111 protein-coding genes, 1 tRNA gene, 1 pseudogene and 1 riboswitch (2 of these 114 cut by a window edge) are annotated in these 111,315 nt (G+C 68.2%); of the genes and pseudogenes, 58 read left to right on the top strand and 55 right to left on the bottom strand.

Going from position 1 to position 111,315, the window contains the following annotated elements; all coding sequences use genetic code 11:
- The 3 genes from allB to BSY19_RS08045 form a co-directional block, all read right to left on the bottom strand.
- Positions 1-374 carry the 5' end (the start) of an allantoinase AllB gene (gene allB, locus BSY19_RS08055; protein WP_069053703.1) on the bottom strand. Its footprint begins 1,081 nt before the window's first position, so the window shows 374 of its 1,455 coding nt (coding positions 1-374); its start codon is at positions 372-374; its stop codon lies beyond the left edge, outside the window.
- 8 nt (positions 375-382) lie between these two features.
- On the bottom strand, positions 383-1,177 hold the full coding sequence (locus tag BSY19_RS08050; protein ID WP_069053702.1) for an SDR family NAD(P)-dependent oxidoreductase: 795 nt from the start codon (positions 1,175-1,177) through the stop codon (positions 383-385).
- Between the two features lie 111 nt (positions 1,178-1,288).
- Complete coding sequence (locus BSY19_RS08045) at positions 1,289-2,341, bottom strand: ABC transporter substrate-binding protein (RefSeq protein ID WP_069053701.1); 1,053 nt, start codon at positions 2,339-2,341, stop codon at positions 1,289-1,291.
- Between the two features lie 127 nt (positions 2,342-2,468).
- Here BSY19_RS08045 and BSY19_RS08040 point away from each other — a divergent pair, with 127 nt between their 5' ends.
- Entirely contained in the window at positions 2,469-3,392 is a 924-nt protein-coding gene (locus BSY19_RS08040; protein ID WP_069053700.1) for a LysR family transcriptional regulator, read from the top strand.
- Here BSY19_RS08040 and BSY19_RS08035 read toward each other — a convergent pair.
- Complete coding sequence (locus BSY19_RS08035; protein ID WP_150129539.1) at positions 3,370-3,948, bottom strand: LOG family protein; 579 nt, start codon at positions 3,946-3,948, stop codon at positions 3,370-3,372. The two genes, BSY19_RS08040 and BSY19_RS08035, sit on opposite strands and share 23 nt — an antisense overlap.
- 152 nt (positions 3,949-4,100) lie before the next feature.
- On the opposite strand from BSY19_RS08035, the gene BSY19_RS08030 reads away from it, so the two are divergent.
- Positions 4,101-5,042 (top strand): acetamidase/formamidase family protein, encoded by a 942-nt coding sequence (locus BSY19_RS08030; RefSeq protein ID WP_069053699.1) that lies wholly within the window; start codon positions 4,101-4,103, stop codon positions 5,040-5,042.
- A 103-nt stretch (positions 5,043-5,145) separates the two neighbouring features.
- Here BSY19_RS08030 and BSY19_RS08025 read toward each other — a convergent pair whose 3' ends face one another.
- The 12 genes from BSY19_RS08025 to BSY19_RS26960 all read right to left on the bottom strand — a co-directional run bounded on the left by BSY19_RS08025 (position 5,146) and on the right by BSY19_RS26960 (position 19,079).
- Positions 5,146-5,595 (bottom strand): Ros/MucR family transcriptional regulator, encoded by a 450-nt coding sequence (locus tag BSY19_RS08025; RefSeq protein ID WP_069053698.1) that lies wholly within the window; start codon positions 5,593-5,595, stop codon positions 5,146-5,148.
- 198 nt (positions 5,596-5,793) lie between these two features.
- Positions 5,794-7,551: a coiled-coil domain-containing protein gene (locus BSY19_RS08020; RefSeq protein WP_069053697.1), complete on the bottom strand. Its 1,758-nt coding sequence runs from the start codon at positions 7,549-7,551 to the stop codon at positions 5,794-5,796.
- A 46-nt stretch (positions 7,552-7,597) separates the two neighbouring features.
- Positions 7,598-8,683 carry a protein-glutamate methylesterase/protein-glutamine glutaminase gene (locus BSY19_RS08015; RefSeq protein ID WP_069053696.1) on the bottom strand — a complete coding sequence of 362 codons (1,086 nt, stop codon included), beginning with the start codon at positions 8,681-8,683 and terminating at the stop codon, positions 7,598-7,600.
- Positions 8,680-9,567 carry a CheR family methyltransferase gene (locus BSY19_RS08010; protein WP_069053695.1) on the bottom strand — a complete coding sequence of 296 codons (888 nt, stop codon included), beginning with the start codon at positions 9,565-9,567 and terminating at the stop codon, positions 8,680-8,682. Before BSY19_RS08010 ends, BSY19_RS08015 begins: the two co-directional genes overlap by 4 nt.
- 1 nt (position 9,568) lies before the next feature.
- Positions 9,569-10,051: a chemotaxis protein CheW gene (locus BSY19_RS08005; protein WP_069053694.1), complete on the bottom strand. Its 483-nt coding sequence runs from the start codon at positions 10,049-10,051 to the stop codon at positions 9,569-9,571.
- Positions 10,052-10,116: 65 nt separating this feature from the next.
- Entirely contained in the window at positions 10,117-12,309 is a 2,193-nt protein-coding gene (locus tag BSY19_RS08000; protein ID WP_069053693.1) for a HAMP domain-containing methyl-accepting chemotaxis protein, read from the bottom strand.
- A 96-nt stretch (positions 12,310-12,405) separates the two neighbouring features.
- On the bottom strand, positions 12,406-14,466 hold the full coding sequence (locus BSY19_RS07995) for a methyl-accepting chemotaxis protein (protein WP_069053692.1): 2,061 nt from the start codon (positions 14,464-14,466) through the stop codon (positions 12,406-12,408).
- Positions 14,467-14,504: 38 nt separating this feature from the next.
- Entirely contained in the window at positions 14,505-14,984 is a 480-nt protein-coding gene (locus tag BSY19_RS07990; RefSeq protein ID WP_069056939.1) for a chemotaxis protein CheW, read from the bottom strand.
- A gap of 14 nt (positions 14,985-14,998) precedes the next feature.
- The gene (locus BSY19_RS07985; protein ID WP_150129538.1) at positions 14,999-17,098 is read right to left on the bottom strand and encodes a chemotaxis protein CheA; all 2,100 of its coding nucleotides are present in this window, start codon (positions 17,096-17,098) and stop codon (positions 14,999-15,001) included.
- The gene (locus BSY19_RS07980) at positions 17,095-17,460 is read right to left on the bottom strand and encodes a response regulator (RefSeq protein WP_067991669.1); all 366 of its coding nucleotides are present in this window, start codon (positions 17,458-17,460) and stop codon (positions 17,095-17,097) included. The genes BSY19_RS07985 and BSY19_RS07980 overlap by 4 nt, the downstream gene beginning before the upstream one ends.
- Before the next feature lie 2 nt (positions 17,461-17,462).
- Positions 17,463-17,774 carry an STAS domain-containing protein gene (locus BSY19_RS07975; protein WP_069053690.1) on the bottom strand — a complete coding sequence of 104 codons (312 nt, stop codon included), beginning with the start codon at positions 17,772-17,774 and terminating at the stop codon, positions 17,463-17,465.
- A gap of 291 nt (positions 17,775-18,065) precedes the next feature.
- Entirely contained in the window at positions 18,066-19,079 is a 1,014-nt protein-coding gene (locus tag BSY19_RS26960; protein ID WP_069053689.1) for a helix-turn-helix transcriptional regulator, read from the bottom strand.
- Positions 19,080-19,196: 117 nt separating this feature from the next.
- Here BSY19_RS26960 and BSY19_RS27470 point away from each other — a divergent pair, with 117 nt between their 5' ends.
- On the top strand, positions 19,197-19,772 hold the full coding sequence (locus BSY19_RS27470) for a DUF924 family protein (protein WP_069053688.1): 576 nt from the start codon (positions 19,197-19,199) through the stop codon (positions 19,770-19,772).
- A 6-nt stretch (positions 19,773-19,778) separates the two neighbouring features.
- Here the strand turns inward: BSY19_RS27470 and eutC are convergent, their stop codons facing one another.
- Positions 19,779-20,573: an ethanolamine ammonia-lyase subunit EutC gene (eutC, locus tag BSY19_RS07960; RefSeq protein WP_069053687.1), complete on the bottom strand. Its 795-nt coding sequence runs from the start codon at positions 20,571-20,573 to the stop codon at positions 19,779-19,781.
- Positions 20,570-21,958 carry an ethanolamine ammonia-lyase subunit EutB gene (locus tag BSY19_RS07955; protein WP_069053686.1) on the bottom strand — a complete coding sequence of 463 codons (1,389 nt, stop codon included), beginning with the start codon at positions 21,956-21,958 and terminating at the stop codon, positions 20,570-20,572. Before BSY19_RS07955 ends, eutC begins: the two co-directional genes overlap by 4 nt.
- A 239-nt stretch (positions 21,959-22,197) precedes the next feature.
- On the opposite strand from BSY19_RS07955, the gene BSY19_RS07950 reads away from it, so the two are divergent.
- Both BSY19_RS07950 and BSY19_RS07945 read left to right on the top strand, forming a co-directional pair.
- Positions 22,198-23,847 (top strand): GMC family oxidoreductase, encoded by a 1,650-nt coding sequence (locus tag BSY19_RS07950; protein ID WP_069053685.1) that lies wholly within the window; start codon positions 22,198-22,200, stop codon positions 23,845-23,847.
- 241 nt (positions 23,848-24,088) lie between these two features.
- A complete protein-coding gene (locus tag BSY19_RS07945) occupies positions 24,089-24,610 on the top strand; it encodes a hypothetical protein (RefSeq protein WP_069053684.1) in 522 nt (173 codons plus the stop codon).
- Between the two features lie 157 nt (positions 24,611-24,767).
- On the opposite strand, the gene BSY19_RS07940 is transcribed toward BSY19_RS07945, so the two are convergent.
- Both BSY19_RS07940 and cobD read right to left on the bottom strand, forming a co-directional pair.
- Positions 24,768-25,739, bottom strand: a complete 972-nt coding sequence (locus BSY19_RS07940) for a D-2-hydroxyacid dehydrogenase (protein WP_069053683.1) — start codon at positions 25,737-25,739, stop codon at positions 24,768-24,770.
- 95 nt (positions 25,740-25,834) lie between these two features.
- Positions 25,835-26,872 (bottom strand): threonine-phosphate decarboxylase CobD, encoded by a 1,038-nt coding sequence (cobD, locus tag BSY19_RS07935; RefSeq protein WP_069053682.1) that lies wholly within the window; start codon positions 26,870-26,872, stop codon positions 25,835-25,837.
- Here cobD and cbiB point away from each other — a divergent pair.
- Positions 26,871-27,860, top strand: a complete 990-nt coding sequence (gene cbiB / locus BSY19_RS07930) for an adenosylcobinamide-phosphate synthase CbiB (RefSeq protein WP_083247480.1) — start codon at positions 26,871-26,873, stop codon at positions 27,858-27,860. The two genes, cobD and cbiB, sit on opposite strands and share 2 nt — an antisense overlap.
- 103 nt (positions 27,861-27,963) lie before the next feature.
- Here the strand turns inward: cbiB and cobO are convergent, their stop codons facing one another.
- Positions 27,964-28,575, bottom strand: a complete 612-nt coding sequence (cobO, locus tag BSY19_RS07925; RefSeq protein ID WP_069053681.1) for a cob(I)yrinic acid a,c-diamide adenosyltransferase — start codon at positions 28,573-28,575, stop codon at positions 27,964-27,966.
- Between the two features lie 25 nt (positions 28,576-28,600).
- Positions 28,601-29,113 (bottom strand): bifunctional adenosylcobinamide kinase/adenosylcobinamide-phosphate guanylyltransferase, encoded by a 513-nt coding sequence (gene cobU, locus BSY19_RS07920; protein WP_069053680.1) that lies wholly within the window; start codon positions 29,111-29,113, stop codon positions 28,601-28,603.
- Between the two features lie 154 nt (positions 29,114-29,267).
- Positions 29,268-29,453, top strand: a riboswitch (cobalamin riboswitch).
- A 121-nt stretch (positions 29,454-29,574) separates the two neighbouring features.
- Here cobU and BSY19_RS07915 point away from each other — a divergent pair.
- Genes BSY19_RS07915 through cobJ form a run of 8 tightly spaced genes read left to right on the top strand, consistent with a single transcriptional unit; the run spans position 29,575 to position 38,664 of the window.
- Entirely contained in the window at positions 29,575-30,192 is a 618-nt protein-coding gene (locus tag BSY19_RS07915; protein WP_069056937.1) for a HupE/UreJ family protein, read from the top strand.
- Positions 30,193-30,205: 13 nt separating this feature from the next.
- Positions 30,206-30,625 carry a DUF1636 family protein gene (locus tag BSY19_RS07910; RefSeq protein ID WP_069053679.1) on the top strand — a complete coding sequence of 140 codons (420 nt, stop codon included), beginning with the start codon at positions 30,206-30,208 and terminating at the stop codon, positions 30,623-30,625.
- Positions 30,622-31,659 carry a cobalamin biosynthesis protein CobW gene (gene cobW, locus BSY19_RS07905; RefSeq protein ID WP_069053678.1) on the top strand — a complete coding sequence of 346 codons (1,038 nt, stop codon included), beginning with the start codon at positions 30,622-30,624 and terminating at the stop codon, positions 31,657-31,659. Before BSY19_RS07910 ends, cobW begins: the two co-directional genes overlap by 4 nt.
- Before the next feature lie 26 nt (positions 31,660-31,685).
- Positions 31,686-35,072, top strand: coding sequence for a cobaltochelatase subunit CobN (cobN, locus tag BSY19_RS07900; RefSeq protein ID WP_069053677.1), 3,387 nt, complete (start codon positions 31,686-31,688; stop codon positions 35,070-35,072).
- Positions 35,069-36,481: a hypothetical protein gene (locus BSY19_RS07895; protein WP_069053676.1), complete on the top strand. Its 1,413-nt coding sequence runs from the start codon at positions 35,069-35,071 to the stop codon at positions 36,479-36,481. The genes cobN and BSY19_RS07895 overlap by 4 nt, the downstream gene beginning before the upstream one ends.
- Positions 36,478-37,110, top strand: coding sequence for a precorrin-8X methylmutase (locus tag BSY19_RS07890; RefSeq protein ID WP_069053675.1), 633 nt, complete (start codon positions 36,478-36,480; stop codon positions 37,108-37,110). The genes BSY19_RS07895 and BSY19_RS07890 overlap by 4 nt, the downstream gene beginning before the upstream one ends.
- 4 nt (positions 37,111-37,114) lie before the next feature.
- A complete protein-coding gene (locus BSY19_RS07885; RefSeq protein WP_069053674.1) occupies positions 37,115-37,873 on the top strand; it encodes a precorrin-2 C(20)-methyltransferase in 759 nt (252 codons plus the stop codon).
- The gene (gene cobJ / locus BSY19_RS07880; protein WP_069053673.1) at positions 37,870-38,664 is read left to right on the top strand and encodes a precorrin-3B C(17)-methyltransferase; all 795 of its coding nucleotides are present in this window, start codon (positions 37,870-37,872) and stop codon (positions 38,662-38,664) included. Before BSY19_RS07885 ends, cobJ begins: the two co-directional genes overlap by 4 nt.
- Here the strand turns inward: cobJ and BSY19_RS07875 are convergent.
- A complete protein-coding gene (locus BSY19_RS07875; RefSeq protein WP_069053672.1) occupies positions 38,607-39,371 on the bottom strand; it encodes a cobalt-precorrin-6A reductase in 765 nt (254 codons plus the stop codon). The genes cobJ and BSY19_RS07875 overlap by 58 nt on opposite strands.
- Here BSY19_RS07875 and BSY19_RS07870 point away from each other — a divergent pair.
- From BSY19_RS07870 to BSY19_RS07840, 7 genes are all read left to right on the top strand, one after another.
- Entirely contained in the window at positions 39,370-40,623 is a 1,254-nt protein-coding gene (locus BSY19_RS07870; RefSeq protein ID WP_069053671.1) for a bifunctional cobalt-precorrin-7 (C(5))-methyltransferase/cobalt-precorrin-6B (C(15))-methyltransferase, read from the top strand. The genes BSY19_RS07875 and BSY19_RS07870 overlap by 2 nt on opposite strands.
- Positions 40,620-41,009: a cobalamin biosynthesis protein gene (locus BSY19_RS07865; protein ID WP_236840490.1), complete on the top strand. Its 390-nt coding sequence runs from the start codon at positions 40,620-40,622 to the stop codon at positions 41,007-41,009. Before BSY19_RS07870 ends, BSY19_RS07865 begins: the two co-directional genes overlap by 4 nt.
- Before the next feature lie 10 nt (positions 41,010-41,019).
- Positions 41,020-41,784, top strand: coding sequence for a precorrin-4 C(11)-methyltransferase (gene cobM / locus BSY19_RS07860; protein WP_069053669.1), 765 nt, complete (start codon positions 41,020-41,022; stop codon positions 41,782-41,784).
- Positions 41,785-41,902: 118 nt separating this feature from the next.
- Positions 41,903-43,222: a cobyrinate a,c-diamide synthase gene (locus tag BSY19_RS07855; RefSeq protein WP_069053668.1), complete on the top strand. Its 1,320-nt coding sequence runs from the start codon at positions 41,903-41,905 to the stop codon at positions 43,220-43,222.
- Positions 43,219-43,872: a 5,6-dimethylbenzimidazole synthase gene (bluB, locus tag BSY19_RS07850; protein WP_069053667.1), complete on the top strand. Its 654-nt coding sequence runs from the start codon at positions 43,219-43,221 to the stop codon at positions 43,870-43,872. The genes BSY19_RS07855 and bluB overlap by 4 nt, the downstream gene beginning before the upstream one ends.
- 2 nt (positions 43,873-43,874) lie before the next feature.
- Positions 43,875-44,624 (top strand): precorrin-6A synthase (deacetylating), encoded by a 750-nt coding sequence (gene cobF, locus BSY19_RS07845; RefSeq protein WP_069056936.1) that lies wholly within the window; start codon positions 43,875-43,877, stop codon positions 44,622-44,624.
- A gap of 76 nt (positions 44,625-44,700) precedes the next feature.
- Entirely contained in the window at positions 44,701-45,216 is a 516-nt protein-coding gene (locus BSY19_RS07840) for a MarR family winged helix-turn-helix transcriptional regulator (protein ID WP_069053666.1), read from the top strand.
- A 1-nt stretch (position 45,217) separates the two neighbouring features.
- On the opposite strand, the gene BSY19_RS07835 is transcribed toward BSY19_RS07840, so the two are convergent.
- The 3 genes from BSY19_RS07835 to BSY19_RS07825 all read right to left on the bottom strand — a co-directional run bounded on the left by BSY19_RS07835 (position 45,218) and on the right by BSY19_RS07825 (position 47,246).
- Positions 45,218-45,469, bottom strand: coding sequence for a hypothetical protein (locus tag BSY19_RS07835; protein WP_069053665.1), 252 nt, complete (start codon positions 45,467-45,469; stop codon positions 45,218-45,220).
- An 85-nt stretch (positions 45,470-45,554) separates the two neighbouring features.
- Entirely contained in the window at positions 45,555-46,889 is a 1,335-nt protein-coding gene (locus BSY19_RS07830) for an 8-oxoguanine deaminase (protein WP_069053664.1), read from the bottom strand.
- A gap of 72 nt (positions 46,890-46,961) precedes the next feature.
- Positions 46,962-47,246, bottom strand: coding sequence for a hypothetical protein (locus tag BSY19_RS07825; protein ID WP_069053663.1), 285 nt, complete (start codon positions 47,244-47,246; stop codon positions 46,962-46,964).
- Between the two features lie 144 nt (positions 47,247-47,390).
- Here BSY19_RS07825 and dapD point away from each other — a divergent pair, with 144 nt between their 5' ends.
- Positions 47,391-48,233 carry a 2,3,4,5-tetrahydropyridine-2,6-dicarboxylate N-succinyltransferase gene (gene dapD, locus BSY19_RS07820; protein ID WP_069053662.1) on the top strand — a complete coding sequence of 281 codons (843 nt, stop codon included), beginning with the start codon at positions 47,391-47,393 and terminating at the stop codon, positions 48,231-48,233.
- Between the two features lie 110 nt (positions 48,234-48,343).
- Here dapD and BSY19_RS07815 read toward each other — a convergent pair whose 3' ends face one another.
- The 3 genes from BSY19_RS07815 to BSY19_RS07805 all read right to left on the bottom strand — a co-directional run bounded on the left by BSY19_RS07815 (position 48,344) and on the right by BSY19_RS07805 (position 51,474).
- Entirely contained in the window at positions 48,344-48,871 is a 528-nt protein-coding gene (locus BSY19_RS07815; RefSeq protein ID WP_069053661.1) for a DUF1269 domain-containing protein, read from the bottom strand.
- A gap of 99 nt (positions 48,872-48,970) precedes the next feature.
- Complete coding sequence (locus BSY19_RS07810; RefSeq protein ID WP_083247476.1) at positions 48,971-50,479, bottom strand: MDR family MFS transporter; 1,509 nt, start codon at positions 50,477-50,479, stop codon at positions 48,971-48,973.
- A gap of 164 nt (positions 50,480-50,643) precedes the next feature.
- Positions 50,644-51,474, bottom strand: coding sequence for an aldo/keto reductase (locus BSY19_RS07805; RefSeq protein WP_069053660.1), 831 nt, complete (start codon positions 51,472-51,474; stop codon positions 50,644-50,646).
- A 336-nt stretch (positions 51,475-51,810) separates the two neighbouring features.
- Here BSY19_RS07805 and BSY19_RS07800 point away from each other — a divergent pair, with 336 nt between their 5' ends.
- The 4 genes from BSY19_RS07800 (at position 51,811) to BSY19_RS07785 (ending at position 54,455) form a co-directional block, all read left to right on the top strand.
- A complete protein-coding gene (locus BSY19_RS07800) occupies positions 51,811-52,731 on the top strand; it encodes a beta-1,6-N-acetylglucosaminyltransferase (protein WP_069053659.1) in 921 nt (306 codons plus the stop codon).
- 27 nt (positions 52,732-52,758) lie between these two features.
- Complete coding sequence (locus BSY19_RS07795) at positions 52,759-53,028, top strand: DUF1488 family protein (protein ID WP_069053658.1); 270 nt, start codon at positions 52,759-52,761, stop codon at positions 53,026-53,028.
- Positions 53,029-53,032: 4 nt separating this feature from the next.
- Entirely contained in the window at positions 53,033-53,251 is a 219-nt protein-coding gene (locus BSY19_RS07790) for a hypothetical protein (protein ID WP_069053657.1), read from the top strand.
- A 673-nt stretch (positions 53,252-53,924) separates the two neighbouring features.
- On the top strand, positions 53,925-54,455 hold the full coding sequence (locus BSY19_RS07785) for a hydrolase (protein ID WP_069053656.1): 531 nt from the start codon (positions 53,925-53,927) through the stop codon (positions 54,453-54,455).
- 157 nt (positions 54,456-54,612) lie between these two features.
- Here BSY19_RS07785 and BSY19_RS07780 read toward each other — a convergent pair whose 3' ends face one another.
- The 5 genes from BSY19_RS07780 to BSY19_RS07760 all read right to left on the bottom strand — a co-directional run bounded on the left by BSY19_RS07780 (position 54,613) and on the right by BSY19_RS07760 (position 59,509).
- Entirely contained in the window at positions 54,613-55,602 is a 990-nt protein-coding gene (locus tag BSY19_RS07780; protein ID WP_069053655.1) for a branched-chain amino acid ABC transporter permease, read from the bottom strand.
- 31 nt (positions 55,603-55,633) lie between these two features.
- The gene (locus BSY19_RS07775; RefSeq protein ID WP_069053654.1) at positions 55,634-56,521 is read right to left on the bottom strand and encodes a branched-chain amino acid ABC transporter permease; all 888 of its coding nucleotides are present in this window, start codon (positions 56,519-56,521) and stop codon (positions 55,634-55,636) included.
- Between the two features lie 197 nt (positions 56,522-56,718).
- Positions 56,719-57,924 carry an ABC transporter substrate-binding protein gene (locus BSY19_RS07770; RefSeq protein ID WP_069053653.1) on the bottom strand — a complete coding sequence of 402 codons (1,206 nt, stop codon included), beginning with the start codon at positions 57,922-57,924 and terminating at the stop codon, positions 56,719-56,721.
- Between the two features lie 90 nt (positions 57,925-58,014).
- A complete protein-coding gene (locus tag BSY19_RS07765; RefSeq protein WP_069053652.1) occupies positions 58,015-58,755 on the bottom strand; it encodes an ABC transporter ATP-binding protein in 741 nt (246 codons plus the stop codon).
- Positions 58,745-59,509, bottom strand: a complete 765-nt coding sequence (locus BSY19_RS07760; RefSeq protein WP_069053651.1) for an ABC transporter ATP-binding protein — start codon at positions 59,507-59,509, stop codon at positions 58,745-58,747. The genes BSY19_RS07765 and BSY19_RS07760 overlap by 11 nt, the downstream gene beginning before the upstream one ends.
- 455 nt (positions 59,510-59,964) lie before the next feature.
- Here BSY19_RS07760 and BSY19_RS07755 point away from each other — a divergent pair, with 455 nt between their 5' ends.
- The 3 genes from BSY19_RS07755 (at position 59,965) to BSY19_RS07745 (ending at position 63,217) form a co-directional block, all read left to right on the top strand.
- Positions 59,965-61,632: a caspase family protein gene (locus tag BSY19_RS07755; protein WP_171905105.1), complete on the top strand. Its 1,668-nt coding sequence runs from the start codon at positions 59,965-59,967 to the stop codon at positions 61,630-61,632.
- Positions 61,633-61,846: 214 nt separating this feature from the next.
- Complete coding sequence (locus tag BSY19_RS07750) at positions 61,847-62,551, top strand: CoA transferase subunit A (RefSeq protein ID WP_069053650.1); 705 nt, start codon at positions 61,847-61,849, stop codon at positions 62,549-62,551.
- Between the two features lie 12 nt (positions 62,552-62,563).
- Positions 62,564-63,217, top strand: a complete 654-nt coding sequence (locus tag BSY19_RS07745) for a 3-oxoacid CoA-transferase subunit B (RefSeq protein WP_069053649.1) — start codon at positions 62,564-62,566, stop codon at positions 63,215-63,217.
- A 39-nt stretch (positions 63,218-63,256) separates the two neighbouring features.
- On the opposite strand, the gene BSY19_RS07740 is transcribed toward BSY19_RS07745, so the two are convergent.
- A complete protein-coding gene (locus BSY19_RS07740) occupies positions 63,257-64,039 on the bottom strand; it encodes a VOC family protein (RefSeq protein ID WP_069053648.1) in 783 nt (260 codons plus the stop codon).
- Positions 64,040-64,322: 283 nt separating this feature from the next.
- Here BSY19_RS07740 and BSY19_RS07735 point away from each other — a divergent pair, with 283 nt between their 5' ends.
- The 3 genes from BSY19_RS07735 (at position 64,323) to BSY19_RS07725 (ending at position 67,393) form a co-directional block, all read left to right on the top strand.
- Positions 64,323-65,585, top strand: coding sequence for a hypothetical protein (locus BSY19_RS07735; protein ID WP_069053647.1), 1,263 nt, complete (start codon positions 64,323-64,325; stop codon positions 65,583-65,585).
- 2 nt (positions 65,586-65,587) lie between these two features.
- Positions 65,588-66,067: a hypothetical protein gene (locus BSY19_RS07730; RefSeq protein ID WP_150129535.1), complete on the top strand. Its 480-nt coding sequence runs from the start codon at positions 65,588-65,590 to the stop codon at positions 66,065-66,067.
- A gap of 207 nt (positions 66,068-66,274) precedes the next feature.
- Positions 66,275-67,393 carry a coiled-coil domain-containing protein gene (locus tag BSY19_RS07725; protein WP_069053645.1) on the top strand — a complete coding sequence of 373 codons (1,119 nt, stop codon included), beginning with the start codon at positions 66,275-66,277 and terminating at the stop codon, positions 67,391-67,393.
- A gap of 27 nt (positions 67,394-67,420) precedes the next feature.
- Here BSY19_RS07725 and pgm read toward each other — a convergent pair whose 3' ends face one another.
- Positions 67,421-69,070 (bottom strand): phosphoglucomutase (alpha-D-glucose-1,6-bisphosphate-dependent), encoded by a 1,650-nt coding sequence (gene pgm, locus BSY19_RS07720; protein ID WP_069053644.1) that lies wholly within the window; start codon positions 69,068-69,070, stop codon positions 67,421-67,423.
- Positions 69,071-69,335: 265 nt separating this feature from the next.
- On the opposite strand from pgm, the gene BSY19_RS07715 reads away from it, so the two are divergent.
- The 3 genes from BSY19_RS07715 to BSY19_RS07705 all read left to right on the top strand — a co-directional run bounded on the left by BSY19_RS07715 (position 69,336) and on the right by BSY19_RS07705 (position 70,665).
- On the top strand, positions 69,336-69,740 hold the full coding sequence (locus BSY19_RS07715; RefSeq protein ID WP_069053643.1) for a baeRF12 domain-containing protein: 405 nt from the start codon (positions 69,336-69,338) through the stop codon (positions 69,738-69,740).
- A gap of 122 nt (positions 69,741-69,862) precedes the next feature.
- On the top strand, positions 69,863-70,261 hold the full coding sequence (locus BSY19_RS07710; protein WP_150129534.1) for a c-type cytochrome: 399 nt from the start codon (positions 69,863-69,865) through the stop codon (positions 70,259-70,261).
- Positions 70,262-70,296: 35 nt separating this feature from the next.
- Positions 70,297-70,665, top strand: coding sequence for a c-type cytochrome (locus BSY19_RS07705; protein WP_083247473.1), 369 nt, complete (start codon positions 70,297-70,299; stop codon positions 70,663-70,665).
- A gap of 17 nt (positions 70,666-70,682) precedes the next feature.
- Here BSY19_RS07705 and BSY19_RS07700 read toward each other — a convergent pair whose 3' ends face one another.
- Together BSY19_RS07700 and BSY19_RS07695 are read right to left on the bottom strand one after the other, a co-directional pair.
- Positions 70,683-71,228 (bottom strand): hypothetical protein, encoded by a 546-nt coding sequence (locus BSY19_RS07700; protein WP_069053641.1) that lies wholly within the window; start codon positions 71,226-71,228, stop codon positions 70,683-70,685.
- A 32-nt stretch (positions 71,229-71,260) separates the two neighbouring features.
- On the bottom strand, positions 71,261-71,494 hold the full coding sequence (locus BSY19_RS07695; protein WP_069053640.1) for a hypothetical protein: 234 nt from the start codon (positions 71,492-71,494) through the stop codon (positions 71,261-71,263).
- Positions 71,495-71,676: 182 nt separating this feature from the next.
- Between BSY19_RS07695 and BSY19_RS07690 the strand changes: the two genes are divergently transcribed.
- Complete coding sequence (locus tag BSY19_RS07690) at positions 71,677-72,291, top strand: SOUL family heme-binding protein (protein ID WP_069053639.1); 615 nt, start codon at positions 71,677-71,679, stop codon at positions 72,289-72,291.
- Positions 72,292-72,447: 156 nt separating this feature from the next.
- On the opposite strand, the gene BSY19_RS07685 is transcribed toward BSY19_RS07690, so the two are convergent.
- Both BSY19_RS07685 and BSY19_RS07680 read right to left on the bottom strand, forming a co-directional pair.
- Positions 72,448-72,843: a hypothetical protein gene (locus BSY19_RS07685; RefSeq protein WP_069053638.1), complete on the bottom strand. Its 396-nt coding sequence runs from the start codon at positions 72,841-72,843 to the stop codon at positions 72,448-72,450.
- Entirely contained in the window at positions 72,836-73,054 is a 219-nt protein-coding gene (locus tag BSY19_RS07680; RefSeq protein ID WP_069053637.1) for a hypothetical protein, read from the bottom strand. The genes BSY19_RS07685 and BSY19_RS07680 overlap by 8 nt, the downstream gene beginning before the upstream one ends.
- Positions 73,055-73,143: 89 nt before the next feature.
- Here BSY19_RS07680 and BSY19_RS27915 point away from each other — a divergent pair, with 89 nt between their 5' ends.
- Positions 73,144-73,281 carry a hypothetical protein gene (locus BSY19_RS27915; RefSeq protein ID WP_171905104.1) on the top strand — a complete coding sequence of 46 codons (138 nt, stop codon included), beginning with the start codon at positions 73,144-73,146 and terminating at the stop codon, positions 73,279-73,281.
- A 306-nt stretch (positions 73,282-73,587) separates the two neighbouring features.
- On the opposite strand, the gene BSY19_RS07675 is transcribed toward BSY19_RS27915, so the two are convergent.
- Positions 73,588-73,986, bottom strand: a complete 399-nt coding sequence (locus tag BSY19_RS07675) for a hypothetical protein (protein WP_069053636.1) — start codon at positions 73,984-73,986, stop codon at positions 73,588-73,590.
- A 322-nt stretch (positions 73,987-74,308) separates the two neighbouring features.
- On the opposite strand from BSY19_RS07675, the gene BSY19_RS28490 reads away from it, so the two are divergent.
- Both BSY19_RS28490 and BSY19_RS28295 read left to right on the top strand, forming a co-directional pair.
- The gene (locus BSY19_RS28490; protein ID WP_257785737.1) at positions 74,309-74,431 is read left to right on the top strand and encodes a hypothetical protein; all 123 of its coding nucleotides are present in this window, start codon (positions 74,309-74,311) and stop codon (positions 74,429-74,431) included.
- A 61-nt stretch (positions 74,432-74,492) separates the two neighbouring features.
- Positions 74,493-74,644: pseudogene (locus BSY19_RS28295) on the top strand (transposase); the annotation flags it as partial.
- A 561-nt stretch (positions 74,645-75,205) separates the two neighbouring features.
- Here BSY19_RS28295 and BSY19_RS07670 read toward each other — a convergent pair.
- Positions 75,206-77,398, bottom strand: a complete 2,193-nt coding sequence (locus BSY19_RS07670; protein WP_150129533.1) for a methyl-accepting chemotaxis protein — start codon at positions 77,396-77,398, stop codon at positions 75,206-75,208.
- 294 nt (positions 77,399-77,692) lie between these two features.
- The gene (locus BSY19_RS07665) at positions 77,693-78,625 is read right to left on the bottom strand and encodes a LysR family transcriptional regulator (RefSeq protein WP_069053634.1); all 933 of its coding nucleotides are present in this window, start codon (positions 78,623-78,625) and stop codon (positions 77,693-77,695) included.
- A gap of 84 nt (positions 78,626-78,709) precedes the next feature.
- Here BSY19_RS07665 and BSY19_RS07660 point away from each other — a divergent pair, with 84 nt between their 5' ends.
- Both BSY19_RS07660 and BSY19_RS07655 read left to right on the top strand, forming a co-directional pair.
- Positions 78,710-79,369, top strand: coding sequence for a class I SAM-dependent methyltransferase (locus BSY19_RS07660; RefSeq protein WP_069053633.1), 660 nt, complete (start codon positions 78,710-78,712; stop codon positions 79,367-79,369).
- Positions 79,370-79,398: 29 nt separating this feature from the next.
- A complete protein-coding gene (locus tag BSY19_RS07655) occupies positions 79,399-79,905 on the top strand; it encodes a hypothetical protein (protein WP_236840488.1) in 507 nt (168 codons plus the stop codon).
- Positions 79,906-80,265: 360 nt separating this feature from the next.
- Here BSY19_RS07655 and BSY19_RS07650 read toward each other — a convergent pair whose 3' ends face one another.
- A complete protein-coding gene (locus BSY19_RS07650; protein WP_171905103.1) occupies positions 80,266-81,678 on the bottom strand; it encodes an RtcB family protein in 1,413 nt (470 codons plus the stop codon).
- Positions 81,679-82,061: 383 nt separating this feature from the next.
- Here BSY19_RS07650 and rtcR point away from each other — a divergent pair, with 383 nt between their 5' ends.
- On the top strand, positions 82,062-83,678 hold the full coding sequence (gene rtcR, locus BSY19_RS07645; RefSeq protein ID WP_069053631.1) for an RNA repair transcriptional activator RtcR: 1,617 nt from the start codon (positions 82,062-82,064) through the stop codon (positions 83,676-83,678).
- A gap of 230 nt (positions 83,679-83,908) precedes the next feature.
- Here the strand turns inward: rtcR and BSY19_RS07640 are convergent, their stop codons facing one another.
- Positions 83,909-84,307, bottom strand: a complete 399-nt coding sequence (locus BSY19_RS07640; RefSeq protein WP_069053630.1) for a hypothetical protein — start codon at positions 84,305-84,307, stop codon at positions 83,909-83,911.
- 367 nt (positions 84,308-84,674) lie between these two features.
- On the opposite strand from BSY19_RS07640, the gene BSY19_RS27465 reads away from it, so the two are divergent.
- The 4 genes from BSY19_RS27465 to BSY19_RS26955 all read left to right on the top strand — a co-directional run bounded on the left by BSY19_RS27465 (position 84,675) and on the right by BSY19_RS26955 (position 88,108).
- Positions 84,675-85,610: a hypothetical protein gene (locus BSY19_RS27465; protein WP_150129532.1), complete on the top strand. Its 936-nt coding sequence runs from the start codon at positions 84,675-84,677 to the stop codon at positions 85,608-85,610.
- Positions 85,611-85,676: 66 nt separating this feature from the next.
- Positions 85,677-86,051, top strand: a complete 375-nt coding sequence (locus tag BSY19_RS07630; protein WP_150129531.1) for a hypothetical protein — start codon at positions 85,677-85,679, stop codon at positions 86,049-86,051.
- 91 nt (positions 86,052-86,142) lie between these two features.
- Positions 86,143-86,871, top strand: a complete 729-nt coding sequence (locus BSY19_RS07625) for a DUF4339 domain-containing protein (RefSeq protein WP_083247472.1) — start codon at positions 86,143-86,145, stop codon at positions 86,869-86,871.
- Positions 86,872-87,451: 580 nt separating this feature from the next.
- On the top strand, positions 87,452-88,108 hold the full coding sequence (locus tag BSY19_RS26955) for a 3'-5' exonuclease (RefSeq protein WP_171905102.1): 657 nt from the start codon (positions 87,452-87,454) through the stop codon (positions 88,106-88,108).
- Positions 88,109-88,442: 334 nt separating this feature from the next.
- Here BSY19_RS26955 and BSY19_RS07620 read toward each other — a convergent pair whose 3' ends face one another.
- The 4 genes from BSY19_RS07620 to BSY19_RS07605 all read right to left on the bottom strand — a co-directional run bounded on the left by BSY19_RS07620 (position 88,443) and on the right by BSY19_RS07605 (position 91,754).
- Positions 88,443-88,913, bottom strand: coding sequence for a BLUF domain-containing protein (locus tag BSY19_RS07620; RefSeq protein ID WP_069053627.1), 471 nt, complete (start codon positions 88,911-88,913; stop codon positions 88,443-88,445).
- Between the two features lie 347 nt (positions 88,914-89,260).
- On the bottom strand, positions 89,261-89,869 hold the full coding sequence (locus BSY19_RS07615) for a hypothetical protein (protein WP_150129530.1): 609 nt from the start codon (positions 89,867-89,869) through the stop codon (positions 89,261-89,263).
- 361 nt (positions 89,870-90,230) lie between these two features.
- Positions 90,231-90,428, bottom strand: coding sequence for a hypothetical protein (locus BSY19_RS07610; protein WP_069053625.1), 198 nt, complete (start codon positions 90,426-90,428; stop codon positions 90,231-90,233).
- Between the two features lie 93 nt (positions 90,429-90,521).
- Complete coding sequence (locus tag BSY19_RS07605) at positions 90,522-91,754, bottom strand: aminotransferase class III-fold pyridoxal phosphate-dependent enzyme (RefSeq protein WP_069053624.1); 1,233 nt, start codon at positions 91,752-91,754, stop codon at positions 90,522-90,524.
- A gap of 306 nt (positions 91,755-92,060) precedes the next feature.
- Between BSY19_RS07605 and BSY19_RS07600 the strand changes: the two genes are divergently transcribed.
- The 7 genes from BSY19_RS07600 to BSY19_RS07570 all read left to right on the top strand — a co-directional run bounded on the left by BSY19_RS07600 (position 92,061) and on the right by BSY19_RS07570 (position 98,632).
- On the top strand, positions 92,061-93,086 hold the full coding sequence (locus tag BSY19_RS07600; protein ID WP_069053623.1) for an extracellular solute-binding protein: 1,026 nt from the start codon (positions 92,061-92,063) through the stop codon (positions 93,084-93,086).
- Positions 93,087-93,119: 33 nt separating this feature from the next.
- Positions 93,120-94,256, top strand: a complete 1,137-nt coding sequence (locus tag BSY19_RS28640) for an ABC transporter ATP-binding protein (protein WP_083247470.1) — start codon at positions 93,120-93,122, stop codon at positions 94,254-94,256.
- 37 nt (positions 94,257-94,293) lie between these two features.
- Positions 94,294-95,946, top strand: a complete 1,653-nt coding sequence (locus tag BSY19_RS07590; RefSeq protein ID WP_171905101.1) for a putative 2-aminoethylphosphonate ABC transporter permease subunit — start codon at positions 94,294-94,296, stop codon at positions 95,944-95,946.
- Positions 95,943-96,737: an inositol monophosphatase family protein gene (locus BSY19_RS07585; RefSeq protein ID WP_069053621.1), complete on the top strand. Its 795-nt coding sequence runs from the start codon at positions 95,943-95,945 to the stop codon at positions 96,735-96,737. The genes BSY19_RS07590 and BSY19_RS07585 overlap by 4 nt, the downstream gene beginning before the upstream one ends.
- A 176-nt stretch (positions 96,738-96,913) precedes the next feature.
- Entirely contained in the window at positions 96,914-97,288 is a 375-nt protein-coding gene (locus tag BSY19_RS28125; protein WP_236840557.1) for a UvrD-helicase domain-containing protein, read from the top strand.
- A complete protein-coding gene (locus tag BSY19_RS07575; RefSeq protein WP_069053619.1) occupies positions 97,285-98,430 on the top strand; it encodes a 3'-5' exonuclease in 1,146 nt (381 codons plus the stop codon). Before BSY19_RS28125 ends, BSY19_RS07575 begins: the two co-directional genes overlap by 4 nt.
- Before the next feature lie 125 nt (positions 98,431-98,555).
- A tRNA-Arg gene (locus BSY19_RS07570) sits at positions 98,556-98,632 on the top strand.
- A gap of 205 nt (positions 98,633-98,837) precedes the next feature.
- Here BSY19_RS07570 and BSY19_RS07565 read toward each other — a convergent pair.
- The 3 genes from BSY19_RS07565 to BSY19_RS07555 form a co-directional block, all read right to left on the bottom strand.
- Positions 98,838-100,658 carry a hydantoinase B/oxoprolinase family protein gene (locus BSY19_RS07565; RefSeq protein ID WP_069053618.1) on the bottom strand — a complete coding sequence of 607 codons (1,821 nt, stop codon included), beginning with the start codon at positions 100,656-100,658 and terminating at the stop codon, positions 98,838-98,840.
- Entirely contained in the window at positions 100,655-102,763 is a 2,109-nt protein-coding gene (locus BSY19_RS07560; RefSeq protein ID WP_069053617.1) for a hydantoinase/oxoprolinase family protein, read from the bottom strand. Before BSY19_RS07560 ends, BSY19_RS07565 begins: the two co-directional genes overlap by 4 nt.
- A gap of 76 nt (positions 102,764-102,839) precedes the next feature.
- The gene (locus BSY19_RS07555) at positions 102,840-103,781 is read right to left on the bottom strand and encodes a LysR family transcriptional regulator (RefSeq protein ID WP_069056929.1); all 942 of its coding nucleotides are present in this window, start codon (positions 103,779-103,781) and stop codon (positions 102,840-102,842) included.
- 262 nt (positions 103,782-104,043) lie between these two features.
- Here BSY19_RS07555 and BSY19_RS07550 point away from each other — a divergent pair, with 262 nt between their 5' ends.
- Genes BSY19_RS07550 through BSY19_RS07530 form a run of 5 tightly spaced genes read left to right on the top strand, consistent with a single transcriptional unit; the run spans position 104,044 to position 108,319 of the window.
- Entirely contained in the window at positions 104,044-104,973 is a 930-nt protein-coding gene (locus tag BSY19_RS07550; RefSeq protein WP_069053616.1) for a transporter substrate-binding domain-containing protein, read from the top strand.
- Between the two features lie 32 nt (positions 104,974-105,005).
- Positions 105,006-106,190: a pyridoxal phosphate-dependent aminotransferase gene (locus BSY19_RS07545; protein WP_171905100.1), complete on the top strand. Its 1,185-nt coding sequence runs from the start codon at positions 105,006-105,008 to the stop codon at positions 106,188-106,190.
- Between the two features lie 19 nt (positions 106,191-106,209).
- Entirely contained in the window at positions 106,210-106,935 is a 726-nt protein-coding gene (locus tag BSY19_RS07540; RefSeq protein ID WP_069053614.1) for an amino acid ABC transporter permease, read from the top strand.
- Entirely contained in the window at positions 106,935-107,579 is a 645-nt protein-coding gene (locus BSY19_RS07535) for an amino acid ABC transporter permease (RefSeq protein WP_069053613.1), read from the top strand. The genes BSY19_RS07540 and BSY19_RS07535 overlap by 1 nt, the downstream gene beginning before the upstream one ends.
- Positions 107,579-108,319, top strand: coding sequence for an amino acid ABC transporter ATP-binding protein (locus BSY19_RS07530; RefSeq protein ID WP_069053612.1), 741 nt, complete (start codon positions 107,579-107,581; stop codon positions 108,317-108,319). Before BSY19_RS07535 ends, BSY19_RS07530 begins: the two co-directional genes overlap by 1 nt.
- A 176-nt stretch (positions 108,320-108,495) precedes the next feature.
- Here the strand turns inward: BSY19_RS07530 and BSY19_RS07525 are convergent, their stop codons facing one another.
- The 3 genes from BSY19_RS07525 to BSY19_RS07515 form a co-directional block, all read right to left on the bottom strand.
- Complete coding sequence (locus tag BSY19_RS07525) at positions 108,496-109,530, bottom strand: tyrosine-type recombinase/integrase (protein WP_150129529.1); 1,035 nt, start codon at positions 109,528-109,530, stop codon at positions 108,496-108,498.
- 65 nt (positions 109,531-109,595) lie between these two features.
- On the bottom strand, positions 109,596-110,015 hold the full coding sequence (locus BSY19_RS07520; protein ID WP_069053611.1) for a hypothetical protein: 420 nt from the start codon (positions 110,013-110,015) through the stop codon (positions 109,596-109,598).
- Positions 110,016-110,381: 366 nt separating this feature from the next.
- A protein-coding gene (locus BSY19_RS07515; RefSeq protein WP_150129528.1) for a hypothetical protein crosses the window boundary here: on the bottom strand, positions 110,382-111,315 show its 3' portion. It continues 413 nt past the right edge of the window; only the last 934 of its 1,347 coding nucleotides appear in the window; its start codon lies off the right edge, out of view — the gene reads right to left on this strand; the stop codon is at positions 110,382-110,384.

The raw sequence follows: 111,315 nt of genomic DNA, 5'->3' as shown, positions 1-111,315 counted from the left end.
TAGTCGACATGGGCCTTGGCGGCGGCCTCCTGCTTCTGGCGCAGCTCCTTGACCGAGCGCGTCGGCGGGTTGGTGTTGGGCATCTCGAAGACGGTGGTGGTGCCGCCCATCGCGGCCGCGGCGCTGCCCGTGCGCCAGTCCTCCTTATGGGTGTAGCCGGGCTCGCGGAAATGGACGTGCACGTCGATGGCGCCGGGCAACAGGAACTGGCCGGAGACGTCGACGGTCTCGCGCGCCGCCGGCATCGCGGCCGGCGCGCCAACCAGCGCGATCAGCCCGTCCTTGATCGCGACGTCGGCGCGGTAACGCGTCTGGCCGGTGACGACGGTGCCGCCCGTGAGGACGAGATCGGCGATGAAGGGCGTGTCCGTCATGGGCGCCCTCACAGCATGGCCCAGCCGCCATCGACCGGCAGGTCGACGCCAGTGATCTGGCGGGAGACGTCGGAGGCGAGGAAGAGGCAGGCATTGGCCACGTCCTCATCGGTGGAGACGCGCTTCAGCGCATAGTCCGCCGCATGCTTCTCGAAAGCAGCTTCCTCCGAGATGCCGAGGCGCTTCGCCATCTCCGGCACGACCTTGCCACGGAAACGCGGCCCGTCGACCATGCCCGGCGCGACGCAGTTGACGTTGATGCCGAAGGGGCCGGCTTCGAGCGCGAAGCTCTTGGTGATGCCGCGCAGGCCCCATTTCGAGGCCGAATAGGCCATGCGCCCGGCGCGACCGCGCATGCCGAAGGTGCCGCCGACATTGACGATCTTGCCGCCCTTCTGCGCGATCATCGCCGGCAGGCAGGCGCGCATGGTGTTGAAGCAGCCGCGCATGTTGAGATCGACGATCTCGTCGAACTCCTCCTCCGTGGTCTCCCAGCCGGTCTTGCCGATCGGCCCCGAGCCGCCGGCGACATTGACGAGGATGTCGATGCGCCCGCCGAAGGCCGACTGCGTCCGGGCGATGGCGGCCTCGCAGTCGCTGCCCTTGGTGATGTCGCAGGCGATGACGATGGCCTGCGCGCCCTTCGCGCGGATCTCCGCCGCGACGGGTTCGATCGCGGCGATGTCGCGGCCGATCAGGGCCAGCTGACAGCCTTCAGCCGCAAAGGCCCGGGTGACGGCGGCGCCCATGCCCTTGGCCGGGCCGGTGATGACCGCGACGCGGCCGGTGAGGTTCAGATCCATCGTCAATCTCTTGTTCTTGTCTTCGCGCAGGCCACCCTGAGCCCTTATCCTTCGAGACGCGGCCTTCGGCCGCTCCTCAGGATGAGGGCTGGAGGGAGAGGAAGAAGGGCTTCACCCCAGCTTGGTGACGCGGTCGGCCAGGGGCGGCAGGAAGGCGCGGCTGAAGACCTCTTCGGGAGCCGGCACGCGCGGCAGGCTGTCGGCCTCGACGACGATCGCGATCGACTTCTTGAAGCGGGCGTCGTCGATATCGCCTATGCCGATCGTGGCGACCTCGGGATGGCTCATTTCCGAGGCGAGGGTGGCGACCAGGCGCTCCTTCTCGACGACCCTGTTGATCAGCGGTTCGCGCTTCGCCACCGCCTCGATCGCGGCGTCGTTGTCCTTCAGCGTGTCCTTCAGGCCGCGGTTGATCGCGCGCAGCAGGCCTTTCAGCGCATTGGGGTTCTCGGTCGCGAGCTTGCGCGAGGCGATCATGGCGTTGGAGTAGAGGTCCATCCCGTAATCGCCGAAATTGATGAAGCGGAAGTCCTTGGTGGGGTCGATGCCGACGAGCTTGGCCGAGAAGGCGATGGTGTTGACGAAGCCGAAGACGCCGTCGACCTGCCCGCGCTGCAGCATCTGCTCGCGCAGATTCGGCTGCATGTTGGTGATGGCGACCTTCGTGGCGTCGATGCCGGCGAGCTTGGCGAAGGCCGGGAAGAGCTTGAGCGCGCCGTCATTGGCCGGGCCGCCGATGGTGCGGCCTTCGAGATCCTTCGGCGTCTTGATCGGCCCGTCGGCCTTCACCGCGATGGTGAAGGGCGGGCGGTTGTAGAGGGCCGAGATCGCCAGCGGCGTGGCGGCGCCCGGCTGGCTGCGCGCGACGAGCTGGATCAGCGCGTTGATATCGCCGAAGCCGATGTCGTAGGAGCCCGAGGCGACCGCCCCGACCGCCGCACCCGAGCCGTTGCCCTGGTCCATGACGATCTCGAGCCCTTCCTCGCGGAAGTAGCCGCGGTCATCGGCCAGAAAGAACCAGCCCTGCGGGCCCTGGTAGCGCCAGTTCAGGATCATTTTCAGGCGGGTGGGGGCCTGCGCCAGTGCCGGCCGCGGCAGGGCGGAGGCCAGTGCGGCGGCACCGGCCGCGAGGGTGAAACGGCGTCGGCTGATCGCGTGCGTCATGCGAACTCTCCCATCGCGGCCTTGTGCCGCTGCCATGGGAGAAGCCTAGGCCGGCTTGACCGATGCCGTCTTGTGCTGACTTCTTGCATGATCTGTTCGTAAAACGCATCGCTCGAGAGGCCATGCCATGAAGCATCTGCGCCTGCTGAACTATATCGACGAGGTCGCGCGCGTGGGCTCGATCCGCAAGGCGGCTGAGCGGCTCAACATCACCGCCTCGGCGCTGAACCGGCGCGTGCAGGACGTCGAGGACGAACTCGGCACCAAGATCTTCGAGCGGCTGCCGCGCGGGGTGCGATTGAATGCAGCCGGCGAGCTGCTGATCCGGCACATCCGCAGCCAGCTCGCCGATATGGGCCGGGTGCGCTCGCAGATCGAGGACCTCTCGGGGTTCCGGCGCGGCACGGTCGCGATCGCCTGCAGCCATGCGCTCGCGCATGATTTCCTGCCGGTCGAGATCGCCGCCTATCGCAGCGCCTTTCCCCTCGTCGAGTTCGACGTGCGCGTCGCCAGCCATGGCGAGGCCCTGCGGGCGCTGGCGGGTTACGAGGTCGATCTCGCCCTGATCTTCCGGCTCGACACCAGCATCGGCTTCCAGATCATCGCGTCCGCCGAGCAGCGCCTCGTCGCCATCATGCGGCAGGACCATCCGCTCGCGAAGGAGGGCAGCATCCGCCTGCGGGAGTGCAGCGGCTTTCCCCTGGCGCTGCCCGACCGCAGCTATGGCGGGCGCCAGCTGCTCGACCAGGCCGTCGCCAGGAGCTCGTTCAAGCTCGTGCCGGTGATCGAATCGAACTCCTTCGAGTTCCTGCGCAACTATGTCCGGCTGGAGGACGCCATCACCTTCCAGATCGAGATCGGTGCGCCCGCCAGCCTGAAGCATCGCGACGGGCTGATCTCGCGCCCGATCGACGAGCGCGACATCCAACCGGCCCGCTTCGCGATGGGCCAGCTCCACGGCCGGCCGCTGCCGGTGGCGGCGGCGAAATTCGCCGAGCAGCTCGCCGCCCGCCTCGAGACCGGCCGGTCTAGAGCCATTTCGGAACGGTGACGCGCTCGAAGGCTACGAGCCCGTCGACCAGGCGGGCCGCATCGGGCTCGACGACAATCCCCTGCCGGTGCGCCGGTGGCAGGAACCCTTGGGCGATCATGTGGTCGATGAAGCCCATGAAGGGCTGGTAGTAACCTTCGATGTCGAACAGCCCGGCCGGCTTGTCGAACTCGCCGAGCTGGTTCAGCGTCCAGGCCTCCATGAACTCCTCGAGCGTGCCGATGCCGCCGGGCATGGCGACGAAGCCATCGGCGAGTTCGGCCATGCGCTCCTTGCGCGCACGCATGCCGTCGACGATCTCGTGCCGGGTCAGCCCCTCGTGGAGATGGCCGAGATCCGCCAGACGCCGGGTGATGACGCCGTGGACGGCCCCGCCCTGCGCCAGCACGGCGTCGGCGACGACGCCCATCAGTCCCTTATGCGTGCCGCCATAGACCAGCGTCAGCCCGCGCCGGCCGATCTCGGCCCCAAGCCGCGCGGCACCCTCGCGATAGGCCTCGCCCCGCCCCGTGTTCGAGCCGCAGAACAGGGCGATGGCTTTCAGGTCTCGCGACATCGGCAGGATCTCCTCGCATCGGGCGGACAGGACTGGCCCATGAAGGCAACCGGGCCAGGAAGGCAAGCGCGCGCAGCCGAGGGGCGCGAAATTTGCACTCGACGTCCCTCCGGCCGCAGACCATCCTGCCGCCACGCCGCGCGGGAGCGATCATGACCCATCATCTCAAGGCTTCGCCCGAGACCTGCCACTGGGGCTATTTCGACGCGCGCGTGCCGCCCGCGCTGACCATCGCCAGCGGCGAGAGCGTCACGATCGAATCCGTCAGCGGCACGGTCGAGACCCTGCCGCCGGCCGGATTCCACGTCCCGCCCGAGCTGCACGCGATCCACGCGGCGCAGAAGGGCCTGCCCTTCGGCCCGCATATCCTGACCGGTGCGGTCGCGGTCGAGGGCGCCTGGCCGGGAGACGTGCTGCAGATCGACATCGAGGCGGTCTCGCTGCGGCAGGACTGGGGCTACAACCTCAACCGGCCGCTCGCCGGCACGCTGCCGGACGACTTCCCGCATTTCCACATGATGAACATCCCGCTCGACAAGACGCGGATGGTCGGCACGCTGCCCTGGGGGCTGGAGCTGCCGTTGTCGCCGTTCTTCGGCGTGATGGGCGTGGCGCCGCCGCTGGAATGGGGGCGCTGCACCTCGATCATCCCGCGCGCCTTCGGCGGCAATCTCGACAACAAGGAGCTGGTCGCCGGCACGACGCTCTATCTGCCGGTCTTCGTGCCCGGCGCGCTGTTCTCGGTGGGCGACGGCCATGGCGTGCAGGGCGACGGCGAGGTCAACGTCACCGCAATCGAGACGGCGCTGTCGGGCACCTTCCGCCTGACGGTCCGCAAGGACCTGACCTTCACCTATCCCCGCGCCGAGACGCCGACCCATGTCATCACCTGCGGCATGGACCCCGACCTCGACCGCTGCGCGGAAAAGGCCCTGCGCGACATGATCGTGCTGATCGTCGAGCGCACGGGCATCACGCGCGAACAGGCCTATGCTCTGTGCTCGATGGCGGCCGATCTGCGGGTCACCCAGACGGTGAACCAGCACAAGGGCGTGCACTGCATGCTCAGGAAGAGCCTGCTCGGGCGGCGCTGACCTCCCAAACGAGAACAGCCCCGCCCAACGGGCGAGGCTGCGAATCAGTATCGTCGGCGCGTTGCGGCGGGCTCGATCGGACTTGCCGACCAGGCCGCGCCGGTCAGGCCTTGGCGCGCGGGCCCCGCTTGGCCTTCGCGGCCGGAGCGGCGGCCGCAGCCTTGCGGCCGAGGCCCATCGACTTGGCGAGCGCCGAGCGCGCCTCGGCATAAGCCGGCGCGACCATCGGGTAATCGGCAGGCAGACCCCACTTCGCGCGATACTGCTCGGGGGTGAGATCGTATTTGCTGCTGAGATGCCGCTTCAAGGATTTGAACGACTTGCCGTCCTCCAGGCAGATGATCGCCTCCGGCGTGACCGATTTGCGGATCGGTACGGCCGGGACGAGCGGCGCGGCCGGCGGGGGCTCCGGCTCACCGCCCAGCTTGGCAAGTGACGCATGGACACTCGCGATGAGATCGGCGAGGTCGCTGCGCGGGACATTATTGCGGGCGACATAGGCCGAGACGATTGATGTCGTCAGATCGAGCAGCTCTTCGTTATTATCTGCCATGGGGCGCTCCGATCGCAGCTAGAGGGTGCAAATGCTGTGATAACAGAATCGGCCATAGGACGAAGACAAGGCGTTGTCTATCCGCGATTGGGCGAATTCTAACGTAAAAGGTTGATGAGGCCCTTCCAAGTCGCGAGAAAGTTGGGGACATGCACGCTGCGCGTGCGGTTTTCTCACCCGGAATAAGCAACCGCGCCCTTAGAACAGGAAGTCGTCGACATCGTCCTGCGCCGGGGCGGCGACGGTCACCGGGGCCGCTACGCCGCCCGCCGCGGGCAGCAGCGAGGCGACGACAGCCTGGTGGATCGTGCGCTCGCCGACCATCGTGTAGTTCGGCCAGACCTGGCCATCGATGAGCTCCCGCACCGCCGCGGCGGCCGCGGGATCGTCCGGCATCGCCTCCGCATCGCAGGAGCGCTCGAGCTCGGCGGCGCCCGAGGCGATCAGGTCGCTCATCGCCCCGGCGTTCGAGAAGGACAGGCGCGCCTGGGCGACGACCGAGGCGAAGCCCCCGCCCTCGCGGGTGAGCTGGTCGAGGGCCGACCCGAGCCGGTCGCCGGCGCCGCGCATGGCCGCGAGCGAGGTTCCCATCGCATCGGTCAGCGCGGCGAAATGGGCCGCGTCGAGCCTTCCGCCCTGCTTCAGCCCGCCCGAGGCCTGCTGCATCTGCGCGAAGGTCGGCGTGAGCTGCGCGGCATCGCCCGCAACATGGTCGGCGGCGACCTTGAGCTCCTGCGCGATGACCACGAGGCTGCGCCCGCCTGGGCCGAGCCGGGCCGCCCGCAGGCCGGCATTCATGCCGATCAGGACGATGCTGGAGACCGTGCCCGCGAGCGCCGCCACGGTCTGCTGGCAGGTTTCCAGAACGGTGGAGAGAGCCGCCGTGACCCGGTCGACGCCGGCGCGCGCGCGATCGCATTTGGCGAGCAGATCGGAGGCCTCGGTCAGATCGGCCTCGAGATCGGCGAGGAACGAGCCGGACTTGGCGCCATCACCCTGATAGAGCGAGCGCACCAGATCGAGCAGGCCGGCGGTGTCGCCGGCCAGCAGGGCGAGCGCCGCCTCGATCGAGTCGGCATCCTGGGCGAGGGTCTGCGCGCTCTCCTGGAGCTGTGCGGCCTCGAGGCGGCGCAGCACGATGTCGGCGCCGCGGCGCGCCGCGTCATCGAGACCCGCGCCGGGCCCGGTGCCGGCCGCGACGGCGGAGAGCAGGCGCAGGGCCTTGATCGCATGCTCAAGCTGCTGGCGGATGCTGTCGCCCGACTGCAGGGCGATGATCGCACCCCCTGCCGCCATGGCGATCTTGCCCGAATGGGTGGCGGCATCGCTGGTCAGCACGACGCCGCGCCGCTGGCGCGCCGCCACCTCGGCCAGGGTCTGCTCCAGCTTGCCGGCGAGGCCGGACAGGGCGAGCCCGTACTGCCCCTCGAACTCACGCTGCGCCTCCAGCGCCGAACCGAGCAGCACGCTGAGATGGTCGTGATCGCGGGCGCAGTTCTGGATGGTGCGCTGGGCCTGCGTCGTCAGCGCCACGATCTCGCTGGTGAAGTCGCCGAAGTCGCGGCCGGCGGCCTGCACCGAGACCGCCTCGATGCGGGCGCTGCGGGCCAGGATCGTGATCAGCCGCATATGCTCGAGCAGGCGCTCCAGGGCCTGGGACGCGTCCTTGCTGTGGAGCGCGAGCTCCTGCAGCACGCCCGTCTCGTGGCGCAGCCCGTCATTGATGGCACGCAATTCGCCGGCGAGGGTGGACAGCGTCGCGCCGGCCTGGGCGATGTCGTCGCCCGCCAGTTCCGCCGACAGCGTCGAAAGGCGTTCCTTCAGCCCCTCGAAGAGGCTCAGGCCCTCCCCGAGCTGGCTGCCCGCCCGGGCAAAGGTGACGTCGATCTCGCGGGCCGTGCCCTCGAGCGCCTGGATGATCCGCGGCAGGGCGGTGTCGTGCGCCGTCATCGTCATGCCCCCGCCACCACTCAACTCCGACGCCACACGCATAACAATTCCCTCAGCCGGGCCCACCCGTGGCCTGAGGCCAGGCCATGATCTCCTGCGGTACACGAGAGAGCTTGACGATCCGTTCCGCCGCCCCGAGGTCGATCGCCTCCTTGGGCATGCCGAAGACGACGCAGCTCTCGGCGTCCTGCGCGAGGGTACGGCAACCGGCCTTGCGCATTTCGAGCAGGCCGCGGGCGCCATCGTCGCCCATGCCGGTCATGATGATGCCGAGCGCATTGGCGCCGGCATATTGCGCGGCCGAGCGGAAAAGCACGTCGACCGAGGGGCGGTGGCGCGAGACATGCGGCCCGTCCTTGATCGCGACGCGGTATTGCTGGCCGACGCGCTGCAGCAGCATGTGGCGGTTGCCCGGCGCGATCAGGACGCGGCCGGTCGAAACCTCGTCGCCATCCTCGGCCTCCTTGATCTCCATCGCGCAGAGGCCGTTCAGCCGGCGCGCGAAGGCGAGCGTGAACTTCTCGGGCATGTGCTGGACGACGGCCATGCCCGGGCAGTTGGCCGGGAGCTGCTCCAGCACCTCGCGCAGCGTCTCGGTGCCGCCGGTGGAGATGCCGATGCAGACGATCTTGTCGGTTGAGTGCCGGACGCGGCCGAGCACCGGCGGCGGCAGGATGGCATCGGCGGTGAGCTTCTTCTCGACCTGCATGCGCGGCTCGCGCGGGCGCAACTTCGCCTGAGCGGCGGCACGCACGGCGTGGCGCAGGCGGTCGGCCGTCTCCATCAGCGCCGCGCGGGTGTCGACCCGCGGCTTCGGCAGCACGTCGACGGCGCCGGCCTCGAGCGCGTCGAAGAGGGCCCGGGAGCCGGCCTCGGTCAGGGTCGAGCAGATGATCACGGGGATCGGCCGCTGCGCCATGATCTTGCGCAGGAAGGTCAGCCCGTCCATTCCCGGCATCTCGATGTCGAGGATCATGACATCGGGCAGTTCGGTCTGCAGACGGCGTGCGGCGGCAAAGGCATCGGCCGCCGTGCCCATGACCTCCATGCCCGGATCCTCGGTGAGGATCGTGCTGAGGACCTGCCGGACCGAGGCGGAATCGTCGACGATGAGGACGCGGATCGGTTTGCGGTTCATGCGGCGGACCTCGTTCCGGCAACCGATGCGGTCTGGTAGATCGTCGGGACGACCTGGCGCAGCGGACCAACCCCGCTGCCGGCCATGGATTCGGAATGGCCCAGCATCAGGTAGCCCCCGGGGCGCAGATGCGAGGCGAGGCGGCTCAGCACCGCCTGCTGCGTCGGCTTGTCGAAATAGATCAGGACGTTGCGGCAGAAGATGACGTCGACGTCGCGGTCGAAGGGATAGGATTCGTCCATCAGGTTGAGGCGCTCGAAATGCACGGTGCGCCGCAGTTCCGGCGTCACGCGCACCACGTCCTCGCGCGGGTCGCGCGAGCGCATCAGGTAGCGCTGCTGCATCGCGGCCGGCACCGGCGCGACGAAGGCCCGCGGATAGATCGCGGTGCGCGCCTCGCGCAGCACTTCGGTCGAGATGTCGGTGCCCAGGATCGAGAAGCGCGCGACCTTCCCGGCGGCGACGAGGTCCTGCAGCACCATCGCCGCCGTATAGGCCTCGGCGCCGGTCGAGGAAGCGGCACTCCAGACCTTGAGCTGCGGCGGCCGGCCACCCTGGCGCTGCGTCAGCTGCGGCACGGCGACCTCGCGCAGGAAGTCGAAATGGCTCGGCTCACGGAAGAAGTCGGTCTTATTGGTGGTGACGCAGTCGATCAGGTGGACCGTCTCGGCCTCGAGCCCGCCCTTGTCGAAGAGATGCGTGCCATAGGCGTTGAGACCGGCCAGTTGCAGCGCGCGCACGCGCTTGCGCAGGCGGCCCTCGACCATGGTGCGCTTGGTCTGGGGCAGCTTGATGCCGACCCGCGATTCGATGAACCTCGCAATCGCGTTGAAGTGCTTGTCGGAGAGGTGATCGTAGGCGTCTGTCGCCTGCTGATGGCTCACGTCACGCGGCCCTTTCCGGTGCCATGGCCGGGAGCTGGGGCAGGTCGTCGGCCTCCATCAGCCGCTCGAGATCGAACACGACGATGAAGGACTCGCCCTTGCGGCCGATGCCGGCGATGTAGTTCGACTGCCAGCGGCCGCCGACATCGGGCGCCGCCTCGGTGTGGTCGTCGTCGAGGCCGGTGACCTCGAAGACGCGGTCGGCGACGAAGCCGACGCCCATGGTGCGGCCCTTGACGGGCACGTCGAGGATGATGATCCGGGTCGCGTCGGTGGGCTCGGCGCGGGGCAGCCCGAGCTTGGTGCGCAGATCGACGATCGGGTAGCCGGCGCCGCGGACGTCGATCATCCCGAGCAGGAAGTTCGGCGCATGCGGCAGCTTCGAGATCGGCCGCATGTCGAGGATCTCCCGGACATTGCGGATGTCGATGCCGAAGAGTTCCTGGTCGATGCCGAGCGTCAGATATTGGGCGGTATCAGCCATGGCGACCTCGCGATGAAAGCTTGAGGTGGCGGCCGGCCCGGAGTGTCCCGGGCCGGTGCGCCGGGTCAGTTGCGGTGGAAGGCAGCGTCGTCCTGGTCCTCGCCGCCGGCGAGGTCGAAGGAGAAGCCGCCATTGGCGACCTTGCGGGCCGGCTTGGCGGCGGGCGCCCGCTTCGGCTGGATCGCGGCGGCCATGGTGGCGGCCTTGCCCCGCAGCTGCTTGACCGCCTTGGCGACGGGCTCGGTGGCCTGGACCGGCGTCGCGCGCTCGTCGAGCCGGAAGAAGGCGATGGTGGCCTGGAGCTGATCGGCCTGGGAGGCGAGCTCCTCGGACGTCGCCGACACCTCTTCGGACGCCGCCGCGTTCTGCTGCGTGACCTTGTCGAGCTGCTGGATCGCCTGGTTGATCTGGCTGGAGCCGACATCCTGCTCGCGGCAGGCGGCGGTGATCTCCTCGACCAGCTCGGCGGTCTTCTTGATGTCGGGCACCAGCTTGGCCAGCATCGAGCCGGCCTCCTGGGCGACCTTGACCGTGTCGACCGAGAGCGTGCCGATCTCGGCAGCCGCCGCCTGGCTGCGCTCGGCGAGCTTGCGCACCTCGGAGGCCACCACCGCGAAGCCCTTGCCGTGTTCGCCGGCACGGGCGGCTTCGACCGCCGCGTTGAGGGCCAGCAGGTCGGTCTGGCGGGCGATCTCCTGCACGATGTTGATCTTCTGGGCGATCGTCTGCATCGCCTCCACCGCCTTGCCGACGGCAACGCCCGAGGCTTCCGCGTCGCGCGAGGACTGGGCCTCCATCTTCTCGGTGGTGGCGGCGTTCTCGGCGTTCTGCTTCACGTTGGCCGCCATCTCCTCCATCGAGGAGGAGGCCTCCTCCGTCGACGAGGCCTGCTCGGTCGAGCCCTGCGAGAGCTGCTCGGCGCTGGCCGAGAGCTCCTGCGAACCGGCCGACATGTTCTCGGCGGCGGCGCTGACCTGAGCCACCACCTCACGCAGCTTGATGACCATGTTCTCGAGCGCGATGCCGAGCGTGTCTTTCTCGGACAGCGGCCTGGCCTCGACCGTGAGATCGCCGGAGGCGATCTGATCCGCCACGGCGGCGGTGGCGTTGAGATTGCCGGTCATGGTGTTGAGCGAGGTCACGAGATCGCCGATCTCGTCATTGCTCTTGACCGCGATGGTCTGGCTGAGATCGCCGATGGCCACCGCATTGGCGAGGCCGACGGCGCTGGCGAGACCGCGGCTGATGCTGAGCGCGATCCAGGTCGCGGCGATGAGGGCGATCAGGAAGGTGCCGATGACGATCGCCAGAAGAAGGTTCTTGAAGAAGGCCGCCTCGTCCTGCGCCGCCTTGCTGATCTCGGCCATCTGGGCGTCGACCATCTTGCTGTAGGCGCTGTAGGCCTCCATGGTCTGCACGGCGGTGGTGCGGACCTCGGTGGTGGAGAGCGTCGTCGCCTTGATCGGGCCGGCCTCGGCGGCGATCTTGGCGACGCGCAGGATCGAATCGATCGCGTTGTCGAAGGCGCCGAGCATCGGCCCGGTCGCGATGCCGAAGTCCTGCATCGGCGCCGCGCCCTTGGCGAGCACCTGCCGGACCACGGCGGCCTGGCTCTCGATCTGCTTGTGGTCGCGCTCGATCTGCTCGACCGTCGTGCCCGAGAGCATGACCGAGACGAGGCGGGAGAGGCGCAGCCATTCGAGGCGGGCGTTGAACAGCCCGATGCCGGCGCGCAGCATCTCGGGCGTAGCCGAAGGGGCGGTGGCGGCGGCGATGACGGGGTTGGTGGCGGCGGTGACGGCCGAGATCAGCGGCTGCGTCTCGCTGTCCCAGAGCGCGGCGGCGCGGCTGGCGGAGTTCAGCTTGGCATAGGCCAGGGTGCGCGACTGCGCCTCGACATAGGCCTTGCGCTTGGCATGGGCCTCTTCGAGCAGCTTGCGGCCGGCCGGGCTGGCGAGGTGATGCAGCTCGCCATGCAGCTTTTCCGACTCGGCGCGCAGCGTCGCGTTCTCGGCGATGAAGCGCTCGACATCCTGGTCGGTCTTCGAGAGCAGCGCATTCTTCTCGGCGCGAATCTCGAGCAGCATGCGGCTGTTGAGTTCGTCGAGCGCCTCGACGCGCTTGGACTGCTGGATGATCTCGTTCTGGGCGTCGGCCAGTGCGCCGAGCTTCCAGTAGGCGAGGCCGCCGGCCGCCGTCGAGAGGGCGATGACGACGCCGAAGGTGGCGGCCAGTTTGGCTTTGATGGTCAGGCGCATGGCGTATAACTCACTAGGTTCTGGGGACTATCCGAAAGGCAGGCCCGGCGTGGTCTGGAGCCCCCGCCGGGGCGGGGCGGAGGCTCCGTGTCTTGGTCAGGAGGCCCGGCTGAACGTGGCGTCGCGCTCGTCGCCGGCATCGTCGAGATCAAAGTCGAAGCCGCCCTTTGAGCCCTTAGTGGAGCGGGCCGGCGCTGCCGCCTTGCGAGGCTGGGCGGCCGCCTTCATCTGCTTCGCCTTGGCCTTGAGCTGGCTGACCGCGCGGTCGGTCGCGGCGCCGCTGTCGTCCGTCTTGAAGAAGGCGATTGTGGCCTGGAGCTGCTCGGCCTGGGAGGCGAGCTCCTCGGACGTCGCCGAGACCTCCTCGGACGCCGCCGCGTTCTGCTGCGTGACCTTGTCGAGCTGCTGGATCGCCTGGTTGATCTGGCTCGAGCCGACATCCTGCTCGCGGCAGGCGGCGGTGATCTCCTCGACCAGCTCGGCGGTCTTCTTGATGTCGGGCACCAGCTTGGCCAGCATCGAGCCGGCTTCCTGGGCGACCTTCACCGTGTCGACCGAGAGCGTGCCGATCTCGGCCGCGGCCGCCTGGCTGCGCTCGGCGAGCTTGCGCACCTCGGAGGCCACCACCGCGAAGCCCTTGCCGTGTTCGCCGGCACGCGCCGCTTCGACCGCCGCGTTCAGCGCCAGCAGATCGGTCTGGCGGGCGATCTCCTGCACGATGTTGATCTTCTGGGCGATGGTCTGCATCGCCTCGACCGCCTTGCCGACGGCAACGCCCGAGGCTTCTGCATCCTGAGCCGACTGAACCGCCATTTTCTCGGTGGTGGCGGCGTTCTCGGCGTTCTGCTTCACGTTGGCCGCCATCTCCTCCATCGAGGAGGAGGCCTCCTCGGTCGACGAGGCCTGCTCGGTCGAGCCCTGCGAGAGCTGCTCGGCGCTGGCAGAGAGTTCCTGCGAGCCGGCCGACATGTTCTCGGCGGCCTTGGTGGCGTCGCCGACGACCTGGCGCAGCTTTTCGACCGTTCCGTTGAGCGCCGTCAGGAGGTCGCCGACCTCGTCATTGGTCTTCGGCTCCACCGTGCGCGTCAGATCACCGGTGGCGACGGCATTCGCCAGGATGACCGCTCCGCCGATGCCGCGGCTGATGCCGATGGCGATCCAGGTCGCCGCCGCGAGGCCGATGAGCGCGGATGCCGCCAGGATCGCGATGAGGAGCATTTCGGCGAAGTGTGCGGCGGCCGTCCCGGCAGCCCCCATTTCGTCCATGCGCTTCTCGACATAGCGCGCATAGGCCTCCACGGCGGCCAGCGACTCGCCGAGCGCCTTGCGGCCTTCGGTGCGGCTCAGTTCGGCCGCGCGGATGACGCCGCCCTCACGGGCGATGTCAACGGCACGGAGCGCGACGGCCTCGACCTGGCCGACCAGGCTCTGCAGCGTCTCGTGGGGGATGCCGACGGCTTTCAGCCGCTCGGCCGCCATGTCGGCCGCGCGCTTCAGCCTTTCCATCTCGGCCAGCGCCGTCCGGCGGCGTTCATCGAGGGCGGTGAGCGACGTCGCGGTAAAGGTTTCGACCAGCGAGCGCAGCATCCGGGCCGTCTGGTAGCGGGCGGCGACGACCTGCCGGGCAGCCTGTTCGTGCTCGACCGAGCCCCGGCTCTTGTCGAGGTCCGCCAGCAGTCTGTCGAAGGCCGCATTCTGTGCGGCGAGCACGGCCTGGCCCTCGGATTGCCACAAGGCATCCGCCCGCGTCGCCGAGTTCAGCTTGGCATTGCGGATGACGGTGTCCTGCACCTCGTTCAGCGCCTTGGCCGTGGCCATGACCTGGTCCATCAACCGCTTGCCCTGTTCGGACGCGGAGGCGTGGATGCTCCCGCTGAGCTGTGTCACCTTCTGGCGCCGTGCGATGAGCTCGGCCGCGGCCGTCTCCAGCTCGGCTTCCGAGGAGGCGATGATGGCGTTCTTCTCGGCCCGAACCTGGCCCTGGAGCTCATTCTGCAACTCGCCGAGCTTGACGACGCGATGGCCCTGGCCAACGATTTCTTGCTGCGAGCGGTCGAGCGCGGCGAGCTGTTGATAGGCCACGCCGCCTGCGACCATCGACAAGCCGATGATCCCACCGAACGTCACGAACAGTTTGGCCTTGATCGAGAAGCGCATCGGAAGCCCCCTTCGCCCCAACAAGTGGGAAATCGTACTCAGCCCAGAATTCGGGACATGTCGGGAACGATGACGAACTCATCGCTCCATTTGGTGATGAATCGGATGAATTCGGGCCGCCAATGGCTGCCCAGGCGCGGCGTCTGCTGCATCTGCCGCGTCGAGATCTCGGTGACTTCGTAGACCTTGTCGGCGAGCAGCCCGAGCGTGACGGGATCGCCGTCGATGTCGACCTCGATCACGACGATGCGGGTGTCGGCGGTCGCTTGCGTCTTCGGCATGCCGAAGCGGATGCGCAGATCCGCCAGCGGAATGACGTTGCCCCGCACATTGACCAGCGCCGGCAGAAAGGCGCGCGCACCGGCGACGCGCGTCACCGGCACGGGGTCGATGATCTCGCGGACCATGTCGGTCTCGATCGCGAAGATCTCGTTGCCCAGCCCGACCATCAGCACCTGCAGACGGGTTTCGGTGGCCGGCGGCAGGCCCGTGGCGCCCGCTTGCGGGCTTGTCTGCATCTGAGCCTGGCTCATCACGCGGCCTCCGGGGTTCTGTCGCTCTCGGCGCGGGACTGGCCGAGCGTGACGAGCTGGGCGACGTCCAGGATCAGCGCCGCCGAGCCATCGCCGAGGATGGTCGCGCCGGAGAACATGGTGACGTCGGAATGCAGCTTCGACAGCGACTTGATCACCGTCTGGTGGCTGCCGATGATCTGGTCGACGACGAGGCCGACGCGGGTGTCGCCGATCGAGGAGACGATGACCTTCTGGTGCGGATCGGGCTGGCCGTCGGCATCGAAGACGTCGCGCAGGCGCAGGAAGGGCACGAGGTCGCCGCGGACATTGAGGAAGCTGCGGCCCTTGGCGCGGGCTTCCGCCTCCGCCGTGAGCTCGATGCACTCCTCCACCGCCGAGAGCGGGATGATGTAGCGGGCCTCGCCGACCCGGATCAGCAGGCCGTCGATGATCGCCAGCGTCAGCGGCAGGCGCAGCGTCACCGAGGAGCCGTGACCGGGGATCGTGGTCAGGTCGATCGTGCCGCGCATCGCCTCGATGGTGCGCTTGACCACGTCCATGCCGACGCCGCGGCCCGACAGCGCCGAGATCGTCTTGGCGGTCGAGAAGCCCGGATGGAACAGGAACTGGTGGATCTCGTGCTCGCTGAGATTGGCGCCGGGCGGGATCAGCCCGTTCTCCTCGGCCTTGGCGCGGATGCGGGCGGTGTTGAGGCCGGCGCCGTCGTCCTGCACCGTGACCAGGACCTGCGCGCCGACATAGCGGGCGGCGAGTTCGATGCGGCCGGTGGCGGATTTGGCGGTCCTGGCGCGGTCCTCGGCGCTCTCGATGCCGTGGTCGATGGCGTTGCGGATGAGATGGACCAGCGGATCGGCGAGGCGCTCGATCATGGTCTTGTCCATCTCGGTGTCCTCGCCGACCGTGACGAAGTCGACCGGCTTGCCGAGATCGCGCGAGAGGTCGTGGACGAGGCGGCGGAAGCGGCCGAAGAGCGAGCCCATCGGCACCATGCGGACGCCCATGGTGGAGTCGCGCAGGCCCGAGGCCAGGCGCTCGATCTCCTCGGCGATCGCCTTGATCGCGAGATCGGTGCCGGAATGGGCGATCTGGCTGAGGCGGGCCTGGGCGATGACGAGTTCGCCGACCCGGTCCATCAGCTCGTCGAGGCGCTCGGCCTGGACGCGCACCGTCGTGGTGCCCTTGTCCTCGGCGCGGCGGTTCAGCTCGGCCTTTTCCGGGGCGGGCGCGGCGGGTGCGGGCGCAGCCGCACGGGCGGCCGGCGCGAGAGCCGGGGCGGCCTTGGGCTGCGTCGCGGGCTCGGCGACGGCGGGCTCGGCGACGGCGGGAGCCAGATCGCCCGGCATCGACATGTCCAGGCCGAAACCGCCCTGCCCGCCTGCATCGAGCGGCGTAACGACGAGCTTCATCTCGTCGCGGACGAACATGAAGACGTCCTCGATCTCGTCCTGCGAGCAGGCGCTTTCGAGCGTCACCGTCCAGGTGATCAGGCAGGTCTCAGGGTCGAGCTCCTCGAGAACGGGGATCGCACCGGTGTCGGCCTCGACCGTGCAGGGGCCGAGCGCGCGCAGGTCATCGAGCAGGACGAGCGGGTTGGTGCCGTTGCGCAGAATGCCGGGCTCGAAGGCGATCTCGATGCGCCAGCCCGCTGCGGTGGGCTCCATGCTGGGCGCTTCGTCGGCGGCGGGATCTGCCTCCGGAGCAGCGTGCTTCGCGGCGGCAGGACCGTCGCCGATCAGGCGCTGCAGCTCCTCGACGATGGCCTCGCCGATGATCGGGTCGGTGGAATCGGGGTCCTCGATCAGCGTGCGGATGTAGTCGCGCGCCGAGAGGGAGACCGTGACGATCTCATGGTTGGCGTCGATCTTGCCCTTGCGGATCAGATCGAAGGCGGTCTCGAAATCATGGGTGAAGGCCGCGACCTTGTCGAAGCCGAACATCGCGCCCGAGCCCTTGATCGTGTGCAGCGCGCGGAAGGCGGCGTCGATCAGATCCCGGTTCTGCGGCGTCTGGCCGAGGTCGAGCAGCACCGTCTCGAGCGAATCGAGCAGCTCGGACGCTTCCTGCCGGAATGTTTCGGTCGGATCGAGTTCCATCAGGCCCTCACGAGTTTGGCGACGACGGCGAGCAGCTGCTCGGGCTTGAACGGCTTGGTGATCCAGCCCGTCGCGCCGGCGGCCTTGGCCTCCTGCTTGACCGCGTCGTCGGATTCGGTGGTCAGGAAGACGATGGGCGTGCCCATGAAGGCCGGCAGGGCGCGCAAGGCCTTGATCATCTGCATGCCGTTCATCACCGGCATGTTGAGATCGGTGATGACGAGGTCGAAGCTCTGCGCCTTGGCCTTGGCCAGCCCCTCCGAGCCGTCGCCGGCCTCGACGACATTGTGCCCGGCCGGTCCCAGAACGAGCTTGATCATCTGCCGGACGCTCGGCGAATCGTCGACGGTGAGGATGTTGGCCATGGTCAGATCCCGGACAGTTCGGAAGGCATCGTGCCGGGCGGCGTCACGCCGGCCCGGTGGAAGGCAGAGGCGACGACGTCGCTCATGCTGGTGAGGGCGAAGGGCAGGTTGCGGGCGGCGCAGCTGCGACTGGCGGCCATGAGTGTCTGCACGAAGGTGATGTCGGCCTGCTCGACGCCGGCGCAGTCCACCGCGAGCCCCGACCCGGCCTCAAGAAGACCGATCAGGGAAGTGGCCGTCGTTTTGGCATGGCGAAGGGTACAATCTGTCCCTGCCGTGAATGACGCCGAGCCGCCGGCACTGTTCTTGCTCATCACGCCCTCGTACTGAACGCTACGTCAACTGTAACCTGCGCGCTTAATACCGATAATCTAAGCCAATTAATTTATAAGTTACTTAAAAATGCAGTTTTCTATATTAACTTTTTCGACACGAAGATTCGCGTCCGGAGTCGGCGACTCGCAACCGGAGTCGGCGCCGGCTCGGAAATCAGCTTTTGGTTAACCATGTCGGAGGGAGTTGCTTTACGTTTGGGCAACTGACCGGCTCTCCGGGCGTCCGAGACCGCCCTGCGGATCGCCCTGGCACGGTCGTGCCAGAATGGGTCAGCGGCGGCGGCGGGTCTGGGAGGGCTGCTCGCCGAAGGCGTTGCGATAATCGAGGGCGAAGTGACCGCGATTGACGAAGCCCCAGTGCCGGGCGATCGCCTCGATCGAGCGCGTGCAGCCGGGCTCGAGCAGTGCGGCGCGCACCGCGGCCAGGCGCACCTGTTTGATGTAGTCGTGCGGCGAGATCTGCTTGTGCTTGCGGAAGCCTTCCTGCAGCGAGCGCAGGCCGATGCCGACCGCGTCGGCGACCTCCTGGACGGTGAGCGGCCCGTCCCTGTGCGCGTCGATGAAGGCGACCGCCCGCCGGATCTGCCAGGGCGCCGGGGCCGCCGTCCTCTCGAACCAGGAGGCGTAGCGGTGCGGGAAGCGCGCCAGGACCAGCATGACCAGCGCATCGCGCAGCAGCCTCGCCGCCTGCGGCGCCGACGCCAGCGGGGCGTCGCCGGAGAGGCCCGACTCGATCGCGCTCATCATCGCAACGATCGTCGCGCCCTCGGGGGCCGCCACATCGAAGGTGCCGGCAATATCCAGTTGCCCGGGCGCAGGCCGCTCGAAGGCGGCCTGGAGGATGCGGGCAACCTCCTCGCCCGGCAGGGTGAAGGTCGTGTGCACGCTGCCACGCCCGTACTCAGCCGATTCGCAGAGGCCGGTGTTGAGCACGAGGCCGCGTCCCGGCACGGCGGCGAGAGTCTGCCGGCCCGCCGAAAACAGGCTTCCCCCGTCGGCGACGATGCGGATGGTCAGATCGTCCCTGGCATCGCCGTGTTTCAGCCGCATCCCGGCGGGATATTCGGCCCGGATGATGTGGGCGCCCGCCAGCGACTGTGCCGACAGCCTGGCCGCGAAGCCGTCGCCGCTGAGCGGCTCCAGCCTGAGATCGCGGCGCAGGAGAGCGTTGAGCCAGGCCTGGGTCTCGGCGATATCGCGGCTGACGAAGACATGGGCAGACCCGCCGGGAGAGTCCTCGGCCGTCGGCGGGTCAGCGGGTCGTGGCGGCTGTATCGTCGTCACGGCCCTAGATGACGGTGCTGACCTTTGGTTAGCAAGCCCCCTCGGCGCAGCGTACGCCTGCCACCGACGGGACACGGGTCGGCCGTGCCGCAGGACCGGACAAGGAGAACAGCGACCATGCAGCAGGACCTCCCGGGCAAGCCTCGTCGCGAAACCGGCGACACGGCCCAGTCCGTCATCGATTTCTGGCGCGATGCCGGGGCCGAGCGCTGGTTCAGGAAGGACGCGGCGTTCGACGGCTTGTTCCGCGAGCGCTTCCTTGGCTTGCATTTCGCGGCGGCGCGGAGGGAGCTGGACGACTGGGCGGGCACCGCGGCGGGCAGCCTGGCGCTGGCGATCCTGCTCGACCAGTTCCCGCGCAACAGCTTCCGCGGCACGGCGCATATGTACGCCACCGACCCGCTGGCCCGACATTTCGCGCGGGTGGCGCAGGCACGCGGCCATGGCGCGGCGACCGAGCCGGAGTTGCGGCTGTTCCTGCACCTGCCCTTCTGCCATTCCGAGGATCTGGCGGACCAGGATCTCTCGGTGGCACTCAGCGCGCCGCTCGGTGGCGATGCGGCGGAGCATGCCGAAGGCCACCGCGCGGTGATCCGCCGCTTCGGGCGCTTCCCGCATCGCAACGCCCTGCTCGGGCGGGAGACGACGCCAGAGGAGGCGGCCTTCCTGGCGGAGGGCGGCTTCGCGGGCTGAGGGCGGTCAGCCCTTCGGGATCAGACCGGCGGCCGCGCCCGCCTCCAGCGCCGCGTCGCTCTCGTCCTTGAGCCCGACGCCGGTCAGCGAGCGGCGGAAGCCCTGATCGATCAGCCAGGCGAGCCTGAACGCCGCCTCGGCGAAACCCAGTCCGCCGGGACGGATGTTGGAGATGCAGTTGCGCGCCTCGTCGGTCATCCCCGTCCGCGGCGCGAAGGTGAGATAGGCGCCGAGCGAATCCGGCGAGGACAGGCCGGGCCGCTCGCCAATCAGCACGAGAACCATCTGCGCGCCCAGCGCCTGGCCCGCCGCATCCCCCAGTGCCACACGCGCCTGAGAGGCGATGACGACAGGCGCCAGCGTCAGCGTCTGGCGCCCAAGGTGCGGCAGCAGCGCCTCGACCAGCGGCGCGGCGTTCTGGTGAACGGCGGTGGAGGACAGGCCGTCGGCGACGACGATGGCGAGGTCGAAGCGGCCACGCCGCGCCTGCAATGCGGCCAGACTCTCCGGCGACAGGCTGCGCCCCCAATCCGGCCGGCGCAGATAATCCTCACGCGAGCGGGCCGCGCTTTCGACGGCCAGCGTCTCGATGCCGAGCCCGGCGAGCGCAGCGGCGACCTCGTTGGGGCGGAAGGGCGCGTGCACCGCATCGCGCGCCTGGGCATGGGCGAGGCCGAAGCGCAGCAGCTCGCTTGTCGGCAGCGAGGCGCCCGACCGGCCGAGCGCGATGCGGGCAGGGGTCAGCCGCGCGAGATCGGCGAAGCGGCCGGGGGCCGCTGGCGGCTTCTCGGGCCCGCTCACGCCGCGCGGTCCTGCATCGCTGCGAGCAGCGCGGGCCCACCCTGACCAGCGCTGAGCATTCCAGCTGCGTCGGTAATGTCCATGCGCAGCAGCCAGTCCTCGAATTCCGGGGCGCGCTTCAGGCCGAGCACCTCGCGGATGTAGAGTTGGTCGTGGAAGGAGGTCGACTGGTAGTTCAGCATCACGTCGTCGGCGCCGGGCACGCCCATGATGAAGTTGACGCCGGCCGTGCCCAACAGGGTCAGCAGCGTGTCCATGTCGTCCTGATCGGCCTCGGCATGGTTGGTGTAGCAGATGTCGCAGCCCATCGGCACGCCCATCAGCTTGCCGCAGAAATGGTCCTCCAACCCGGCGCGGATGATCTGCTTGCCGTCATAGAGATATTCCGGGCCGATGAAGCCGACCACCGTGTTGACCAGCAACGGCTGGTAGGCCCGCGCGACCGCATAGGCGCGCGCCTCGAGCGTCTGCTGGTCGACGCCGTGATGGGCGTTGGCCGAAAGCGCCGCGCCCTGCCCGGTCTCGAAATACATGACGTTGTCGCCGACCGTTCCGCGCTTCTGCGAGCGGCCGGCCTCCAGCCCCTCCTGCAGCAGCGCCAGCGTGACGCCGAAGGAGGCGTTGGCGGCCTGCGTGCCCGCGACAGACTGGAAGACGAGATCGACCGGGGCCCCCTGCTCGATGAGTGCGATCGAGGAGGTGACATGGGTCAGGATGCAGGCCTGGGTGGGGATGTCGAAGCGGGCGATGACGCCGTCGAGCAGGCGCAGGAGTTCGCCGATTCGGGCTGTGCTGTCGGAGGCCGGGTTGATGCCGATGACCGCGTCGCCGCAGCCATAACTCAGGCCGTCGATGGTCGAGGCGAGGATGCCGGCGGCATCGTCGGTCGGGTGGTTGGGCTGGATGCGCACCGCCATCCGCCCGGGCAGGCCGAGCGTGTTGCGGAAGCGTGTCACGACGTGGCATTTGCGGGCGACGAGGATCAGGTCCTGGTTGCGCATCAGCTTGGAGACCGCGGCTGCCATCTCCGGCGTGATGCCCGGTCCAAGTTTGGCGAGGACCTCCGTGGTCGCGGCGTCCGAGCAGAGCCAGTCGCGGAAGGCGCCGACGGTCAGCGAGGCCACGGGAGCGAAGGCCGCCGCATCGTGACGATCGACGATCAGCCGGGTGACCTCGTCGGTCTCATAGGGGATCAGCGCCTCGTGCAGGAAGGTGCGCAGCGGCAGATCGGCGAGCGCCATCCTGGCCGCCATCATCTCTTCCATCGACTCGGCCGCGAGGCCAGCGAGCCGGTCGCCCGAGCGCGGCGGCGTCGCCTTCGCCATCAGCTCCTTCAGATCGCTGAAGAGATAGCTGCGCGTGCCGATCGCGACGCGATAACCCATCGACACTCTCCCCAAGCGAACGGCGCAGGCACCGTACCGCCATATCAGCCGCTTGGGGCGGCCCTAGCAAGCGGCGGGCCGGCGCTCCCGCTCGCCCCTGGGCCGCCAGTCCGGATCGCCGCGCAGGTGAGGGCCCGTGCACAGGCCGTTCGTACTTTAGCGCCATTGCCGCCACTGGCCGCGCCGCTTATCCGTTGCCGCAGAGCGGGCGGTACCCGCCGTCGCATCGAGGGAACGCCATGGCCGACGCCGCCGAGACCGACCGCCGCTGCATCGGCCGCTTCGACTATGTCGTGATCGGCGCGGGCTCGGCCGGCTGCGTCGTCGCCAACCGGCTGTCGCGCAACCGCAAGACGCGGGTGCTGGTGCTGGAGGCCGGCGGGCGCGACGACTGGATCTGGTTCCACATTCCGGTCGGCTATCTCTTCGCCATCGGCAATCCGCGCGCCGACTGGCTGTTCAAGACGGAGGCCCAGCCGGGCCTGGGCGGCCGGTCGCTGGCCTATCCGCGCGGCAAGGTCGTCGGCGGCTCCTCGGCGATCAACGCCATGGTCTATATGCGCGGCCAGGCCGCCGACTACGATGGCTGGCGCCAGCTCGGGCTCTCCGGCTGGGGCTGGGACGACGTGCTGCCCTATTTCCTCAAGCACGAGGACCATATCGGCCCGGGCGAGAGCGGGGTCCACCGCAGCGGCGGAGAATGGCGGGTCGAGCATCCGCGCGTGCGCTGGGCCATCCTAGACGCCATCCGCGAGGCGGCGGCCGAGGCCGGCATCGCCAAGATCGACGACTTCAACACCGGCGACAACGAGGGCTCCTCCTATTTCCAGGTCAACCAGCGGCGCGGGCGCCGGCTGAGCGCCTTCAACGCCTTCCTGCGGCCGGTGCTCGACGCCCGGGAGGACAATCTGCGGCTGGAGATCAAGGTGCTCGTCGAGCGCGTTGTCATCGAGGACGGCCGCGCGACGGCGATCGAGTTCAGCCATGGCGGCGAGAAGCTGCGGGCCGAGGTCTCGGGCGAGGTCGTGCTCTCGGCCGGCGCGATCGGCTCGCCGGCGCTGCTCGAACGATCGGGTATCGGCGACGGGGCGCGGCTGCAGGGCCTGGGCATCGCGACGGTAGCGGACCTGCCCGGCGTCGGCGAGAACCTGCAGGACCATCTCCAGATCCGCCCCGTCTACAAGGTCGAGGGCGTGCGCACCCTCAACAGCGACTACGCCAAGATCTGGCGCCGGCCGCTGATGGCGCTGCAATATGCGGCGATGCGCAGCGGGCCGCTGACGATGGCGCCCTCGCAGGTCGGCGCCTTCGCCAAATCCTCGCCCGAGCACGCAACCGCCAATCTGCAGTATCATTTCCAGCCGCTCTCGCTGGATTCCTGGGGCTCGGGCCTGCATCCCTTCGACGCCTTCACCGCCAGCGTCTGCAATCTGCGCCCGACCAGCCGCGGCCATGTCCATATCGCGACGCCGCACGCCGAGGACGCGCCCGCGATCTCGCCGAACTATCTCGACACGCAGGCCGACCGGCAGGTCGCGATCGACGCGATGAAGCTGACGCGCCGCATCGTCGGGCAGGCGCCGCTGGCGCGGTTCCGGCCGCAGGAGCATCTGCCGGGCCCGGCGGCGACGAGCGACGAGGATTTGCTCGACGCCTCGGCCCGGCTCGGCACCACGATCTTCCACCCGGTCGGCACCGCGAAGATGGGCCGTCCGGACGATGCCCGCGCCGTGCTCGACGAGCGGCTGCGGGTGCGCGGCGTGGCGGGCCTGCGCGTCATCGACGCCTCCGTCATGCCCGCCATCACCTCCGGCAACACCGCCAACCCGACGATGATGATCGCCGAGAAGGGCGCGGCGATGATGCTGGAGGACGCGAAGGCGGTGTGAAAAGGGCGCGCCACGGCCGTCCACCCCCACCGCCATTCCGGACAAGCCGCGCAGCGGCGCAGCTCCGGAATCCACCATAGAGCACCGTCGCGCCCTCCGATGGATTCCGGGTCTCCGCTTCGCGGCGCCCGGAATGACGGCGCGTGTTATGGCAAAAGGTCTCAGAATTGCTGGGATCGCGGAGGATTGAGTCGGCGCGATGCAAGCCGATGAGCGGCCGGGCGCGAGGCAGGGACGATCGATGACGCAGCCGCCGACCCGGGACGAGACACGCGGCCCCCTCGCCCGCCTCCTCTTCGCCATCCTGCGCGCGGTGCTGACCGTCGTCATCGTGTTCGACGAGATCGCCCGGCCGCTCTACCGGCCGCTGGTCGACTGGGTGGCGTCACTGCGGATCGTGGCGCGAGCGGAGGCCGTGATCGCGCGTCAGTCGCGGCTGGCGATCCTGGCGCTGCTGGCGGTGCCCTTCGCGATCGCCGAGCCGCTGAAGCTGCTCGGGCTGGTGATGATGGCCGATGGCCGGTTTCGGACCGGGCTCGTCGTCTTCGCCTTCGCCCATCTCGTCAGCTTCCTGCTGGTCGAGCGGATCTATCATGCTGGGCGCGAGAAGCTCCTGACCTATCGCTGGCTGCATTGGCTGATGACGCTGCTCGACCGGCTGCGGCGCCGCGCGCTCGACTGGGTCCGCAGCAGCGCGGCTTACGCCTTCGCGCGGCGGGCCCGCGACGCGGCGCGGGCTTGGTGGCGCGGGTTGCGAGCGTAGGCTTTATCGATCTTCAACGAAACACGCCGTCATCCTGGACAAGCTGCGAAGCAGCGCAGGCCGGGATCCATCATCGGGCGCCGCCCTGCCCTATGATGGATCCCGGTCGGCCTGCGGCCGCCCAGGATGACGGCGCATTTGGTCGATCGGGAAGAGCCTAAACCACCTGATTGCGCAAGGTCGTCTCGCCGCGTCCGAGCCGGGCGAGGTTGTCGACCAGCAGATCGACCACATTGGTCTCGTAGGCGCGGGTTTCGCCGGCGCTGTGGGGCGTGACGATGACGTTCTTCATCGCCCAGAGCGGTGAGGCCGCGGCCAGCGGCTCCTCGACGAAGGTGTCGAGCCCGGCGCCGGCGATGCGCCCTTCCGACAGCGCCGCGACCAAAGCCTTCTCATCGACGACCTTGCCGCGCGCGACATTGATCAGCAGCGCGGTCGGCTTCATCGCGGCGAGTGCCGCAGCGTCGATGAGGTTCTCGGTTTCCGGCGTCAGCGGGCAGGTCAGCGCGACGATGTCGGCCTGAGCCAGCACCTCGTGGAGCTGGTCGGGCCGCACGATCGCCTCGATGTCGGCATGCGGCTCGGGGCTGCGGCGCACGCCGATGACGCGAAGGCCGAAGGCGGCGGCCAGCGTCGCCAGCCGCAGGCCGATGCGGCCCAAGCCCACGATCACCAGCGTCTTGCCGCCGAGTTCGTCCTCGCGCCGGGCGCGATCGCCGATCATCGGGCGCCAGGTCGCGGCGGTCTGGTTGTCGCGGGCGAGGTGGATCTGGCGGGTCAGGCCGAGGATCAGCGCCATGGCGTGCTCCGAGACCGCGCGCTCATTGGCTCCCTGGGCGCTCGCAAGCCGGATGCCGGCCGCCGCAAAAGCGGCCTTGTCGTACTGGTCCGTGCCGGCGCTGACCGACTGGACGAAGCGCAGCTTCGGGCAGGACGCGATCAGCTCGTTGCGCCAGAGACCCGACACCACCACGACATCGGCCTCCGGCGCCCGCGCCTTCAGCTCATCGAGCGAGCGGACCTCGAAGCTTTTGGCGGCATGCCCGCGCGTCGCGAACTCGGCCTGCAACTGGTAGGCGGCATGGGCGAAACAGATGGTCAGGTCGCTGGCAGGCGGCAGGGCGGGCATGGTGCGTTCCTTGGGGCGAGGCGTATTCGGGCAGGTTCGGCGATCAAACTAGCGAGCGGCTTCGGATCTGTCCCGGCGCGCGACGCATGCGGGCTTTACGATGCCCGCGAAGGCGGGGCGAAGGACGCCAGCGCCGCTTCCAACCGCGCCCAGGCCAGCGCATCGCCGGGCAGGCCGAAGCGCAGCCGGGTCGGATCGGCCTGGAAGCGGCGTACATAGAGCCCGTGGGCGCCGAGATGGGCGAAGAGCGCCGGCGCCGCGGGCGTCGACAGCAGCCGAAACAGGGCGGTGCCACCGATGACCTCGCCCAGCAGAGCCAGCAGCGCATCGAGCCTCGCGGCGTCGGCGGCGCGCGCGGCGCCGGCCTGCGCCCGCCACTCGGCATCGGCGAGCGCCTGCGCGCCGATTGCGAGTGCGGGACCGGCCACGGCCCAGGGGCCCATCGCGTCGCGCAGCGCCGAGACCCGATGCGCCTCGCCAATGGCGAAGCCGAGCCGGACACCGGCCAAACCATAGGTCTTGCCGAAGGAGCGCAGCACCAGCGTCGCAGGCGGCAGGGTCGGGACCAGGCTCGCCCCGGGCGTGAAGTCGCAGAAGGCCTCGTCGACGACCAGCAGCCCGCCGCGGGCGGCACAGCGCGCCGCGAGCGCGGCAAGCTCCGAGCCCGACAGCAGGCGCCCATCCGGGTTGTTGGGGTTCACCACCACCACCGTCGCGGCGTCGTCTGCCTGCGCCGGCGTGTCCGCCTCGACGACCGTGGCGCCCATCTTCCGCCAGGCGAGCGCATGCTCGGCATAGGTCGGGCCCAGCACGGCGACGGGTCCGGCCCCCACCAGATCCGGGACGACCCGCGGCAGGAGATCGATCAGGATCTGCGTGCCGGGCGCGGCGACGATCCCTGCCTTGGCCGGCACGCGATAGGCGTTTCGCGCCGCCGCCAGCAGCGCCGCCTCGTCATCGGCGGCGGGCAGGCGCTGCCAGAGGCTTAACGGCAGCGCCGGAAGCGGATAGGGGATCGGGTTGATCCCGGTGGAGAGATCGATCCAGGGCTCGGGCGCTTCCGGAAACAGCGCCCGCGCCCGGCCGAGATCGCCGCCATGCCAGATGCCCCCGGTCCCCGTCGTTTCGCCCATGGCTTTGTCTGATCTCTGGCCCGACACACTGCTTCTGCTGCTGGCCGCGCTCGCGATCGAGGCCGCGGTCGGCTATCCGCAGCGCTTGTATGCGCGGATCGGCCATCCCGTCACCTGGATTGGCGCACTGATCGCCGGGCTCGATCGCCGGCTGAACCGGGAGACGGTCAGCTTCGCCGCCCGAAAGGCGGCGGGCGTGGCCGCGCTCCTCATCCTGCTGGCGGTGGCGCTGGCCGGGGCTCTCGCGCTGACCACCCTGTGCCGACAGCTCGGGCCGGCAGGGCTGTTGCCGCTGGCGCTGCTCGCCTCGACGCTGCTGGCACAGCGCAGCCTTTACGAACACGTCGCGGCCGTCGCCCAGGGGCTGGAGACGGGAGGCCTCGCCGAGGGGCGCAAGGCGGTGTCGATGATCGTCGGCCGCAACCCCGACAGCCTCGACGAGGCCGGCGTTTCGCGCGCCGCGATCGAGAGCCTGTCGGAGAACTTTTCCGACGGGGTCGTGGCGCCGGCCTTCTGGCTCGGGGTCGCCGGACTGCCCGGCATCATCATGTACAAGGCGATCAACACCGCCGATTCGATGATCGGCCACCGGACGCCGCGCCATCTCGCCTTCGGCTGGGCCTCGGCGCGGCTCGACGACCTCGTCAACCTGCCGGCCTCGCGGCTGACCGCTCTGCTGATCGTGGCAGCCGCCGCGCTCGACCGCGACGCCGATGCGGCGGGTTCGTGGCGGGCCCTGCGCCGCGATGCGAACCGCCACCGCTCGCCCAATGCCGGCTGGCCGGAGGCGGCGATGGCGGGCGCGCTGGGCCTGAGGCTGGCGGGGCCGCGCATCTATGGCGATGTCACGGTCGAGGATGGCTGGATGGGCGACGGCCGGGCCGAGGCGACGGCAGCCGACATCCGGCGCGGCTTGCGGCTGTATCGCAAGGCTTGCGGGCTGTTGTGGGGGTTGGCGGCAGTGGGCGCGGCAGCAGCATTCGTCTAGCCGTCATGCTCGGGCTTGGCCCGAGCATCTCGTGCCGACAGAGGCACCGGCGTCCTTTTCGGGCTGAGTTTCTCGGGTCAAGCCCGAGAATGACGCGCCTCGCTCAAAACTCGATCCCTTCCTGCGCCTTCACGCCCGCGGTGAAATGGTGCTTCACCAGTGTCATCTCGGTCACGAGGTCGGCGGCCTCGATCAGCTCTGGCTTGGCGTTGCGGCCGGTGACGACGATGTGGAGATCGGGCCGGCGCGCCTGCAGCGTGGCGACGACCTCAGCCAGCGGCAGATAGTCGTAGCGTAGCGCGATGTTGAGCTCGTCCAGCACGATCAGGCGGATGCTCTCGTCGGCCATCAGCTCTTTGACCTTTTCGAAGGCGCGGGTGGCGGCGGCGATGTCGCGGGCCTTGTCCTGCGTCTCCCAGGTGAAGCCCTCGCCCATGGTGTGCCAGGCGATCTGATCGCCGAAGGCGTCGAGCGCCCGGCGCTCGCCGGTCTCCCACGCGCCCTTGATGAACTGCACCACGCCGACGCGCCAGCCATGGCCGAGCGCGCGCAGCATCAGCCCGAAGGCCGCCGTCGACTTGCCCTTGCCGGGGCCGGTGTTGACGATCAGAAGCCCCTTCTCGACCGTCTTGGAGGCGACTTCGGCATCCTGCAGCGCCTTGCGCTTCGCCATTTTCGCCTTGTACCGGGCGGCGTCGTCGGTCTCGTTCGTCATCGTCGTTCTCACGTCACGGGCCTGTTCACTTCACCTGCATCGGCAGACCGGCGACCATGAAGACCACGCGGCCGGCCCTTGCCGCAATCGCCTGATGCAGCCGGCCGGCCTCGTCGCGGAAGCGCCGCGCCAGCGCATTGTCGGGCACGATGCCCAGCCCAACCTCGTTGGAGACGAGGACGATGGGCGCGGTGGCCTGCGCGCAGGCCTCGATCAGGGCGCTGCCTGCAGCGGCGGTGTCATGCTCGGCGAGGATCAGATTGGTCAGCCAGAGCGTCAGGCAATCCACCAGCACGGGGCGCCCCTCTGGCAGGCCGCGGATGGCGCCGGGCAGATCGAGCGGCGCGTCGAGCGTGATCCAGTCCGCCGGCCGGCGGGCGCGGTGCTCGGCGATGCGCGCCGTCATCTCGTCGTCCCAGGCCTGGGCGGTTGCGATATAGGCCCAGGGGGGCGGCAGCGCCTCGATCAGCGCTTCGGCATGACGGCTTTTGCCCGAGCGGGCGCCGCCGAGGACGAGGGTGAGATGGGGCAGCAACATCAGGTTCGACTCGTCATGAAGTCCGTCATTGCGAACGCAGCGAAGCAATCCAGGCGTAGGCGCGCGCCATTCTGGATTGCTTCGCTGCGCTCGCGATGACGGCGGAAAGGCTTCGTCTGTCCATGCGGTCCATTGCACAGCCTCTCGCACATGGCTAATGATCGTCCCCGACGGTGCCTCCGCGAGGAGGTGAAAAGGGAACGCGGTGTGATGCCGCGGCTGCCCCCGCAACTGTAAGCGGCGAGTTCCGCGCCATCGGCCACTGGGAGCGATCCCGGGAAGGCGGCGTGGAATGACCAGACCCGCGAGCCAGGAGACCTGCCGTCGACAGTGTTCCTATGGGCCCATCGGACGGGGTGTTCCGACGGCGGCTGTGTTCGCGTGGCGATGGTCACGCGGCTCCGTCCTTGGGAACGTTGGCCGGTCGCAAGACCGGCCGCCTTCTGACGGAGACCGGAACCATGACGCTGCGCAACCGCCTGACCCTCGCCTTCACCGCCCTGCTCTGCAGCCCGGCGCTCGCCCACCACCCGATGGGCGGCAGCACGCCTTCGACACTGACCGACGGGCTGCTGTCGGGCCTCGGCCATCCCATTCTCGGGCTCGATCACCTCGCCGCGCTGGTCGCGGTCGGCCTCGTCGCCTCGCGCTACGCATCCGGCGCACTGCTGCTGCCCGTGCTCTGGATCGCCGGCATGGGGCTGGGCGCCTTCGCCCATATGAACAGCATCGATCTGCCGGCCGGGGAGATGCTGGTTGCGGGCAGCCTCGTGCTGATCGGCGCCATCGGCGTGCTCAAGCCTTCGCTGCCGCTGCCGGCTCTCGCCGTGCTCTTCGCCGCCGCCGGCTTCGCCCATGGCCACGCGCTCGCTGAATCGATCATCGGCGCCGACACCGCCGTGGTCGGTGCCTATCTCATCGGCCTCGTCGCGATCCAGGCCACCATCACGGTCGGCACGATCCTGCTGGTGCGGCGTCTGTTCTCGATGCCTGCAAACCTGCCGGTTCGGGCGGCCGCCGCCGCCATGGCCTGCATCGGCCTCGTCTTCCTGATCGCCGCCCTGCCCGCGACGGCCTGACGCCGGCTCGATCATGAGCACGTCCCTGCAGCAGCCGCGCCCGGAAACGGGCACGGCTCCCGTCCGCATCCTCGTCTGCGCGACCTGCCGCGCCGCCGGGGGCGACCCCGACGCGCCCCGGCCGGGCGCCGTTCTCGCCGCCGGCCTTCGCGACGCGCTCGACCCCACGCTCGATACCGCGGTCAGCGTCGAGACGGTGGAGTGCCTCTCCGTCTGCAAGCGCCCCTGCACGGTGGCGCTCAGCGGCGAGGGCCGCTGGACCTATGTCTATGGCGATCTCGACCCGGCGACGGGCGTCGAGACGCTGCTCACCTTCGCGCGCCAATACCGCGAAGCCCCGGACGGCATCGTGCCCTGGCGCGAGCGCGCCGAGGCGATCCGCAAGGGCGTGGTGGCGCGCCTTCCTCCCCTCCCGATCGCGGGTTCCCGATGAATTCCCTCTCGAAAACGCCCTGCACCATCATCACCGGCTTCCTCGGCGCCGGAAAGACGACGCTGGTTCGCCATCTGCTCGAGAATGCGGAGGGCAAGAGGCTCGCCGTGCTCGTCAACGAGTTCGGCGATCTCGGCTTCGACGGCGAGTTCCTCAAGGGCTGCGGCATTTCGGGCTGCACCGAGGAGGACGTCGTCGAGCTGCCGAACGGCTGCATCTGCTGCACGGTGGCGGATGATTTCGTGCCGGCGCTGGAAAAGCTGCTGAACCGGGCCGACCCGCCGCAGCACATCCTGATCGAGACCTCCGGGCTGGCTCTGCCCAAGCCGCTGGTCCAGGCCTTCAACTGGCCGGCGATCCGGGCCCGCGTCACGGTCGACGGTGTCATCGCAGTGGTCGACGGGCCGGCGGTGGCCGAGGGCCAGTTCGCCGACGACCCCGAGGCGCTCGCCGCCCAGCGCGCGCAGGACGCCTCCGTCGAGCACGACAACCCGCTGGAGGAGGTCTTCGAGGACCAGATCCTCTGTGCCGACCTGATCCTGCTCAACAAGAGCGACCTGATCGACACAGCGACGCGCGAGCGGGTCAAGAGCGAGATTTCGGCGCATCTGCCCAAGGCGATCAAGATCGTCGAGACCCGCCATGGCACGATCGAGCCCGCGCTGATCCTGGGCCTGAGCGCCGCGGCGGAGGCCGATCTGGCATCGCGGCCCTCGCATCACGGCGATGGCGAGGACCATGAGCATGACGATTTCGATTCGGTCGCGCTGGCGCTGCCGGACGGACTCGCCCCCGACACGCTGTCGGCACGCCTCGGCAAGGCGGCCGAAGCGCAGGGCGTGCTGCGGCTGAAGGGCTTCGCCGCCGTACCGGGCAAGCCGATGCGGCTCGTCGTGCAGGGTGTCGGCCGCCGCGTCAGCCATCATTTCGACCGGGCCTGGACCGAGGGCGAAGCGCGCGACGGGCGTCTCACCGTGATCGGGCTCAAGGGCTTCGACGTGAAGGCGGTGGAGGCTGCGCTCGCCGGCGCCTGAGCGGCGGCCCTTTTCGAAAGCCAGTCATGCATCTGCTCCCGACCAGCGAGATCAGGCTCGAAGACGGCGAGGACGCCGTCGATCTCGGCTTGGCCGCGGGGGATGTCGTCGTGCTGTCCTTCGCCGACAGCGATCTCTCCGCGCTGGCGGCGGCGGCCAGTGACTGCGATCTCACTGTCCGCCTCGCCTCGCTGCGGCGGCTGCGGCACCCGCTCTCGGTCGATCTCCTGATCGAGAAGACGGTGGCGCAGAGCCGCTTCGTCCTGGTGCGCTGCCTCGGCGGGCTGGATTACTGGCGCTACGGCATCGAGCAGATCAGCGAGATCTGCCGGCGCGAGGGTATCGCGCTGGCGGTGCTGCCCGGCGACGACCGCGACGACGAGCGGCTGGCGGGCTACGGGACAGTGCCGCCGGCCTGCGCGCGCGCCATCCTGTCCTACTTCCACGCCGGTGGCGGGGCGGAGAACATGCGGCGCCTGCTGGCGGTGGCGGCGGGGTATCTCGGCCGCGACCGGCCGCCGTCTCACCTTGCGCCTCTGCCCCTCCCGCCGCTGTTCGCGCTGGGCGCCAACGCCGCGCCGATGTCCTGGCGCGAGGCGCTCGCCACCTTGCCCGACCGGCCCTTCGTGCCGATCCTGGTCTATCGCTCGGCCGTCAGCGCCGACGACACCGCCACGGGCGAAGCGCTGGTGGCGGCGCTCGTCGCGCGTGGACAAGCCCCGCTGATCTTGGCCCTGACCAGCCTGAAGGACCCGGCTGTCACCGCCGAACTCGCAGCGTTGATCGCGACGCGGCAGCCGGTGGCGATCGTCGCCACAACCGCCTTCTCGGCGCGCGAGGGCGACGATTTCGTGCTCGATGCCGCCGATTGCCCCGTGTTTCAGGCGATGCCGGTCGGCAGTGCGCGCGACGCCTGGGCCGCCTCGACGCGGGGCCTCTCGGCGGCCGATCTCGCCATGCAGGTGGCGCTGCCGGAATTCGACGGACGGCTGGGCACCATCCCCGTCGCCTTCAAGGCCGAGACCACCGACCCCGCGACGGGGCTGGCGACGCGCCGGCTGGTGCCCGACGCGGAGGGCATCAAAGCGCTCGCAGATCTCGCCAGCAGCTGGATCGCGCTGGCGTCGAAGCCGGCTGCGCAGCGCCGGCTGGCGCTGGTGATGTCGGATTATCCCGCGCGCGGCGGCCGGGCGGGCTTCGCGGTCGGGCTCGACACGCCGGCGAGCGTCGATGCGATCCGGAGGCTGCTGGCGGAGGCGGGGTACGACATCCCATCCCGTCATTGCGAGCGCAGCGAAGCAATCCAGGGGGACGTCGAGCGAGACGGTTCTGGATTGCTTCGCTGCGCTCGCAATGACGGCCAAACCCTCATGGCCGCCCTCACCACCGGCCCGGCCAACCTCACCCTCTCCCTCGACGCCTACTCAGCATGGCTCGCCACCATCCCCCCCGACGCCCGCGAGGCGCTGCTCGCCGCCCATGGCGCGCCCGAGGCCGATCCGGCCGTCAGCGACGGCGCCTTCTGCTTCCGCGCCGTCGCGGACGGTGCCCTCACCATCGCGCTGCAGCCGCCGCGCGATGCGACGCCCGACCGGAAAGCCCGCTATCACGACCCCGATGCGCCGCCCTCCCATGGCTATCTCGCCTTCTACCGCGCGCTGCGCGAGACGGCCGGCATCGACGCGCTGATCCATCTGGGCACCCATGGCACGACCGAATGGCTGCCGGGCAAGGCGGTGGCGCTGTCGTCCTCCTGCTGGCCGCGGCTGGTCACGCAGGGGCTGCCGGTGGTCTACCCTTACGTGGTCGACGACCCCGGCGAGGCCGCGCCGGCCAAGCGGCGGCTCTCGGCGGTGACGCTTGGCCATCTGCCGCCACCGCTGGCGGAGATCGGGGCTGGCGGCGAGACGGCGCTGCTGCGCGACCTCGTCGAGGAGTTCAGCCAGGCGCAGGTGCTCGATCCGCGTCGCGCCGACATTGTCGCGAGCGAAATCCGGGCGCGGGCCCAGGCCAGCGGGCTGGCGGAATCCTGCGGCGTCACGCCCGATCTGCCGATGAGCGAGGCGCTGACGCGGCTCGACGCGCATCTCTGCGACATCGCCGAACTGCCCTTCCGCGACGGCTTACATGTCTTCGGCCGGTCGGCGCTCGATCCGGGTTCCGCCAAAGCCGAGCGCGAGGGGCTGCTGCGCGCGCTCGACGGGCGCTTCGTGCCGCCCGGCCCCGCCGGCTCACCGCATCGCGGCCGGCCCGACGTGCTGCCGACCGGGCGCAACCTCTCGACGCTCGACCCGCGCGCGATCCCGACCCGAGCAGCCGCGCGGCTGGGCGCGCTGGCGGCGCAGGCCGTGATCGCGCGGCATCTGCAGGATGAGGGCGAGCCGCCACGCCGGATCGTGATGGATCTCTGGGCCTCGCCGACGCTGCGCTCGGGCGGCGAGGACATCGCCCATGCGCTGGCGCTGATGGGGGTCACGCCGCTCTGGGACGATGCCTCGACGCGCGTCACCGGCTTCGCGATCACGCCGCTGCCGAAGCTCGAGCATCCGCGCATCGACGTGACGGTGCGCATCTCGGGCGCCTTCCGCGACACGTTTCCGAGCCAGGTCGCGCTGCTCGACGCGGCGGCGCGCGCCGTCGCGATGCTGGACGAACCGGACGACTGGAACGAGCCCGCCGCCGCGCGCCGTCGCGGCGAGGCCGGGGCGCGCGTCTTCGGCGCCGCACCGGGCCGCTATGGCGCGGCCGTCGCCGACCGGGCGCTCGATGGCCATTGGACCAGCCGCGACGAGCTGGGCGCGGCCTATCTCGCCGCCTCCAGCCACGCCTATGGCGGCCCGGAGGGCGCGGGGCATGTCGATGACAGCTTCTCCGCCCGAATCCGGACCGCCGACGCCTTCGTGCATGTCAGCGACACCGCCGGGCGCGACATTCTCGAAGCCTCGAGCGCCGCCGACGTCATCGGCGGGCTTGCGGCCGCGGCGCAGTCGCTCGGGGCCGCGCCGGCGCTCTACAGCCTCGACTCCTCGAACCCGGAGACGCCGAAGGCGCGCACGCTGGCGGAGGACATCGCCCGCATCGTCCATGGCCGGCTGACGCATCCGCGCTGGATCGCCTCCCATCTCGCCCATGGCTGGCGCGGCGCGGCGGAACTCGCGGAAGCGGTGGACACGCTCTTCGTCTTCGCCGCCAGCACGGACGCCGTCTCCGACGGGCTGTTCGATGCCGTGTTCCAGGCCTGGTGCGCCGATGCCGCCGTCTGGTCCGCGATCGAGGCCGCCAATGCCCCGGCCGCCGAAGCGATCCGCTCGCGGCTGGCGGATGCGGCCAGGCGCGGTCTGTGGACGAGCCGGCGCAATTCGGTGGGGTCGTTTCTGGCGGGCATGCCCGCGACGCGGGAGGCGGCGGAATGAACGCCCCCTCCCCCGAAACCCTGCGGCGCGGCTGGTGCCCGAGCACGCTCAAACCCATGGAGACCGGCGATGGCTGGCTGGTGCGGCTGCATCCGCCCGGCGCCTGCCTGACGCCGGCCCAGCTGCGGCGCATCGCGGCGCTGGCCGCCCGGCACGGTAACGGGCTGATCGAGATTTCGGCGCGCGGCAACATGCAGTTGCGCGGCGTCACGGCGGACAGCCATCCGGCGCTGGTTACGACGCTGCTGGCGGAGCGGCTGGTCGACGAGCATGACGGCGACGGCCCGCAAAGGCTGACTCTGGTCTCGCCGCTGGCGTGCCTCCCCCGTCTTTGCGAGGAGCGAAACGACGAAGCAATCCAGGCGGCGTCGAGCGCGTCCGGGCTGGATTGCTTCGCTTCGCTCGCAATGACGCGTTCACGCGTCCAGCCTCCATCCTCGCCCGCCGGCTCCAGCGACCTGATCGATGCTCTCGCCCTTGCGACCGAGATCGAGGTGCGCGGGCGCGAGATCTCCGGCCTGCCTGCCAAGTTCGCCGTCATCGTCGATGGGGGCGGCGAATCATCCCTCGAGGCCTTCGCGGGGGACATCCGCATCGTCGCGACCGCGCCGGGGCGGGTGGTGATCGCGCTGGCCGACAGGCTCTGGTTCGGCCCCGTCGCTGAAGGCGAGGCCGGATCCGCCGTCGCCCGGGCTATGGCCCGCTTCGCCGCGCGACGGGCGCAGGCGCCCGACACCATCCGCCGCATGGGCGATCTCGCGGCCGCGGAGCTGGCGGCGCTCTGCGATCTTCCTGCGACAGAGCCGCTGCCACAGCGCCCCGCGCCCCGGCGGGCCGGGCTGTTTGCACTCGGCGACAGTTGCGCCGCGCTGGTCGGGCTGCCCTTCGGTCGCGCGGCGGCCGCGACGCTCGACCGTCTCGCACAAGCGGCCGCGAGGCTGGGCTGCCCGGAGATTCGCCTCTCGCCCTGGCGCGGGATCGCCTTTCGCGGGCTGTCGCAGCCCGATGCGACGACCCTGCTCGAAAGCGCGGCGGCGGACGGCCTGATCACGCGTGACGACGACCCGCGCCTGTCGGTGCAGGCCTGCGCCGGCGTGCCCGCCTGCAGCCGGGCGGAGGCTCCGGCGATGGCGGATGCGGCGCGGCTCGCCCAAGTGCTGGCACCTGACCTCGCCGGGGGCCTGACCCTGCATGTCTCGGGGTGCGTCAAATCCTGCGCGCGGCCGGGCGCCAGCGATCTGACGCTGGTCGGCGAGGGCGGGCGCTACCGCATCGTCATCGGCGGCGCCGCGCGGGACAGCGCCCTCGCCACCCTTGACCTTTCCGCCCTGCTGACGCGATTGCAGCCCGGACAGGACCTTCATGCCCGCCTGAGCGCGGCGGGCCGGCTTTCAGGACCGACCAAGTGACGACGGGTTACGACTATATCCGCGATGGCGGGGCGATCTATGAGCGCTCCTTCGCGATCATCCGGGCCGAGGCCGATCTCTCGCGCTTTGTGGGTCGCGCCGCCCATGTCGTGGTCCGGATGATCCATGCCTGCGGCATGACCGACCTGCCTGACGATGTGGAGATGTCGCCCGATTTCGCGGGTGCCGCCGAAGCCGCGCTGAAGGAGGGTGCGCCGATCCTCTGCGACGCCAAGATGGTCGCCAATGGCGTGACGCCGTCCCGCCTGCCGGCGCGCAACCCGGTGATCTGCACGCTCGACGATCCCCGCACCGCGCCGCTGGCCGCCGAGATGGGCACGACGCGCTCGGCCGCAGCGATGGAGCTGTGGCGGCCGCATCTGGCGGGCGCGCTCGTCGTCATCGGCAATGCGCCGACCTCGCTGTTCCGGCTGCTGGAGATGCTCGATGCCGGTGCGCCCAAGCCGGCTGCCGTGATCGGCATCCCCGTCGGCTTCGTCGGCGCGGCGGAATCGAAGCAGGCGCTGGCGCAGGACGGGCGCGTGCCCTTCCTGGTCGTCCATGGGCGGCGCGGCGGCTCGGCGATGGCGGCAGCGGCCGTCAACGCGCTGGCGCAAGAGAAGGAGTGAGCCGGTGAGCTTCGAGCCGGCCAAGAATCCTTTGGGAAAGATACTTTTGTTCGGCGTGGGCCTCGGCCCCGGCGACCCTGACTACATGACCGTGCGCGCCCGCGACATCATCCTGAGCGCCGACCGGCTGGTGCATTTCTGCAAGCGCGGCCGGCGTGGCCATGCCCGCATCACGGCGGACGCCGTCGTCGGGCAAGATGCCGCCCGCGAGATCGCGCTCGCCTTCCCGGTGACGATCGAGGTCCCGGTCGAGGACGAGGGCTATAGCGGCCCGATCACGCAGTTCTACGACGAATCCGCGGCGCTGCTCGCCGCCGAGATGGAGGCCGGGCGCAGCGTCGCGGTGCTCTGCGATGGCGACCCGTTCTTCTACGGCTCCTTCATGCATCTCTGGCGGCGGCTGGCGCATCGCTTCCCGACCGAGGTCGTGCCGGGCGTCACCGGCATGGCTGGCGCCTGGACGCGCGCCAACGCGCCGATCACCTGGGGCGACGACATCCTGACAGTGCTGCCGGGCACGCTGCCCGAGGCCGAGCTGGTGCGGCGCCTCGGCGATACGGACGCGGCGGTGATCATGAAGCTCGGCCGCAACCTGCCCAAGGTGCGCCGCGCGCTGGAGGCGACGGGACTGATCGAACGGGCGATCTATGTCGAGCAGGCGACGATGGCTGGACAGGCGATCATCCGCCTCAGCGAGCGCGGCGACGCAGAGGCGCCCTATTTCTCGATGGTGCTGGTTCCCGGCGAGGGGCGGCGGCTGTGAGCGGCTCCCTCACCATTGTCGGCCTCGGCCCCGGGCCGGCGCAGTGGCTGACGCCGGCGGCGCAGGCCGCGATCGAGGCCGCCTCCGACCTGATCGGCTACGGGCCCTATCTCGACCGCATCCAAGCGCGCGACGGCCAGACGAAGCACGCCTCCGACAACCGCGTCGAGATCGACCGGGCGACCCATGCGCTGCAGCTGGCGGCGGCGGGGAAGACCGTCGCGGTCGTCTCCGGCGGCGACCCCGGCGTCTTCGCCATGGCGGCGGCCGTGTTCGAGGCGCTGGAGGCGGGCGATCCGGCCTGGCTGTCCCTGCCGATCGCGATCGAGCCCGGCGTCACCGCGATGCTGGCGGCGGCGGCAAAGGCCGGCGCGCCACTGGGCGGCGATTTCTGCGCAATCTCGCTCTCGGACAATCTCAAGCCCTGGGAGGTGGTGACCGCGCGGCTCGAGGCGGTGCTCGCCGCAGACCTCGTGACCTGCCTCTACAACCCGATCTCGAAGGCGCGGCCCTGGCAGCTCCGAGCGGCGCTGGAACTGGCCGCCCGCCATCGCGAGCCGCAGACGCCGGTGATCTTCGCCCGCGCCGTCGGGCGCCCCGACGAGGCCCTGCGCATCCTGACGCTGGCGGGAGCGATCGAAGCCGCGGCGACCGCCGACATGGCGACGCTGGTGATGATCGGCGCGTCGAGCACGCGGCTGATCGCGCGGCCCGGCGAGGTCGCGCCTTATGTCTATACGCCGCGCTCGGTGACGAAGAGCCCCTGCGCCACCAGCCAGGGCAGGACCTGATCGACATGGGCGACGGTCTCGACATCCGGTTTGGGCGGGCGGGCGACCATGATCACCGGCAGGCCGAGCCGGCGCGCGGCGATGAGCTTGCCGGCCGTGGCGTCCCCGCCGGAATTCTTGCTGACGAGCAGTTCGATGCGCTTCGCGCGCATCAGCGCCTCCTCGTCCTCGGCGCGGAACGGGCCGCGCTGCTGGATGACCTCGACATGGGGCGCGGGCAGGCGGTCGCCGATCGGCTCGATGGCGCGCACGAGATAATGATGCTGCGGCGCCTGCGCGAAAACCGGCAGATCGAGCCGGCCGATCGTCAGGAAGACGCGGCGCGGCGGCTCGCCCAGCGCGGCGGCCGCGGCCTCCATGTCGGGCACGTCGCGCCAGTCGTCGCCGGCTTCCGGCTGCCAGGGCGCGCGGCGGATGGCGAGCAGCGGCACGCCTTCGGCCTTGCAGGCATGCTCGGCATTGAAGGGCATGATCGCCGCGAAGGGATGCGTCGCGTCGATGACGGCAATGATGCCCTCGTCGCGCAGATACTGCCTGAGCCCCTCGACGCCGCCGAAGCCTCCCACGCGCACGGGGAGATTCACCGGCCGGGGGTCGACGGTGTGGCCCGCCAGCGAGATGATGGCGCGGATTTCGGGCGCCTGCTCGGCCAGATGCTGGTCGAGCGCCGCCGCTTCGCCGGTTCCACCGAGGATGAGCACGGTCATGTCCCCAGTTACGCTTGAAACCGAGAGCCTGTCGAGCGGCGAGGCTGCGACCGCGCCCTGGCTGTCCCTGATCGGGCTGGGCGAGGACGGCCCCGCCGGGCTCTGCGCGCAGGCGAAGACGGCGCTGGCCGAGGCGGAGATCGTCTTCGGCGGCGAGCGCCATATCGCGCTGGTCGGCTCCGTGCCCGGGGAACTGCGGCCCTGGCCGCAGCCCTTCCGCAATGCGCTCCCTCAGATCCTGGCGGAGCGCGGCCGCAAGGTCTGCGTGCTCGCGACCAGCGACCCGTTCCATTACGGCATCGGCAACAGCCTGAGCCGCGCCATCCCGGCGCAGGAGATGCGGATCATCCCGCAATCCTCCTCCTTCTCGATGGCCTGCACACGGATGCGCTGGCCGCAGGAGGAGTGCGCGCTGGTCTCGCTGCATGGCCGCACGCTGTTTCGGATCGTGCCGCATCTCCAGCCGCAGGCGCGCATCCTCGCCCTGTCCTGGGACGAGACGACGCCGCGGGCGGTGGCGGAGCTGCTGACCGCGCGCGGGATGGGGGCGAGCCGCCTGACCGTGCTGGAGTCGCTCGGCGGCCCGCAGGAGCGCATCCGCGAGACCCGTGCCGACGCCTTCGCCTTCGACGACATCGTGCCACTCAACATGATCGCGGTGGCGGTCGATGCCGGCCGGGATGCGCGCGTGCTGCCGCTCTCGCCGGGGCTCGACGAGGAGTGGTTCGCCCATGACGGGCAGATCACCAAATCCGAGGTCCGCGCCATCACCATCTCCGCGCTCGCCCCGCGGGCGGGCGAGTTGCTCTGGGATGTCGGAGCGGGATCGGGCTCGGTCGGCATCGAATGGTGCCAGCGCCATCCGCGCAACGCGGCCATCGCCTTCGAAGCGAAGGCGGAGCGGGTCGGGCGGATCACCCGCAACAGCCTGGAACTCGGCGGGCTGTCGGTGACGGTGACGGGCGAGGCGCCGGCGGGCTTTGCCGCGCAGCCCGCGCCCGATGCCGTCTTCATCGGCGGCGGGCTGACGGTCGAGGGGCTGTTCGAGGGCGCCTGGGCGGCGCTGAAGCCCGGCGGGCGTCTCGTCGCCAATGTCGTCACGCTGGAGGGCGAGGCGAAGCTCGCGGCACTGCATGCGCTGCATGGCGGCTCGCTGCGGCGCATCGCGATCGACCGGCTCGTCCCCGTCGGCGGCAAGCATGGCTGGCGCCCGGCGATGCCGGTGACGCAGTGGCGGGTCGAGAAGCCGTGACCGGCCGTCTCGTCGTCGGGCTGGGCCTGCGCGCCGACACCACCGAAGCGGATATCCTCGCCTGCCTCGACGCGGCGCTGGCGATCGCCGGCCTGTCGGGCGAGGCGACGCCGCGTCTGGCGACGCTGGCGAGCCGGATCGGCGAACCCGGGCTCGCCGCCGCCGCCGTCAGCCGGGCGGCCGAGCTGATCGGCGTACCCGACGAGGCGCTCAAAGGCTTCGAAGCCAGCTGCGCCACGCGTTCGACGCGGATCGCCTCGCTCTACGGCGTCGGGTCGGTGGCGGAAGCTGCCGCGCTCGCAGCCGCCGGGCCGGGCGGGACGCTGGTGCAGCCGCGCATCGCCACCGCCCGCGTCACCTGCGCGCTGGCGCGGTCATCATCATGAAGCGCGCGGCATGACGATCCATTTCATCGGCGCCGGGCCCGGCGCGCCCGACCTCATCACGCTGCGCGGGCGCGACCTGATCGCCTCCTGCCCGGTCTGCCTCTTTGCGGGCTCGCTGATCCCCAAGGCGATGCTCGACTGGTGCCCGCCGGGCGCGCGCATCGTCGACACGGCGCCGCTCGATCTCGACGCGATCATCGCCGAGATGGCCGCCGCCCATGAGGCCGGGCAGGACGTGGCCCGGCTACATTCCGGCGACCTTTCGATCTGGAGTGCGACCGGCGAGCAGATGCGCCGGCTGGATGCGCTCGCCATCCCCTACAGCGTGACGCCAGGCGTGCCGGCCTTCGCGGCCGCCGCCGCGACGCTCAAGCGCGAGCTGACCCTGCCGGGGCTGGCGCAGTCACTGGTGCTGACGCGCACCTCGGGCCGGGCTTCCGCCATGCCGGAGCGGGAGCGGCTCGCCACCTTCGCGGCTTCGGGTGCGACGCTGGCGATCCATCTCTCGATCCATGTCGTCGAGCAGGTCGTCGCGGAGCTGTCGCCCTTCTACGGGGAGGCGTGCCCGGTCGCGATCGTGTTCCGGGCCTCCTGGCCGGACGAGCGCGTGCTGCGCGGAACACTGTCCACGATCGCGGCGCAGGTGCGCGAGTCCGGGCTGGAGCGGACCGCACTGATCCTGGTCGGCCCGGCGCTGGCGGCGGAGGATTTCGGCGAGAGCGCGCTGTACTCGACGGGCTATGACCGCCGCTTCCGGCCGGGGGGCGGGGTATGAGAATGACCGCCCACCCCCATCATTGCGAGCGCAGCGAAGCAATCCAGACCGGCTCGCTCGGCACCTTCCTGGATTGCTTCGTCGCTTACGCTCCTCGCAATGACGGAGGAGCCCGTCCATGACCGCGCCCGGCCTGATCATCGCCGCGCCGCGCTCCGGCTCGGGCAAGACCACGATCACGCTCGGCCTGCAGCGGGCGCTGACGCGGCGCGGGCTGGTGGTGCGCGGGCTGAAATGCGGGCCCGATTACATCGACCCGGCCTTCCACGCCGCCGCGACCGGCGCACCCAGCGCCAATCTCGATTCCTTCGCCATGCCCGACGCGCTGCTGCGCGCGATCGCCGGCGATGCGGCCGAGGGTGCCGACCTCGTCATCGCGGAAGGGTCGATGGGGCTGTTCGACGCCGTGCCGGGGCCGCAGGGGCACACCGGCGCGAGCGCCGACATCGCCGCGCTGCTGGGCTGGCCCGTCGTGCTGGTGATCGACGTTTCCGGCCAGGCGCAGTCTGCGGCGGCGATTGCGCTCGGCTGCATGCATTACGACCCGCGCATCACCATCGCGGGCGTGATCCTCAACAAGGTCGCCAGCGAGCGGCACCGCCGGCTGGTGGCGCAGGGGATGGAAAAGATCGGCCTACCGGTGCTCGGCGCGCTGCCGCGCGAGGCCAGCCTGATCCTGCCCGAGCGCCATCTCGGGCTGGTCCAGGCCGGCGAGACCGCCGATCTCGAGGCGCGGCTCGAGGCGCTCGCCGATGCGGTGACGGCTGCGGTCGATCTCGACGCCGTCAGGGCGGCCGCCCTGACGACTCATTTGCCGGCTATGGGGGTGGCGATCCCGCGCCTGCCGGCGCCCGGCCGGCGCATCGCGATCGCGCGTGATGCCGCCTTCAGCTTCGTCTATCCGCATGTCGAGGCCGGCTGGCGGGCGGCGGGCGCCGTGCTGGTGCCGTTCTCGCCGCTGGCGGACGAGCCGCCGCCCGAGGATTGCGATGCCTGCTGGCTGCCGGGCGGCTATCCCGAGCTTCATGCGGGCGCGATCGCCGGCGCCGACCGCTTTCTCGCAGGCCTGCGCGCCTTCGCGCAGACCCGACCTGTGCATGGCGAGTGCGGCGGCTACATGGTGCTGGGGCGCACCCTGATCGATGCGGACGGGGTCTGCCACGCCATGGCCGGGCTGCTCTCGGTCGAGACCTCCTTCGCGAAGCGGAAGATGAATCTCGGCTACCGCCGCGCCGTGCTCGAGGCCGACGCGCCGCTCGGCGCGGCCGGCGCGGGGCTTACCGGCCATGAGTTCCACTACGCGACGATCGTCACCCAGGGCGAGGACCCGCCGCTGGCGCTGGTGACTGACCCGCATGGCTCGGCACCCGCCCCCGCCGGCAGCCGGCGCGGCCACGTCACGGGCTCGTTCTTCCATGCTATCGCGGTGGCGGGGTGAGCGTGGACCAGCCCAGCCACCCTCCCCGCTTCGACGAGGCGTTCGCCGCCCAGTTCGCCGAGCTCCTGGCCTGGCGGCGCGATGTCCGGCGCTTCCGGCGCGACGCCTTGCCGGAGGGCCTGGTCGAACGGCTGCTGGCGCAGGCGGAGCTGTCGCCCTCGGTCGGCCATTCGCAGCCCTGGCGTTTTCTGCGCGTGCGCGACGAGGTCCAGCGCGCGGCCGCGCTGGCGAGTTTCGCGCGCTGCAACGCCGATGCGCTCGCGGATTTCGAGGGCGAGCGGGCGCGGCTCTATGCCAGCCTGAAGCTCGAAGGCATGCGCGAGGCGCCCGAGCAGATCGCGGTGTTCTGCGACCATGGCACGGCGCAGGGCCATGGCCTCGGCCGCAAGACGATGCCGGAGATGCTTGACTATTCGGTGGTCGCTGCGATCACGCAGTTCTGGCTGGCGGCACGGGTGGCGGGCGTCGGCGTCGGCTGGGTCTCGATCCTCGAGCCGGAGATCGTGCGGAAGGCGCTGGGCGTGCCGCCCGAGTGGAATCTGATCGCCTGGCTCTGCGTCGGCTGGCCGGAGGCCGAGAGCGAGGTGCCCGAGTTGGTCAAGGCGGGGTGGGAGCCCGGACGGCCGCCCGCGCGCGCCGGAACGAGGTGACGATGCGCAGATTGCTGATCATCGGGATCGGCGCCGGCGACCCGGACCAGATGACGGTCCAGGCGATCGCGGCGCTCAACCGGGCGGATGTGATCTTCCTGCCCGACAAGGGGCAGGAGAAGGCGGCCCTGCGCCATCTGCGCGAGGCGATCTGCGCGCGCTTCATCGAGAAGCCCTGGCGCAGCGTGACGATGGAAACGCCGCGCCGCGCCGAGGCCGGCGACGATTATCGCGGCGTCGTCGACGACTGGCACGCCCGCATCGCCGCGGCCTACGAGGCCCTGTTCCGGCAGGAGCTGGCGGAGGGGCAGACCGGCGCCCTCCTGGTCTGGGGCGATCCCGCGCTCTATGACAGCACGCTGCGCATCGTCGAGCGCGTCCGCGACGGTGGCCTGCCGCTGGACTGGCAGGTCATCCCCGGAATCAGCAGCGTCCAGGCGCTCGCCGCCCGCCACCGGATCCCGCTCAACCGCATCGGCGAGCCCGTGCTGATCACCACCGGCCGCAAGCTGGCGGAGGGCCTGCCGCTGGCGCCGGACGGCGTCGTCGTCATGCTCGACGGCGAACAGGCCTTCGCCAAAATCCCGCCCGAGGGGCTGGAGATCTTCTGGGGCGCCTATCTCGGCACGCCCGACGAGATCCTGATCGCCGGCCCGCTCGCCGAGGTCGCCGACGACATCGCGCGGGTTCGCGCCGCAGCGCGCGAGCGCCATGGCTGGATCATGGACATCTACCTGCTGCGGCGGCGCTAGGCGGCCATGCACGGGCGCATGCTTGCCCCGCGCCGCGCGGCCATGCCAGATGCCGGCATCGACTGCGGGACGAGCCATGCCTTCGACCAGACGCGACAAGGCCGCCGAACAGGGCGCCGAGCGGGATGTCCTCGATCTCGGCGGCTATGTCCCCTATTTCCTGACGGCGATCTCCAACACCTGGTCGCGCAGCTCGTCGCGGCTTTATCTGGAGCGCTTCGGCATTGGCGTCACCGAATGGCGGGTGATGTCGCAGCTCGCGATCGAGCCCGGCATCCCGGCGCAGCGCATCTGCGAGGTCATCGCGCTCGACAAGGGCGCCGTCAGCCGCAGCGCCGCGGCCTTGGTGGCGGCCGGCCATGTCGCGGAACGGCCCGACACGCGCGACGCCCGCCGCCAGCTCCTCGAACTCACGGCCAGCGGCTATGGCCTGCATGACCAGCTGATTGCGCTCGCGACCGCGCGCGAGCAGCTGATGCTCGAGGGCTTCAGCCCGCAGGAGCGCGCGCAGCTGCTCGATTTCCTGCGCCGGATGCAGGCGCGGCTGCCGGCCCTGCGCGAGTTCGCCCCGCCATCCGGCGAGGGCGGCTAGCTCACCAGCGACGATAGCCGTAGCCGAAGCCATAGCCGCCATAGAAGCCGCCGAAATCCTGGTAGACATAGGTGCGCCGCACCGCCGCCCGCTCGACGTCGATCGTCTGCATGCATTGCGCGAAGGCGTCCGTACCCTGCCGGAAGCCATAGCCACGACACTGCTCCATATCGAGCGCGCGGCGCTCCTCCAGCGTCATGCAGCCGCTGGCGGTCAGCGCCAGGGCGAGGGCGGCGAGCGGCGCGATCTTCATGTCCGGCGTCCTTCGGTCGGCACGATCCAGGCCAAAATGGCCTCCGCCAGAAAAGGCCGCAAATGAGTCGAGATTGCGAAAGCGCTCAGGCGTAGCGGCGCGAGGCCGCACCATGGGCGCGCCGGAGCGCCGCGAGGTCGAGGCCGGGGATCGCCCCGTCGACCACGCGCCAGCGACCGGCGACCATGACGCGGTCGGCCCGGTGCGCGCCGCACAGCACCAGCGCGGCGACCGGGTCATGCGCGCCGGAGAAACGCAGCTCGTCCAGCCGGTAGAGCGCGAGATCGGCCTGGAAGCCCGGCGCGATCGTGCCGATGTCGGAGCGGCCGAGGCAGCGCGCGGAGCCTTGCGTCGCCCAGCGGATGACGTCGCGCGCAGTCACCGCGGCGGCGCTTTCATAACGCAGCCGATTGATCAGCAGCGCGTGGCGCAGCTCCTCCATCAGGTTCGAGCCGTCATTGGAGGCCGAACCGTCGACGCCGAGCCCGAGCGGCGCGCCGGCCGCCTCCAGCTCGCGCGTGCGGCAGAAGCCGGAGGCGAGCACGCCGTTCGAGGTCGGGCAATGGCAGACGCCGACTCCGGCCCGGCCCAGCCGGTCGCATTCCTCGCAGGAGAAATGCACGCCATGGGCGAGCCAGGTCTTCGGCCGCATCCAGCCGGTCTCCTCGAGCAGGTCGAGCGGGCGCTTGCCGTAGACCTGGAGGCAATAGGCGTCCTCGTCCTTCGTCTCGGCGAGATGGGTGTGAAGCGGCGCGTCGAAGCGCGCCGCCAATTCCGCCGATTTCGCCATCAGGGACGGCGTCACCGAAAACGGCGAGCAGGGCGCCAGCGCGATCTGGATCATGCTGCCGGGCGCGGGATCGTGGAAGAGCCGCAGCACGCGCTCGCTGTCGGCGAGGATGGTGTCCTCGTCCTGCACCACCGTGTCGGGCGGCAGCCCGCCATCCTTCTGCGACAGGTTCATCGAGCCACGCGAGATCGTGGCGCGGATGCCGAGCGCGCGCGCCTCCTCCACGGCGATGTCGACGGCATCCTCCAGCCCGGGCGGGTAGAGGTAATGATGGTCGGCCGCCGTGGTGCAGCCCGAGAGCAGCAGCTCGGCCAGCGCCGCCCGCACGGCCAACCGCAGATCCTCGGGCGTCAGCCGCGCCCAGAGCGGATAGAGCGCGGTGAGCCAGGGAAACAATTCGCGGTCGATCGCGGCCGGATGGGCGCGCGTCAGCGTCTGGTAGAAATGGTGATGCGTGTTGATCAGGCCGGGCAGGACGACATGCTCCGACGCATCGAACACGGCATCGACCGGCGCGGCCGGCTCTCCGCCCGCCGCGACCAACTCGGCGATGACGCCCCCCTCGACCACGACACCGCCCGAGGCGTTCTCGGCGACGATGCCGAGCGGGTTCCTGATCCAGAGGCGCATGAGAGGTCCGGCGGGTTGGCAAGGTTGTGGCCGAGACTGCCGCCGCGACCGGGCGAGGTAAAGCGCCGCCCTTCAATCCCAGGGCACATCCACCTTGCAGCGATAGCCGATGAAGCATTGGGGGGTGTCGCGGCTCGGCACGAAGGCGGGCTCGAGGAAGTCGCCATGCTGGCAGAAGCTGCGGTCGCGCACGAAGCGGTCAAAGGTGAAGCCGCCGGTGCCGAGCACGATCGCGCCGTTTGCCGCGACGCTCTGGCGGTTGGCGGCGCAACTGCGGTCGGGGGTGGAGGGACGCGATTGCGCCAGCGCGGGCGCGGCTGCGAGCAGGAGCAGCAGGGACAGGGTCAGGTGCTTCATCGGGGGGCCTCCGGCCGGGCTGCGGCGTCGTTCGCCACTGTAACACGGCCGGCGGGGGCGCGTTCCAGGCCATGCGCCTTGACGGCGCGGCGCTCATCCGCCATCGCTCCCGCGTTTTCCCCAGACGCACGCCGGAGCCACGCCATGTCGCTGACCGATCTCGCCGCCACCATCGACGCCGCCTGGGAGGCCCGGGCCGAGATCGGCCTCAACACCAAGGGCGCGGTGCGCGAGGCGGTCGAGCAGGCGATCGAGATGCTGGACGCCGGCACCGCCCGCGTCGCCGAGAAGCAGGGCGCAGACTGGGTCGTCCACCAGTGGCTCAAGAAGGCGGTGCTGCTCTCCTTCCGCCTGACCGACAACATGATCATCGCCAACGGCCCCGGCGACGCCGTGTTCTGGGACAAGGTGCCCTCCAAGTTCGCCGGCTGGGGCGAGAACCGCTTCCGCGCCGCCGGCTTCCGCGTCGTGCCGCCGGCCGCCGCGCGCAAGGGCTCGTTCCTCGCGCCCAACGTCGTGCTGATGCCGTCCTTCGTCAACATCGGCGCCTATGTCGACAGCGGCACCATGGTCGACACCTGGGCCACCGTCGGTTCCTGCGCCCAGATCGGCAAGAACGTGCATCTCTCGGGCGGCGTCGGCATCGGCGGCGTGCTCGAGCCGCTGCAGGCCAACCCGACGATCATCGAGGACAACTGCTTCATCGGCGCCCGCTCCGAGGTCGTCGAGGGCGTCATCGTCGGCGAGGGCTCGGTGCTCTCGATGGGCGTCTTCATCTCGGCCTCGACCAAGATCGTCGACCGCGCTACGGGCCAGATCCACATCGGCAAGGTGCCGCCCTATTCGGTGGTGGTGCCGGGTTCGCTGCCGGGCAAGCCCTTCCCGGATGGCACGCCGGGCCCCTCGCTCTCCTGCGCCGTCATCGTCAAGACGGTCGACGCCCAGACGCGCTCGAAGACCGGCATCAACGAGCTGCTGCGGGATTGATCAACGGCCTCCGCGGCATTGCGAGGAGGCAAAGCCGACGAAGCAATCCAGAGCGGCCGCGCGCTTCAGTCTGGATTGCTTCGCTACGCTCGCAATGACGCGAGATTTCGTCACCCCACCGTCGACGACCCGCCCGCCGCCGGCGCTGCTGCGCTCACCCCCGCCAGCGCATCGCGCAGGGCCTGCTCGCGGGTGTGGTCGAGCGAGGTCTTCAGCACCACGCCGCCGGTGCCCTTGATCGCCTCCAGCACCTTGTCGCCGGTGACGCGCTGGACCAGCACGAACAGCGCCGCATTGCCCGGCTGCAGGCTGCCGGCGAGATCCTTCATGAAGGCGTCGTTGACGCCGTAGTCGGTCAGCGCCCCGCCGAGCGCGCCCGAGGCCGCGCCCAGCGCCGCGCCGGCCAGCGGCATCAGGAAGATCGCGCCGATCAGCAGGCCCCAGAAGGAGCCCGAGGCCGCGCCCATGGCGGTGGTGTTGAGCAGCTGGTTCAGCTTCACCTTGCCGCCCTCCTGCATCACCGCGATGGCGGCGTCGCCGATCTCGATCAGATATTCCTTCTGCAGCGCGAAGAGCTTCTGGCGCATCTCCTCGGCGCGGGCTTCGGTCGGGTAGACGATGACGACGAGATCGGACATGGGGCTCTCCTGCCGCGTAGGATGTCGCAGACTAGACCGCGGTTCTTGACGGGTCTGTGGCGAGGCTAGCCGAAAGCGGAGGGCCCGGCGCGATCTGAATCAATCGACCGCAGGCGCCTTGGCGGCCTGGACCGCGCCGCTGCGCAGCGGCAGTTCCTCCATCCGCAGCAGGAAGCCGAGCGCGCAGGCGAAGCCGAGGCAGGTCGCGGCGAAGACATACTGGAACAGCCGCACCATGGTGTCGCGATCGACGCCGTCGAGCCGGATGGACTCGTGCGACAGGCCCGGCCCGGCGCCGCCGATGCCGCCGAGCACGATGGCCCCGAAGATCGCCACGATCAGCGCCCCGCCGATCTGGCGGAAGAAATTCGCCGCCCCCGTCGCGGTGCCCAGCTGATGCGGCAGCACCGCGTTCTGGATCGAGACGGTCGCGACCGGCAGCATCGTGCCGAGCCCGAGGCTGATCAGCGCCAGCAGCGCGCAGAAGGGCACGAGCGGCATCCGCCCGGCCTGCCAGGCCAGCAGCGCCACCCCGACCAGCGCGACGCTGAGCCCGATCACCGGCACGCGCTTGTAATGCGTCAGCCGCGTCATCGCCCGGCCCGACAGCGTCGCGCCCATGACCGTGCCCACCGTCAGCGGCAGCAGGCCGAGCCCCGAGGAGGCGGCACTCAGCCCCATCACGCTCTCGAAATAGATCGGCAGGTAGATCGTCAGGCCGATGAAGGTGCCCATGCCGAAGCCGGCCGCGATCGTGCCCATCCGCACCACCTTGTTGGCGAGGATGTCGAGCGGGATCAGCGGCTCCTGCGCGGTGCGCAGCCGCCAGGCGAAGGCGAGCCAGAGCAGGAGCGACAGCGCCACGAGCCCGCCGATCGGCGCGGACGCCCAGGGGTAATGCGTGCCGCCCCAGGAGAGCGCCAGCAGCAGCGTCATCGTCGCGCTGGTGATCAGCGTGGCGCCGAGCAAATCGAGCCTGTGGGGCCGCTCGTGTCGCGGCAGCCGCTTCAGCGCCGAACTCGTCATCGCATAGGCGGCCGCGCCGAGCGGCAGGTTGATCCAGAAGATCACCGACCAGTGCAGCCGTTCCGCGATGACGCCGCCCAGCACGGGTCCGAGCAGCGAGGACGCCATGAAGACGGAGGCGATATAGACCTGGTAGCGCCCGCGCTCCTTGGGCGAGACCATGTCGGCGACGATGGTCTGCGCCAGCGCGATCAGCCCGCCGCCGCCGAGGCCCTGGACGAAGCGCGCCAGCACCAGGAGCCAGAGCGAGGGCGCCAGCGCGCAGGCCAGCGAGCCCGCCATGAACACGGCGATGCCGCTGAGCAGCACGACGCGCCGGCCATGGATGTCGGCGAGCTTGCCGTAGAGCGGTGTCACCGCGGTCGAGGCCAGGAGATAGGCCGTTACCACCCAGGGCAGATGCGTGACGTCGCCGAGCTCGCGCCCGATCGTCGGCATCGCGGTGGCGACGATGGTCTGGTCGAGCGCCGCCAGGAACATGGCGAGCATGATGCCGAACAGGATGCTGCGGATGTCCTCGTGGCGCATCGGCGCCTGCGCGGCCGCCGCCTGATGCGCCGAGGGGTCGACCCGCTGATCCATGAAGTGCCGTGCCCGCCCTTGCATCTGAGGAAGGCGCCAGTCTAGGTGGCGGCCCGGCCATGCACCAGAGGCGGGGCGAGCAGAGCCGGTCTGGCGGCCATGCACGGCGGCATGGTCCCTGTCGCAAGACCACGCCGCGGCGCCCCGCCGGCCAAGGGGGCTGATCAGGCCGCGTCCCAGACCGGCGAGAGGCCCTCGGGCTTGAGCACCCGCCCGTTCGGCTCCGCCAGCCCATGAATCGCCGCCATCTCGGCCTCATCGAGGGCGAAGTCGAAGATCGCAGCGTTGTCGCGGGCGCGCTCCTCGCTCACCGTCTTCGACAGCGCGACGACACCCTCCTGCTGCACGAGCCAGCGCAGCACGATCTGGGCGATGCTGCGATGGTGCCGCGCGGCGATCTCGGCGAGCAGCGGATCGGCGAAGACCTTGCCGTCGGCCATCGCATAATAGGCGGTCAGCGCCATCCCGGCTTCGCGCATCGCCGCCAACAGCCGGCCCTGGTCGAGATAGGGGTGGTCCTCGACCTGGTTGGTGACGAGCGGCGCGGCGCTGAGCGCGCGTGCCTGCGCGAGCAGGGCGATTGTGTAGTTGCTGACGCCGATATGACGCGTCCTGCCGGCCTCGCGCACGGCGTTGAGCGCGCCGATCTGGTCGGCCAGCGGCACGCTGCCATTGGGCCAGTGCAGCAGCAGGAGGTCGACATGGTCGGTCTTCAGCTTCGCGAGGCTCTCGTCGACGGAGGCTGCGAACCGATCCGGCGCGAAATTGTCGATCCAGACCTTGGTGGTCAGGAAGATGTCGCCGCGCGCCACGCCGCTGCCGGCGATGGCCTCGCCGACGGCGGCCTCGTTGCGGTAGATCTGGGCGGTGTCGACATGGCGAAAGCCGAGCTTCAGCACGGCGGGCACCATGCGCAGCACGTCCGGCGCCTGCATCCGGAAGGTGCCGAAGCCGAGCACGGGGATCGCGGCGCCGTGGGCGGTGATGGTTTTCATGGTCGGTTCTCCCGCCGACCGGGGCGGCGGGCGCGCCCTCGCTAGCATGTCGGGGCAGGCCGCGGTGGCAATTCCGCGCCGGTCTTATTTCCGCCGCGACCTTACAATCGCAGGTCGGCTTCCCCATGTCGGATTCACGGTCGACGCGAGTAGCCGCCTTTGCGGCTGCTGCCATTCGTCACGGCCGGCCTCGAGACAAGACCCTATTCGGCCGCGCTTCCCGTCGGGAGGCGGGGAGTGCTGTCGCGCCACGGTTGCCGGAGCGCGACCGAGGCGTGGGCCGTCACGCGCGCCATGGCTCCAATTCTGTTTGCTTCCGCTTCAAGGAAAACCCCGTTGATCGCTTATCTGGTTCTGGTCCACCGGTATCCCGCGCAGTTCAAGCGCATGTTCAAGTCGATCTACGATCCCGCCAATCACTATCTGATCCATGTCGACAAGAATTCCGGGCCCGAGCTCGAAGCCGATATCCGGCGCTACCTGCGCGGCTTTCCCAACAGCGCCATCCTGACCAGCCATCATGCCCGCTGGGGCGGATACAGCCTCGTCGATGCCGAGCTGCGCGGCATGGCACAGTTGCTGGAAATGGGCGCCGACTGGGAGTTCTTCGTCAATCTCAGCGGCCAGGACTACCCGCTCAAGAGCCAGGACGAGATCGCCACCTTCCTGAAGCGGAACCGCGGCAAGGAGTTCATCAAGGTCCTCGACCAGCGCAAGGCGCGGCCCGAGACGATGAAGCGGGTCAGCCGCTATGTCGTCGAGTTCGAGAAGCGCATCGTCCGGACGCCCTTCCCGCGCGCCTTCATGGCCGGCGTCTCGCCCTATATCGGCAATCAGTGGATGATCGTGAGCCGGCGCTTCTGCGAGTTCGTCTGCCACGACCCGGAAGCCGAGCGCTACAAGGCCTTCTACCGCAACACTTTCATCGCCGATGAGGGCTTCTTCCAGACGGTGATGATGAACACGGCCGAACATGGCGAGGTCGTCAGCGACGATCTGCGCATGATCGACTGGGTCCCGGACGGCGACATCAAGCTGCGTCCGCGCACCTATCTCGCTTCCGACGCGCCGGAGCTTCTGGCGAGCCCCTGCCTGTTCGCGCGCAAGTTCGACGCGACGGTCGACGACGCGGTCCTCGGCCTCCTCGACGAGCGTCTGCGCGCGGATGAACGGTCGCCCTCCCCCGCACGCCGGCCGTCGCCCGTTCCGGTCCACGTCTCGGTACCGGTCTCCCAGGCCGCGTTCCTGGCGTCCTGAGCCGCAGCCGAAAGCAGAAAGTCGATCATGGCACTGAATTTTCCCAATCCCGTCCGCAGCTTCGATCCCGGCCGCTCCTGCGTCAGCTTCTGGGGCTCCGACGCCTCGCTCGAGATCGCCTTCCAGATCGAGATCGACGCGCTGCGCCGGCTCGGCGCCGAGCCGGGCGAGGCCCAGATGCTGGCGACCTTCGACAGCCATCGCGACGCCATCCTGAGCGCGGCCGCAGCGGCCTATGGCCGCCACAAGGGCAGCTATCACCGCCTCACCGTTGCCGACATCGTCGGGAAGGGCTGACGACATGGCACGCCCCCCCTACAAGCTCGGCGATCTCGTCCAGCTCACCGCCGGCTTCCACAACCAGGTGCGGCCCGGCCCCTTCGAGATCACGCGGCTGATGCCGCCGCGCGACAACAAGGAGGAGCAGTACCGCGTGCGGGGCCCCGACGGCCTCGAGCGCGCGGTGGGCCATCACGAGATCGAGGAGGAGATCCCGCTTCCAGGCGGGACCACCACCTAGGCGGGGAGGGCCACAGCATCATTCTCGGGCGCCGCGCCGCGACGAACCCGAGAAGCTCATGCCGGATGATGCGCTGGAGGCGCGCGAACCCCTCCCCCTCGTGGGGAGGGGAAGGGGTGGGGGGCGTAAAGCTCGAGTATGCGGCGTGGCTTTGGGCTACGACGCCGATGCCGCGTGATCTTCGACCCTCCCGCTCACCCGGTCGTTCGCCCCCACCCCTGCCCCTCCCCACGAGGGGGAGGGGTTCGCGTCGCGCCCTTCGACAAATCTTATCCCCGGCACGCGGACCCAAGCCTATTCTCCCCTCGCTCTCCCCGACCGAGGGGGCTTCGCGAGGCGTCGTGTGGCCGGGGAGGGTGCGGTGTTCATGGGGGACGACCGTCGCGGGTCGGACGCCATCGAGGGGCTTCGTCGCCCGGGTCGACCACAACCCGGTCCGTGAGGGACGAAACGCGCGACGAAAGCACCAAAGAGAACCGCGTGCGGGACGGGGTGGCTGCTGTTGGCGCTGCTTCGACACGACATTCGACATCGACATCGGCACGCAGCCGTCGACTGCGACGCCACCTTCGTCCCGCGCATCCCCTCGGATACGCTTCAAGACCCGAAAACCCCGCGGCAGAGAGCCGGCCGGGGCTTTCGGTGCTATGATGACCTGCAACCGGAGAGGCCCATGCCCCTGCTCAGCGCCAGCGACTCGACCCTCGTCCTGATCGACTTCCAGGCCCGGCTGATGCCGGCGATCCATGAGGGACCGGCCCTCGTCGCCCATGCGCAGAGGCTGGTCGCGGCGGCCGGCCTGCTTGGTGTGCCGATCGTGATGACCGAGCAGAACCCGGCGGGGCTCGGCGGCACGGTGCCGGAGCTGGCGGGTGCGGGGCCGGTGATCGCCAAGACGAGCTTCGACGCCTGCGCGGAGGGAGCCTTCCTCGAGGCGCTGGCGGGCGACGGGCAGATCGTGCTCTGCGGCTGCGAGGCGCATGTCTGCCTCGGCCAGACCGCGCTGACCCTGCTGGCCCATCGCCGCCGCGTCGCCGTGGTACAGGACGCCAGCGGCTCGCGCCGTCAGGAGTCGAAGGACGCCGCCATGGCCCGCCTCGCGCGCCATGGCGCCGAGATCGTCACCACCGAGATGGTGATCTTCGAATGGCTGCGCGACGCCGGGCACCCCCGCTTCCGCGAGGCCTTGAAGCTGGTGAAGTAGGGCGGGGGCTTTTTCCCCGGAACCTCATAGTCATCCTGGGCGAGCGGCGAAGCCGCGAAGCCCGGGATCCATCATAGGGTTCGGCGGCGCCTCATGATGGATCCCGGCCGAGCTTCGCTCGCCCAGGATGACGGCGTCTGTTGCGGGAGCAAAAAACCTAGAGCGGCTTCCGGATCCATTTCGAGATCACGCCGACGAGGCCCTCGCGGAAGGTCATGACGCAGATCACGAAGATGACGCCCTGCACCACCGTCACCCAGGCGCCCAGCCCGGCGAGGTAGTTCTGCATGGAGACGATGACGATCGCGCCCGCGATCGGCCCGAAGACGGTACCGAGCCCGCCGACCAGCGTCATCAGCACGACCTCGCCCGACATCGACCAGTGCACGTCGGTCAGCGACGCCAGCTGGAAGACGATCGCCTTGGTCGAGCCGGCGAGCCCCGCCAGGCTGGCCGAGAGCACGAAGACGGCGAGCTTGTACTGGTTGGCGCGGTAGCCGAGCGAGATCGCGCGCGGCTCGTTGTCCCGGATCGCCTTGCAGACCTGGCCGAAGGGCGAGTGGATGATGCGGTAGATCGCCAGCAGCCCGGCCATGAAGATCGCCGCGACGAGCCAGTACAGCGTCCGGTCGTCGGCAAGGCTGATCAGCCCGAAGAGATGGCCGCGCGGCACCGCCTGGATGCCGTCCTCGCCGCCGGTGAAACGCGGCGTCTGCAGCGAGAAGAAGAACACCATCTGCGCCAGGGCCAGCGTGATCATGGCGAAATAGATGCCCTGCCGCCGGATCGCCAGCGCGCCGAAGACCAGGCCGAGCCCGCCCGAGACGGCCGTGCCGAGCAGGATCGCCAGCTCCGGCGTCAGGCCCCAGTTCTTGGCGGTGTAGGCGCAGACATAGCTGGCCATGCCGAAATAGGCGGCGTGCCCGAAGGAGAGCAGGCCGCCATAGCCGAGCAGCAGGTTGAAGGCGAGCGCGAACAGCGCGAAGCACAGGACCTTCATGACGAAGACCGGATAGGCCACAAAGGGCGCGATCACGAGCGCGATCGCAATGCCGATCATGATGGCGCGATGCAGGCGCAGCGTGCCCTTGTCGGCCTCGCCCGGCAGGGCGGCGGCGGGGGCTTCGGTGGCGGCGATGTCGGCCATGGTCAAATCCTCGTCTCGCGGCGGGCGGCCATCACGCGGCCCGTCCGAACAGGCCGGCCGGCCGCACCAGCAGCACCAGCACCATGATGATGAAGATCACCGTCGCCGAGGCCTCCGGGTAGAAGACCTTGGTCAGGCCCTCGACCAGCCCGAGCGAGAAGCCGGTGACGATGGCGCCCAGGATCGAGCCCATGCCGCCGATGACGACCACGGCGAAGACGACGATGATGAGGTCGGCGCCCATGTTCGGGTTGACCGAATAGATCGGCGCCGCCAGCACGCCGGCGAAGCCCGCCAGCGCCACGCCGAAGCCATAGGTCAGCGTCACCAGCAGCGGCACGTTGATGCCGAAGGCCTGGGTCAGCGTCGGGTTCTCGGTCGCGGCACGCAAGTAGGCGCCGAGCTTGGTCTTCTCGATCAGGAACCAGGTCGCGAGGCAGACCACGAGCGAGGCGACGACGACCCAGCCGCGGTAATAGGGCAGGAACATGAAGCCGAGGTTCTGCCCTCCCCGCAATTCGGCGGGGATCTGGTAGGGCAGGCCGGACGAGCCGAATTCGTTGCGGAACAGACCCTGGATGATCAGCGCGAGGCCGAAGGTCAGCAGCAGCCCGTAGAGATGGTCGACATGCGCGATGCGCTTGAGCAGCAGCCGCTCGATCGCGATGCCCGTCGCGCCGACCACCAGCGGCGCCAGCAGCAGCGCCACCCAGTAGTTGATGCCGAGATAGTTCAGGCACATCCAGGCGACGAAGGCGCCCATCATGTACTGCGCGCCATGGGTGAAGTTGATGATGTTGAGCAGCCCGAAGATCACCGCCAGCCCGAGGCTGAGGATGGCGTAGAACGAGCCGTTGATCAGGCCGAGAAGGACCTGGCCGAACAGCGCCTGGGGCGGGACACCGAGAAGTTCGAACATGCGGGGCTCAGATCATCTGGAAGGCGGAGTGTCTTCGCAACAACCTCTGCCGTCGTTCCGGGCGGAGCGAAGCGGAGACCCGGAATCCATCGAAGGGCGCAACAGCTCTAGGATGGATTCCGGATCGGCGCCGCTTCGCGGCTTGTCCGGAATGACGCCGGAGGGGGCGAGGCCCGGGACAACCGGGCCTCGACGGTTCACTTCTTGACGAGCGGGCACTCGCTCTCGGCGAGCGGGCGGAAAGCCTGCTCGGCCGGCAGGACCGAGACCTGCTTGTAGTAGTCCCACGGGCCCTTCGACTCGGCGGGCTTCTTGACCTCGAAGAGATACATGTCGTGCATCTTGCGGCCGTCGACGCGCACCGAGCCCTTGCCGAAGAGCGGGTCGTCGGTCGGCAGCTCCTTCATCTTGGCCATCACCGCCGCCGAGTCCTTCGACTTCGCCGCCTCGACCGCCTTGAGATAGTGCAGCATGCCGGAATAGACGCCGGCCTGGACCATGGTCGGCTTCTTGCCGCCATTGGCCTTGGCGAAGCGGTCGGCCCAGGTCCGGGTCTGGTCATTGGTGTCCCAGTAGAAGGACTCCGTCAGCACCAGCCCCTGGGCGGTGGCGAGGCCGAGCGAATGCACGTCGGTGAGGAAGACGAGCAGCCCCGCCAGCTTCTGGCCGCCGGCGACGATGCCGAATTCGCCCGCCTGCTTGATCGAGTTGATGGTGTCGCCGCCGGCATTGGCGAGCCCGATCACCTTGGCCTTGGAGGCCTGGGCCTGCAGCAGGAAGGAGGAGAAGTCCGTGCCCGGGAAGGGCGTGCGCACCGCGCCGAGCACCTTGCCGCCGTTCTTGGTGACGATCGCGGCGGTGTCGCGCTCCAGCGCATGGCCGAAGGCGTAGTCGGCGGTGAGGAAGTACCAGCTGTCGCCGCCGGCCTTGACCATGGCGCCGCCGGTGCCCTGGGCGAGCGCATAGGTGTCGTAGGTCCAGTGCACCGTGTTGGGCGAGCAGGCCTTGCCGGTCAGGTCGGAGGAGGCCGCGCCGGAGTTGATGTGGATCTTGTTCTTCTCGCGGGTGATCTGGTTGACCGCGAGCGCCACCGAGGAGGTCGGCACGTCCAGGATCAGGTCGACGCCGTCCTGGTCGTACCAGGTGCGGGCAATCGTCGATCCTACGTCGGGCTTGTTCTGGTGGTCGGCCGAGACGATCTCGACCTTGATGCCCTTCTCGGCCGCCTTGAAGTCCTCGACCGCCATGCGGGCGGCGATCACCGAGCCTTCGCCCGACAGGTCGGCATAGAGGCCGGATCGGTCGTTGAGGACGCCGGCCTTGATGCTGATCTGCTGGGCGAGCGCGGGCGCCGCCATCACGGCGGCGAAGGCGGTCGTGGTCAGAAATGTCTTGAACTTCATGATGTCTCTCTCCCTGAGATTGGCGTCATTTTCGACGTGATGTCCGATATGGATCGGATTGGGGGCCTTCGAATCCGCCAGGCGGCGGGTTCAGACCCCGAGATAGCCGTGCAGCTTGTCGATATTGGCGTCGAGCTGGTCGTTCTCGATCATGTCGATCACCTTGCCCTGCTCGACGACATAGTGGCGATCGGCCACCGTCGCCGCGAAGCGGAAGTTCTGCTCGACCAGGATGATCGTGTAGCCCTGCTGCTTGAGCTTGCGGATGGTCGCGCCGATCTGGTCGATGATGACCGGGGCCAAGCCCTCCGTCGGCTCGTCGAGCAGGAGGAAATGGGCGCCGGTGCGCAGGATGCGCCCGATCGCCAGCATCTGCTGCTCGCCGCCCGAGAGCTTGGTGCCCTGGCTCTTGAGGCGCTCCTTGATGTTGGGGAAGAGCGTGAAGATCTCGTCGAGCGAGAGGCCGCCGGGTCGCACGCGCGGCGGCAGCATCAGGTTCTCCTCGACGCTGAGCGAGGCGTAGATGCCGCGCTCCTCGGGCACATAGCCGAGGCCGAGCCGCGCGATCGCCCGCGAGGGCAGCCCGATCGTCTCCGTGCCCTCCAGCACGACCGAGCCCTTGCGCTTGCCGATGACGCCCATGATCGACTTCAGCGTCGTCGTCTTGCCGGCGCCGTTGCGGCCGAGCAGCGTCACCACCTCGCCCTGGGCGACATCAAAATCGATGCCGTGCAGCACATGGGATTCGCCGTACCAGGCCTCGAGCCCGCGCACCTTCAGCATCGGCGCCGCGGTGGCGGCGACGGGGGACCTCGCGGCCTCAGTGAGCATGGCCGACTCCCGAACCGATATAGGCCTCGACCACGCGCGGATCCTTCGAGACCTCGGCATAGTCGCCCTCGGCCAGGACCTGCCCGCGCGCCAGCACGGTGATGCGGTCGGACAGCGAGGCGACGACCGAGAGATTGTGCTCGACCATCAGGATGGTGCGGTTCTTGGAGACCTTGCGGATCAGAGCCTCGATGCGCTCGACATCCTCGCGGCCCATGCCGGCCATCGGCTCGTCGAGCAGCATCATCTCGGGATCGAGCGCCAGCGTGGTGGCGATCTCGAGCGCGCGCTTGCGGCCATAGGAGAGTTCGACGGCCGGAAGTTCGGCGAAGGCCGAGAGGCCGACGGCCTCGACGAGGCGCAGCGCCTCCTCGTCGAGCGGCTTCAGCACCTCTTCCGAGCGCCAGAAATCGAAGGAATCGCCGCGCTTGCGCTGCAGCGCGATCCGGACATTCGCCTTGACGCTGAGCTGGGGAAACACGGCCGAGATCTGGAAGGAGCGCACCAGCCCGAGACGCGCGATCTCGGCGGGCTTCTGGCGGGTGATGTCACGCCCGTTATAGACGATCGAGCCCTTGGTCGGCGCAAGAAATTTGGTCAGCAGGTTGAAGCAGGTCGTCTTGCCCGCGCCGTTGGGCCCGATCAACGCATGGATCGTCCCGCGTTTGACCTTGAGGTCCACGCCGTTGACGGCCGAGAACCCGCCGAACTCCTTCGTCAAACCCGTGGTGGTGAGAATAATATCCTCAGCCATGCGCAACGCTTGCAATCGTCATCTTGGTCTTTCTTGTTTTGGACCGTCTCCCTCGTGGTTCATGCTGCACCGCGCTCGGCGCGTGAGTCAACGCCGCGCGCGCGGCAATACGGCCTTGTGAAACACGGCTCATCCCTTCGTCGTAGAGAGGCCGGCCGCTTGCCCGAACGGGCGCGCCCACGCCACCCGCTCATCCAAATGGAGGACGCGCCGGGTAGCGCCCGCACGCTAACCCAAAACTATCGCGCGCGTTTGAACCTGGACCGCCGCCGCCGCGACGAAGACGGCAAGGGCAGCCTGAAGCCCGGTTTGCGCCGGTGGCTTTTTCGAGTAATGTTTCGGGCTGTTTCCTGGCGATCCTGCGGCCGCTCCATGGCGGCCACCACCCGCTTCGCGCTTCCGCCGGCGCCGGTGCGGGATTATCCGGCAGTGGCGGACCGATCAGGGAGGTTACCGTGAGCTTCGCGACCTTGGGTTCGGCGATCTCCGCCCGCTTCGCCATCCTGCGCGGCCTCCTCCGGCGCGCCTTCGCGGCCGTGACGGCCGGCCTTGCCATCCTGCTCTTTTCCCTGCCCGCACTGGCGGTGCCCGAGCGGCGCGTCGCGCTGGTCATCGGCAACAGCGCCTACACGGCGGTCCCGCGCCTCGCCAACCCGCAGCGCGACGCCACCGCGATCTCGGCCGCGCTGAAGCGCCTCGGCTTCGAGGTCGTCGAGGGCTACGACCTGCGCATGGACGAGATGACCGGGATCGTCCGCGAATTCGCCCAGAAGCTCGACGGCGCCAAGGCCGGCGTCGTCTACTATGCCGGACACGGCATCGCGGTGGGCGACGAGAACTATCTCATCCCCGTCGACGCCTCGCTGAAGTCCGAGGCCGACCTCGACTTCCGCGCCGTCAACGTGCAGCTCATCCTGCGCCAGATGCAGCGCGACGAGCGGGTCAATGTGCTCATCCTCGACGCCTGCCGCGACAACCCCTTCACGACCCAGCTCGCCGCCCGGTCGCGCTCGGTCTCCCGCGGCCTGACCGCGATCGAGACGCAGTCGGCCTCGGGCATCCTGATCGCCTTCGCCACCGATCCGCGCGCCACCGCGCTCGACGGGGAGAAGGACGGCAACAGCCCCTTCACCTCGGCGCTGCTGAAGCACATCGAGACCCCCGAAGTGTCGATCACCACCGTGATGGACCGCGTGCGCGCCGATGTCTGGGAGTCGACCGGCAAGAAGCAGAAGCCCTGGACCAACTCCTCGATCATCGGCGAGTTCAAGCTGAACCCGACGCTGAAGCTCGCCGCGGTCGACCCCTCGGTGACGATCAAGGCGATCGACGGCGCCGTGCCCGCCCCGGCCGCGCCCGCCCCGGTCGGCCTCGACCGCGCCCAGATGGATGTCCGGATGTGGGAGACCGCCGAGCGCGGCAACACGGCCGGTGACTACAAGGCCTATCTCGACGCTTTCCCGACCGGCCAGTTCGCCGCCTTCGCGAAGAACCGGCTCGCCCGGCTCGAGCCGGCGGCGCCCGTGGTCGCGGCGCTTCCCGCCGCGGTGGGTGCGGCGGCCCTGTCCTCTGCCGCCGTCGCCGCCCTGCCGGCGTCGCGGGAAACCGGGCAGGCGGTCGCCGACGCGGCGATGAAGGGCGAGGTCGCCAGCGCCGAGACCGAGGCCGCGCTCAAGCTCAGCGCCAAGGACCGCCGCGAACTGCAGCGCCGCCTGAGCCTGGCCGGCTTCAAGCCCGGCAAGACCAGCCCGAACTTCGGCCCCAGCCAGCGCAACGCCATCAAGCAGTGGCAGACGACGCGCGCGCTCGCCGCCACCGGCTTCCTCGCCCCCATGCAGCTCAAGGCGCTGCGGGCCCAGACCGAGCCGGCCTATCAGCGTGCGCTGGCCGAGGATGCCAGGCCCGCGCCGGCCCCGCGCGCCACCCGCGCGGTCGCCCGCGAGCCGGCCGAGCCGCAGGTCCGGGGCCGCGGCGGCGTCGCCTATGAGCGCGATCCGGTCATCCGCCGCGATCTCGAGCGCGAGCGTGCCGGCGGCGGCAGCAGCGCGACGGGCGCCGCGATCTTCGGCGGCATCGTCGGCGGCGCCATCGGCGGCGCGCTCGGCGGCGGCTTCCGCCGCTGACAGAGGCCGCCCGCCGGCTGCGGCGGGCTCCTTTTCGAACCTTCGAGACGCGGCGCCCTGCGCCGCGTTTTGCTGTGGTCTGGCGCCGGGCGCGGCAAGACGCCGTCTTTGCTCGGCCGTCTTGGCCCAACGGGGAGTTGCCACCGTGCCGCCGGCTCGGCTAGTTCTGGGCCGCGCCGTCGGGCGGCATCCTTTCAGCGGCAGAGGCGATACGATGAAGAAGGTCTACCCGGACGCCACGGCGGCCCTCGCCGGCGTCATCAAGGACGGCATGACGATCATGGCCGGCGGCTTCGGCCTGTGCGGCATCCCCGACATCCTGATCGAGGCGGTCCGTGCCAGCGGCGCGAAGGACCTGACCTTCGTCTCCAACAATGCCGGCGTCGACGGCGCCGGCCTCGGCATCCTGCTCGAGACCCGCCAGATCCGGAAGATGATCTCGTCTTATGTCGGCGAGAACAAGCTCTTCGCCGAGCTCTACCTCTCCGGCCAGCTCGAACTCGAATTCACGCCGCAGGGCACGCTGGCCGAGCGCATCCGCGCCGGCGGCGCCGGCATCCCGGCCTTCTTCACCAAGACCGGCGTCGGCACGCTGGTGGCCGAGGGCAAGGAGGAGCGCGTCTTCGACGGCGAGCGCTACATCATGGAGCGCGGCATCTTCGCCGACGTCTCGCTGGTGCATGCCTGGAAGGGCGACACCGAAGGCAACCTCGTCTACCGGAAGACGGCGCGTAACTTCAATCCGATGATGGCCTCGGCCTCGCGCTTCACCGTCGCGCAGGTCGAGCATCTGGTCGAGGCCGGCGCGATCGACCCCGATCACATGCACACGCCGGGCATCTTCGTGAAGCGGATCGTCCACACGCCCCAAAGCGTCAAGCGCATCGAGCAGCGCACCGTCCGCAAGCGCGCGGCCTGAGGAGACACCGACATGGCATGGACCCGCGAACAGATCGCCCAGCGCGCCGCCAAGGAGTTGAAGGACGGTTTCTACGTCAATCTCGGCATCGGCATCCCTACCCTCGTCTCGAACTACATTCCCGAGGGCGTCTCGGTGCAGCTCCAGTCCGAGAACGGCATGCTCGGCATGGGCCCGTTCCCTTATGAGGGCGACGAGGATCCCGACCTGATCAACGCCGGCAAGCAGACCATCACGCAGCTGCCGACGACCAGCTTCTTCTCCTCGGCCGATTCCTTCGGGATGATCCGCGGTGGCCATATCGATCTCTCGATCCTCGGCGCCATGCAGGTCGCGGAGAATGGCGACCTCGCCAACTGGATGATCCCCGGCAAGATGGTGAAGGGCATGGGCGGCGCCATGGACCTCGTCGCCGGCGTCAAGAAGGTCGTCGTGGTGATGGAGCACGTCGCCAAGAACAAGGACGGCTCCGAGTCGCCGAAGCTGCTGGCCGCCTGCGACCTGCCGCTGACCGGCGCCGGCGTCGTCGACATGGTGATCACCGATCTCGGCGTCTTCTCGATCGACGAGAACGGCGGCGGCATGACCCTGATCGAGCTCGCCGAGGGCGTCACGCTCGACGAGATCAAGGCCAAGACCGCGGCGTCGTTCGCGGTCGCCCTCTGAGGCCTCGCGTCCGGGGGCGGTCCTCCCCGGCCGGCGACGTCACAGGGCCCTGACGATCTCCAGCCGCGCGCCATGGGCGAGCGCGCGGTCGAGGCAGCGATCGGCCGGACCGAAGAAGGAGATGGCGTAGGCGCCCTGCCCGCGCCGCCCGAGATGGCGCGTCAGCCCCTCGCAGGCCTCGCCACGCGGCTCGGCGAGCGAGAGCATCTGGCGGCCGAGCCGGAACTGCGCCAGCCCGAAGCCCAGCCCCGGAACGGCCCCCGTGGCGATCGGCTCCTGACCGGTCAGCGCCTTATAGCGCGCGACCGAGGCGGCGAGATCGCGCACCGCAACGGTGATGCCGGCGACACCTGTGACGCCGTTGGCATGGCGGCGCACCTTGCCCTCCGGCACGCGCAGGGCGCGGGGCGTCACGTCGTCGCAGAGGAAAGGGATGTCCGGCTCCGGTGGGCGCGACGAGCGCCAGGCGATCCGCGTCCCGTCCGGCTGCAGGCGCTCGCCATCGATCGGCCCCTCGATGGCGATCCCGGCGGCCCGGATCCGGGCGGTGTGCTCGTCGAGCGACCCGGCCGGCAGCAGCGCGTAATCGACGAGGCCGCTGCCGGCCTCGTCCAGGACCTTCCACCAGCGGAAGCCCGGCACCGGCCGCGCGAAGGCGATGATCTCGAGATAGGCGCCGTCCGCCAGCACCACCAGCGCATTGCGCGAACCGCGCGGATGCTCGCCGCCCGGCAGCACGGTGAAGCCCAGCGAAGCATAGTCGGCCACGGCCGCGTCGAGATCGGCGACGGCGATGACGATGTGGTCGATGGACTGCGTCATGTGGACCCCGCGGCACGGACAGCTGCGTCATGCGTCGACCGGAACGGGCGGCAGGACAAGGGCGAGGCGCGCAATCCCGCGATGCCGGTGCCCGGGTTGACGCCACAAACCCGGCGACAACCCGGGCGCGTGCGTTCCGGGGACAACCCCCGACGGGCGCATCGAGGCCGCTCGCCAGCGACCTTCGATATTGATACGATTCGTTAAGAGTAGCTAAGTTGAGCGAGCGATTCGTCCAAGCGTTCCCCCGTTTCCCCACGGCACCGTTTTCGAGGCCATCCCTTTGAACGCCCTCCCCGTCGCCGATTCGCATGACTGGATCGCCACGCGACCAGGGCTGCCGGGACGATCGAGCGCCTCGCCCTCGGCGGATGCGGCCCGTGCGGAGGCGCAGGGCGACCCGGAACAGCGGCTCTCCCACGCCCAGAGGGGTTTTCTCGAACTCAGGCTCGAGGCCGCACTCGGCCGGCTGGCCGCCATGGAGACCCTGCTGGAGGCGGAACGCCTGCATGTCCGGCAGGCCCAGACGGCGCTGGGCGTCGCGGAGCGCGCCCTGGAGCGGCACCGCGAGACCATTCTCCTCTCCGACGGGCAACGCCAGGCCTCGGCGCAGGAGGTCGGCCGCCTGAAACAGGCGCTGCACGAGGCGGCGCTCGAGAAGGGCCGGCAGGAGCACGCGATCGCCGCCCTGGGCGCGGCTCTGGCGGACAAGACGGCCGAGGTCGAGCGGCTCGCCGCGACCACCGGCACGGCCGAGACCGAGCTGCGGGCAGCGCGCGCCTTGCATGGCGGCGCCAGCGACGCGCTGCAGCGCGAGTGCCTGCGGCTCGAGGAACTGCTGCAGGGCGAGCGCCGCGACAAGCTCCTGCTCCAGCGCGCACTGGATCTCGCCCGCGCCAACCGCCGTGCCCTGCAGGACCAGCTCCTCGATCGCCCGCGCGGCGTGTCGATGACGATCCAGCCGCTGGCGACGCGCATCGCCCCCTCACTTCTGCTCGGCACCGCGGCTCCCCCGCCTCCGCCGCCGCCGAAACGCCGCCCTCCCTCACCCTCGGAGAGGACGTGCCGCCGCCCTCCTCCCCGGCTCTCACGGAGCATCTCCATGCAGCCTGCCGTTAGCGACCTCGCCACCGTCACCGCCCTGCGCCAGAGCCTGCCGGCCTCGGAGCAGTTCCTCAACGCGTCCGACAAGATCGCGACGTTCCCGGCGGCGATGCCGGAGCCCCGGCCGGCGCCGGTGGCGCCGCAGCGCGACTGGCCCTCGGCGCTCGCCCTGATCGAGGAGACCAGCGAGGCGATCCGCATCAGCGAGCTGCGCTATGCCCAGCTCGAGGAGCGTCTGCAGCAGACGATCGCCCAGGCCGCGGTCAACATGCGCGAGCTCGAAACCCAGATCGCGACGGCCAACGAGATGCTGTGGCGCTCCGAGGAGCGGGCCCGCCATGCCGAGGCGCGTGCGCTGGAGGCCGAGGGGTGGCTTGCCCGCCTGCACGATGCCGTGACCACCGCGTTCACGCAGCCCAATCGCCCGCAGTCGCGCGACTGACCGTGAGCCAGGACGCGCCCAGCCTCAGCCGTGCCATGCTGCGCGCCCCGGCCTGGAGGGAGGCGCCCGCGCCATCCGCCGCCCTCGCTGCGCCCATCCCGCTGCGGCCGCTGTCGCGGCGTGCCACCGGCCGGCCGCATCCGCAGGACACGCTCGCCTTGGTGGCCGGGGCCGGCGCTGCCTTCGAGACGATGCAGCTGCAGCTGCTGAACGTGCTGCAGCAGGCGCGCAACTCGCTGGCGGAGGCCGAGCAGGAGAAGGCGCGCCTGCAGAGCGAGATCGACGCCCTGGCGAAGGAAAAGCAGGACCTGAGCCAGCGGGCCCAGAAGGCCGAGGCGACGCTCGGGCGTGCCAACGAGGTGCTGCAGACGCAGCAGGGCGTGCTGGAGAAGGCGCTGCTGCGGGAGCGCGAGGCCGTCCAACGCGCCTATATGCTGGAGCTGAGGCTGCGCCAGGGTGGCGGGGCCGCCCGCGCCGTCTGACCGGCACGGCCGTCACCGGCGGCCGCAGCGGCCTTCCGGCCAAGAAGTTGTTTGCAACTCGCGCCGAGCGCCATTGCGATGTTGCCTTGGGCCACGGCGCATCTTCTGCTGTGCTACCGCCTCAAGCCGTGGTCCGGGAGTCGCGATCGCCGGACCGAGGGAGGCGGCGTGCCCCGCGTCGAGGGGGGGCAAAGTGGGGTGGGTTCGATGATCGGTTCCAGTCTGAGGCGTCTCATCGGCGGGCGGAGCGAGGCGCCTGCGCCGCAGCCGGCCCCGGCGTTCACGCCGCCCGAGGCCGCCGCCAACGAGCCGGGCGAGGCTCCGCAGCCGCTGCTGCCCCCGCCGCCGAAACCCGGCAGTTCGCACGAGGTCGGCCAGCTGATGACCGCGATCAGCGAGCAGTCCAACGAGCTGCAGGTCGAATTCGCCAAGATCTCGAACTGGTCGGTCCAGCTCGACCTGCTGATGACGCGCACCGCGACGATGCAGCAGATCCTGCCGAAGTTCATCCAGACCTCGCAGGACCAGGCCGCGCAGATCGAGGAGCTCAGCGCCATCTGCAGCCGCCAGGAGCGCGAAGTCGCCGGGTTGCAGACCGAACTCGGCCATTATCGCCCGCTGGCGATGCGCTACGAGGAGGAACTCGGCCGCAGCCGTGCCGCGCTCGACCACACCCAGGCGGCGCTGGCCGCGCTCGAGATCGAGCACGGCAAGCTGCAGGGCGAGGTGAACGCGCTGCTGCAGCGGCTCTCCAGCAGCGATTCGCGCGTGCAGCGGCTGTCCGAGGAGCGGCAGGTCGTCGACCAGAAGCTCCTGGAGAAGTCGGCCGCCGCGCAGAACCTCGCCCGCGAGGTCGCGATGCTGCGCTCCGACCTCGTCGCCGCGAGCGGGGAGAACAGCCGGCTCCAGCGCGACATCGCCGGGCTGACCGAGAAGCTGAGCGGCGAGCGCGAAGGCGCCAACGAGGCCGCGAGCCAGGCCCAGGCCCGAATCGCCACCTCCCTGCAGACGATCAAGGAGCTGGAGGCCCAGGCCGCCGCCGCGGCGCAGCGCGAGCGCAAGCTGGCCGAGGATCTGGCCCAGCGCGACAAGGCCGTCTACGACCTCGACATCAAGCTCTCGGCGCTGCAGTCGAAGGCCGACTTCCTGGCCGGGGTGAACCAGCAGCTGCGCACCGATCTGCGCCACCATATCGACCATGTCGGCACGCTGGAGCACTCCAACCGCCAGCTCATCGAGGCGATGTCGCGCAACCGCCAGGCGACCGAGGCGGCCGGGCCGGACGGGTTCGAGCCACCGGCCCCGCGCCGGGCCGCCGGCGAGTAGCGCTCCCGCGCCGGGGCCCGCGGGCCGTCAGGCGGCTGCGAAGGCCGCGGCGATGACAGCCTTCGCCTCCTGCTGGATCTCGGCGAGATGGGCTTCGTCGCGGAAGCTCTCGGCGTAGATCTTGTAGACCTCCTCGGTGCCGGAGGGGCGGGCGCAGAACCAGCCCTGCGCCGTGACCACCTTGACGCCGCCGATCGCCGCGCCATTGCCCGGCGCGTCGTTGAGGACGGCGGTGATCGGCTCGCCGGCGAGCGTGTCGGTGCCCAGCTGCGCACGCGACAGGCTCTTCAGCACGGCCTTCTGCTCGCGCGTCGCGGGCGCGTCGATGCGGGCATAGAGCGGCGCCCCCAGGTCCCGGGTCAGCGCGGCATAGCGCTCGCCGGGGTCGGTCCCCGTTCTGGCGGTGATCTCGGCGGCGAGCAGCCCGAGGATCAGCCCGTCCTTGTCCGTGCTCCAGCTCGTGCCGTCCAATCGCAGGAAGGAGGCGCCGGCGCTCTCCTCGCCGCCGAAGCCGAAGCTGCCGTCGGAAAGCCCCTCGACGAACCATTTGAAGCCGACGGGCACCTCGACCATGCGGCGGCCGAGCCTGGCCGCGACGCGGTCGATCATGGCGCTGCTGACGATGGTCTTGCCGATCGCGGCGTCGCTGCGCCAGCGGGGGCGATGGGTGAAGAGGTAGTCGATCGCCACGGCCAGGTAATGGTTGGGATTCATCAGCCCGCCGCTGCGGGTGACGATGCCGTGGCGGTCGGCATCGGTGTCGTTGGCGAAGGCGACGTCGAAGCGGTCCTTCATGGCGATCAACCCGGCCATCGCATAGGGCGAGGAGCAGTCCATGCGGATCTTGCCGTCCCAGTCCGCCGGCATGAAGGCGAAGGTCGGGTCCAGCGTCTGGTCGACGATGGTCGCGTTCAGGCGGTAGCGCTCGATGATCGGGGCGTAGTAATCGAGGCCCGCGCCGCCGAGCGGGTCGATGCCGATGCTGACCCCCGCAGTGCGGATCGCCTCCATGTCGACGACGCTGCCGAGTTCGGCGACATAGGCCTCGCGAAAGGCGTGGCGGCGGACGTGTTCGCTGGCGAGCGCGCGGGCATAGGGCATGCGCGCGACGCCGGCGAGCCCGGCCTCGATCAACGCATTCGCCTTGCGCTCGATCCAGCCGGTGGCGTCGGTGTCGGCCGGGCCGCCATGGGGCGGGTTGTACTTGAAGCCGCCATCGGCGGGCGGGTTGTGCGAGGGCGAGATCACCACGCCGTCGGCGAGGCCGTGCTTGCGCCCGCAGTTGTGGCCGATGATGGCGTGCGAGATCACCGGCGTCGGCGTGAAGCGCAGATCCGCGTCGACCAGCGTGGTCACGCCATTGGCAGCGAAGACCTCGAGCGCGGTCTCGAAGGCGGGGCGCGACAGGGCATGGGTGTCGATGCCCAGGAAGAGCGGGCCGTCGATGCCCTTCTCGCGGCGATAGAGGCAGATCGCCTGGGCGATGGCGAGGATATGCGCCTCGTTGAAGGAGTGCAGCAGCGAGGAGCCACGATGGCCCGAGGTGCCGAAGGCGACGCGCTGGGCCGGATCGGCCGGGTCGGGCCGCTCGAAATAGGCCTGGCCGAGCCTGGCGAGGTCGACCAGCAGGCTGGGGTCGAGCGGCTTGCCCGCGAGCGGGCTGACAGTCGTGGTCATCTCATATCCTCAACGGCGAATCGGCTCGCCGGCTTCTACGACGCCGGGGTGAAGCAACGGTTCCCGGATCGGGAGCCTGCCGACGCGGCGGCAGGTTAGGCGCGCCATACGCGGACTGTCGAGCGGCAGCGCCTCGCCCGGGCGGCATGGAAACCCGGCTTGATCGGGATCAATGCGGACACGGCTGCGTTTGACGATCACAGCCCTGCAGGTCCCCTCGCCCCGTTCCCGGGGCACCGGGCCCGACCCAGCCGAGGACAATCCAATGCAACTCCCCCATGGTGCCGTGATCGCGCTCGTCGACGGGAAGCAGTTCGAGCTGTTTCGCAACAGCGGCAACGAAGCCGATCCGACGCTGGCCGCCCTGCCCTCGCCCAATCTCGACGAGCACAACAAGGCCGGCGGCGGCGGGCGCGATTCCAGCTCGGCCAACCCGACCGGACATCAGATCGACGAGGACGCCCATGCGGCCGCGGCGACCTCCTGGCTCAACCACCAGGTCACCGGGCACAAGATCAGCCATCTCGTCGTCATCGCCTCGCCACGGACGCTCGGCGAGATGCGGCGCCACTACCACAAGCAGCTCGAAGGGGCGCTCGTCGCCGAGTTGTCCAAGAACCTGATCGGCAAGAACGGGCCGGAGCTGCTGGCCGCGCTGCAGGGCAAGTGACCCTCGGCCAGAGCATCGAGCCCCCGTCGACGATGCACAGCGCCGGCCTTGACCTCGATCAAGGCCGGGCTGCCGCAGCAGGCGCAGAGAAGGGGCCGGTGATCTCGCATCCGGGACGGGCCATGACACGCAGGACATCGACCCGCAGCAGGGCGGCCAGGCGGATGGCGGCGCTCGTCGGCCTCGCGCTGGCCGGCGGAACCCTGGCGGCGCAGGCGATGCCGGCCGATGCGCAGCGGCCCGACAACGCCGAGAGCGTCGCGATCGGCAAGCAGGTGGCGCAGCGCCATTGCGGCGGCTGCCACGCGATCGAGGCGAGCGGTGCCAGCCCCAACCCCAAGGCGCCGCCCTTTCCGCTGATCGCGGAGCGCTACCCCGGCGGCAACCCGGCCCCCGTCCTGATCGACGGCACCGTGGTGCGCCATCCCGGCATGCCCGAGTTCAACCTGATCGAGCACGAGACCGACGGGCTCGTGGCCTATATCCGGCGCGTTTCGCGCCGGTGGAAGCCGGCGTCCTGACGAAGGAGCGCCCGCCTCGAGACGAGGAGCAGCGGATGATGCGCGAGACCAGGACCAGCCGGCCGATCCCCCAGACCGCCGCCTTCGCCCGGGTCGGGCTCGCGGTGCTCGCCTTCGCGCTGGTCGGCGTGGCCGGAGCCGCAGCGCAGGAGAGCGGCGACGCGCGCGCCGGCCAGGCCGTGGCCAGCGCTTTGTGCCGGCCCTGCCACGCGATCGACGGGGCGAGCCGCAACCCCACCCGGGTGCCGCCCGATCTCGGCGCCGTGGCCGACATGCCCTCCCAGACCGCGCTGTCGCTGCGGGTCTTTCTGCAGACGCCGCATGGCAACATGCCGCGCTACCAGCTCACCCCCACCGAGACCGACGACGTCATCGCCTATGTGCTGAGCCTGAAGGCGCGCTGAGGCGCGGCGGGCGCGACCTAGCGTTCCGGCAGCGGGGGCCGCTGCGCGCCGGCCTCGGCCATCAGCACCTCGACCTCGTCGGCGCCGATGCGGCCGGCTGCGGCGAGCCGACACGCGATCGCCTCATGGGCCGCGCGCATCGCCGGCTGGTAGAGGATGGCGGTGGCGGCGCGGGCGCAGCGGGCGCGCAGCAGGCCGGCATCGGGCGGCTGCAGCAGGGCGATGAAGGGCTGCATCTGGTCGAGATCGTCGCCATGCGAGCGCAGTTCGCCGGGATACCATTTCAGCCCCTCGGCGCCGTTCCAGTAGACCATCTCGCCGCATTGGCCGGCGCTGAGGATGGTGATCTCGACCTCGGCGCGGCGCAGATCGCCGGCGCGGTCGAGCTGGAAGCCGCGGCGATAGGGCTCGAAGCAGGTTTCGCCGGAGACGCCCTGCGGCGGCCTGAGCCAGGCATGGGTAATGGCGCGGCGGTGATGCCAGCCGACGACGATGTGCCCGGCCTCGTGAAAGGCGCAAGCCGCGCGCCGGATTGCGGGGGGAATGGCCTCGAGTGTCGGCATGCTCTGGCTGTTGTTGCCGGTCCCGACTCGGCTCAGATCTGCGCGCGGCCCGCCGGCGTGATGGTGACGGTGCCGTTGGGCCCGTCCTCGAACCAGCCGAGGGCCCGGCCGTGCTCGTAGCTCGCCACGACCGCCGTGGTCTCCCAGCCGTTCATCGCCGCGATCGAGAGCAGGTTGCCGGCGGCCAGCAACTCGCCGGGCTCGGTCTCGAAATGGGCGAAGACGTCCAGCGCCAGCCGGGCCTTGTCCGCATCGCTCGTCGCCATCGCATCTGTCTCCCGCCCGCGTCGCCGGCAGGATGTCCGCGCCGCCGCTCAGAGGCAAGCCCGGCCGTGCCGGCTCGCACGCGACGTCATGACGGGCACCGGCCGGGCGGCGCCCATGCTAGGCTGCCCGAATGAGAGCCCCGTCGACCGGCGGGCGCCAGGCCAGCGATGCGGACCAGGCCATGTGGACGTTCAAGATGCTGGCGCTGACGGGGCTCGGGCTCGTCGTCGGGCTCGCGGCGATCGCCATCGGGATCTGGATCTATGTGATGAGCACGGTCGAGCAGCCGAAATACACCTCGGTCAGGCAGGACGGCGCCATCGAGATCCGCGACTATCCCGCGCTGGTCGTGGCGGAGGTGACGCGGCGCGGCGACCGGCAGGCGGCGGTGCGCGCCGGCTTCTCCCCGCTCGCCGGCTACATCTTCGCCAAGAGCCGCGAGGGCGAGACCGTCAGCATGACCGCACCCGTCATCCAGACGCCGGCGCAGGCCGCCGGGCAGAGCTGGCTGATCCGCTTCGTGATGCCGTCGAAGTACACGCTGGAAACCCTGCCGAAGGCAGCGGGCGAGGATGTGCGCCTGCTGCAGCTGCCGGCCGCGCGGCGCGCCGCGATCCGCTTCTCTGGCGTCGCCACGGACGCGCTGATCGCGGAAAACGAGGCTGCCCTGCGGGCCTGGCTGGCGAAAGCCGGGATCGCGATCCAGGGTGCGGCCACCTACGCCTATTACAACGACCCCTGGACGCCCGGCCCGCTGCGGCGCAACGAGGTGCTGTTCGAGGTGGCGGGGTCATAGGGGGAGCGCGGGACACCAGCCCTCATCCTGAGGAGCCGCGAAAGCGGCGTCTCGAAGGATGAGGGCTGAGGGGGGCTGCAACAGGCTCCCATCGCGCCGGCTGCAAGGTCGGGATGGCGTCCGGTCGTGCCAACGGCGACAGGGCGCAACCGGCCGTCAGCGCGTCCGGGACGCCGGGGGGCAGCGATGATAGGCGGTGTCGGCCTCGCCCTGGCGGTTGATCGTCAGCCGGCCGTCTCGGCCGAGCATTAGTGTGATCGCGTGGCGGCCTTTCAGGCGGCCGGCTCCGCCCTCCTCGACCCGCGCCAGAGCACGCCAGCCCTGGTTCAGGGGTTTCCAGTCCGGCGACGACCAGTGCGAGGCCGCGAAGACGACATCCGTCGCGGTGATCTCGATCCGGAAATCGGCTGCGCCTTCGGCCGAGCAATCGGAGAGCTCCAGCGCCCAGATGCCGATGATCCTGTCCGGCAGCGGCTGGGCGCTCAGCCCCGTGCCCGCGGCGCAGAGCCCGACGAGGCCGGCCAGCGCGGCTCGCGCCGGGCGCCTAGGCATCGGGCTCGGGGCGGCGAGGCTTCCTGCGCAGGCCGAGGCCAACCAGGACGAGGCCGATCGCCAGAGGCGGCAGGAACAGACGCAGCGCATCGCGCGACAGATCCAGTCTGACGGTCCGGCAGCCGGCCGTGTTCATCTCGCAGCCGAAGCCGCTGAGCAGATACCACGCGATCAAGGTCATCAGGATCAGGGCGCCGCCGATGCCGATCAAAGCGCGTTTCATGGACCATCGCTACGGTGATCGCTATCGTTTGGCAATCGACCCGGGCCGACACCGATGAACCCCTGCGAGAGCGGCTCATGAGCTCACGGCCGAGATGGCGCGTCACGATCGGCGTCGCACTGGTGCTGGCGACCCTGGCGGCCTCCTGCGGCCGCGAGACGGCGCGCTGCCAGACGCATCGCGTCACGGGTGGCGAGGTGACCGAATGCCAGTGAGGCCGGCTGCGCGCCGGAGAGGCGCCGCGTCACGCGCCCTGTTCGGGATCGCCATCAGCCCTGCGTCGCGTCGCAGTGCCCAGCAGCGCGCCCGGCGCCCCATGGAGAGGCACGGTCTGACAACGGTCGTCATCGCGGCGATCCGGCACGGGCGCGCGCCCTCACCAGCCCAGTCCTCTTCGTCATCGATCCGGGCGCTGCGTTGTTTCCCAACAGGCCCACAGCATCGTTGCGCAAAGCCGCCTCGGGCTAAACGCGAAACCCCGGCCGGAGCCGGGGGGCGGATCGCGCCGTCAGAGCGAGCGTTCAGCGGCAGATGGTCTTGTAGCCGACGACGATGGTCTCGCCGGAGTAGCGATCGAAGCGCTTGATCGGCTTCTCGAAGCAGTCTTCCTCGGCCTCGACGAAGCGCACCGGGCGCTGGTGGCCGTAGCCGGCCTCCCGCAGGTCGCGATCCTCGTAGCTGCGGTAGCGCGGCTCGGCGGCGCGGGCCTGGTTGCTGACGATCGCCGCGCCGATGAGGGCGCCGGTGAGGCCGAGCAGGGCCCCGGCGACGGCCGTCTTGCGGCTGTGCTGCTTGACCGGCTTCACCTCGAAGCCGCGGTCGGAGGCCGAGGCGCCGGAGACGAAGGAACCGCTGATCAGGGCGACGGTCAGGGCGGCGGCGACGGTCTTGCTGCAAACCTTGGTGAAGCTCTGGGTCATGACGCTCATCCTCTGGCGGGGCGGCGATCCGTTCGCCGATGAATTGACCCTAGAGGTGGGCGCATCGGTGCGCTGTTCCAGTGGGAACAGGCCGGCGCGCCTGGCGCTTCAGAGCGGTGCTACGTGTATGGTGTCGGGCCACGGCGTCGATCCATCGAGAGCCCGGGTCTTCTCATGATCGACGATCAGTCGTCGCTGTGCGAAGGCGTCGGTGGATAGGGCAAGCTGCGCCCCGTAGGACCAGGCCTGAGAGCTGACTCCGCGAGGGGCAGGCGGGCACAAGCCTGGACGTAACGCCTTCACACCGAGATGGACCTGACTCATGAGAACCTTCAAGATTCTGACGCTCGTGGGGCTCGGCGTGCTCACTGGGCTCGCGATCGGCAAGGGCACGGACTGGAGCCATGTGATGAGCGCGATCCAGAGCTGGCTCGGGAAATCTTGACAGCCGGCGCAGGTGGAATCTCGGCCTGAGCGCGGCACGACTGTCGTGAACAGAAGCGGATATGACGGGACGCGTTTGCCGGAACCACAGCCCGGCTTTCAAGGCGACGATCGCGCGGGCGCCGACCAATGGCGAGAAGACGCTAGCCGCCCGAGCTCAGCAGTTCGACGTCCCCCCAACCAGATCACGCCGTGGCGAAGGCAGCTTCTTGAAGGGCGGCCGGCTTCTCTGAGACCGAAGCGAAGTCGGAGTTCGCAGGTCCCGTGCTTCATGTGAAGACGCTGCATACGAGCGACCAGCTGCGTTCGTGCAGAAATCGGCCCCCAAACTGTTCAGACCCGCCGAGCCAGCTCTACTGCCTGTAGAGACCTCGCTATATCGCAGTTCCCACGTTGCCCCGCGCTGACGCCCAGCCATCGTCATCGCGACGACGCCAAGGCACTCGACGAGAAGCGCCAGGCCTGGCTCTACCCGCCCGATCTGGTCGAGATCGTGCCACCGCCGCGCCGGGCGAGGAGCCGCTCCGCGACCCCGACCGCATGCTGCCGAAGAATGCGGAGGCCGCGGTCAAGATCAGGGAACGAACGCCGACCAATCTCTAAACCAGCAGCGGCCGGCAGGCAGCGCTGCACGAAGAACTCGATCGCGCGCTCGCAGCCTTTTCATGGGCCGGCCGGCGGACATCGCCGACGAGGCGCTCGCCCGCCTGCTGGCGCTCAGCCTGGCGTGCGCCGCGGCGGGGCGGTGAGGCCGCCGCCGCGCCGCCCTTCGCCCTCAGGCGGCGGCCCGAAACGGAGTCGGCCGCGCCGCCGCGCGATCGCGCGTCCGGAAGCCGTCCACCATCTGGTTCAGCCGGTCGATCTGCTCGGACAGGGATATCGCCGACGCGGCGCTCTGCTCCGACAGGGACGCGTTCTGCTGGGTCATCTCGTCCATCTGCGCCACGACCTGCGCCATGGCGTCGATGCCGATCGACTGCTCGCCGCTGGCGGCGGCGATCTGGGTGATCTGCCCCGAGAGGTCGCCCGCCGAGGCGACGATGTTGGTCAGCACCTCGCCGGTGGAGCGCACCAGCGCCACCCCTTGCGTGACCTCCGCGCCCGAGCTGGCGATCAGCAGCTTGATGTCGCGCGCCGCCTCGCCCGAGCGCTGTGCCAGCGTGCGGACCTCCGAGGCCACGACGGCGAAGCCCTTGCCAGCCTCGCCCGCCCGCGCCGCCTCGACGGCCGCATTCAGGGCCAGCAGATTGGTCTGGAAGGCGATGCCGTCGATGACCGTGGTGATCTCGGCGATCTTGCCGCTCGACTGCTCGATGCGCGCCATGGCGTCGACCGCGTCGGCGACGATAGCGCCGCCCTGCCCTGCGATCGACGTCGTCTGCTCCGCCAGCGCCACGCTGCGACGCGAGGCCGTCGCGCTGTGCTTGACCGAGGCTGCGAGCTGCTCGGTCGTCGCGGCCGTCTCCTCCAGCGAAGCGGCCTGCTGTTCGGTGCGCTGCGACAGGTCGTTGGCACCGGTGGTGATCTCACGGGCCGACAGGCCGATCTGTGCCGCCGTCGCCTGGATCGTGGCGACGGTCGCGCCCAGCTTGTGGACGGTGCCGTTGATCGCGCGCTGCAGGTCGCCCAGCCGGCCTTCATAGGCCGTCTCGACCTCCTGCGTGAGATCGCCCTCGGCGACCGCGTCCAGCACGGTCGCGAACTCGTCCGTCGCCCGGTCGATCACCTGGTTGATCAGGTTGACGCTCTCGACGAGCGTCTGCAGATCGGGCCCGACCGCGCCGGCCGCGACGCGGCCGCTGAAATCCCCCCTCGCGGCGCGCTCGACGACGGCACCGACCTGGGCGACGACCTGGGCCATCGCCTCGGCCCGCGCACTGCGTTCCGCCGCGGTGAGCCTTTCATCGGCCTCCAGGGCGCGAACGCGATCGGCGTTCTCCCTGAACACCCCGATCGCCACCGCCATCGCCCCGATCTCGTCCTTGCGGTCCTGATGCGGCACGGCGACATCGAGACGGCCCGCGGTCAGGGCTTTCATCACGCCGGTCAGCTGCTCGATCGAGCGGACGCTGCGGCGCGAGATCAGCGCGACTAGCGGCACCAGAACCAGCAGCAGGAGCAGCGCCTTGCCGGCGAGGCTGAGCTCGAAGGCGACCAGGGCCGCACGCCGCGGCCCGCGATCGGACAGGGTCACGACGGTGAGGGGGTCGGCGCCCGCGATGGGAAGCGACAGGCCCGACACCTCGAATGCGCGCCCGCTCAGGTTCATCGTGGCGGTGGCGTCCGCCGCCAGGGCCCCGTCGGGGATGGCGAAGGATGTCATGTCCGGCAGCGTCGCGGCATTGACCTTGCCCTTGTAGATCATAATGGCCTCGGCACCGGTCAGCCGCTTGATCTCGGCGGCCGTGTCGGCCCTGAAGCGCGAGCCGAGTTTCAGCGTGCCAAGGCGCTGCCCGCCGAGATTGATCGGCTGGACCGATTCGGTGGCCACTTCTCCCGACGAGGCGGAAACCGCAAGGCCGCTGGCCGACTGGCCCCCGATCGCGCGGCTGACCAACGGGTCCTTGCTCTTGTCGTCGCCGGCACTGTTGGGGTTGTGGCCGCGCATGATGACGACGCCCTTCGCGTCGGTAACTTCCAGCGTGCCGATGACGGGGTCGAGCTGCTTGATCTGGCCGAAGAGACGTACGAAGGTCTCGCGCAGCCTGGCCTTGTCGCCGCTCTGCACGGCCGCCACGACCTCGGGATGCGTGGCGTAGATCGAGGCATAGGTTTCGACCCGATGGCCGATCTTGGCCAGCACGTCCTCGGCGCGACCGCGGGCCGCCAGGGCGTCCTTCGACATGTCGAGATCGGCATCAGCCCTCAGCGCGAAATGCGACAGCACCAGAAGCACGGCGCAGCACGCCACGCACAACGCGACGACCAGGCCTGCCGCCTTGGCGCCCAAAGACTGGAATTTCGGCACTTTTCGTATCCTCCCGGAATAGCAAGCAACCGGTTACAGCATGAGCGTTAACAAGCTTTACGCAGCGTCATGCGACAGACGTCGCTGGGCTACACGTGCCACGCGCATCGGTGGCCGTCTGGGAGACAGCTTGGCATTACAGCCGGGAATACATGGCGACCACTCGACGCCGCCTCCCGCGCGTATTGTCCAGAACGTGCGGAAACGCTGTATGGGCCCCCTCAGGGGCACGGAATGTCTCCGCGGAACGTCTGCGAGCGTGGTCCAGCTCCAGCTCAACGCGTCCCGGATCCCTCAGGCGGGCTTGCCTGCGACTCCCGGCGCCTCGCTCAGCGCCGCCCCCACCACGACCAGCCGGCGCAGCTCCTCGGCGAGGATATCGTAGACCAGGCGGATGCGACGGCTGGTCTGCACCTCGCGATGCGTCACCAGCCAGATCGGCACGGGCGTTCTCCGGATGTCCGGCAGAAGCGCCACCAGCCCAGGCGTGCGCGCGGCCGCGACATCGAGGACCACGCCGACCCCGAGCCCCCGGCGCGTCATCTCCCATAGCGCCAGCGCACTGTTGGAGACGACCCGGCACTGCTCCAGTCCGAATGTCAGCCCCAGCATCTCCATATGGGCAACGAAGCGCTCGACCGGATCGAACGCCAGCAGGGTCGCCCCCCTGAGGTCCGCCACGGACTGCGGCACGCCATGACGGGCGACCCAGCTCTCGGACGCATAGAGATGGGCGGTCAGCTCGCCGATGAGACGGCCGATCAGTTCGGGTTCCGTCGGGCGCACATGGCGAATGGCGATGTCGGCCTCCCGTCGCCGGAGATCGCTGAGCGCATCGGTCGCCGTCACGACGATGGTGATCTGAGGGACCTCCTCGCGCAGGCGCGCGACGATGTCCGGCATGACATGCGTCGCGATCGCATCGGTAACCGACAGGCTGACGCGGCCCGCAACATCAGACGATTGTCCCGCAGCCGTGAGCGCGAGCGCGTCGGCGGCAGCGGCCATCTGACGGGCATGCTCCAGCATGCCGGCCCCGCCAGCCGTCAGGACGAGCCGCTTGCCAACCCGCTCGAACAGGGTCACGGCCAGTTGCTCCTCGAGGGCCGCGACCTGCCGCGACAGGGTCGGCTGGCTCAAACCCAGCTGGCGCGACGCCGCCGAGAGCGACCCGGCCTCGGCCGTGGCGCGGAATGCCCGAACCATATTCCAGTCGACGACGTTCATGCGTTTTCGAATATGCGATCTTCAAAACAAGTCAAATTCACATATCGCGACGCGTGCTAATGCGGGGCGTCGAGGGAGCAAACCGTGCCGACCACTGCCGACAGCCATGCGATCAGAGAGGCGGCCTTCTGGAACCGCGCCGCCCCCAGCTATGCGAAAAGCCGGATCAAGGACCTGCCGGGCTACGAGCGCACCCTCGCCCGGACGCGGGAGCTGCTCGATCGCTCGGCGACCGTGCTCGAGATCGGTTGCGGCACCGGCAGCACCGCCTTGAAGCTCGCGCCTGATGTCGGCCATATCACCGCCACGGACATCTCGCGCGAGATGATTACCCTTGCCCAGGCGCGCCAAGCCGCGGCGGGGTGCACCAACGCAACGTTCATGGTCACGGACGAACGATGCGAACCGTGGCCTGACCAGCAGTTCGACGCGGTGCTGGCCTTCAATCTCCTGCACCTGATCCAGGACCGGCCCACCCTGTTTCAATCCGTCGGCCGCGTTCTCAGGCCAGGCGGCCTGTTCATCACCAAGACGCCCTGCCTGTCCGAGATGAACGCCGTCATTCGGTTCGCGATTCCGCTGATGCGGCTCATCGGCAAGGCGCCCTATCTGTCGTTCTTCACCGCAGACGATCTGGCGAGCGAGGTGGCCGACCGCGGTTTTTCGATCACCGACAAGGCCCGGCATGGCTCAGGCCCAAAGGACTTCAGGATCTTCATCGCGGCCCGCAAGGCGCGGCTTTAGTCCCGGCCGCCCCGCCCGGTTGGCGAGGGGTGGTTCCTTTCCTCCACAGGCCCGCGGCCAGCGACGCCGCGGAGACCCTGATTGCGCAATCCGCGCGTGAAGACAGCCAAGGACCCAAAATGAAGAGTCTGATTTCCGCGGCCGCGTTCGGCTTCCTGTTCAGCGCCACGCCTCTCATGGCCCAGACCTGCGAGAGCAACTTCGAGGTCGAGGGAACGCCCATGCTCACCGCCCTGAATTTTCGGACGTCCCAGACCTTTGCCGGCGTCGACAGGGGCCAGGCGATCAACAGCCTGCGGGCCGCCATGCTGGCCGAAGGCTTCATCCGCGTCAGCGTCGACCGTGCGGCCGGTGCGCTGACGGCCTTTCAGGAAACCTCCGGATCCGGCCGCCCGCAAACGCTGCGCCTTTCGGCGCGCCCGGCGGGCAAGGGCACGCGGGTGGATGCCGTCTTCATGATCCAGGCCGGACAAATCGCCGATGCGGCAACCGTGCGCCGCTCCCTGTGCAGGGTCGTCTCGGCGGCCCGCAACTGATCGCGGGGGACACGGCCAGCGCCAAGCCGCCATCGCGGCCGCGCCCGACACGGGTCGGACGCGTGACTTTTGCCGCCACGCGCCCGGCACCGCCACAAGTCCTCACCGCCGCGCGGTTGGCCATCCAGCATCCACGGATTGCGCCCGTCGCTCAGCTGGATGGAGCGCTGCCCTCCGACGCTCGGTTTCGCAGCCCAACGACTCCGATCTGTTCCTTTGACCTCAACGACGCGCCGAGCGCGAACCGGGCTTGCGCGCCTGCTGGCGACCGGAGGCCCAACGCGGGCACGGCGCGCACAGAAGCGCGGCGACGCCGTCGGCGCCGCGGCGCGATCTCACCCCCTGATGTCGCCGGGAGTGTCAGGGACGGCCGGTCCCCTGCTCCTGCCGCCGCTGCTTCTTCTTGCGCCAGGGCGCCTCCTTTTCCCAGTCGCCAGCCATGATGCATCCAAAAGGCAGCACCTCGTCGACGACCTCCGCCAGGCCGTAATGCTCGATCTGCCGGCGCACCGAGGCCGCGCTCTTGTAGGCGCTCGGCAGTTCCGAGATATCGGTCACCCCCGAGAAGAAGCGCGCGTCGATCCCCTGCGTCTCCGCCGCCAGGATCTCCGCGTCGGTGCGACCCTCCTGCATCCGCTTGTGGCGGGTGCGGGAGAGGTTGCGGCCTGCGCCATGCGGCGAGAAGCCCAGCCCGTTGGCGGCGTTCTTCCCACGGACGATCAGCACCGGTTCCGCCATGTTCAGCGGAATCAGCGTCAGATCGGTCGCGTCTCCGGCCCAGTTGTCGAAGGCCGGAGTCGCGCCCTTGCCGTGGTAGAACAGCCCGTCCGAGCGCCGGAAGACGAAGTTGTGCTCGTTCCAGAACCGATCCGACACCTTCGCCGACAGCCGCTCGGCCGCCATGTCGTGGATGACGACATGGTTGTGCTTGGTCCATTCGCGAATGGCCTGCAGCGCATCCCAGTATTCGTCCGCCTCGCGCGTATCGGCGGGAATCCAGGCGTTCTGCGGCGCGGTCTCCGGCGACAGCAGGCGCCGGAAATCCTCCGCCACCCGCATGCCCTTGCCGTAGAGCCGCGCGCCAGGACCGCGCGAGCCATGATGCGTGACCAGTGCCGTCACGCCGCTCGACTTCAACGTCCCGACATAGGCGAAGTGGTTGCCGTCGCCCTGCGTGCCGAAATGCTCGATCGCCATGCTCGGAATGTCGCGCAGCAGCGGGTTGGCTTCGAAGCGCGCCATCACCTCCGCAGGCGGCCGCATCTGCTGTCCGCGCGGCCGGCCGCCGGGACCGAAATGCGTCACCGCATGGACGGCGTCCAGCAGCGCCGCCGGAGCGACACCGGGAAACAGCGAGATCGCCATCGAACAGCAGATGTCGGCCGAATGCATGCCGGGATGGATGCCCTCGGAGACCGCGACGCCGCCGACGGGAATCGTGCCAACCGGCCCGGCGGGGCAGGCATCGGGCATCACCGCGCCCGCCCGCACGACGGGCGTGCGCATCAGTTCGGTCATGGTCAGCACGACCGAGTCGATGTTGGCCTGCTCATCAGGCGTCTCCGCCGCGATGTTGAGGTGGAAGGGCACCGTACCGGAGGCGTGCGGCAGCGCGGGCGGGGGCGGCGCGAAGCCGCGCGCCACGGCGATCGCCTCCTCGAAGGAGCCGCCCTTGTCCAGCAGCGCGTTGCCCGCAGCCAGAGCGCGGCCGAACCACTTGCCCTGCTTGACGCCGGCATCGATCAAATCCTGCCCGCTCAGAACCTCAGTCATCTCGTCTCTCTTTCCGGCCCTATGCACCCGTCACAAGGGGGCTTCCGCGGCTTGGCCGCGGCGGTGCTTCCAGTCGCACTCGCAGGCACAGTTCTTCATTCGATACCCGAAACCCCGGCGGCCGGATTGCCGCCGGGGGCCTGCTGCGTGATCGCCGATGCATCGGAGCTCAAGCTCGAGCTCGGCGTCGCCGGACACACAGTACAGGCTCCGTGCCAACAAGCGGCAGACAACGACTGCGGGGCAAAAATTTCGCGCAACTCTCTGATATAACGCGATTAATTCTAGGTCGTCGCATGATGACCCGTCATGTGAGCCGGTACTGTCCTGTGAAGATTATATCCTGTAGGATACTTAAATAGATTTTTAGATAGGCCTGAACCATGCGCCGCCGCGTTGCCATCAGCATTCTGGGAACCACGCTCGATGCCGGCCGCGGCGAGCGCTGGAAGCGCTGGCGGCCGACGATCGCGCTGTGCCAGCAGCAGGGGCTGTTCATCGACCGGCTGGAACTGATCCATGGTCGCAAGTCCGAGGGCCTCGCCCGGGAGATCATCGCCGATATCGAAACGGTGTCGCCCGCGACCGAGGTTCGGCGGCATCTCGTCGAGATGAAGGACCCCTGGGATTTCAGCGAGGTCTATACAAGACTGCGGGAGTTCGCCCGGACCTATGCCTTCGATCCCGACCGCGAGGACTATCTGGTCAACATTACCACCGGCACCCATGTCGCTCAGATCTGCTGGTTCCTGCTGACGGAAGCGCATTTCATCCCCGGGCGCCTGCTCCAGCTGTCGCCGCCGCGCGGGCGCCCGACCGGCGACGATGTCTCCGGCGGGCACTCCATCATTGATCTCGACCTGTCACGCTACGACGCCATCGCGACGCGCTTTGCTGCCGAGCATGATGAGGCGACCTCGTTCCTGAAATCGGGCATCGCCACGAGAAGCCCGGTCTTCAATGCGATGATCGACCAGATCGAGCGCGTCGCGATCCGTTCGCGCGCGCCGGTTCTCCTGACCGGCCCGACCGGGGCCGGCAAATCGCAGCTCGCCCGGCGAATCTACGAGTTGAAGAAGGCCCAGCACCAGGTCTCGGGCGCCTTCGTCGAGGTGAACTGCGCGACGCTGCGCGGCGACCAGGCCATGTCGACCCTGTTCGGCCACGTAAAGGGCGCCTTCACCGGCGCCCAGAGCGACCGGCCGGGCCTGATGAAAGCAGCCGACAAGGGCGTGCTGTTCCTCGACGAGATCGGCGAACTCGGCCTCGACGAACAGGCGATGTGCCTGCGTGCGATCGAGGAGAAGCGCTTCCTGCCCATGGGCTCCGACCGGGACCGCAGCTCCGACTTCCAGCTGATCGCCGGCACCAATCGCGACCTGTCTCAGCGTGTCCGAGAGGGCTCGTTTCGCGAGGACCTGTTCGCGCGCCTCAACCTCTGGACCTTCCGCCTGCCGGCTCTGCGCGAGCGGAAGGAGGATATCGAACCGAACCTCGATTTCGAACTGCGGCGCTTTGCCGAGCGGGAGCGACAGAACGCCACCTTCAACAAGGAAGCCCGCGAACTCTATCTCGCCTTTGCCGTCGCCCCCGATGCGCCATGGCCTGCCAATTTCCGCGACCTTTCGGCCTCGATCACGCGCATGGCGACCCTGGCTCCGCAGGGGCGCATCAACGAGGTGACGGTGCGCGATGAAATTAGCCGGCTTATGAAACGCTGGCACGCAGATCGTGCCGAGGTAGCTGGCCCCGAGCGGCTGCTGACCAATCTTCTTGGAAGCGAACGGATCGAGCAGATCGATCTGTTCGACCGGGCCCAACTGGCCGCGGTCGTCGCCGTCTGCCGCGAGAGCCGCTCGCTGAGCGCCGCCGGGCGGATGCTCTTCTCGGTCTCGCGCACGGCCAAGACGAGCGGCAATGACGCCGACAGGCTGCGCAAATACCTCGCACGCTTCCAGCTGAGGTTCGAGGATCTCTCGGATGCTCCAGGAGAGCGATGAACGCGTTGCCTGCCGACGCCGGGCTTCGTGACGGGCATCGGCTCGCCACCGCGTTCCCATCGACCACGGCGGCTCGACCCGCCAAGGTTCACCGTCGGACCCTCGGTCCGGCGGGGGCGCGACACGGACATCATTCGGGCCTCCTGCGGACGGGCTGCGGACATGCGACACCGGCCCAAAAAGCAAAGCCCCTGGCGTGCTCGCCAGGGGCCTGGTGCTGCGTCACGCGTTCAGCGGCAGATGGTCTTGTAGCCGACGATGATGGTCTCGCCGGAGTAGCGATCGAAGCGCTTGATCGGCTTCTCGAAGCAGTCCTCCTCGGCCTCGACGAAGCGCACCGGGCGCTGGTGGCCATAGTCCGCGTGACGCTGGTCGCGGTCATGGAAGCTGCGGTAGCGGGGCTCGGCGGCGCGGGCCTGGTTGCTGACGATCGCCGCGCCGATGAGGGCGCCGGTGAGGCCGAGCAGGGCCCCGGCGACGGCCGTCTTGCGGCTGTGCTGCTTGACCGGCTTGACCTCGAAGCCGCGGTCGGAGGCCGAGGCGCCGGAGACGAAGGAACCGCTGATCAGGGCGACGGTCAGGGCGGCGGCGACGGTCTTGCTGCAAACCTTGGTGAAGCTCTGGGTCATGACGCTCATCCTCTGGCGGGGCGGCGATCCGTTCGCCGATGAATTGACCCTAGAGTCGGGCGCATCGGTGCACTGTTCCGGCGGGAACAGGGCGAAATCCAGTTGGCGACAGCCCCGACTGTTCAGACCAATCGAGCCCGCTCTGCGCAGGAATCCGGCCTGTTCCCCCCGGAACTGAGCCGCCCCCCTGATTGAGGTCCTATGGCCTCACACCGGGCGCAGGGCTCTGACGCCCATCAGCAGAACAGAGATGACATCGGGGCCACCTTCGTTGAATCAATTGGTCGCGTTCGTAAAACCGTCCAGCTATATTAAATAAATCTAGCATTCCCCTGCGACAGACCCTCCCAAGTTCAGGATGTCCAAGATGCCCGATATATTCACGCCGGAACAGACACCGCTTGTCCTAAACGGAAACGGCCCCCCGCTGCCCACCGTTCCCCGGCTCAGGCTGGACATCGCCTCCATCGTCGCGTTCCGCGAAAGGGTCCCTGACCCGCCCGCGAACGCAGCCGCCCGCGCACCCGCCCATCGATTCTTGCCCCATGGCAGTCCGCATCGTGCAGCGCCGCCGCAGCCGGCTGCCATCGGGCAAGAGCGTGTCGCCTATACAGGGGTCGTCCACATGGCCACGGGGAAAGTGTTCCTGTGCCCGCTTGTTCCAGCCCGAAATGCCCGTAAATATCAGGGGCCGCTATTTCATGAACGCGACCTGACGCCGATCGATCATTATTCGAACGCCGCGCTGGAGCACATGGCCGGAGCTGCCACACAAGCGCTGGTGTTTCCGGCGATGCAGCAGAATCAGAGTGTTCGGCTTGGCCGAACCAGACCAACCATAGGCTCGCATCGCGTGCCCGGCATCGCAGCCTCGGCATCCGTCCCTGGGGCTCTAACAATGGCCCCCACGAACACCACTGCAAATCGTCGATATCGCGATTCTGCTGCCCACCAAATCCTCGTGAAACGCCTTCGTGAGCAGCCGGAGGGCTTTGTCGGCTTCGCGGTGGAAAAAAACGCCCTCGGACCCGGCCACCATCAGGTCATGTTTGTGTCCAGCCTGAACGTTCCCTTCTTCGGCGTCCGGGGCATGACGCATCAGTTCGCGAATGCGATCGTCCACGCTCTGCAGCGCGCGTTTACGCAGGGGGCTCACCAGCAGATTCCGGCTGCGCTGCTGCCGGGGCACCATCAGCCTCTGCCGCTTGCGCCGCCCGCGGGGGGGCATGATTTTGGGTTTCCGCCTCCGCCGCAGGCGGGGAATCATCAGAGGATACCGTCTCGACCGCTGCCGAAGCGGTGAAACCGTGTGCGTGGTCAGATGATGTGAGACGTGTCCGGGGCCTCGGGAACAGAGGTTCTGGGCAGGATGCGGTTCTTGAAGGTTGGGTGCCAGCGCTCGATCGTGCCCTGCGTCTGGGGGGCGATCGGGCGCGCCGCGAACGTGCTGCATGCCCTTGCCATCGAGGCATGGCGTCGATCCATCGAATGCCCGGATCCCCTGATCCCGACCCGCGACGTCTCTCCCTGGCCGTTAAACCGCAACCCATTGCCGCCGGAGGCCGACGAGCGCCTCTCGGAGGCTGTCGACGCGGCCGATCGCGCGGACCGCGTCGGTGGCGGAACCGTGCTGCAGGGCGATGAGCGCACCGCGCTGTTGCTGATGGAGCTCGTCGATGCTGCCGTGACGTCTTGCCCGAGGACGAAGCCGAGGGAGGCCCGCAGTTCGGCGCTGTCGGGCTGAAAGGCCCGGGGATGACGAAGCGTCAATCCGGCCTTGCCACCCTATCGCGCAGGGCGGACAGTGCCGACGGACGGGGCAGCGGGGCGAGACGATGGATTCCCAGTGGTTCGTGGCAAGGCACGGCGATGTCGTGGGGCCGATGTCGCGGAACGAGGTCAAGGCCATGGTGGCCGCGGAGCCGGACGGAGACCTTCTCGTCTGGACCGACGGCTTCAGCGCCTGGTGCACGCCCGCCGAGGTTGCGGTCCTGCGCAGCGTGGACGCGGGGGCAGGCGGTGCGCCTGCGCCCTCGGCTCCCGCGAGCGCGGAGCGCCATGCCAGCCTGGCCGAGCGTGCCCGCCACGAACTCATCGCCTATGCGGTGATCGCCGCCTACCTCTACGTCTGCTTCGGCGCCATCCTTCTCTTCAAGACGGCCGTGCTGACCCAAGCGGGCGTGCCCTACGCGCCCCTCGGGCTGGCGGCCATCAAGGCGCTCGTGCTCGGCAAGTTCCTGCTGCTCTTGCATGGTGCGCGGGTCGGCGAACGCGTCCGGCGCAAAGGCCGCCCGATCGGCGCCATCGCCTGGCAGGCGCTGCTCTTCGCCTCGCTCCTCATGATTCTCACCGTGATCGAGGAGCTCATTGTCGGCACGGTCCATGGCAAGCCCCCGGTGGCGATCATGTCCGAACTCGCGGACGGAAGCCTGATGGAGGCGGCCGCGACCAGCCTTCTGATGGTGCTCGTGCTGACGCCGTATTTCGCGATGCGCGAGATCAACAGCGAGCTCGGTGACGGCGTGCTGTTCCGGATGTTGATCACGCCCAGAGAGGAACGCTGAGGGACGCCCGCAGGGGCGATCCGATTCGAAGTGGGATTCGCTGATCGCGGCCTGTCTGATTCCGTCGGGTCGGGAGCGGGCGGCGATGGATCCTGTCGCGCGCCGACAGCGATGCTCTCGCCCGGCAGCCGGCGATGAGCGGAGGCGCGGCAGGGACGGCATTACCAACGCCGCACCTGCGGCGCGCCCGACGTGGGTCGATCCCGTGACCTCTGCCGCTTCGGGCCATGCCCGCGCCCGCAATTCCCTCGTTGCCCCGCGCCGCGCGATCGGCTATCCAACATCCACGGATTGCGCCCGTAGCTCAGCTGGATAGAGCGTTGCCCTCCGAAGCTGGGTTTTCGCCGAAAGCGCCTCTAAATTTTCTAGCAATCACAATAGTTTGAGGCGCAAATCGGCGCTGGAACAGCGATCACAACGCGGTTCGGCACGACCGCGCCACATGCAGGGTGGTAGTCGGCTCCAGCGCGGAAGAGAAATCCCCGCGGCCTACCATCGCTGGGTGATATCCTGCTTGCGAATCGATGAAGTGGGCACGGAGCGTCCGACCTTGAATAGCCTCCCAAGCGGACGCTTTATCGTGCTCGATTTCGAGACGACTGGACTCAGCCCGGCGATGGGCGCGCGGGTGATTGAGGTGTCAGCTCGCGAAGTGGTGGACGGCCGAGCAGGCCATGAACTGCTTTCCTTTGTCGACCCAGGCATCCGCGTCCCGGCAGAGATCACCCAGATCACCGGCATAACGAGCGCGATGCTCAGCGGCGCACCTACGTCGGCGGTCGTGATGCGTCAGCTCTCATCCTTCATCGGGTCATCGCCTATCGTTTGCCACAACGCAGGCTTCGATCGACGGTTTTACGAACACGAGGCCAGCGAGTTTCTCGATGGGCAGCCCGTTCGCGCCTTATGCACCCTGCTATTGGCTCGCCGCATGTTCCCGGGTCGGAGAAGTTATCGACTAGGCGGTCTCATCGACGAGATGGGCATTGCATCTCCTGGTCGCCTTCATAGGGCGAGCGCCGATACGTTTGTCACGGTCCATCTCTTCAATCGCATCTGCGCCAACGCACGCTCTCGCTGTCGAGCCGAGCACTTTGATCAAGAAGTGCTGCACCGGCTGCAGCGGATCAGGATTGCGGAAGCGTATGATTGGCTGGCCACATTAGGTAGCTCTGTCCCAGGATCGCTTGGTAAACGTAGAGCGCCCGGACGCGGCACGCCAACGATTTTGAACTGACGATCATAGCCCCCCCGCTCCTGGACGATCGTTAGCGTCGACCCGGCCTGGGCTGAAAAGGTCATTGCACCGGGAGCAGGCAGCTGTATTCGATCTGACTTCCAGCAACCAAGACCCTCGCCCAAACCGCAGCTGGCGACCTTTGCAAAGGTTGAAATCAAACACGGCCGAGCGTGCAAGTTGCCAAGTCAGTATCGTGGCCCGTCGATTATTCCCGCAACCCGACCGATGTGATGATCCTGGGCTGATCGCCTAGACCGGCGACATGGACATTCGACGCCTCGCTCGAACCGGATGAGTTCCCCGAGGGACCCTCACGCGCTCGGAGCCGAGTTCATCCAAGTGAAAGCAGCGGCGCAGAATCGAAGTGAGTGAGAATACGCTTCAGCGCCGCGGCGCTGTTCTCATCTTCGACGCTTTCGAGCGCGTCCTGCAGCACCATGCGAATGTCCTCGACTCCTACTCTCTCCATCTCCCAGTTCGGATACAGACGCTCGCGCTTTTCCTCACTCTGGCTCAGCGAGACGATATCGTAATGGCGCGGATCGCTATGCAGACTCGCGATCAAACTCTGGATCTGGGCGGGCGGCCCCTCGATCCACTGGAAGAAGACGCCACCGCCAAAAACCAGCACGCCGGTGATGCCACGCGCGCGATTGCTGCGTTGAGCAGACTCAACGATGCGACCGACCTCGGCGTCGTCAACGCCGTCAGCGGCACGGCTGCAGTAGACGAAATGACGAAGCGTGTGCTGCGGGGCATCGTCCAACTCGGAAACCCGTTGCAAACCGTATTCGTCGAACATGGCGGGCCCTCCGGCAACCGTAGGGTGTGTCGCCCTGTGATTGCATCTCCTCAACACAATGCGTCGCTCATGGAAGCAGGCTGAGCCCCAATGCGCAACTCGTCGGGCGATCTTGTGCAAGAAGACTGCCTCTCCAAGGCAGTTTGCCGAGGGAGCAGGTCCCTCCGAAGCTGGGTTTTCGCCGGAAGCGCGCCCCAAATTCTCCTGTATCCACAATAGCTTGTGGCACTGATCGGCGCTGCAACCGCGATCACAACTCGGTTCGGCACGACCGCGCCACTCCGGACAGGGGAATGCCCCTGGGAAACGTTGGGGGGGGGGGCCGACTGCGGCTCGCATCGCGTTCACTATGGCTTGGGCAGCGTCAGATCCGACAGGTATTCGATCGACTGCGTGACAGCGGTTTCCATGCCCGACATGCGCATGACGCTGAACGTTTTGACGGTCTGACGCGTCGCCGGATGAATCCAGAGCGTCTGGCGGGTGGTCATGTTCATCTGCGGATAGACCAGATCGCCCTCGAACTTCTCGAGGCGGACGCCGTCGATTTCCTCGAAACCGCAGGCGATGTTCTGCGCGGATCGCGCGACGTCGGCCTGTTGCTTCAGGACGACTTCCGGATCGTGCCCCGGATCGTTCAGCTCGCGGACCTTCTTCCAGGTCTTACCCTTGTCCGATGATGCATATAGGACATCGCCGACCGCGAGTGACCAAGGCATTCCGGGTGGGTCGATCACTTGCGTCAGCCAATCGCCCGAGCCGTTGCTGAAATGATAGTTGATCATCGGCTTCTGGCCGCTGGTCACCGTCGTGATCGTCGACTTGCTGGCCTGGCCCTTCATCGGCCTGCTCATCTCTCTCACGAGCGATTCCCGGCAGGGATCGGCGACCGCCGCCGAGGGAGACAGCAGGGCCGCGGCGAAGAGCCAGACCGAATAGTTCAGATTGCGCATCACAAGCCCATCCTAGACGTGGATTGCAGGCTCAGGGCGTGGTCACCCTGACGGCGGGATCGTAGGCGAAGATCTGCAGCGAGACATCCCCCGAAGAGCCAAAGCGGGAGCTGCCCTCCAACTCTGACTGATGCCATCGCAGCATCCGCCGCGTCGCCGCGTCCGGTTAAGCGGTCGCGCGACCGCCGAACCAGTGTCCGCCCTGCACTGAAACCGCATCGGTTCGCGACAGATAGCGGAAGAGCAGCATCGGGCGCACCTCCAGCCTGGGTTCACTCAGGCTCACGCAAGAGTCGAACGCGCACACCCTCGACAGCCAAAGCCCCTGGCCTGCTCGCCAGGGGTCCGATGCTGCGTCACGCGCTCAGCGGCAGATGGTCTTGTAGCCGACGACGATGGTCTCGCCGGAGTAGCGGTCGAAGCGCTTGATCGGCTTCTCGAAGCAGTCTTCCTCGGCCTCGACGAAGCGCACCGGGCGCTGGTGGCCGTAGCCGGCCTCACGCAGGTCGCGATCCTCGTAGCTGCGGTAGCGCGGCTCGGCGGCGCGGGCCTGGTTGCGCACACGGCAATCGCTGACTTGCCGTGCTCACATCGGTAAGCCCGCAGCGTATCGCACATTACGTCGCTTTCGATTTCGCGCTGAGCGGCACGGCCATCATCCTGGCGAAGCCATTGCCTCGCCGAGACGGTCGAGCGCCCAGTCGAGTTCGGCGTCACTGATTGTCAGCGGCGGCGAGAAGCCGAAGCTTGATCGATCCTTGGCTGTCGTCGACAGGCCGTGATCGCGCAGGTGATCGATGATCGCGGCGATCGGCCATCGCGCGGCATCGACGCGGTCGGGATCGAGCCCGATCACCAGCAGCAGGCCCTTGCCGCGGACATGGTCGACCAGCGGGCTGTCCTCCCGCAGACGGGCGACCCGCGTCCGGATCTCCTCCTCGAGCCGTGCGGCGCGTGCGACCAGGTTCTGTCGCTCGATGATTCCGATCGTCGTCAGCGCCGCCCGCGTCGTCATCGGGTTCTTCTCATGGGTGTAGTGGCCGAGCGACAGCTCGGGCGCGAGGTTGAGGCGCGCGTCGGCGATCACCGCGGCGATCGGCAGGATGCCGCCGCCGAGGGCCTTGCCGAGCACCACGGCGTCGGGCGTCGCGCCGACATGCTCGAAGGCGAAGAAGCGGCCGGTTTTGCCGAGGCCCGAGGGGATTTCGTCGAAGATCAGCAGGACGCCATGAGCGTCGCAGAGCTGCCGGATCTGCGGCCAGAGCCAGGGTGGCGGCACGTGGCCATTCGATCGGATCGGCTCGGCGATCAGCGCACCGATCCGGGATGACGACTCCAGGGCCCGCTGGACATCCGCGACCATCCGCAGGGCGCCGTTGTCGGGATGCCAATAGGGCGTGACATGGTGGCGACCGGGCAGGAAAGGGCCCAGCCTCGCGTCGGGCGCGGCGCGCGACAGGCCGAACGCGCCAAAGCCATGCCCGTGATAGGAGCCTTCGATCGAGATCGTCTCGGGCTTGCCGGTCGCGACGCGGGCGAGCTTGAGGGCGATCTCGATCGCATCCGAGCCGCCTGTGGCGAACAGGACCCGGGCCGGCGCCCCCGGCCATTTCGACAGCAGCGTCTCCGCCAGCCCGACCGCCGGCTCGTTGGTGAAGCGTCGTGGCGAGAAGGGCAGCGTATCGAGCTGGTCCTTCAGCGCGGCGATCAGTTCGGGGTGGGCATGGCCGATGTGATGGGCGGTGTTGCCGTGCAGGTCGAGCAGGCGGCGGCCCGTGTCATCCTCCAGCCAGGCGCCCTCGACCGCGTGCAGGGCCGAGACGCAGGGACTGGAGCCATCCTGATGGAAGAAGGCGGCGGCATCGCGCGCAACCAGATCCCCGCTCATCGCGCATCGCCTCCCGCCGAAACCACCAGCCTGCCCCCGCAGCGCAACGGCCGGCGCCAAAGCAATGGCGCAGGCCTCGCCAAAGATGGCAGCGGCACGCGCAGGATCGGGGTCAATGGTGGCGCTGCCGACATGCGTGGGCATAGGCGAGCTTGACGACCATTTGGCGACAGCCGCAACGGCCGCAGTCTGTGGACGAGAGGCTCCGGCCGGCCGCGAGTTCCGGTGTCACGCAAACGTCGTGCATGCGCCGTATCCGCTTTCGCTAGGTCATCATGAGATGGCGAGTCTGGGGGAAGCGCTGACATGTTCAAGCACGTTCTGGCCGCGAGCATCGCGGGTTTTGTGGCTCTCGCGCCCGTGGCGGCCTCGGCCCAGCAGCGCACTCTGACCGTCTACTCCTCCCTCGACGAGGATCAGGCGAAGGCGCTGATCAAGGGCTTCGAGGCCAAGCATCCTCAGGTGAAGGTCAATGCGATCCTCGGCTCGACCGCGCCGATCATCGCCCGCGTCATCGCCGAGGCGGCGTCGCCGCAGGCCGACATCATCATGGGCAACGCCGTCTCCGCCCTGATGGCGGCCGATGCGCGAGGCCTGCTGCTACCCTACAAGCCGGCCCATTACGACAAGGTGGCGCCGGTGATGCGCGATGGCCGCGCCGAGCCGGTGTGGGTGGGCATCGATGCCTGGGCGTCGTCGCTCTGCTTCAACACGGTCGAGGCCGCCAAGAAGAACATTCCCGCGCCGAAGAGCTGGGCGGATCTGACGAACCCGATCTACAAGGGCCAGATCACCATGCCCTCGCCGCTGTCGTCGGGCACCGCGCTGCTGGCGGTCAATGGCTGGCTCACCGTCTTCGGCGAGAAGGGCGGCTGGGAGTTCATGGACAAGCTGCACGAGAACGTCTCGAAATACGGCCATTCCGGCTCGGCGCCCTGCCGCCAAGCGGCGTCCGGCGAGACCCTCATCGGCATTTCCTATGCAACACCCGGCGTGAAATCGATCAACGAAGGCGCGCCGATCCAGATCATTCTGCCCTCCGAAGGCCTCGGCTGGGAAATCGAGGCGGCCGCCATCGTCAAGGGCGCCAAGAACCTCGCCGACGCCAAGGCGATGTCGGACTGGATCTCCTCGCGCGAAGCGGCGGAGATCTCGGCGAAGTTCCTGCCGATCACGGCCTATGACGACATCCAGTCCCTCCCCAAGAACTATCCGGCGGACGAGAAGTCGAAGCTGCTGACGATGGACTTCGCCAAGCTCGCCGCCAGCCGCGAGGCCGTCATGGCCGAATGGCAGAAGCGCTACGGCGTCAAGGTTCCGCCCAGGTCCTGATCCGCCAAGCCAGCCGGTCCGAGAGAGCTGACGATGACGGTGACCACAGTCGCGCTTTCGGTCGACGCGAAACCACAGCCATCAGGGGCGAGCGCTAGCGCTCGCCCTTTCCTGTCGCTGTCGGGCCTGACCAAGCGCTACGGCACCGCAACCGTGGTGCACGATGCGAGCCTCGACGTCATGCGCGGCGAACTGCTCTGCATTCTCGGACCCTCCGGCTGTGGCAAGACCACGCTGCTGCGGCTGATCGCCGGGTTCGAGACCGCCGATGCCGGGTCGATCCGGCAGGACGGCCAGGAGATCAGCGCAGCCCCGCCGGAGGCGCGCGATTTCGGCATCGTCTTCCAGTCCTACGCCCTGTTTCCCAATCGCACCGTCGCGGGCAATGTCGGGTTCGGCCTCGAAATCCTGCCGATGTCGCGCGCCGATCGCGCGACCCGCATCCGCGAACTGCTCGAGCTGGTGGGCCTCGAGGGGCACGCGCAGAAATACCCCAGCCAGATCTCCGGGGGGCAGCAGCAGCGCGTCGCCCTGGCGCGTGCGCTCGCCTTGTCGCCCGGGCTCCTCCTGCTCGATGAGCCGCTCTCGGCGCTCGACGCCAATGTCCGGGCCAGTCTGCGTGATGAGTTGCGGGCGTTGCAGCGGCGCGTCGGCGTCACCAGCATCATGGTCACGCACGACCAGCAGGAAGCCCTGTCCATCGCCGATCGCGTCGTGGTGATGAATGCCGGGCGGATCGAGCAGGTCGGCGCGCCCGCCGAACTCTACCATCGACCGACCAACCTGTTCGTCGCGCGCATTCTGGGTGAGATCAACGCGCTGCCCGTCAGGTCTGTCTCCGGGACGCGCGTCGAGAGCCAGGGGCTCTCTTTCCAGCTCGCTCAGCCTTTGGGCTCGGAGAAGCCCGGCACCTTTGTCTGCTTCCGTCCCGCCGCCGTCATGTTGAGTGATGCCGCGGAGCTGGCCTCGCCGGGAATCGGCGCCCGTGTGACCGCGACCGCGTTTCTGGGGGATCGGCTGCGCCTGACCCTGCTTCCGGACGAGGCCGACGCGCCGGCCATCACGGCCGAGGTGCCGTTCCCTCGTTTTGGCGCGCCGCCAGAACCGGGCGATCACGTCACCTTCGGTGTCGCCCCCAGTCAGCTTTTCCTGCTCGACGATCATGGTTGAGGCTGCGACCGCGGCGGACAGGCGCTCCCGCCCGATCATGCCGGATCTGACGGGGACGGCGCTGCCGCCGGTCCTGTTGCTGTTGCTCGGGATCATCACCGTCCTGCCGATTTCGGCCCTGCTGATCCGCGCCTTTCTGGCGCGGGACGGCGGCTTCGTCGGCCTCGACAACTTCATTCGCTATGCGACCGAGCCCGGCCTGGCCGTCGCCGCCTGGAATTCCGCGAGCCTGTCGGCCATCTCCACCGTCATCGTCATGGCGCTGGCCTTTCCCTATGCCTACGCGCTGGTGCGCACGCGCATCCCGGGCCGGGGCTTCTTCCGGCTGATGGCGCTTCTGCCGCTGCTGGCCCCGTCTCTGCTGCCGGCGTTCGGAATGGTTTTCCTGTTCGGCAACCAGGGCTGGCTGAAGCACTGGCTTCTCGGGGAAAGCCTCTACGGGCCGGTCGGGATCGTCATGGCGAGCGCCTTCTATGCGTTCCCGCATGCGGTTCTGATTCTCAGTGCGGGGCTGTCCGCCGGAGACCAGCGCCACTATGAGGCGGCGCGTGCGCTGAAGGCCGGTCCCTGGCGGCGCTTCATGACGGTGACGCTCCCGTCCTGCCGCTACGCGGCCATCAGTGCCGCCTCGATCGTCTACATCCTGGTCTTCACCGATTTCGGCATTCCCAGCGTCGTCGGCGGGTCCACCAATGTGCTCGCCACCGACATCTACAAGCTCGTGATCGGCCGCTTCGATTTCGAGATGGGCGCGGTCGTCGGCGTTCTGCTGCTGCTCCCGGCTGTCATCGCCTATGGCATCGACTGGTTCGCGCGGCGCAGCCAGCGCTCGATGATCACCGGGAAATCGGTGCCTATCGAGCCCGAGCGGCTGGTCTGGCGCGACGCAGCGCTGTTTGGATTCGCTGCTGTGGTGACCTGCGCCATCCTCGCCATCCTCGGCATGGCGATCTATGGATCACTGGTGCGGTTCTGGCCCTATAACCTGACGCTCGGCCTGCAGAATTATGAGCGGCTCTTCACCGACGACGACGAATTCCGCGCGCTCGGCAATTCGCTCGTGCTTGCCGCAGGCACCGCGCTGATCGGGACGACGATGGTGGCACTGTCGGGCTGGCTCGTCGCACGCAAGCTCGGCGCGAGCGGCGTTCGCAACGGCTTGCAGGCGGTCGCGATGGTCCCTGTCGCTGTTCCAGGCCTCGTGCTCGGGCTCGGTTATGTCTTCTTCTTCAACAATCCGGCCAACCCGCTGCATGGCCTGCAGGGCACGATGCTCCTGATCATGCTCTGCACGGTCGCGCATTTCTACACTGTGCCGCATCTGATGGCGGTCAACGAGCTGCAGCGGCTGGATCGCGAGATCGACATGGCGGCGCAGGCCCTGCGCGTGCGCCCGGCGGGCGCGGCGCGGCGGGTCTACTTTCCCGTCCTCATGCCGACACTGGTCGATGTCGCCGGCTACTTCTTCGTCAACGCCATGACCACGGTGTCGGCCCTGATCTTCCTGTTCACTGCGCAGACGCGCGTCGCCGCGATCGCGGTCATCAACCTCGTCGAGGGCAGCCGCATCGGCCAGGCGGCGGCTTTCGCCGTGCTGATCATGGCGATGTCGATGGTGGCGACCGCGATCCAGATGGTCCTGCGTGGTCTCGTCCTGCGGTCGCAGAGCTGGCGCCGGCGCACGACATGACCGAGCCGGACCTGCTCAGTTTTGCTCATCGCCTCGCCGATGCCTCGGGCCCGGCGATCCTGCCCTGGTATCGCGCCATGCCGGCTATCACCGACAAGGGCTCGTCCTCCGGCTTCGACCCCGTCACGGAGGCGGATCGGGCGGCAGAGCGCGCCATCCGTGCACTGATTGGGGCCCACCACCCGAAGCATGGCATCATCGGCGAGGAATTCGGTCGCCACAACGTCGACGCCGAGTATGTCTGGGTGATCGACCCGATCGATGGCACGAAAGCCTTCATCTCCGGCCAGCCCGTCTGGGGCACCTTGATCGCCTTGCTGAGGAACGGCGAAGCCGTCCTTGGCCTTCTCGATCAACCGTTCTTGCGCGAGCGCTACTGGGGCGATGGCGAGCGCTCCTTCTGTCGGCGGGAGAACCGAATCTTTCCGCTCAGGACGAGAGCGTGCCCATCGCTGTCCGATGCGACGGTCTGGGTGAGTTCGTCGATCGCACGGGACCCCGTTGCCCATGCCGCTGTCGAGCGCCTCGGCGCGGCGGTGCGCATGCTGGTCTATGGCGGCGATTGCTTCTCGCTGGCGATGCTGGCGGAGGGGCATATCGACATCGCGATCGGCTGGGGCGGGTTCGAGATCTACGACATCGCCGCGCATATACCACTTGTCGCGGGAGCAGGGGGCATCGTCAGAGCGCTCGACGGCTTGGACGCTCTCCATGCCAACGGCATGTTGGCTCTGGGCGATCCGACCCTGCTTGAGGCGACGCTGGACGCGCTGCATTGGCCGCGGGGCTGAAGGGCAAGGGCCACGGCAGGCATCGTCGTTTGCCCTGAGACGCAAGAGCGCGACGCGAGCGCCTCTCAGCCTCGATGGCACATCTGCCCCATTTCAGAGTTCAGTCGACCGGCCGTGTTCGCCGCGCAGTTCGCCCTTTCGCATGCCTGTTGGCTGGTGACTTATCCGCTGGCGGGGTGCCGCCGCAGCCGGTGCCAGCCGAAGCCGATCCTTTCGCGCACCCCGACGCTCAGCGCCGCTTCCGCGTGCTCACCAATGCTGAGGAGCTCCGGCAGGCTCTCGACTATCCTTGGGACAGATGGGCAGTGTTCCTGCACCCGGCACAGAGTGCGCTGGTCGAGCGTGCCTTCACCGGTCCTGCACGCGTCTCTGGTTCGGCCGGAACCGGCAAGACGATTGTCGCCCTTCACCGTGCCGTCCATCTGGCGCGCGCCAATCCAACCAGCCGCGTGCTTCTCACCACCTTCTCGAAGCCGCTCGCGAACGCACTGCGCGCCAAGCTGTTGACCCTGGTGCCATCCGACGATGCTGTTGCACGCACATCGCCGTGAAGGCGCTGACGGCGCTCGGATACGAGCTTTACACCGAATGGTTCGGCCAGCCCCAGATCGCCTCGGCATCGCTGGTCCGTAACTTCCTCACCAAGGCGGCAGCCGAGTTCCCGGAGCAAAAGTTCTCGGTGCATTTCCTGTTCGGCGAATGGACCGACATCGCTGACGCTTGGCAGCTCAAGAACTGGGAGGCCTATCGCGATGTCTCCCGGCTGGGTCGCAAGACGCGTATCGGCGGCAAACAGCGCGAGGCGCTCTGGACCATCTTCGAGCAGGCGCGGGCGGCAATGGCAGAGCGCAAGCTCGTCACCTGGGCAGACATCTTCGGCCGGCTTACGGAGCATCTGGCGAGCGGCAAGGCGCGTCCCTTCGATCATGCGGTCGTCGACGAGGCTCAGGACCTCGGCGTCGCCGAGGCACGCTTCCTGGCAGCGCTGACGGGGGAGCGGCCGGATGGCCTGTTCTTCGCCGGCGATCTAGGTCAGCGGATCTTCCAACAGCCCTTCTCCTGGAAGGCTCTGGGCCTCGACGTGCGCGGGCGCTCGTTCACGCTGCGGATCAACTACCGCACATCGCATCAGATCCGCTCTCACGCCGACAGGCTGTTGCCAGGCACCATCTCGGATATTGACGGCAACACGGAAGGCCGTCGCGGCACCGTATCGATGTTCGACGGAGCGCCGCCAGACGTCGTGATCGCCGGCAGTCCGGAGCATGAGGCTGGGGTAGTCTCAGCCTGGATCTCGAAGCGGCTTGCCGAAGGCTGCAGGCCGCACGAAATGGGTGTCGTCGTTCGGTCGGATGCCGAAATCAAACGAGCGAGGGCAGCGATCAAGCTAGCCGGTGCGGCATTCGTAGAACTGAACGACAAGGTCGAGATCGAGGATGGTGCAATCGCGATCGCGACCATGCATTTCGCGAAGGGACTGGAGTTCCGCTCCGTGGTCGTCATGGCGTGCAACGATGAGGTCATCCCGCTGCAGGAGCGCATCGAGAGCGTGGCCGACGATGCCGATCTCGAAGAAGTCTACAACACGGAACGGCACCTGCTCTACGTCGCCTGCACCCGCGCCCGGGATCACTTGCTTGTAACCGGCGTCGAGCCTGCGTCGGAGTTTCTCGACGACTTCCGGAAAGGATGACGCGCCACAACCGCGGCGCGCCCGACACGGTCCGAACGTGTGACCCTTGCCTGAACGGCCCTTGCTCAGTCGCAATTCCCTCGTTGCCCCGCGCCGCGCGATCGGCTATCCAGCATCCACGGATTGCGCCCGTAGCTCAGCTGGATAGAGCGTTGCCCTCCGAAGGCAAAGGTCACACGTTCGAATCGTGTCGGGCGCGCCATTTAAACATTTGAATTCATTACAGTAATTTACTGCACGCGCCTGTTTACATTGGGGGCGGCTGACTCGGATAGCCACCGAGTAGCCACGGCTAGAAATGTCGACTTGGCATTCGCATTGGTGCTGCGACCACGCCTTTGCGACTGAGCTCCTCTGGGAACGACTTCTGCATCGTTGATCGGTGCTGTCGTCTATCAATTCACCAATTAGGTAGGACTGGCGTTCGGCTTCCTTGCCAGACCCTCGGTGCATGTGGACCTGGCGAAATGGTCGAGATAGCTCGCTTTGGCGATCGCGCCGCCGGATGCCAGCGCGCGCCGCCGTTCCCCCGTCGCAACCTCGTCTACGGCCCCATCCACGATGACCACGCCGTAAACGTCCGAGGCATAGTCGGTCGTGATGAGTTCGTTGAGCAAGTCGAGAAGCACCTTCGCCGGCGCCCGCTCGAGCGGGTCGCCATAGCCACCGGCACCGGCCTGGATGTGCAGGAAGATATCGTCCTGCTTCATCGGCACGCTCGCGAACGGACAGACGGGTAGGACGACCTGGTCGGGGCCGGGATTGATGAAATTCCAGGAAGGCGTGCCCGGCTCGCCGCCGAAGAGGCCATAGGGCAAAACGGCACGCCGGTCGGAGCGCATCACGAGTTCCGCCTCCTCCTCGAGTAGGCGGTATCCGCGCATCAGCGCGACGCCACCCCGATGCCGTCCGGGGCCGCCGGAATTCTGCACGAAGGAATAGCAGGTAATCTCGACGGGCAGGCGTGATTCCACCAGTTCGATCGGCGCGTTGCCGAGATTGGCGGCCGGATTGGAGATGCCTTCCTGCCCATCGCGCACGGCGCTGCCGCCCCAGCAGCCCATCAGCCCGCCGGAGATCAGGAACGGCCGGTTGTCGCGCGTGCGGCCCGCAATGTGTGGTGCTGACGAGCCGCCCTCGTTGGCTGCGGGGATGCGGTTGGGCAGGATCTGCGAGAACGCGCCCAGCATGGCGTCATACATGCGAAAGCAGATGACGCCGCGCGCGCCGCATGCGGCCGGCTCGTTCGGGTTCACGATCGAGCCCTTGGGTGCCTTGACAGTGATGGCGCGCATATAGCCTTCGCAATTGGGGATTGCGACGCCGATGGCGCAGCGCACGGCGAGATAGGCCATGGCATGCGTGGTCGGGATCGGGCCGTTGATCGCCGCCTTGACCTGCGGAGAGGTGCCCTCCCAATCGACGGTAATGTGGTCCCCGGCGATGATCAGCGCGCATTTGAAGCGGATCGGTTCGGGGTTCTCGCCCAGCCCGTCCAAAAAATCCTCGAATTCGTAGGTGCCGTCGGGCAAGGCGCTGATCTCGGCCCGGATCAGGCGTTCGGCATAGTCGTGCAATTCGGCGGTGTAGCGACGGAACTCGTCGACACCGTAGCGTTCGATCAGTTGCCGCAGGCCCTTCTCGCCATTGCCGCAGGCAGCGATCTGCGCGCGTATATCGCCCAGCACCTCGACCGGCTGGCGGGAGTTTTTCGCAACGATCTGAGGGATGGCCTCGTTTGCTACGCCCGCATCGTGCAGCTTCAGAATCGGGATGCGCAGCCCTTCCTGATAGATTTCCGTTGCGAACACGGCCATGCCACCGGGGGCGAGGCCACCTATGTCGCATTGGTGGGCGAGCGTCGCGATGTAGCCCTCGACGCAGCTACCGACGAAGACAGGCTTCACGATGTAGAAGTCCGGCAGGTGCATGCCGCCGGCCCCATAGGGGTCGTTGAAGATGAAGATGTCCCCATCTGACATGCGGCCTGCGAACTGCGAGACCAAAGCGCGCATTGCATCCGGGAAAGAGCCGAGATGCACGGGCGTCGTCAGGCCCTGTGCAACCGTCCTGCCTTCATGGTCACAGACGGCAGTGGAGTAATCCATCGCGTCGCGCACGATGTTGGAATAGGCCGAGCGCATGATGACGAGCGCCAGTTCGTCGGCGATCGAGCCGAGCGCGTTCTGGATCACGTCGAGCGTGATAGGGTCGAAGCGTCTGCTCATGCGCGGGGCTCCAGCGTGATGACGATGTTGTTCCAGCGGTCGACCCGCGCGGTTGCTCCCGGCGGCACAAGGCAGGTCGAGTCGTATTCCTCGACCAGCAGCGGCCCGGCGCGTTCGCCCTCGCGCAGACCAGCGCGGCGCAGCACGGGCACTGCATGCAGCCCGCGCACGGCACCGAAATAGACATCCCGCGTCACGGGAGGCGCGTCCGCTGCGGCTTCCGGAGCGTCGGCCGGCTCTTCGGCAGGCTGCGGCGTGCGCACACTCGCGACAATGCGGATGCTGACAAGCCCGACCGGCTCGGATTTCGACATGTGCGAATAGGTCTTGCGGTGCTCTTCATGGAAGGCTGCATCGACCTCGGCCATGACAGGCACGCCGGTGCCGGCGACCGGAACCGTCAGTTCATAGGCCTGGCCGACATACCGCAGGTCGGCGAAGCGGCGGACCTCGATATCCTGCGGCGCGAAACCCTCTGCGCTCAGCGTATCGACCGCCTCGCGCGAGAGTTCCTCATAGGCTGCATTGAGCGCCGCCGGATCGCACTCGGCGGTGCGGGCCGGATAGGAGCGCACGAGTTCCTGCTCGTGATCGGCCATCAGCAGCCCGTAGGCGCTGAGCACGCCGGAATGGGGAGGCACGAGCACGCGCGGCATCGACAATTCGTGCGCGATCATCGCGCCGACGAGGGGGCCGTTGCCGCCGAAGGCGATGAGGGTGTAGCCGCGTGGATCGCGGCCGCGATAGGTCGAAACCGACTTGACCGCACGGACCATGTTGGCAACCGCGACGGTCACCGCCCCATAGGCCGCATCGCGCAGGTCGATACCGAGCGGCTCGGCGACCTGCGCGCGTACGGCCTCCTGCGAGATGCCGGCCTCTAGACCCAGCGCACCGCCGACGAGATATTTGCTGTTGACGTAGCCGAGCGTGAGGAAGGCATCGGTCAGGGTCGCGACCGTGCCGCCCTTGCCGTAGCAGACTGGGCCGGGCTCGGAGCCTGCGCTCTCGGGGCCGACCTTGAGTACGCCGCCCTTGTCGAACCAGATTTTGCTGCCGCCGCCCGCGCCGATTTCCGACACGTCGATGAATGGCAGCTTGATCGCGTAACCTGCGCCCCGCACGAGCTTGCTCGACAGGTTGATGCCGGCGCCGACCTCGAATTCGCTGGTCTTGGCTGGCTCGGCATGCTCGACGATCGCCGTCTTCGCGGTCGTGCCACCCATGTCGAGCGTGATGATGTTGGGCAGGTCGAGGCGCTTCGCGATGCGCGCGGCAGCTATCACGCCCGCCGCTGGACCGGATTCGACCAGATAGGCAGGCTTGTTCATGGCGGCCTTCAGGCTCATCTGGCCGCCGCCGGACGTCATCACGTGCAGCGAACGTCCAGTGCCGAGCCCAGTCAGCCGTTCCTCCAGGCGCTGGAGATAGGCCTTCATCACCGGGCCGAGATAGGCGTTAATGACGGTGGTACTCGTGCGCTCGTATTCGCGCATCTCGGGCAGGATCTCGTGGGAGCAGGTCACGAACAGCTTGTCGCCCAGCATCTCCTCAACGATAGCGCGCACACGCTTCTCATGTTCGGGATTGACATAGGAATGCAGCAGGCAGATCGCCACCGCTTCGGCGCCGGAAGCTTGGATGCGCGCGGCGGCGACGCGCACGCTGTCCTCGTCGAGCGGCCGCCAAATCTCCCCGAGCGGTCCCAGTCGCTCCGAGACCTCGAAGCGCAGGCTGCGCGGCACGAGCGGGGCAGGCTTGACGTAGCCGAGATTGTACAATTCCGGCACGCGCACGCGCCGAAACTCAAGAATGTCACGGAAGCCGGCCGTGGTGATGAGCGCGGTGCGCGCTCCCTTGCCTTCGAGCACGGCATTGGTCGCGGTGGTCGTGGCATGGACGACGACATCGACCTCATCGGCGCGGATGGCATTTTCGTTAAGCAGTTCGGACACGCCGCGCGAACTGCCCAGGCTCAGGTCGCCCGTGGTCGAGGCGACCTTGCGCACGAGGATGCGACCGTCACTGCCGGTGGCGACGATGTCAGTGAAGGTGCCGCCGACATCAATGCCGACACGAAACGCCCGTGAATGCTGCGGATCCATTGGTGAAGTCCGATCGAGCTGGCGTCAGGGTGACGCGAGCAACCGCGCGACTTTCATGGCAAGTGGGCGGGCGGGTCTAATCCTGATTTTGGATTCCGCCGATCAATTTCTTTGATCCCCATGTCCGCTCGTCAAGATAGTCGCGCGCTACCTGGATCGACATCTCGACGACCTGGCGGGCGAGCCAGACATCCGTGTCGCGCGATACGTTAACGTAGAAATCGAGCGGCGGAAGTTCGATGCCGACATCGAGGACAGTCATTCGCCCGTCCTGCAATTCGCTGGTGATGACCCCCTCGGGCAGCACGCAAGTTCCGATACCGTCCAGCCCCATCCGCACGATGCCAGCAATGGCAGAACTTGCGAACATGCGCGCTGTCGCGAACCCGTTCCGGTCGAGGAACTCGCGCACGGTCGCATAGGGAGCCGAACCGCGCCGGAAGGTGATGACCGGATAGGCCGTGAGCGAGGCAAGGTCAGCGCCGTTGCGTGCAATCGGCAGCGACGTGCTTGCCATCCACGCCATCGGGAAAGCGCATAGTAGTTCCGAGCGGATCTTCGGATCGTTGAAGGGCCCGTTCGTGATCGCGATGTCGAGGCGGCCGGCGGAGAGACTTTCCCGAAGGTTCGTCGTGGAATCCACTTCGACATCGAGCGTAAGAGTGGGGTAGTTGCGCGAAAGCGTGTCTACGAGAATCGCCAGCCAAGTATGAACGATGCTTTCCGGGACGCCGATCTTGAGCGCGACCTTGTAGGAAGTGTTGCCGCCCACGGCGCGCAACATGTCGTCCTTCAGAGTGAGGATGCGTTCGGCATAGCGCAACAATTCCTGCCCGGACGGGGTGAGCACGCCGCGACGCGGGCGCGTCTCGAACAATTGCAGGCGCAGGTCCTGCTCCAGCAGCGAGATCCGCGCCGAGATGGCGGGCTGGGTCATGTTGAGCTTCGCGGCCGCGCGGCGGAAGCCGCCCAGCCGCGCCACCCAGACGAAGGTCTCGAGGTTCCGCAAGTCGATCATGCGCAGCATCCTGTCGCACGTCGTCCTACCTGTGAAGCAGCCGATAAATAAATCTGATTGCGGCTATACAAACAGGGGATTGGACAAGCCGCGTCCGCAGCAAGCACTTTAATCCGGTAACGTGGGTTTCGGCGGATTCCAAACCGGCCACGCGCTAATACGGGCCTTTCCGAAAGAAGCGAGAAAAAACGGTGGAATCCCCGGAACCTATCCCTGCGACAGCGCCGAGGGGCGCTGGCGATCATCCCGTGGAGGGACTGAGATGAGCCTGCGCCTGTTTCTCAAAGTTGGCCTGCGCCTCGCAACCGGCATCGTCCTTCTGCCGATCGCCCTGGCAACTGCGGATGCCCAGGTCCAGAGCAAGTACGACCGTGTCCTGCAGAACAAGAAGATCATCGCTGGCGCACAGGAGGGCACGCCTCCATTTGGCTATGTCGACGAGAAGGGTGAGGTCGCCGGCTGGGCTGTCGATCTCAGCAGGGCTCTACACGCCCTGATCGAGAAGAAGATGGACACCAAGCTGGAACTGGAGTTCCGGAAGGTCACGCCGCAGACCCGCATCCCGCTCATCGTCAACGGATCGCTCGACTGGGTGCTGGGCTCGACTGGCAAGACCGTCGAGCGCGAGCAGGTTGTCGACTTCTCGCTTATCAATAACGCGGTGTGCGTGAAGACACTGCATCGCAAGTCCATGCCGGTGAACGCCGTCTCCGACCTCGCCGGCAAGCGCATCGGCGTCACCAATGGCAGCGTCGAGCAGAAGCTGCTCACGGAAATGGGCCAGACCGGCAAGATCAAACCGCCAGTGCAGCTCGTGACGTTCCCGACACATGCGGTCGGCTTCCTCGCGCTGGAACAGGGTCGGACCGACGCGCATGTTACGCTCGACGTCGCACTCAAGTCGCTGGCGTTGCGCGCACAGAACCCGGACGAATGGGCGGTTTCCGGCCCCGACCTGATGTGCACGCCCAATGGTATCATCCTTCCGCAGAACGATTCCAAGTGGAAGCGCACCGTGGACCATGCGCTTTGCTACTTCATCCATACGGGTGGGTACGACAAGCTATGGGATGAGTGGTTCGGCGAGAACAAGCCGAAGGCGGGCTTCGCGCTGCCAATCTCCGAGCAGACCAAGACCGTGCTCTACGGCCAGTGCCCGTTCGGCATCGAGGACTGGCTGAAAAACAAGTAATGCGCGCGTCCGCCGTTCCCGGAGTTCTGCCGATGTCCAACCGTAGCTTCGCGCCACGCCTAGAGCGGATGCGGTTCTCATCTTCCTTGGCATCGATGCGGCGCATCCGGGAGTTGCGCGCGAGCGGCGTCAGCGTGATCGACTTCGGCTCGAAGTTCGATACGCCGGCCCATATCAAGGAAGCGGCGGTCCGCTACCTCGAGCAACCGCAGGCGTCGATGTATGCTGACCCGCGCGGCATTCCCGAATTCCGGGCCGCGATCGCGCGCAAGATGGCGCGCGCAAACGACATGGTCATCGACCCAGACACCGAAATCTCGGTCAGTCCGGGCGGCAAGGCCGGCATCGTGGCGACGCTGCTCGCCATCGTCGATGTGGGCGACGAGGTACTGCTGGAAGATCCGGGCTGGCTCAGTTTCGACCCGATGATCCGCCTGACCGGCGCGACGCCGGTTCCGTTCCCGATCCGGCCCCAGAACGATTTCCAGCTCGATCCAGCGGATCTCGTCGCGCGCATAACCCCCAGGACGCGAGCAATCGTGCTGTGCTCGCCACACAACCCGACCGGCGCAATCCTTTCGATCGCGACAATGCTCGAGATCGCCCGCATCGCCATAGAGCACGACCTTTGGGTGGTGATGGACGAGGCCTACGAGCACTTCCTGTTCGATGACAACCGTCATGTCAGCATCGCCACGATCGAGGGCATGCGCGAGCGCACGATCTCAATTCAGACGGCGAGCAAAACCTACAACATGTTCGGCTGGCGCGTGGGCTGGGTGATCGCCGCTCCCGACGTGAGCGAGCGCATCCGGATGGTGCTTTCGCACATGTTCACCTGCGTGACGTCCTTCGTGCAGGCCGGTGCGGCGGCCGCGCTCGACGGACCCTATGCGCAGGGCACGCTCTCCATCGAGGAAGTGTCCAGGAACTACGAGACACAACGCAACACGCTCGTTGCGGGCCTGCGTGCGGTCCCGGGCATCCGCTGCACGATGCCAGCCGGCGCCTATTTCGCGTTCCCCGACATCAGCAGCTTCGGTCTGTCGTCGGACGAGTTCGCCAGCCGGTTACTCGCCAATGCCCGGGTCAGCGGCCTTTCGGGGGCAGTGTTCGGCGGTATGGGAGAGGGGCATATCCGGTTCGTGTTCAACGCGCCGCTGCCCGAGATCGAGGAAGGTTTGACCAGGCTCCAGCGCTACCTGACGTCGATCTGAGCCCGGGGAGCGAGGGCGCATGCGCTATGAATTCGACTGGGGATTGCTCTGGCGCGAGCCCTATTTCGGCTGGATCGTCGAAGGCATCCTAACGACGTTCCACCTGGCCCTGCTGGCTTGGGTGCTGGCGCTGTTCCTCGGCATCCTGATCGGCGTGCTACGCGTGACGAATTCGCGCCTGCTGCGCGCCATCGGCGCGACCTATGTCGAAATCTTCCGCAATATCCCGCTGATCGTGCAGCTTTTTCTGTGGCTGTATGTCGTGCCGCAGATGCTGCCAAGGGATTTCAGCTTCTGGTGGAACCGGCTCGACCACGTGCCGTACTGGACGGCGATGATTGGCATTGCCTTTTATACGTCTGCGCGGCTGGCCGAGCAGATTCGCTCCGCCGTGCGCGCCATTCCGCCCGGGCAGTTCAAGGCTGGGCTCTCGACCGGTCTTACGCAGGTGCAGGTCTACCGCTACGTGATCGTGCCCTATGCGCTGCGCATAATCATCCCGGCGCTGACCTCGGAATTCCTGACTGTATTCAAGAACACGGCGCTCGCGCTGACGATCGGCGTCATCGAGATCACGGCCACGACACGCCGGATCGAGGCATGGTCGTTCCGCGGCATCGAGGCCTATACGGTCGCTTCGCTGACCTACATCGCCACGGCGATCATGGTCGTCCTGTTCATGTCCTGGCTCGAACGGCGCTATCAGATTCCCGGTCTGATCAAGCGCGATGAATCGAGGCTCTGATGGATTGGCAGGTTGTCATCGCGAACTTTCCCCTGTTGATGAGCGGATTGGCCAAGAGCGTCCAGCTCACGTTGGTCTCGATAGTGTTCAGCCTGCCGCTCGGATGCCTGATTGCGATCGGCCGCCTAAGCCACCGTCGCTGGCTCCGCGGCGCCTGCACGGCGTTCGTTAACGTGCTGCGCAGCAATCCGCTCATCCTCATCCTGTTCTGGTTCTATTTCCTGGTGCCGCTAATCACCGGGCGCAACGTCAACGATCTCACCTCAATCATCGTCGCCTTTATCGTCTTCTTCGCGGCCTACTTCACCGAGATCGTGCGCTCGGGCATCCAGTCCGTCGGCGCCAAGCAGATCCAGGCAGGGCTCTCTTCCGGCCTGACCTATGCGCAGACCATGCGCCACATCATACTGCCGCAGGCGATCCGCGCTATGCTGCCGGCGCTCATCACGCAATGCATCGTCGTGTTCCAGGGAACGACGGTGGTCTACATCATCGGCTACAGCGAATTGCTGCATACGGCAGTGTCGATCGCGGAGCGGACCGTGCGGCCCGTCGAGCTGTATGTGACGGTCGCGGCAATCTATTTCGTCGTCTGCTATGGCTTCTCGCGTGTCGCTCGGTATTTTGAGAAAGAGGCCGTTTGATGGATCAGCCGATCATCAAGGTCGAGAATGCGGGGCTGCGCTTCGACAGCTTCGTCGCGCTGGATGACGTTTCGCTATCGGTCAACGCCGGCCAGTGCATCGTGATCTGCGGGCCGAGCGGCTCCGGCAAGAGCACTCTGCTGCGCTGCATTAACGGCCTCGAACGCTTCCAGAATGGCGATGTATGGGTGGACGGCGTGTCCGTGCGCGGTTGCAAGGACCTGCCGAAGCTGCGTCGAGCTGTCGGAATGGTTTTCCAGCATTTCGAGCTTTATCCGCACATGACGGTCTTGGACAACATCACGCTGGCGCCGATAAAGGCGAAGGGGCTTTCGCGCAAGCAGGCGGAAGAACTAGCATTCCATTATCTGGGGCGCGTCGGAATAGTCGATCAGGCCGAAAAATTCCCTGGCCGATTGTCCGGCGGGCAGCAGCAGCGCGCGGCGATTGCGCGCGCGCTGGCACTTGAGCCCAAGGCCATGCTGTTCGACGAGCCGACCTCGGCACTCGACCCCGAAATGATCGCGGAAGTATTGTATGTCATGCGCGATCTGGCGCAGGGCGGCATGACTATGCTCGTTGTCACGCACGAGATGGGATTTGCACGCGAAGTTGCCGATGAGGTGATCTTCATGGACCGGGGCCGCATCGTCGAGCACGCGCCCGTCGAGGAATTCTTCAGCACGCCGCGCGCGGAGCGGACGCGAGAGTTCCTGAACAAAATCTTGCTGAAGCTGTAGCTTCTTTTATCTACAATATTGGACGTCGACGGGCCGCCTAAGCGCATGAAAGCCAGTAAATCTAGATGGCACCGCTAATGACGCTAGTCGTGCATCAGGCTGGGTAGCTACCAAATCGCTACCGCGCGGATTCTGACCGATTGATAAGGTCCACTGATGCCGGCCAATTCGTCGCGTTAAACGGCAGACGGTTGCCCTCCAAGTCCCAAAATGATCTCGCGTTGGCGAGTGCGAGCGACGTGACCATACGAGGTGAAGGTCGTCAGCACGTTCTCATGGCCGAGGTTCTGCGACCACGCTTTGAACTGCTCCGGCGTTTGGCAGCGCTCTTGCCCGAGACGGACAAGTGTCTTCCGCAAGCTGTGCGGGTTGAAATAGGGCAGCCCGCAGCGCTCGAACTCTCGCTTGAAGATGGCGCGAATGGGCGTGGCAGTGGCCCAACACTCGCGCATCAGACCGCCGGCGGCGAAGCGCCGATTGTCGCTGACGGTTATGTGAGTTTTCGGAAAGAGCGGGTCGTCGAGGCCCCATAACCACTGCTCTTGGAGATGCGCCACCCAGTCTTCCAAAATACCGGCGAAGGGCTCGCCGACTGGAAAGAACCACGTCTCGATGGTCTTGCTGGCCTTCGTCCGAACGTCGCGCGCGTCCTGGACGACTACGCTCTTGGCGAGATCGAGATGCTTCATCCTCACAGACGCGATGGCGTTGTCGCGCGCGCCTGTAAGCATTGCAAAAGCCATGACAGCGCGATCCCGCATCTCGACCTCAGTCGCGTGCGGCATCGTCTCGACCACGCGCCGCACTTGGTCGATCGTCGGTCCCTCGACGTCCCGCACGGTACGCGCGATCGCGGTTTGCCTGCGGCCCAGATTGAAATAGTCGGCATCGGACCGCTTGATCCGGCTGCGGTAGCCGTCCTCATCCGCCAGCCATACGAAGAACTTCCGCAGTCCCGACAGAATGTGGAGTTGTGTCGTCTCGGCAATGCGCCCCCGTGTGCGCTCATTCCGGCAGAGGGCCAGATGCTCTTTGAAAGCGGACGCATGCCGATTGCGGAAGGCAGCGAAATCTCTCGATCTGTAGAAGGCTTCAAACCGCGCGATCGACGCCAGTTCAGCATCGATGGAGCTATCGCTTTGGCCGCGCGCGTCCCTGAGATAACGGGCATACTCGCGCTTGATGCGCTCATTTTTGCCGTTGATCTTCATCGTGTTTGGATCTTCCTGTCGAAGTCACAGTTCACGAGGGGTCATCGACCTTCCCCTAGGCGTGGCTATGCATGGGTAAACTGGACATCGAGGCCGGCGGTAATCGTGGGCAGTTGGGCGCGCGAGACGTAGCGGACGATCAAGCGGGAACAGTCCGGGCATAGGCCCTCCAGCTTGCCACCCGTCGCCGTTTCAGGCCGATAGTCTACCATCCCGCCGGCCGGCGTTTTCGGCTCGCGACAGGGAAGGCAGTAGATACGACCGGGCCCAGTGGGCTTCTTTGCGCTCTCGCGTCGGCCCGTGAGAAAGGCGCGAACGGTCGAGCCATGGAACAGGGCGGGCCGCCTGTCGTCGACCGTCTCTAATCCTTCGCGTCGCCATTTCCGGATGGTGTTGGCGTGGACATCGAACTGTCCCACCAGCTCGGCGATCGTGTAGGTGCGGTGAAGTTTGATGCGCCTGTAATCTGGATGCCGCCTGCCCATCTGTCAGGTCCCTGCGCGGGACGATCCGTCCGACGTGGAACGCTGGGGGGCCCCAATCCGCGAGCGGGCCCACGCGTCAAGATCGGCCGGAGCATAGATCGGCGTTCTGCCAGCTTTCCGATAGACCGGCCCGCCTCCGGTCACGGCCAGCTTCGCCAGCCATTGCCGGGAGCAAGGAAAGCCGAACCTCGCCTGGACATACTGCGCGGCATCGCCCCGGCGAAGGAATCGAGCGGGGTCGGCTTGTGTGGTATCGTTGTGAAGCATTGTCCTGTCCTGTCGATTGCCAGCGATTGCCGGAGTTGCGAGGACAGATCTGCTTGAAGGGCGACGCCCGAAAAAGTCGCCCGATATTCTCCCGATATTTTATTTTCCGGATGCCGCGTGCGCGCGGAATGCCGACAGCAGTCGGTTCTGGATCGTTTTGGGCGTCAGGGGCGGGGCGGTAGGATGGGCAGACCTCAGCCAAGCGGCCAGGTAGACAGACTCTTTCGCCATCGAGACCTCGACGGTCGCTAGAGCGCATCGGCGACGGAACTCAGCTTCAACAAGATGCATTGATGATGGCCTGCCGGGTCCTCCCGACCGATAGGTCAATGGATACGGATCAGGTAGATCGCCGCCAGCCTGCGCAAACGGCCACAGCTTCGCGACATCAGCCCGCAGGAGGACCAACCGCGCCCATTTTGGTCCCCGATGCTTGAGGAGGCTATCGTCGAGGCCTTCAAGCCAATCCTTCTCGCAGGTGTAGGCGTAGGATTGCAGATACATTTCATCACTGAGGACCAAAGCGATTGGCGTGTCGGCGAAAGGATAGGACACCTTCACACCGGCGAACTGATATCCTGGTACCGGCTCCCGCATTCCATCGCGAAACCCGATGACCTTCATTTCGTCGGACGAGATGCGCGCGAGCAATTCGCCATAAGCCGCTCTCCAACGATCAAGATCGGTCGGATCGAAATCGATTGTGCCGCCTTCCGTCGCAATCCATTGCGCGGCGCAATAGAGCGGCATAACGCCGAGACCGTCCGGCCGCATGAGATCCGGGAGCTTCGCCTGTCGCGTGGCAAGGGGCCGAACACCCCAGTGGCCTCGGACGCCACCCATCGGCACCGTGATATCCGTGTAGCGGACTGGTCCAATGCCGATTGGAGCGCGTTGGCGCATCACGTCGCGATGTTCATCTTCTCCGAAGACGAGATCCTGAAGCCGCAGGGCGTCGATTATCTCACGCTTGCCGCTCTCCCGCTCGATTCCTGAGGCTTCGAAACAGGAGCCGCGCAACGCCTGCCAAAGG

This window comes from Bosea sp. RAC05 (genome assembly GCF_001713455.1).
Taxonomy (GTDB): domain Bacteria; phylum Pseudomonadota; class Alphaproteobacteria; order Rhizobiales; family Beijerinckiaceae; genus Allobosea.
Note: the sequence above shows the minus strand (reverse complement) of the source record. Positions and strands in the feature narration are given on the sequence as shown.

Coding starts and splice junctions, on each gene's coding strand:
- BSY19_RS08050 (WP_069053702.1), bottom strand. CDS start 1,177: ATGGATCTGAACCTCACCGGCCGCGTCGCGGTCATCACCGGCCCGGCC.
- BSY19_RS08045 (WP_069053701.1), bottom strand. CDS start 2,341: ATGACGCACGCGATCAGCCGACGCCGTTTCACCCTCGCGGCCGGTGCC.
- BSY19_RS08040 (WP_069053700.1), top strand. CDS start 2,469: ATGAAGCATCTGCGCCTGCTGAACTATATCGACGAGGTCGCGCGCGTG.
- BSY19_RS08035 (WP_150129539.1), bottom strand. CDS start 3,948: ATGTCGCGAGACCTGAAAGCCATCGCCCTGTTCTGCGGCTCGAACACG.
- BSY19_RS08030 (WP_069053699.1), top strand. CDS start 4,101: ATGACCCATCATCTCAAGGCTTCGCCCGAGACCTGCCACTGGGGCTAT.
- BSY19_RS08025 (WP_069053698.1), bottom strand. CDS start 5,595: ATGGCAGATAATAACGAAGAGCTGCTCGATCTGACGACATCAATCGTC.
- BSY19_RS08020 (WP_069053697.1), bottom strand. CDS start 7,551: ATGACGATGACGGCGCACGACACCGCCCTGCCGCGGATCATCCAGGCG.
- BSY19_RS08015 (WP_069053696.1), bottom strand. CDS start 8,683: ATGAACCGCAAACCGATCCGCGTCCTCATCGTCGACGATTCCGCCTCG.
- BSY19_RS08005 (WP_069053694.1), bottom strand. CDS start 10,051: ATGGCTGATACCGCCCAATATCTGACGCTCGGCATCGACCAGGAACTC.
- BSY19_RS08000 (WP_069053693.1), bottom strand. CDS start 12,309: ATGCGCCTGACCATCAAAGCCAAACTGGCCGCCACCTTCGGCGTCGTC.
- BSY19_RS07995 (WP_069053692.1), bottom strand. CDS start 14,466: ATGCGCTTCTCGATCAAGGCCAAACTGTTCGTGACGTTCGGTGGGATC.
- BSY19_RS07990 (WP_069056939.1), bottom strand. CDS start 14,984: ATGCAGACAAGCCCGCAAGCGGGCGCCACGGGCCTGCCGCCGGCCACC.
- BSY19_RS07980 (WP_067991669.1), bottom strand. CDS start 17,460: ATGGCCAACATCCTCACCGTCGACGATTCGCCGAGCGTCCGGCAGATG.
- BSY19_RS07975 (WP_069053690.1), bottom strand. CDS start 17,774: ATGAGCAAGAACAGTGCCGGCGGCTCGGCGTCATTCACGGCAGGGACA.
- BSY19_RS27470 (WP_069053688.1), top strand. CDS start 19,197: ATGCAGCAGGACCTCCCGGGCAAGCCTCGTCGCGAAACCGGCGACACG.
- BSY19_RS07955 (WP_069053686.1), bottom strand. CDS start 21,958: ATGGGTTATCGCGTCGCGATCGGCACGCGCAGCTATCTCTTCAGCGAT.
- BSY19_RS07950 (WP_069053685.1), top strand. CDS start 22,198: ATGGCCGACGCCGCCGAGACCGACCGCCGCTGCATCGGCCGCTTCGAC.
- BSY19_RS07945 (WP_069053684.1), top strand. CDS start 24,089: ATGACGCAGCCGCCGACCCGGGACGAGACACGCGGCCCCCTCGCCCGC.
- BSY19_RS07940 (WP_069053683.1), bottom strand. CDS start 25,739: ATGCCCGCCCTGCCGCCTGCCAGCGACCTGACCATCTGTTTCGCCCAT.
- cbiB (WP_083247480.1), top strand. CDS start 26,871: ATGGCTTTGTCTGATCTCTGGCCCGACACACTGCTTCTGCTGCTGGCC.
- cobD (WP_069053682.1), bottom strand. CDS start 26,872: ATGGGCGAAACGACGGGGACCGGGGGCATCTGGCATGGCGGCGATCTC.
- cobO (WP_069053681.1), bottom strand. CDS start 28,575: ATGACGAACGAGACCGACGACGCCGCCCGGTACAAGGCGAAAATGGCG.
- cobU (WP_069053680.1), bottom strand. CDS start 29,113: ATGTTGCTGCCCCATCTCACCCTCGTCCTCGGCGGCGCCCGCTCGGGC.
- BSY19_RS07915 (WP_069056937.1), top strand. CDS start 29,575: ATGACGCTGCGCAACCGCCTGACCCTCGCCTTCACCGCCCTGCTCTGC.
- BSY19_RS07910 (WP_069053679.1), top strand. CDS start 30,206: ATGAGCACGTCCCTGCAGCAGCCGCGCCCGGAAACGGGCACGGCTCCC.
- cobW (WP_069053678.1), top strand. CDS start 30,622: ATGAATTCCCTCTCGAAAACGCCCTGCACCATCATCACCGGCTTCCTC.
- cobN (WP_069053677.1), top strand. CDS start 31,686: ATGCATCTGCTCCCGACCAGCGAGATCAGGCTCGAAGACGGCGAGGAC.
- BSY19_RS07895 (WP_069053676.1), top strand. CDS start 35,069: ATGAACGCCCCCTCCCCCGAAACCCTGCGGCGCGGCTGGTGCCCGAGC.
- BSY19_RS07870 (WP_069053671.1), top strand. CDS start 39,370: ATGTCCCCAGTTACGCTTGAAACCGAGAGCCTGTCGAGCGGCGAGGCT.
- BSY19_RS07875 (WP_069053672.1), bottom strand. CDS start 39,371: ATGACCGTGCTCATCCTCGGTGGAACCGGCGAAGCGGCGGCGCTCGAC.
- cobM (WP_069053669.1), top strand. CDS start 41,020: ATGACGATCCATTTCATCGGCGCCGGGCCCGGCGCGCCCGACCTCATC.
- BSY19_RS07855 (WP_069053668.1), top strand. CDS start 41,903: ATGACCGCGCCCGGCCTGATCATCGCCGCGCCGCGCTCCGGCTCGGGC.
- cobF (WP_069056936.1), top strand. CDS start 43,875: ATGCGCAGATTGCTGATCATCGGGATCGGCGCCGGCGACCCGGACCAG.
- BSY19_RS07840 (WP_069053666.1), top strand. CDS start 44,701: ATGCCTTCGACCAGACGCGACAAGGCCGCCGAACAGGGCGCCGAGCGG.
- BSY19_RS07835 (WP_069053665.1), bottom strand. CDS start 45,469: ATGAAGATCGCGCCGCTCGCCGCCCTCGCCCTGGCGCTGACCGCCAGC.
- BSY19_RS07830 (WP_069053664.1), bottom strand. CDS start 46,889: ATGCGCCTCTGGATCAGGAACCCGCTCGGCATCGTCGCCGAGAACGCC.
- BSY19_RS07825 (WP_069053663.1), bottom strand. CDS start 47,246: ATGAAGCACCTGACCCTGTCCCTGCTGCTCCTGCTCGCAGCCGCGCCC.
- dapD (WP_069053662.1), top strand. CDS start 47,391: ATGTCGCTGACCGATCTCGCCGCCACCATCGACGCCGCCTGGGAGGCC.
- BSY19_RS07815 (WP_069053661.1), bottom strand. CDS start 48,871: ATGTCCGATCTCGTCGTCATCGTCTACCCGACCGAAGCCCGCGCCGAG.
- BSY19_RS07810 (WP_083247476.1), bottom strand. CDS start 50,479: ATGGATCAGCGGGTCGACCCCTCGGCGCATCAGGCGGCGGCCGCGCAG.
- BSY19_RS07805 (WP_069053660.1), bottom strand. CDS start 51,474: ATGAAAACCATCACCGCCCACGGCGCCGCGATCCCCGTGCTCGGCTTC.
- BSY19_RS07795 (WP_069053658.1), top strand. CDS start 52,759: ATGGCACTGAATTTTCCCAATCCCGTCCGCAGCTTCGATCCCGGCCGC.
- BSY19_RS07790 (WP_069053657.1), top strand. CDS start 53,033: ATGGCACGCCCCCCCTACAAGCTCGGCGATCTCGTCCAGCTCACCGCC.
- BSY19_RS07785 (WP_069053656.1), top strand. CDS start 53,925: ATGCCCCTGCTCAGCGCCAGCGACTCGACCCTCGTCCTGATCGACTTC.
- BSY19_RS07780 (WP_069053655.1), bottom strand. CDS start 55,602: ATGGCCGACATCGCCGCCACCGAAGCCCCCGCCGCCGCCCTGCCGGGC.
- BSY19_RS07775 (WP_069053654.1), bottom strand. CDS start 56,521: ATGTTCGAACTTCTCGGTGTCCCGCCCCAGGCGCTGTTCGGCCAGGTC.
- BSY19_RS07770 (WP_069053653.1), bottom strand. CDS start 57,924: ATGAAGTTCAAGACATTTCTGACCACGACCGCCTTCGCCGCCGTGATG.
- BSY19_RS07765 (WP_069053652.1), bottom strand. CDS start 58,755: ATGCTCACTGAGGCCGCGAGGTCCCCCGTCGCCGCCACCGCGGCGCCG.
- BSY19_RS07760 (WP_069053651.1), bottom strand. CDS start 59,509: ATGGCTGAGGATATTATTCTCACCACCACGGGTTTGACGAAGGAGTTC.
- BSY19_RS07750 (WP_069053650.1), top strand. CDS start 61,847: ATGAAGAAGGTCTACCCGGACGCCACGGCGGCCCTCGCCGGCGTCATC.
- BSY19_RS07745 (WP_069053649.1), top strand. CDS start 62,564: ATGGCATGGACCCGCGAACAGATCGCCCAGCGCGCCGCCAAGGAGTTG.
- BSY19_RS07740 (WP_069053648.1), bottom strand. CDS start 64,039: ATGACGCAGTCCATCGACCACATCGTCATCGCCGTCGCCGATCTCGAC.
- BSY19_RS07725 (WP_069053645.1), top strand. CDS start 66,275: ATGATCGGTTCCAGTCTGAGGCGTCTCATCGGCGGGCGGAGCGAGGCG.
- pgm (WP_069053644.1), bottom strand. CDS start 69,070: ATGACCACGACTGTCAGCCCGCTCGCGGGCAAGCCGCTCGACCCCAGC.
- BSY19_RS07715 (WP_069053643.1), top strand. CDS start 69,336: ATGCAACTCCCCCATGGTGCCGTGATCGCGCTCGTCGACGGGAAGCAG.
- BSY19_RS07710 (WP_150129534.1), top strand. CDS start 69,863: ATGACACGCAGGACATCGACCCGCAGCAGGGCGGCCAGGCGGATGGCG.
- BSY19_RS07705 (WP_083247473.1), top strand. CDS start 70,297: ATGATGCGCGAGACCAGGACCAGCCGGCCGATCCCCCAGACCGCCGCC.
- BSY19_RS07700 (WP_069053641.1), bottom strand. CDS start 71,228: ATGCCGACACTCGAGGCCATTCCCCCCGCAATCCGGCGCGCGGCTTGC.
- BSY19_RS07695 (WP_069053640.1), bottom strand. CDS start 71,494: ATGGCGACGAGCGATGCGGACAAGGCCCGGCTGGCGCTGGACGTCTTC.
- BSY19_RS07690 (WP_069053639.1), top strand. CDS start 71,677: ATGTGGACGTTCAAGATGCTGGCGCTGACGGGGCTCGGGCTCGTCGTC.
- BSY19_RS07685 (WP_069053638.1), bottom strand. CDS start 72,843: ATGCCTAGGCGCCCGGCGCGAGCCGCGCTGGCCGGCCTCGTCGGGCTC.
- BSY19_RS27915 (WP_171905104.1), top strand. CDS start 73,144: ATGAGCTCACGGCCGAGATGGCGCGTCACGATCGGCGTCGCACTGGTG.
- BSY19_RS07675 (WP_069053636.1), bottom strand. CDS start 73,986: ATGACCCAGAGCTTCACCAAGGTTTGCAGCAAGACCGTCGCCGCCGCC.
- BSY19_RS28490 (WP_257785737.1), top strand. CDS start 74,309: ATGAGAACCTTCAAGATTCTGACGCTCGTGGGGCTCGGCGTGCTCACT.
- BSY19_RS07665 (WP_069053634.1), bottom strand. CDS start 78,625: ATGAACGTCGTCGACTGGAATATGGTTCGGGCATTCCGCGCCACGGCC.
- BSY19_RS07650 (WP_171905103.1), bottom strand. CDS start 81,678: ATGACTGAGGTTCTGAGCGGGCAGGATTTGATCGATGCCGGCGTCAAG.
- rtcR (WP_069053631.1), top strand. CDS start 82,062: ATGCGCCGCCGCGTTGCCATCAGCATTCTGGGAACCACGCTCGATGCC.
- BSY19_RS07640 (WP_069053630.1), bottom strand. CDS start 84,307: ATGACCCAGAGCTTCACCAAGGTTTGCAGCAAGACCGTCGCCGCCGCC.
- BSY19_RS27465 (WP_150129532.1), top strand. CDS start 84,675: ATGCCCGATATATTCACGCCGGAACAGACACCGCTTGTCCTAAACGGA.
- BSY19_RS07630 (WP_150129531.1), top strand. CDS start 85,677: ATGCGGTTCTTGAAGGTTGGGTGCCAGCGCTCGATCGTGCCCTGCGTC.
- BSY19_RS07625 (WP_083247472.1), top strand. CDS start 86,143: ATGGATTCCCAGTGGTTCGTGGCAAGGCACGGCGATGTCGTGGGGCCG.
- BSY19_RS07620 (WP_069053627.1), bottom strand. CDS start 88,913: ATGTTCGACGAATACGGTTTGCAACGGGTTTCCGAGTTGGACGATGCC.
- BSY19_RS07605 (WP_069053624.1), bottom strand. CDS start 91,754: ATGAGCGGGGATCTGGTTGCGCGCGATGCCGCCGCCTTCTTCCATCAG.
- BSY19_RS07600 (WP_069053623.1), top strand. CDS start 92,061: ATGTTCAAGCACGTTCTGGCCGCGAGCATCGCGGGTTTTGTGGCTCTC.
- BSY19_RS28640 (WP_083247470.1), top strand. CDS start 93,120: ATGACGGTGACCACAGTCGCGCTTTCGGTCGACGCGAAACCACAGCCA.
- BSY19_RS07590 (WP_171905101.1), top strand. CDS start 94,294: ATGCCGGATCTGACGGGGACGGCGCTGCCGCCGGTCCTGTTGCTGTTG.
- BSY19_RS07585 (WP_069053621.1), top strand. CDS start 95,943: ATGACCGAGCCGGACCTGCTCAGTTTTGCTCATCGCCTCGCCGATGCC.
- BSY19_RS07565 (WP_069053618.1), bottom strand. CDS start 100,658: ATGAGCAGACGCTTCGACCCTATCACGCTCGACGTGATCCAGAACGCG.
- BSY19_RS07560 (WP_069053617.1), bottom strand. CDS start 102,763: ATGGATCCGCAGCATTCACGGGCGTTTCGTGTCGGCATTGATGTCGGC.
- BSY19_RS07555 (WP_069056929.1), bottom strand. CDS start 103,781: ATGATCGACTTGCGGAACCTCGAGACCTTCGTCTGGGTGGCGCGGCTG.
- BSY19_RS07550 (WP_069053616.1), top strand. CDS start 104,044: ATGAGCCTGCGCCTGTTTCTCAAAGTTGGCCTGCGCCTCGCAACCGGC.
- BSY19_RS07545 (WP_171905100.1), top strand. CDS start 105,006: ATGTCCAACCGTAGCTTCGCGCCACGCCTAGAGCGGATGCGGTTCTCA.
- BSY19_RS07540 (WP_069053614.1), top strand. CDS start 106,210: ATGCGCTATGAATTCGACTGGGGATTGCTCTGGCGCGAGCCCTATTTC.
- BSY19_RS07535 (WP_069053613.1), top strand. CDS start 106,935: ATGGATTGGCAGGTTGTCATCGCGAACTTTCCCCTGTTGATGAGCGGA.
- BSY19_RS07530 (WP_069053612.1), top strand. CDS start 107,579: ATGGATCAGCCGATCATCAAGGTCGAGAATGCGGGGCTGCGCTTCGAC.
- BSY19_RS07525 (WP_150129529.1), bottom strand. CDS start 109,530: ATGAAGATCAACGGCAAAAATGAGCGCATCAAGCGCGAGTATGCCCGT.
- BSY19_RS07520 (WP_069053611.1), bottom strand. CDS start 110,015: ATGGGCAGGCGGCATCCAGATTACAGGCGCATCAAACTTCACCGCACC.